The sequence below is a fragment of the Mesorhizobium sp. WSM4836 genome (assembly GCF_055811815.1).
In genome coordinates, this window is record NZ_JBVVQF010000011.1 from 97,889 (window position 1) to 188,706 (window position 90,818).

Sequence of the window (90,818 nt, forward strand, 5' to 3'; positions counted from 1 at the left end):
CCCCCGCCCCCGCGCCCCCCCCCCCCCCCCCACCTTCCCCCCACCCCCTGTGTCCCCCCCCCCTTAATAAAAACCCCGCGGCCGGGGGGGGGCCCCCCCCGGGGACAAAGCCAGCGGTAAGGGATAACTGAAACCGAGCGAGGAGAGAAACGGCCGATGCTGCGATTTCTGCTTATGCGCATAGCATCCGCACTACCGGTTCTCGCTATTTTGAGCGTGGTTACCTTCGCGATCATCCAGGCCCCGCCGGGTAACTATGCCGACTACATCCGCTTGCAGCTCATCAACCAGGGTGGAGCTTCCTTTGCCGAGGCCGATGCCCAGGCGAAGGCTTATAGCGTGGAGCATGGCCTCGATAAGCCGGTTCCACTCCAATACCTGAACTGGATCACCGGCATCATCATCCGCGGCGACTTCGGCTACAGCCTGTACTACAACAAGCCCGTCGCCGACGTGGTGGGCGAGCGGCTGCCGCGCACGCTGCTGCTTGCGCTTGTCTGCCACCTCTTGGCTTCGCTGCTGGGGATCGGCTTTGGCATCTGGGCGGCGACCAGGCAGTACAGCTGGATCGACAGTACGCTGTCGGCGATATCCTTCCTCGGGATGACGGTGCCGCGCTTCCTGATGGCGCTGATCATCGTCTACCTGCTGGTCTTCCAATTCAACGTCTCCGAGATCGGCAGCTTCTTTTCGCCCCAATATGGTGGGGCGCCGTGGTCGTGGGCGAAGTTCGTCGATCTCGTCCGGCATGTCTGGCCGGTCGTCGCCATCGCCACCTTCGGCGGGCTCGCCTACAACATGCGGGTGATGCGCGGCAATCTGCTCGATACGCTGAACGCGCAATATGTCGAAACCGCTCGTGCCAAGGGTCTCAGCGGCGGTGCGGTCGTGATGCGTCATGCGGTGCCCAATGCGCTGCATCCGCTGGTCATGTATCAGGGCGTGGTGCTGCCCTACATGCTGACCGGCGAGATCGAGACTGCGATCATCTTTGCCCTGCCGACCGTTGGCCCGGCGATCGTTGGCTCGATGGCGGTCGGCGACGTTTATGTAACGGCGACCTTCATGATGGTGCTGTCGTCGACGCTGATCGTCGGCAACATCGTCGCCGACATGCTGCTCGTCATGCTCGACCCGCGCGTGCGCCAATATGCAGGGTCCTGAAATGCTTGCTTTCGAGCCCTCGCTGCCGCCACTTGCGGACGAACCGGCCAAGATCAAGCCGCGCGGCAATGAGAGCTACATCGCACTCGTCTGGCGCCGCCTGAAACGGTCCTGGACCGGCATGGCCGGGCTCATCCTGGTCGCGCTTCTGGTGCTGCTGGCGGTGTTTGCCGATTTCTTCGCACCGATGGATCCCAAGGTCACCGATGTCGGCTTTGCCCCCCCGCAAGTGATGAGCTTCCATGACAAGGACGGCAACTTCGTTTTCCAGCCACGCGTCTATGCCTTGGCGGATTCGGAAGACCTCGATCCGGTTACCTTCCAACCCGTCGTCGGGCCGGACTACGACCATCCGCGGCTGCTCGGCTTCTTCGTCAACGGAGCGGAGTACAGACTGCTCGGCCTGCTTCCCGCGAACCGGCACTTCTTCGGCTCGACCGACGGCCAGCCGGTGCATTTCCTTGGCACCGACAAATTCGGCCGCGATGTGCTGGCTCGTGCCATCTATGGTTCGCGCATCTCGTTGATGATCGCATTGACCGTGGTCTTCATCGTCACGGTGATCGGGACGACGGTCGGCATGGTGTCGGGCTATTTCGGCGGCACGTTCGATGTCTGGGTCCAGCGCTTCGTCGAACTGGTGCTCGCATTTCCGCAATTGCCGCTTTATCTGGCGCTGACGTCGCTTGTTCCGGTGACGGCGCCGACGAATGTGTTCCTGGCCTTCGTGATCGTCGTCATGTCGGCACTCGGCTGGGCGCAGATGTCGCGCGAGGTGCGGGGCAAGACCCTGGCGCTGGCGCGGATCGACTACGTTCGTGCGGCGATGGCGGTCGGCGCCACGGACGGCCGCATCATCATGCAGCATATCTTTCCGAACGTGATGAGCCACGTCATCGTTGCCGTCACGTTGGCGATCCCCAGCGTCGTCCTGCTCGAATCCTTCCTCGGTTTTCTCGGTTTCGCGGTGAAACCGCCGCTGATCTCGTGGGGGCTGATGCTGCAGGACACCGCGACCTATTCGGTAATCGGCACCTATCCCTGGATCCTCTCGCCGGTCGGCTTCGTGCTTGTCACCGTCTTCGCGTTCAACGCCCTTGGCGACGGACTGCGCGATGCGGTCGATCCGTATTGAGCGTGCCATGATGCAACACGCGCTCGTCAAATCCTTCGCACCGCCTGTCCGGCTCGACCATGACGGCCGTTCGGAAAATCCGGTCATCGATGCCCGCAACATCGCCGTTGATTTCAAGGTCGAGCACGGCATGGTCGAAGCCGTCAAGGATATCTCGTTCCAGCTCTATCGCGGCGAGACGATCGCCATCGTCGGCGAATCCGGATCTGGCAAGTCGGTGACGGCGCGCACCGTCATGGGACTGTTGTCGAAGCGCGCCGTCGTGTCGCCGAAATCGACCGTCGAATACAACGGGGCGAACATCGTGAAATTTTCCGAGCGTGCGCGGCGCAAACTGCGCGGCGACCGCATCTCGATGATCTTTCAGGAACCGATGAGTTCGCTCAACCCGATCTACACCATCGGCAGCCAGATCGTCGAGGCGATACGGGTGCATCGCAAGATGAGCCGCAGGCAGGCCGAAGCAAGAGCGATCGAGCTGCTGCAGCAGGTGCAGATTCCTGAACCCCAGGCGCGGCTGAAGCAATACCCGCACCAGCTTTCCGGCGGCCAGCGCCAGCGTGTGATGATCGCCATGGCACTGGCCAACGATCCGGATGTGCTGATCGCCGACGAGCCGACGACGGCACTCGACGTCACGGTTCAGGCGCAGATCCTCAATCTCATCCGAAACCTGCAGAAAAAACTGCGCATGGCAGTGATCCTGATCACGCACGACCTGACCGTGGTGCGGCAGTTCTCCGACTATGTCTACGTCATGCAGCATGGGGAGATGCGCGAGCACAATGTGACGGAGAAGCTATTCGCGAATCCGCAGCATCCCTACACTTGCCACCTGCTTGCCTCCGAGCCGCGCGGCAAGGCAAATCCGTTGCCGGACGGCGCCGACGTCATTCTTGAAGCCAAGGATGTGCGCGTCTCCTTCATGCTGCGGCATGGCACGTTCATGAGGCCGGACCTGCGCGAACTCGTCGCCGTCGACAGTCTCAGCCTGACACTTCGGCGGCACGAGACGCTGGGTCTCGTCGGCGAATCCGGATCGGGCAAGACTACCTTCGGCGAGGCGTTGCTCAGGCTCAACACCACGGACAGCGGCGAGATCTATTTCGACGGCCAGCCGATCCATGGCTGTTCGCGGGCACAGATGCGGCCGTTGCGGTCGCGCATGCAGGTCGTCTTCCAGGATCCGTTCTCGTCGCTCAACCCGCGCATGACGATCGGCCAGATCATCGAGGAAGGGCTGGTCGTCAACCGCATCGGCACCACCAGGAACGATCGGATCGAGCGCGTGCGCGAGGCGCTGATCAGCGCCGGCATGCCCGGCGATATCCTGTCGCGCTTCCCACACGAGTTTTCCGGTGGCCAGCGCCAGCGTATTGCGATTGCCCGCGCCGTCGCGCTCGAACCCGAATTCATCGTGCTCGACGAGCCGACATCGGCGCTGGATCTCTCGGTGCAGGCGCAGATCATCGAACTGCTGCGCAAGCTGCAGCGCGAACGGGGCCTGAGCTACATCTTCATCTCGCACGACCTCAAGGTCGTGCGGGCGCTGTGCCATCGCGTCATCGTCATGCAGCACGGCAAGATCGTCGAAGAGGGGCCGGTCGACGAAGTCCTGTCCCATCCCAAAACCGCGTACACCGAACGGCTGGTCAAAGCCGCTTTCGAGGTAGCCTGATTGCTTATGCCGGAGGTCGTTGTGGCAAGAAATCCCAAGGTCGCTTTCATCGGAGCTGGCTCGACGGTGTTCATGAGGAACATCGTCGGCGACATATTGCAGCGTCCGGCTTTATCCGGCGCGACGATCGCGCTGATGGACATCAATCCGCAACGGCTCGAGGAAAGCGCAATCGTCGTCGGTAAGCTGATCGCGACGCTTGGCGTAAAGGCCAAAGCCGAAACCTATTCGGACCAGCGCAAGGCGCTTGCAGGCGCCGATTTCGTCGTCGTCGCCTTCCAGATCGGCGGCTACGAGCCCTGCACGGTAACCGATTTCGAAGTTCCGAAGAAATACGGGCTGCGCCAGACCATCGCCGATACGCTCGGTGTCGGCGGCATCATGCGAGGCTTGCGAACCGTGCCGCATCTCTGGAAGATCTGCGAGGACATGCTCGCGGTCTGCCCGCAGGCGATCATGCTGCAATATGTCAACCCGATGGCGATCAACACCTGGGCGATCGCGGAGAAATACCCCGAGATCAAGCAGGTCGGCCTCTGCCATTCGGTGCAAGGCACGGCAATGGAGCTGGCGCATGATCTCGACATTCCCTACGAGGAGATTCGCTACCGCTCGGCCGGCATCAATCACATGGCCTTCTACCTGAAATTCGAGCATCGCCAGCCGGACGGCTCCTACCGCAATCTCTACCCGGATCTGCTGCGCGCCTACAGCGAAGGGCGGGCGCCGAAGCCGGGATGGAATCCGCGCTGCCCGAACAAGGTGCGCTACGAGATGCTGAAGCGCCTCGGGTACTTCGTCACGGAGAGCTCCGAACATTTCGCGGAATACACGCCCTATTTCATCAAGGACGGGCGCGAAGATCTGATCGAGAAATTCGGTGTCCCGCTCGACGAATACCCGAAGCGCTGCATCGAGCAGATCGAACGCTGGAAGGGGCAGGCGGAAGCCTATCGCTCGGCTGATAAGATCGAAGTGGAGCAGTCGAAGGAATATGCGTCCTCGATCATGAACTCGGTCTGGACCGGCGAGCCGTCGGTGATCTACGGCAACGTCCCCAACAATGGCTGCATCACGTCATTGCCACATAATTGCGCGGCCGAGGTGCCATGCCTCGTCGACGCCTCCGGCATTCAACCCACCTTCATCGGCGACCTGCCGGTACAACTTACCGCGCTGATCCGCACCAATATCAACGTCCAGGAACTGACGGTCCAGGCGCTGATGACCGAGAACCGCGAGCACATATATCACGCGGCGATGATGGACCCGCACACGGCGGCCGAGCTCGACCTCGACCAGATATGGTCGCTGGTCGATGATTTGCTGGTTGCGCATGGCGATTGGCTGCCGGCCTGGGCGCGTGGAGCGCGCAACGTCAGGGCGGCCTGAGTAGCACCGGCGGCAGTCTCTACATGGTGATCGAGGAGCTCGTGCGTCCCGCCGCCCAATTCAAGCCCGGGGGGGTCGCCTCGCGCAACATGGGCTCTAATTCATGCGAACTTCCGGTTCGGCAAGCAGTGGAATCTCCAGGCCCCGCCGCAAGCCGGTCGCCACGACGGATACCCTGAATTGTCCGGCGAGTGCCTTGTCGAAGATGGCGCCGACGATGATGTCGGCATCGTTGTCGACCTCCTCGCGGATGCGGGTAGCGGCTTCGTCGACCTCGAACAGCGTCATGTCCATGCCGCCCGATATCGAGACAAGGACGCCCTTGGCGCCCATCATCGAAGCTTCGTCGAGCAGCGGGTTGGCGATTGCCGCTTCCGCCGCCTTTTTGGCGCGGCCTTCTCCGGCGGCCTCGCCGGTTCCCATCATGGCGCGGCCCATGTCGCGCATCACCGACTTTACATCGGCGAAGTCGAGATTGATCAGGCCTTCCTTGACGATCAGATCGGTGATGCAGCCGACGCCCGCATAGAGAACCCGGTCGGCCATGGCGAAGGCGTCGGCGAACGTGGTTCTGGCGTCGGCGATCCTGAACAGGTTCTGGTTCGGGATGACGATGACGGTATCGGCGCTTTCGCGCAGGCGCTCGATGCCCTCATCGGCAGCGTACATGCGGCGCCTGCCTTCGAAGACAAATGGCTTGGTAACGACGGCGACGGTCAGTATTCCGGCTGCCCGCGCTGCCTGTGCGATAACAGGCGCGGCACCGGTGCCGGTTCCGCCTCCCATGCCGGCGGTCACAAAGCACATGTGCGTTCCAGCAAGGTGGTCCATGATCTCGTCGATGGATTCCACGGCCGCGGCACGGCCGACTTCGGGCAGGGACCCGGCGCCCAGACCTTCGGTGATATGAGCGCCCAACTGGATCAGCCTCGTTGCCTTCGACATGGCAAGGGCCTGGGCATCGGTGTTGGCGACGATGAATTCCGCGCCCTGCAGGCCTTCGGCGATCATGTTGTTGACTGCGTTGCCGCCGCCGCCGCCGACCCCGACGACGGTGATCTTGGGCCTCATCTCCGAGATTACCGGCCTCGTCGCGGTGTTCATTGCCGTTCTCCCTGGATACGCCGAGTGGTCGCTGCAAGCTTGCCCCGGGCGCACTGCGAAAACTCTGAACCGGGCAGTGCGAATCAGGACAGCCCAGCACGCAGGGAATCAGAGCGCGGAGCGGGCTGCAAGTGCGCGATGTGCCTCATAGGCGACTTGCGTCTGAAAGTTCACCCAATGTGCCTCGATACAGGGCAGATCGCGGCGCGGGCGCCGCGTGCTACAACTTCGGCGCGAGGCACTGCGCGACATGATCGGCAATCGCCAGGCAGGAGGTCAGGCCGGGGCTTTCGATGCCGAACAGATTGACCAGGCTGTCCACGCCATGCACCGCCACGTCCTGGATGACGAAGTCGGCATTGGCCTCACCGGGACCGGACAGTTTCGGCCGGATGCCGCTGTAAGCGGGCTGCAGGCTGCCATCGGCAAGGTCCGGCCAGTATTTGCGGATCTCGCTGTAGAATCGCTCACCCCGAGCTGGATCGACGCGATAGTCGAGCTGATCGGTCCACTCGACGTCCGGCCCGAAGCGGGTGGCGCCGTCGAGATCGAGCGTCAGATGAACGCCGAGCCCGCCGGGTTCGGGCACCGGATAAACCAGCCGCGAGAACGGCGCCCGGCCGACAACCAAAAAATAATTGCCCTTGGCATAATGGAGCCTTGGCACGAATTGCTGGTCGAACCCTTCAATCGACCCGGCAAGTGCTGCGGCGCCAAGCCCGGCGGCATTGACGAAGCCCGTAGTGGCGATCTCGAAGCGCTCGCCGCCGGTAGCGTCCACCGTCTCGAGCACGACCTGGCCCGCTTCGATGCGGCCGGAGGCGACGCGGGTGTTGAGGCTGAGTGCCGCCCCGTGCGCCTCGGCATCAGCCAGCAAGGCAAGCATCAGGGCATGGCTGTCGATGATCCCGGTGGCCGGCGACAGCAACGCCGCCGTACACTTGAGGCTGGGCTCCAGCGCATGCGCCTCGGCTTCGCTCAAGGGCACCAGGTCGCCGGCGCCGCAAGCGCGTGCATTGGCCCGGATTGAGGCGAGCACCGGCTCCTGTCCGGCATTTGTGGCGACGATGAGCTTGCCGCAGCGCGAATGCGGGATCACACGCTCGTCGCAGTAGCGATAGAGCTTTTCCCGGCCCGCCACGCAGAGCCGGGCCTTTAGCGATCCAACCGGATAGTGGAGGCCGGCATGGATGACCTCGGAATTGCGCGAACTTGTCCCGGTGCCGATAGCGCTCTCGGCTTCCAGGACCAGCGTATCGATGCCGCGCTGCGCCATCTCTCGCGCGATCGCCAGGCCAACAACGCCGGCACCGGCGACAATGCAGTCGATATGGTCCACGGTCAGGTCAAGCCGAAGTTCTGCATGCGTCCATCCATCCGCTGGCCCTGTCGAAAGCGCTTGACACTATACCGTTCGAGAAAGATGCATCAAACGGCATAATGCACGGGGACCTGCCGAGCCGGACCGGCACAGGAGCCATCATGGACGCACGACCGAATTCGCCCGAAGCCCGCGATATAAGCTATCACCTGCATGGCTACACCAACGCCCGCAAGCATCAGGAGTCAGGGCCGCTCGTCATCGAGAAGGGCGACGGCATCTATGTCGAGGACCTTGCCGGCAACCGTTATATCGAGGCGATGGCCGGGCTTTGGAGCGTCGCGGTCGGTTTTTCGGAGAAGCGGCTGGTCGATGCGGCAGCACGGCAAATGTCGAAGCTGCCTTACTATCACGATTTCGGCTCCAAATCGCATTCGCCGCTGATCGATCTCGCCGAGAGACTGGTGCAGATGGCGCCGGTGCCGATGAGCAAGGCGTATTTCACCAATTCCGGCTCCGAGGCCAACGATACGGCCATGAAGATGATCTGGTACCGGTCGAATGCGCTCGGCCAACCGGCGCGCAAGAAGATCATCAGCCGCAGGAAGGGTTATCACGGCGTCACCATCGCCTCGGCGAGCCTGACCGGACTGCCCAACAACCACATCTCGTTCGATCTGCCGATCGCCAATGTGCTGCACACCTCGACACCGCACCATTGGCGCGAGGCGCTGCCGGGTGAAAGCGAAGAGCAGTTTTCGACGCGGCTTGCCGACGGGTTGGAGAGACTGATCCTGGCCGAAGGGCCGGAAACCATCGCCGCCTTCTTCGGCGAACCCATCATGGGCGCCGGCGGCGTCATCGTTCCGCCTTCCGGCTATTGGGAGAAAATCCAGGCGGTGCTGTCGAGATACGACATCCTGCTTGTCGCCGACGAGGTGATCTGCGGGTTTGGCAGAACAGGTGAGATGTTCGGCTCGCAGACCTTCGGCATCAGGCCCGACATCATGGTGCTGTCGAAGCAGATTTCTTCGTCCTATCTGCCGATCTCGGCCCTGCTGATCAACGACAAGGTCTTCGAGCCGATCGCGAACGAAAGCAATCGTATCGGCACGTTCGGCCACGGCTTCACCGGCGGCGGCCATCCCGTTGCGGCAGCGGTCGCGCTCGAGAACCTGAAGCTGATCGAGGAGCGCGATCTGGTCGGCAATGCGCGCACTGTCGGTGCGCATATGCAGAAACGGCTGCGCGATCTCGCTTCGCACCCGCTTGTCGGCGAGGTGCGCGGCATCGGCCTGATCGCGGCGGTCGAAATGGTCGGCGACAAGCCGAATAAGGCGCCGTGGGGCACGGCCGGCGCGCTGGGCGGGCTAGTCAACGGGTTCATGCAGCAGAACGGCGTCATCTCGCGCAATATGGGCGATGCGCTGGCTTTCTGCCCGCCGCTGATCATTACCGAGTCGCAGGTCGATCAGGTGATCGACGCATTTGAACGGTCGCTCGAAGCCGCCCTCAAGCAGGTCCGATCGCCAGGCTGATCGCGCTATTTGGCGACGCCGACCGCATCCGGCACAACGACCAGCTTGCCGACGAAATCCTTGGCGATGAAATCGGCCTGGGCGCGATGGAAATCGGACAGCTTGTAGACGCCGCCGACCAGCGGCCGGATCTTCTTGTCCTCGATGTAGCGCACGATGCGGCGGAAATCCGCCCGCGTGCCCTGGCTCGAACCATGCAGTTGCAGCTGTTTCAGATACATGGTGCGCAGATCCAGCTGCACGACCGGGCCGGCAATTGCACCAGCCGTGGTGTAGCGGCCTTCCGGCCTCAAGATGCGCAGGAGGTCGTTGAAGATCGCGCCGCCGACCAGATCGGCCACCACGTCGATCGGCTGGCCCTCGGTCGCAGCGGCGACGGCGGCCGGCAGATCGGCAACGCCACGGGTGATCACCGCCTCGGCGCCGATATCACGCACGGCCTGTTCCTTGCCCTTGCCGGCAATTGCGTAGGGAATGGCGCCGCGCGCCCGCGCCAGCTGCACGATGCCGGAGCCGACGCCGCCGGAGGCACCGGTGACCAGCACACGCTCGCCGGCTTTTAATGCGGCGCGTTCCAGCATCTGCTCGCCCGTGAGATAGGCGCAGCAGAATGTAGCAAGTTCGACGTCGGTCAGGTCGGTGTCGACGATATGGGCGTTCTCGGCAGGCACTGCCTGGTATTCGGCATAGCCGCCGTCGCGGCCGTGGCCCATATAGTCGATGTCGGCCAATGAATCGTCACGATTGTAGATGGAGAAATCGACCATCACCCGCTCGCCGATGCGGGCCGGTGACACGCCGTCGCCGACGGCAATGATGTTGCCGACCGTGTCAGTGCCCTGGATGCGCGGAAAGCTCAGCGTGTTGCCTTGGCGGCGCCACGTTGACACGGCCGCGGCATCCTCCTCGGTGCCATAGGCGCCCTGTCGCACCCAGACGTCGGTGTTGTTCATACCGCATGCGGTGACCTTGACCAGCACTTCACCCGGGGCAGGCGAGGGTACTTTGACGTCGGCGCGGTAGACGAGCTTTTCCGGTCCGCCGTGACCAGTCAGGAGCACGGCGGCCATGGTGGCGGGGAGTGTCTTGGTCATGGCATTCATGTCGGTTTTCAGATGTTGACAAACACGCTCTTCACCGCGTCGGCCGTCTTCGACACGACGATGTCGGCTTCCTCGCGGGTCAGGCAGAGCGGCGGCGCGAAACCGAGAATGTCGCCCTGCGGCATGGCGCGGCCGATGACGCCGCTTGCCGCAAGCGCGGTCGCGACCTGCGGTCCGATCTTCTGCGAGGCATCGAAGAATACGCGGTCGTCCCGGTCGGCGACGAACTCGATTGCCGCCAGCATGCCGTCGCCGCGTACCTCGCCTACGTTTTTGTGGCGACCGACGGCCTTCGTCAGCTCGGCGCGGAAATAGGCGCCGGTCTCGCCGGCGTTCCTGACCAGGTCCATCTCGTCGATCAGTTCCAGGTTGGCGACGCCGGCGGCCACGCAGATCGGATGCGCCGAATAGGTCCAGCCATGGCCGAGCGAGCCGAGCTTGTCGGAGCCCTGGACGAGCACCTGCCAGACCTTGTCGGAGACGATGACGCCGGACAGCGGCGCGTAGGCCGAGGTCAGGCCCTTGGCGATGGTGATCAGGTCGGCCTTGATGCGGTAATGGTCGGAGCCGAACATGGTGCCCAGCCGGCCGAAGCCGGTGACGACCTCGTCGGCGACCAGCAGCACGTCGTATTTCTTCAGCACCGCCTGGATCTTCTCCCAGTAGCCGGCCGGCGGCGGCACGATGCCGCCGGTGCCGAGGATCGGCTCGCCGATAAAAGCGGCGACCGTTTCCGGCCCTTCGGCGAGGATCATCTCTTCGAGCTTGTCGGCGCAGTATTGCGAAAACTGCTCCTCGTTCAGCGAGTGGTCGGCGCGGCGGAAATAGTAGGGCGCCTCGGTGTGCAGGACCGGCGCACGCGGCAGGTCGAAGGCGTTGTGGAACAGGTCGAGGCCGGTCAGCGATCCGGTCATGATGCCGGAGCCGTGATAACCGCGCCAGCGCGAGATGATCTTCTTCTTCTCGGGCCGGCCGAGCACGTTGTTGTAGTACCAGATCAGCTTGATGTTGGTTTCGTTGGCATCGGAACCGGAGAGGCCGAAATAGACCCTCGACATGCCTTGCGGCGCGCGGTCTATGATCATCTTGGAGAGCGTGATCGACGCCTCGGTGCCGTGCCCGACATAGGCATGATAATAGGCGAGCTTCTTGGCCTGTGCGGCGATCGCGTCGGCGATCTTCTGGCGGCCATAGCCGACGTTGACGCAGTAGAGCCCGGCGAAGGCATCGATGCTCTTCTTGCCGTTATTGTCCCAGATGGTGACGCCTTCGCCACCGGCGATCACACGCGTCGGGCTCTCGCCACGCGCGTGGGTGCCCATATGGGTCGAGGGATGGAAGAAGTGATCGCGATCCCAGGCGGCGAGTTCGTTTGACTGGTCGAGCATTTTTCTACTCCTGAGGAAAATGTGCCGGGCGCGGCTCACGCCACGTCGAGGCAGAGATATTTTAGATCGGTAAAGGCTTCGAGCCCGTGACGCGAGCCCTCGCGGCCGATGCCGGACTGTTTGACGCCGCCGAACGGGACCGGCGCGCCGGTAATCTTGACGCGGTTGATAGCGACCATGCCATAGTCGAGCGCCCGGCCCATGCGCAATTGCCTACCGCCATTCTCAGTCACCACATAGGCGACGAGGCCATATTCGGTGGCATTGGCGCGGGCGACGACTTCGTCTTCGCTGTCGAAGGGCGTCACGGCGGCGACCGGACCGAAGGTCTCCTCGCGCATGATCAGGGAGTCGTCGTCAACATCGGCCAGCAGGGTCGGCTGGTAAAACAGCGGCCCGGCCGGATGACGCTTGCCGCCGGTCAGGCAACGGGCGCCTTTGGCGAGCGCATCGGCCACCTGCTCCTCGACCTTCTTGACGGCGCGTTCGTGCATCAAGGGTCCGATTTCGGTGTCGTCAGCGAGGCCATTGCCGGCCCGCAACGCCTCGACGCGTCTGGCGAAAGCAGCGCAGAACCGATCGTATAGCGGACGCTGGACATAGATGCGGTTGGCGGCGAGGCAGTCCTGGCCGGAGGTGGCGAATTTGGCGTCGACGGCGATGGTCACAGCCTTGTCGAGATCTGCGTCGGCGAAGACGATCAGCGGCGCATGACCGCCGAGTTCCATCACCAGACGCTTCATCGTCGGCGCACTCTGCGCGGCGATCAACCTGCCGATCTCGGTCGAGCCGGTGAAGCTCATGGCGCGAACGCGCGGGTCTTCGCACATCCGCCCAACAATGGTCGAGGCCTTGCCGGTGAGAACGTTGAAGACGCCTGCCGGCAGACCGGCACGTTCGCCAAGCTCGGCCAGCGCCAGTGCGGACAGCGGCGTTTCCGAGGAAGGATGCGCGACGATGGTACAGCCGGCGGTAAGGGCGGCAGCCGCCTTGCGGGTCAGCATGGCCGCTGGAAAATTCCACGGCGTGACGACGCCGACGACGCCGAGCGGCTCGCGCCGCACCATCATCTCGGCATTTGGCAAATGGCTGGTGACGCTTTCGGCGTTGAGACGTTTGGCCTCCTCGGCATACCACTCGACGAAGGAGGCTGCGTAATCGATCTCGCCCAATGATTCCCTCAGCGGCTTGCCTTGTTCGAGTGTCATCAGCAGAGCCAAGTCATTTTTGGCGGCGACGATCAGATCGAACCATTTGCGCAGTATTTTGGACCGTTCCTGCGGCAGCAATGCGCGCCAGGCAGGAAAGGCGCGCCATGCCGCATCGATCGCCAATGTGCTCTGCCGGGCATCGAGGGCGGCAACGAAAGCGACGGTGGATCCGGTGGCCGGTTCCGTCACCTCGAAACTCTCCGCGGTCTCGCTCGCCGTCCAGTGGCCATCGACATAGGCGAGTTCGCGCAGCAGCCGTCGGTCGGCGAGGCGATCAAGCGCCTCATGGCGCTGCGAGCGGGCAAAATGTGCGGACATCATCGGGCTCCCGGTTCGGGTGGATGCCGCAGACTATCCCTGCCGCGCAAACAGAGAGGCTGTTTGCGTGCCTACACGTAGAGAGATTGTCTCTATTGTCCTGCCGAGCCAGACGATCTCTCCGGTATCAGGAAGATGCCGGCAACAGATCCGCCACCGGCAGCACACTCTCCTCCTTCACCGTCTTGGTGACGATGTAGGTGAAATAGCGGTCGATGCCGATGTCGCGTTCGAGCAGAGTGTCGACCAGCCGCTGATAGGCGTCGATGTCGCGCGCCATCACCTTCAGCAGGTAATCGACGCCGCCACCGACAGACCAGCAGGCGACGATCTCGGGAATATCGCGGATGACGCGCTCGAAACGGTCGAAATCGGCCTGGCGGTGGCTGGCCAGCGACACCTCCATCAGCACAGTGGCGACCGGCGCGATGGCGCGCATGGCGATCCTGGCATGGTAGCCCGAGACGATGCCGGCCTTTTCCAGTTTACGCAGCGGCATCCAGCACGGCGTCGGCGACAGGCCGACTTTCTCGGCCAGCGCCAGCTTGGTGATGCGCCCGTCGTGCTGGATGGCGTCGAGGATTTTCAGATCGATCGGATCGAGTTTCGCTGCAGCCATGGTCGCCTACTTCCGGTGCCGGACACCATGACGGCGCATTATTTCGATTGTCAATTGCACTGATTTCGATCTCTAATAAGTCATGACATTTTGGCGACCAGATCCCGCTCTTATCCGGCGGCCGGCCTATCAATCGCTCGCCGACCAGTTCGCGCGCGCCATCCATGACGGGCGCCTGGCCAATGGCGCTCGGTTGCCGACGCACCGGCAGCTCGCCGACGATCTCAAACTTTCCGTGCAGACGGTCAGCCGCGCCTATGAGGAGCTGATCCGCCGCGGGCTGGTGTCCGGCGAGGTCGGCCGCGGCAGCTTCGTGCAGACTCAGCGCCGCGAGCCGGAGCCGCCCTATCTTCCAGAGCGGCTGGGCGAGGTCATCGACCTCTCCATCCTGAAGCCGGTCTGCGAACCGATGCATCTAGAACGGCTGAGGCAGGCGCTGGGCTGGCTCGCCGAAAACCTGCCGTCGAGCTCGGCGCTGTCGTTCAGGCCAAACATGGTGTTCCCGCGCCACCGCGCGGTCGGTGTCGAGTGGCTACGCCTCTGCGGCCTCGACATGTCGCCGCAGAACATCAGCCTGACCAACGGCGCCACCGCAGGGATGACAGTGGCGCTGATGAGCGTGGCGCCGCCGGGTTCGACCGTCGCTACGGAGGCAATCGGCCACCACACGCTGATCCCGCTAGCGCGCTATCTCGGTTTCAACCTCGAGGGTTTGCGAATCGACGACAATGGGCTGATCCCGGAAGCGCTGGACGAGGCCTGCCGGCTGTCCGACATCCGCGCGGTGTTCGTGCAGCCCTCGGTGATCAATCCTACGGCCACTCTGATGGACGCGGCCCGGCGCGAACAGATTGCGGCGGTGGCGCGCAGGCACGACATCGCCATCATCGAAAATGACGTTCTCGGCCCGTTGGTCGAGGACCGGCCGCTGCCGGTCGCCGCCTTCGCGCCCGAGCGCACGCTCTACGTCACCTCCTTTACCAAGATCGTAGTGCCGGGCCTGCGTATCGGCTATCTCGCGGCGCCCGATCGTTATGTCGCCGCGGTCGCCAACCGCCACCTCGTCTCAAACTGGATGGCGACGCCGCTGGTGGCCGAGATCGCCACCAAATGGGTGACCGACGGCACCGCGATGGAACTCGTGCGATGGCAGCGCCTGGCTTTGCGGCGGCGTCTGGACATCGCCACCGAGGTGCTTGCCGGAGTGGATTATCGGGCTCATCGCGACGGGCTGCATGTCTGGCTGCGGCTGCCCGATGATCGCGGCGAGGAAAGCTTTGTGTCCCAGGCGCGCCTGCAGGGCGTGGCGATTGCGCCGGGTACATCGTTTCGCATTTCGCAGACGCCTTGGCATCCAGCTGTGCGGATTTCGCTGGGCTCGACCACGGAGGGGGAACTGCGTGCCGGTCTCGGCGTTGTCACCAAGCTGCTGCTCGGCGATCCAGAGCATCTCCTGCTAGCGATCTAGGCAACAATTGGGGGAATTGTGCGGAATCCGAAATATTGTCATGATATTATTTTCTTGATTGACATGATTTGCCGTGATCCGCATCGTTAAAGGCACAGCTTCTCCAGCACGGGAAATTCATTGTCGGCGCCCATCATCAAGATCGACGGTATTTCGAAAAGCTTCGGCACTTTCAAGGTGCTGGACGGCCTCTCGATGCAAGTCATGCCCGGCGAGAAGCTGGCGCTGATCGGCCCGTCGGGTTCGGGCAAGACGACGATCCTGCGCATCCTGATGACGCTCGAGCGTATCGACAGCGGCCACATCCAAGTCGACGGCGAACAGCTGTACCACATGGAGCGCAACGGCCGGCTGCTGACGGCCGATGAACGGCATTTGGCAAAGATGCGCCAGAAGATCGGCATGGTCTTCCAACTGTTCAATCTGTTTCCGCACAAATGCGTCATAGACAATGTGACGCTGGCACCGATGCTGACCAAAGGCGTGCCGCGGGCCGCCGCCGAAAAGCGGGCGATGGAGCTGCTCGACATGGTCGGCATGGTCGACAAGGCCAAGGCGATGCCGGCGCAGCTTTCCGGCGGACAGAAGCAGCGCGTCGCGATTGCCCGGGCGCTGGCGCTGTCGCCGAAGATCATGCTGTTCGACGAGGTCACCTCGGCGCTCGACCCGGAACTTGTCGACGAGGTGCTCAACGTCATGCGCAAGCTCGCCGCCGAGACCGACATGACCATGCTGCTGGTCACCCACGAAATGGGTTTCGCCCACGACTTCGCCGACCGGGTGCTGTTCTTCGACCGCGGCAGAATAGTCGAGGAGGGCAAGCCCGACGAGATTTTCCGCCATCCCAAACAGGAGCGTACGCAAGGGTTCCTGAAGAAGATCATTGCGGCCGGACATCGGGTCTGACTGCCATGCGAGGCGGCGACGCCTCAAGCAAGCCAAGAAGACAGACAAACAAGGAGTTGGGAACAATGAAGAAATTTGCCATTTTGGCCGGCGTCGCCGGTATTGCGCTGACGGCGGTGCTGGCCGCCTCGACGGCCGGCTCGGCCGATGACAGCAAGCTCGAAGAGCTCAAGGCGCAAGGCTTTGCCCGCGTCGCCATCGCCAACGAGCCGCCCTATACGGCGGTCGCCGCCGACGGCAAGGTTTCGGGTGCGGCGCCAGACGTTGCCCGTGAAATCTTCAAGCGCCTTGGCGTCAACGACATCGTCGCCTCGATCTCGGAATATGGCGCCATGATCCCCGGCCTGCAGGCCGGCCGTTTCGACGTCGTCACCGCCGGCCTGTTCATGAAGCCGGAACGTTGTGCTGCGGTCGCCTATTCGGAACCGGTGCTGTGCGATGCCGAGGCGATGCTGGTGAAGAAGGGCAATCCAAAGGGCTTCAAGAGCTACGAGGACGTCGCCAAGGACACCAGCGCGACGATCGGCGCACCGGGTGGCGGCACCGAGGAAAAGCTGGCGCTCACCGCAGGTGTGCCGCGCGAGCGCGTCATCGTCGTGCCGGACGGCCAGAGTGGCTTGAAGATGCTGCAGGACGGCCGCATCGATGCTTATTCGCTGCCCGTGCTGTCGATCAACGACCTGGTCAAGAAAGCCAATGATCCGAACCTCGAAGTCATCGCGCCGGTGGTCGGTGCGCCGGTCTATTGCGACGGCGCGGCCTTCAAAAAGGGCGACGAAGCGCTACGTGATGCCTATGATGTCGAGCTGGCGAAACTGAAGAAGTCCGGCGAGTTCGCCAAGATCATCGAACCCTACGGCTTCTCGGCGGCGGCGGCGATGTCGACGAACCGCGACAAGCTCTGCTCGGCGAAGTAGGCGCGTTCTTTCCTTCTCCCCGTTCACGGGGAGAAGGTGGCCCGAAGGGCCGGATGAGGGGCGTCGCCACACTCTGGTCGGTTCGCGCTGCCCCTCATCTGCCTGCCGGCATCTTCTCCCCGCGAACGGGGAGAAGGAACCTGAAGTGATCGCCGCGCCAAATATTCAATGCGGAGCCCTTTCGACCAATGACCCAATGGTCCGGCTATTTCGGCCTGATTTTGCAAGGAGCGCTTGTCACCATCGAGTTGACGCTGATGGGGTCGGTGCTGGCGTTGGTCATGGCCTTTCTTGCCGGGCTGGGGCGGCTGTCGCGGTTTTTCGTGCTACGCGCGCTGGCCACCGCCTATATCGAGTTCTTCCGCGGCACCTCGATTTTCGTGCAGCTGTTCTGGGCCTATTTCGTGCTGCCTTTCGCGGGCATCTCGCTGACGCCGCTACAGGCCGGCGTGCTGGCGCTGGGCCTCAATGTCGGGGCCTATGCAGCGGAAGTGGTGCGCGGCGCCATCAAGTCGATCGGCCGCGAACAATACGAGGCCTGCACCGCGCTCAATCTCGGCCGCTGGCAAGCCATGCGCCACATCATCCTGCCGCAGGCGCTTCTGGTGATGCTGCCGACCTTCGGCAACAACGCCATTGAATTGCTCAAGGCCACCGCCGTCGTTTCGCTGATCTCGCTCGCCGACCTTACCTTCCAGGCGCAGGTGGTGCGCTCGCAGACCGGCAATACACTTGTGCCGTTCAGCACCATCCTGGTCATCTATTTCGTGCTGGCGCTGCTCATCTCCTGGGGCGTGCGGTCGCTGGAACGCCGCATGGCGCGCGGCCTCGACGGGGTGCGCGTCTGATGGAGCGGGCCTGATAATGGAATGGGATTGGGATTTTGTCCGGCAGATCCTGCCGACGCTGATCGAGGGGGTGAAGATCACCATCCTGGCGACGCTGCTCGGCTCCGTGCTGGCGGCCATCGTCGGGCTGGGCATCGCGTTGGCCCGCCGTTCGCCGAACAGGGCTCTGTCGCGCACCGTCAGTTTCCTTGCCGAGTTCATCCGTGGCACGCCGCTGTTGGTGCAGCTCTATTTCATCTTCTACGTGCTGCCGGATTTCGGCGTCCTGTTGCCGCCGCTGGTGGCGGGCGTCATCGGCCTTGGGCTGCATTACGGCACCTACACGGCCGAGGTCTACCGCGCCGGTATAGACAATGTGCCGCGCGGTCAGTGGGAAGCGGCGAAGGCCTGCAATCTGAACGCCACGCAGACCTGGACGCACATCATCATTCCGCAGGCGATCCCGCCGATGATCCCGGCGCTTGCCAATTATTTCATCGCCATGTTCAAGGAGACGCCGTTGCTGTCGGCGATCACCGTGCTGGAACTGATGAACCAGGCCAAGAGCGTCGCCAACACCTATTACCGGTATATCGAACCGATCACCTTGGTCGGCGCCTTCTTCCTCGCCATCAGCCTGTTCTCGGTGGTGCTGCTGCGCTGGCTGGAACACCGTTATGGGCGGATCGAACGATGAGTGCTGCACCCGAAATCCGCCTGCATTCGGCACCGCCGGCGCTCGATGCGCGTCCGCTGGAAAAGCGGGTCGGCCTGATCATCCTTGCCACCGACCACACAAGCGAGCCGGATTTTCACCGCATGGTGGCAAGCGATCGTATCGGCATCTATGTCGCGCGTATTCCCTACGCCAACCCGACGACGCCGGACAATTTGCGCAAGATGCAGCCGTCACTGACGGCGGCCGCGGGCCTGATCCTGCCCGACGAGCCGCTCGATGCGATCTGCTATTCCTGCACCTCGGCCTCCGTCGTGATCGGCGATGCCGAAATCGAGGCGGCAGTGCAGGCCGTGAAACCCGGCGTGCCGGTGGTCACGCCGCCGATGGCCGGCGTGCGCGGCCTGACGGCGCTGGGCGCCAGGACGATCAGCATCCTCACCCCTTATACGATCGAGACCAGCCGGCCGATGGCGACCTATTTCACCGAGCGTGGATTCGAAATCGTCAGCTTCACTTGCCTCGGCTTCGAGGACGACCGTGAGATGGCGCGGATTGCGCCGAAATCCTTGGTCGATCTGGCCCGTGATGCGATGGCCCCGCAGGCCGACGCGCTGTTCGTGTCCTGCACGGCGCTGCGGTCGGCGGCGGCAGTTGTCGGCATGGAAGAGGCCATCGGCCGCCCCGTCGTCACCAGCAACCAGGCGACGGCCTGGAATTGCCTGCGGCTTTGCGGAGATAAGATGTCGCGCCCTGAATTCGGCCGTCTGATGACGCTGCCGCTGAACTGATTGACGAGCCCATGACCACGTCCAGGATAAGCCTCTCCGATATCCGCGCCGCGCGCGAGCGCATCACAGGCAAGGTTGAGCGTACGCCGACCGTCACTTCCCGGAGTCTTTCCCAGCACTTGGGCGCTCCTGTTTATCTCAAGCTCGAACATCGGCAGACCACCGGCGCCTTCAAGCTGCGCGGTGCCTCGAACGCTATCGCTTCGCTGACAGGAGACGAGAAGGTGCGGGGCGTCGTCGCGGCCTCGACCGGCAACCACGGCCGGGCGCTTGCGTATGGCGCTCAACTGCAAGGTATCCATGCGACAATCTGCATGTCGCGGCTGGTGCCTGAGAACAAGCTCGAAGAGATCCGCCGGCTTGGCGCCGAGATCCGCATCGTCGGCAACAGCCAGGACGATGCGCAGCAAGAGGTCGAGCGGCTGGTCGCCGAAGAGGGGCTGATCATGCTGCCGCCTTTCGACCATCCCGCCATTGTCGCCGGGCAAGGGACACTTGGGCTGGAGATCATGGAACAAGTTGCGGACGCCGCCCTGGTGCTGGTGCCGCTTTCCGGCGGTGGGCTGGCGGCTGGCGTCGCAGCTGCCGTCAAGGGCGTCAGGCCGGCGACGAAGGTCGTCGGCGTTTCGATGGCGCGCGGTGCCGCGATGAAGGCGAGCCTCGACGCCGGGCACCCGGTGCTGGTCGAGGAACTGCCGACGCTCGCCGACTCGCTTGGCGGCGGCATCGGCCTCGACAACCGGCTGACCTTCTCGATGTGCCGTGACCTGCTCGACGATGTGATCCTGCTCAGCGAGGACGAGATCGCCGCCGGCATCCGCCACGCCTATGAGCAGGAGCGCGAGATCGTCGAAGGCGCCGGCGCGGTCGGCATCGCGGCCGTGCTTGCCGGCAAGGTCACCGCGAATGGCCCCACAGTACTCGTGCTGTCCGGCCGCAACATCGACATGACACTGCACCGCAAGATCATCTGCGGTAAAGCAATTGCGGAGCACGCAGCATGAGCCGGATAACGATCCTCACCGAGGCCGAATTGCGCAAGCTCGTGAAGCTCGATCTCGATGCCGTCGCCTGCGTCGAGAACGCGTTCCGGGCGCTCGTTACCTTGCCGGTGGCGATGCCGCCGATCCTGCGGCTGGACATTCCAGAGCATCGCGGCGAGGTCGACGTCAAGACCGCCTATGTGCCGGGCATCGACGGTTTTGCGATCAAGATCAGCCCCGGTTTCTTCGATAATCCGAAACTCGGCCTGCCCAGCGTCAACGGCATGATGGTGCTGCTGTCGTCCAAAACTGGGCTGGTCGAGGCGCTGTTGCTCGACAATGGCTATCTCACCGACATCCGCACGGCCGCGGCCGGCGCGGTCGCCGCCAAACATCTGTCGCGGGCGGACTCCTCCGTTGCCGCGATCTTCGGCGCCGGCGTCCAAGCCGGACTGCAGCTCGAAGCACTGATGCTGGTGCGGCCGATCACAGAAGCCCGCATCTGGGCAAGGGATGCCGCCAAGGCCGAAGCCGCGGCGGACGCATTGTCCGAAAGACTGGGCATCGCCGTTCACGCCGAGCCAGACGCGGCAAAGGCAGCCGCCGATGCCGACATCATCGTCACCACGACACCGTCGACCGAGCCGCTGATCAAGGCCGGCTTCGTCGTGGCCGGCCAGCACATCACCGCGATGGGCTCGGATGCCGAGCACAAGAACGAGATCGCACCGGCGATCCTGCGCATGGCCGATCTCTACGTCGCCGATAGCGCCAAGCAGACGCGGCGGCTGGGCGAACTGCACCACGCCATCGCGGCGGGCGTGATGGCGGCCGATGCCGAGATCACGGAGCTTGGCCACATCATCGCCGGCGAAAGGCATGGCCGGCATTCGGGCAGCGACATCACTATTGCCGATCTGACGGGCACCGGCGTGCAGGACACGGCGATCGCCACGCTCGCCCGCGACCGCGCGCGTGCAGCCAAGACCGGTACGATTTTCGAAAGCTGATACCGGCCGCAAGGCCCAACAAACGAGGACCAAGAACAATGCAGCCTAATTTGAAATTCTCGCGCGGCGAATATGCGGAGCGCCTCACCAAGACGCGGAAGGCGATGGAGGCCAAGGGCGTCGATCTGCTCGTCGTCAGCGATCCGTCCAACATGGCTTGGCTGACCGGCTATGACGGCTGGTCGTTCTATGTGCACCAGGCCGTCATCGTGCCGCCGTCGGGCGAGCCGGTGTGGTACGGCCGCGGCCAGGACGCCAACGGCGCCAAGCGCACCGCCTATCTCGCGCACGACAACATCGTCGGCTATGCCGACCACTACGTGCAGTCGACCGAGCGCCATCCGATGGATTTTCTGTCCACCGTGCTCGCCGATCGCGGCTGGGGCAAGCTCAGCATCGGTGTCGAGATGGACAATTACTGGTTCTCGGCCGCTGCCTTCGCATCGCTGCAGAAGCACTTGCCCAATGCCCGCTTCGTCGACGCCACGGCACTCGTCAACTGGCAGCGCGCGGTGAAGAGCTCGACCGAAATCGACTATATGCGCAAAGCCGCCCGCATCGTGGAAGCGATGCACCAGCGAATCGTAGACAAGATCGAAGTCGGCATGCGCAAATGCGACCTAGTCGCCGAGATCTACGATGCCGGCACGCGCGGCGTCGACGGTATCGGCGGCGACTATCCGGCGATCGTGCCGCTGCTGCCGTCGGGCACCGATGCGTCGGCGCCGCATCTGACCTGGGACGACCGGCCGATGAAATCGGGCGAGGGCACCTTCTTCGAGATTGCCGGCTGCTACAATCGCTATCACTGCCCGCTGTCGCGCACCGTTTTCCTCGGCAAGCCGACGCAGGAGTTCCTCGACGCCGAAAAGGCGACGCTGGAAGGCATGGAGGCGGGACTTGCCGCCGCCAAGCCCGGCAACACATGCGAGGACATCGCCAGCGCCTTTTTCGCCGTGCTGAAGAGATACGGCATAGTCAAGGACAACCGCACCGGCTACCCGATCGGGCTTTCCTATCCGCCGGACTGGGGCGAACGCACGATGAGCCTGCGCCCAGGCGACCGCACCGAGCTGAAGCCCGGCATGACCTTCCATTTCATGACCGGCCTGTGGCTGGAGAGGATGGGCTTGGAAATCACCGAATCCATCCTGATCACCGAAACCGGCGTCGAGTGCCTGGCCAATGTGCCGCGCAAGCTGGTGGTGAAGAGTTGAGCCCGATGTCCAGCCTTCGCCCGTCACCGATCACGCCGACCGTCGATTTCGAGCGCGACGGTGTGCAGCATGGCTTCCTGCGCCTGCCTTACAGCCGCGACGATTCCGCCTGGGGATCGGTGATGATCCCGATCTGCGTTATCCGCAACGGCAACGGGCCGAGCGCATTGCTCACCGGCGGCAATCATGGCGACGAGTATGAGGGGCCACTGGCGCTCTACGATCTCGCCCGTACGCTCGAGCCGAAGCAAGTCAGCGGCACGGTCATTATCGTGCCGGCGATGAACTATCCGGCGTTCCGCGCCGGCACGCGCACCTCGCCGATCGACAAGGGCAATCTCAACCGCAGCTTTCCCGGCCGGCCCGACGGCACGGTGACCGAGAAGATCGCCGATTATTTCCGGCGCGAACTTCTGCCGCGCACCGACATCGCGCTCGATTTCCACTCCGGCGGCAAGACGCTCGATTTCGTGCCGTTCTGCGCCGCCCACATTCGGCCCGACAAGGTGCTGGAAGCGAAGGGGTTTGCTGCGGTCGAAGCGTTCTCCGCACCGTGGTCGATGAAAATGCTGGAGATCGATGCGGTCGGCATGTTCGACACTGCCGCCGAGGAGATGGGCAAGCTGTTCGTCACCACAGAGCTTGGCGGCGGCGGGACTTCGCGCGCGGAAACGGTGAGGATCGCGCGCCGCGGCGTGCTCAATGTGCTGCGCCATGCCGGCATCGTCGCCGGCACGGTCGAGATGCAGCCGACCCGCTGGCTCGACATGCCGTCGGGCGATTGCTTCTCGTTCGCCGAGGACGACGGGATGATCGAAACGATGATCGATCTCGGCGAGCCGGTGGCAGAAAACCAGGTGCTGGCACGCGTCCACTCCATAGGCCGCACCGGCGGTGCACCGCAGGAGATCCGGGCCAGGATGTCCGGGCTGTTGGCGGCCCGGCATTTTCCGGGGCTGGTCAAGGCCGGCGACTGTGCTGCCGTGGTGGCCGTGCTGGTCGATTGACGGTCAGGAAGCCGATGTCGGAAACGGCTCGACTTTGCCTTTAGGGCGATCGCCGAGGGCAAAGACGGCGCTCGCCTCGCTGACGATCGAGACATGATCCTTGGCGGCTGTTCCGGCTGCCGCACTGTCGCCGCGCATGATTGCGGTGACGATCGCGTCATGCTCTTGCCAGGACTGGGCCAGCCGGCCGGGCAGCATGAATTGCGCGCGCCGGAACGGCGCCAGGCGGCCGCGGGTCATGACGGTCAGTTCATAAATGTGCTTGCTGTGGGCGCCCCGATAGAGCCGGGTGTGGAACTCGGTGTTGAAAAGCTCATACTCTTCTTCGGCCCCGAGCTGCACCAAGCGCGCCGATGCCTGATGCTCGGCCTCCAGCGTACGGCGCTCGCCGGCCGTCATGCGCTCGGCCGAGAAGCGCGCGCAGATCGCTTCAAGCTCGGCCATGCTCTCGAACATCGAGGCGAGGTGCTCCTGGGTCACCACGGCGACGGTGGCACCACGATTGGGCCGCCTTTCGACCAGTCCCATGGCGCTGAGCCGGCTGAGCGCTTCCCTGATCGGCGTGCGTGAGACGTCGAAGCGGGCGGCGAGCGAGGCCTCGTCGAGCTTTTCGCCCGGGCGCAGGAAACCGGTGACGATCCGGTCGCTGATCGCCCTCACCATCTGATCGACGGTCGTGCCCGACCTGATCAAATTGCGCTTTCCCGACACGTCTCCTCCGTCCAGTCTTTTCGGTAGAGCCGTAAGCCACTCACCGGCTTCGATTCCTCCGCAGCTCTGTATGCCTATGTTTTAGCCTTCATGTCAAATTGGCGATTTTGAAGGCAAAAAGTGTATGCAATTGCGCCGGCTTTGTGCAGTCCACATCGGCACGCTCGTTGATATTGCTGAATAAATCCAATTTCTGAAACTGGCATGCTGATTGCATACACTTCTTTCATTGAGGTGTTAACCGGCCCCAAAGGCCCCATAGAGGGAGCATTCAATGTCCGAGAGATTCATGCTTAGCCGCCGCCACCTGCTCAAGACTTCCGCCGCCGGAGCGGCGCTCGGCCTTGCGTCCGCAGCGTTTCCGATCAGCAGGGCCTTCGCCGCGACGGCCACCGTGGGCTTCATCTATGTCGGGCCAAAGGACGATTACGGCTACAACCAGGCGCATGCCGAAGGCGCCGCCACGCTGAAGGGGATCGACGGCATTTCCGTCGTCGAAGAGGAGAACGTGCCGGAGACGGTCGACGTCCAGAAGACGATGGAATCGATGATCAATCTCGACGGTGCGTCGCTGATCTTCCCGACCTCGTTCGGCTATTTCGATCCGCACATGCTGGCCATGTGCGCGAAATTCCCCGACGTGCAGTTCCGGCATTGCGGCGGCATGTGGAACAAGGACAAGCATCCAATGAATGCCGGTTCCTATTTCGGCTATATCGGCATGGGCCAGTATCTGAACGGCGTCGTCGCCGGCCACACCAGCAAGACCAAGAAGCTCGGCTTCGTCGCGGCAAAGCCGATCCCGCAGGTGCTGCTCAACATCAATTCCTTCCTGCTCGGCGCGCGCTCCGTCGATCCGACCATCACCTGCCAGGTGATCTTCACCGGCGAGTGGTCGCTGGCGGTCAAGGAGGCGGAGGCTACCAATGCGCTGGTCGACCAGGGCGCCGACGTCATCACCTGTCATGTCGACAGCCCCAAGGTGGTGGTCGAGACGGCTGCCGGACGTGGCGCCTTCATCTGCGGCTACCATGCCAACCAGAGCCCTTTGGCGCCGGAAAAATACCTGACCGGCGCGGAATGGAACTGGGCCAAGGTCTACAAGATGTTCGTCGACGATCTTGTGGCAGGCACGCCGCTGCCCAATTTCACGCGCGGCGGCCTGGCCGACGGCTTCGTCAAGATGAGCCCGCTCGGCCCGGCTGTCGGCGACGCGGCCCGCAAGCAGTTCGACGGCACGCTGGCCGAAATGCTGAAAGGCGGCTTTTCCGTCATCAAGGGTCCGCTGAAGAGCAACAAGGGCGCTGTCGTGGCGACCGAGGGCCAGGCCTTCGTCGAGACCGCGATCGAACTCGAAAGCATGGACTACCTCGTCGAGGGCGTCGTCGGTTCGACCGCCTGAACCGGATCGGAGACGGGGCCATGGCAGATACGGTCAGCACTGCGGGCGCACCGGCGCTGTTTGGCGCCAGGCATTATCCGGCGGCGCTCGAATGGGCGGCGCGGCGGGCAGAAGCCTTCGTCATACCGCTCGCGGCGCTGATCGTCGGCATGGCGCTGTTCAGCGTGTTCATCGCGCTGGTCGGCAAATCGCCGGTGCAACTCTACGAGACGATGTGGCGCGGCGGCTTCGGCTCGTGGTTCTCGATCCAGAACTCGCTGTCGCGGGCAGCACCGCTTCTACTGGCAGCGCTCTGCGTGGCGCTGCCGGCACGGCTCGGCCTCGTCGTGATCGGCGGGGAGGGCGCGATCGTGCTGGGCGGCGTTGCCGCCGCCGCCATCGGCGTCGCGGCGAATGGCACGCCGGCTTTTCTGGTCATCCTGCTGATGGGCGCGGCGGGCGCGGTCGCCGGCGGCATCTGGATTGGTGCCGTCGGCGCACTCCGCCATTACCGCGCCGTCAACGAAACCATCTCCAGCCTGCTGATGGCCTATATCGCCATCGCGCTGATGAACCATCTTGTCGAAGGGCCGCTGCGCGATCCGGCCTCGCTCAACAAACCCTCGACCGAGCCGCTGGTGGATGCCTACCGCATCGGCAACATTCCAGGCATGGACGTGCACTGGGGCCTGGTCGCCGGCATTCTCGCCTGCGTCCTGTCCTGGCTGCTGATCGAAAAGACGCGCTGGGGCTTTGCCGCCCGCATCGCCGGCGGCAATGTCAGGGCGGCCCAGGTGCAAGGGCTTGCCGTCGGGCCGCTGATCGTCGGCTTCACCGGGCTGGCCGGCGGCTTTGCCGGGCTGGCCGGCATGCTGGAGGTCGGCGCCGTGCAAGGCAGCGCGAACGCCTCGCTCGCCGCCGGCTACGGCTATACCGGCATCCTCGTCGCCTTCCTCGCCCGCCACAATCCGCTCGCCATCATTCCGGTCGCTTTCCTGCTCGGTGGCATAGGCGCCTCGGGCGGGCTGATCCAGCGCCGCATGGACCTGCCCGACGCCACCGTGCTGGTGCTGCAAGGCATGCTCTTCGTGGTCATCCTGTTCAGCGAAACCTTTTACGGCCGCTTCAAGGTTTTCAATCCCGATCTGTGGAAGAGGGGCTCCTGATGGACGCGACCGAGATCGGCCTGTGGGGCGTGCCGCTCGCCATTCTCGGGGGCGCTATCCGCGTTTCAACACCCTTCATCTTCGTCTCGCTCGGCGAAGCCATCACCGAGCGCTCCGGCCGCATCAATCTCGGCCTCGAAGGCACGCTGGTCTTCGGCGCCATGACCGCTTACGCCGTCGCAGTGATGACCGGCTCGCCATGGCTCGGCCTGCTGGCCGCCGCAGGTGCCGGTCTTTGCTTCGGTCTGTTCCACGGCTGGATCTGCAAATTCCGCGGGGTGAACGACATCGCCATCGGCATCGCGCTGATGCTGTTCGGCTCCGGTCTCGCCTTCTTCTTCGGCAAGCCGTTCATCCAGCCCTCGGCGCCTGACCTGCCGGCCATCGCCTTCGGTGGCTGGTCGAACATTCCGCAGGTGCAGGCAGCGCTCAACGTCAATGTGTTGTTCCTGATCGGTGCGGCACTTGCGCTGTTCCTGTGGTGGGCCTTCCGCAACACGCGCGCCGGCCTGATCGTGCGCGTCGTCGGCGACAGCTCCGATGCGGCGCGCGCCATGGGCCTCAATCCCAACACCGTGCGCCTGCTTGCGACAGGCGTCGGCGGTGCGCTCGCCGGCATCGGTGGCGCCTATCTGTCGCTCTATTATCCCGGCAGCTGGACCGAACGCATCTCGTCGGGGCAGGGCCTGATGGCGGTGGCGCTGGTCATCTTCGCGCGCTGGAATCCGCTTGGCTGCTTTGCCGCGGCACTGTTGTTCGGCGGTGCGGGCGCGCTAGGCCCGGCGTTGCAATCGGTCGGTGTGACCCAAGGCTACTATCTCTTCTATGCCGCACCTTACATCCTCACGCTCATCATCATGATCGCCACCTCGTCGCCCAGCCGCTCGCTTGCCGGCGCGCCGGGCGAACTGTCGATCACCAAATGACTGGAGTTTTGCCGATGAACGCCAGAGCCGAGATCACCCAGCGCTATATCGACGCCGACCCCTATCCATGGCCCTATAATGGCGAGCTGCGGCCGGACAATACGGCGCTAATCATCATCGACATGCAGACCGATTTCTGCGGGCCGGGCGGCTATGTCGATCATATGGGCTACGATCTTTCGCTGGTGCGGGCGCCGATCGAGCCGATCAAGTCGGTGCTCTCGGCCATGCGGGCCAAGGGCTACACCATCATTCACACGCGCGAGGGCCACCGGCCCGATCTCGCCGACCTGCCGGCCAACAAGCGCTGGCGCTCGCGCCGGATCAATGCCGGCATCGGCGACCCCGGACCTTGCGGGCGCATCCTGGTGCGCGGCGAACCCGGCTGGGACATCATCCCCGACCTCTATCCGGCGGCGGGCGAACCGATCATCGACAAGCCGGGCAAGGGGTCGTTCTGCGCCACCGACCTGGAACTGATCCTGCGCCAGCGCGGCATCGAAAACATCGTGCTGACCGGCATCACCACCGATGTCTGCGTCCACACGACGATGCGCGAGGCCAATGATCGCGGCTTCGAATGCGTCATGCTAGAGGATTGCTGCGGGGCAACCGATTACGGCAACCATCTCGCCGCGATCAAAATGATCAAGATGCAGGGCGGGGTGTTCGGCGCGGTATCGAATTCGGCGTCCTTCGTCGCGCAACTGCCGTGAGGACACGACCTTGAGCGGAGCCAAGAAAGCCGTCGGCGTCGAGACCATCGGCATGACCATGCGCTTCGGCGCCTTCACCGCGCTGGACGATGTCTCGATCAAGGTGCCGGCGGGATCATTCCATGCGCTGCTCGGTGAAAACGGCGCCGGCAAGTCGACGCTGGTCAAATGCATGATGGGTTTTTACCACCCGACCTCCGGCGACATGCTGGTCGATGGCCGCGAGGTCGCGATCGCCAGCCCCAAGGATGCGTCGGCGCTCGGGCTCGGCATGGTCTACCAGCATTTTACGCTCGTCCCGTCGCTGACCGGCGCGGAGAACCTGGTCATTTCCCGCGAGATGGTGCCCGGCGTCATCGACTGGCGCAAGGAGCGCGCCGCACTTGCGCAATTCATGCAGCGCATGCCGTTCAAGCTGCCGCTCGACGTCAAGGTTGCCGAGCTTGCCGCGGGCGAGAAGCAGAAGCTCGAAATCATCAAGCAGCTCTATCTCGGCCGCAGTTTCCTGGTGCTCGACGAGCCGACTTCGGTGCTCACTCCCGGAGAGGCGCAGGAAGTGCTTGGCCTGGTGCGCGACATGACCAGGACGGGCGATCTCACGGTGCTGATGATCTCGCACAAATTCCACGAAGTGACGGCGTTTGCCAACGACATCACTGTGCTGCGCAAGGGCAGGCTGACCGGAACCGGCAAAGTCTCGGAGCTTTCGCACAAACAGATGGCCGCGATGATGATCGGTGACCAGCCGATTGCAGCACTCGACAGCCGCGCTCCGGTGCCGGCCGGCGCCAGACAGGTGCTGACGGTAAAGTCGCTGAAGGCGCCCGACCGCACCGGCTTGAAAACCATCGACATCGGCGAGCTCGACGTGAAGTCCGGCGAGATCGTCGGCGTCGCCGGCATCTCCGGCAACGGCCAGAAGGAGTTTCTCGAAGTCCTTGCCGGACAGCGAGCCCGCAATGGCGGCGACGTTCTGGTGAAAGGCTCGCCCTATGGCGCCAGCCGCAGCGAGGCGCGCACGCTCAATGTCCGCTTCATTCCGGAGGAGCCGTTGCGCAATGCCTGCGCACCGAAGATGACCGTGGTGGAAAACATGGCCTTCCGCACCTTCGACCTCGACGAAGCCGGCAAGCCGGTCAACTGGATCAGGATGAGTGCGATCAGGGACTATGCGGCCCGCCTGGTCGAACAGTTCAAGGTCAAGACGGCCTCGCTCGCTTCGCCGATTTCGTCACTGTCGGGCGGCAATGTGCAGCGTGCCGTGCTGGCGCGGGAACTGACCGGCGAGGTCGATTTGCTCATTGTATCGAATCCCTGCTTCGGCCTCGACTTCTCCGCCGTCGCCGAAATCCGCGGCCGTATCATGAAGGCGCGCAATGCCGGGGCGGCAGTGCTCTTGATGTCGGAAGATCTCGACGAACTGCTCGAACTTTCGGACCGCATCTTCGTCATGTCGGACGGCGCGCTGGTCTACGAGACGCCGATCGCGCAGGCGAGCGTGCAGACGATTGGCGAGCACATGGCGGGACATCACTGATGGCGGCGATCGAGGCGCTGCCGTTTCCGTTTGCCTGCAGGCCTGAGGCGATGGCGCTGGTCGTCATCGACATGCAGCGCGATTTCGCCGAACCCGGTGGCTTCGGCGCCAGCCTCGGCAACGACGTCAGCCGGATCACGGCGATCGTGCCGATGGTGAAAAGGCTGATCGAGGGATTTCGCGGCGCCGGCCTGCCGGTCATCCACACAATGGAGTGCCACAAGGCAGACCTTTCGGATCTGCCGCCGGCCAAGCGCAATCGCGGCAATCCGTCGATCCGGATCGGCGATGTCGGTCCGATGGGTCGTGTGCTGATCGTCGGCGAGCCGGGAACGGCGATCCTCGATGAACTTGCGCCACTGCCTGGCGAGATCGTCATCGAAAAGCCCGGCAAGGGTGCATTCTATGCCACCAGCTTCGGCGACGACCTGAAGCGGCTCGGCGCACAGCAACTGGTCTTTGCCGGAGTGACGACGGAGGTCTGCGTGCAGACCACGATGCGCGAGGCCAACGACCGCGGCTATGAATGCCTGCTCGCTGAGGATGCGACGGAGAGCTATTTTCCGGAGTTCAAGGCGGCTGCCCTTGCCATGATCAGGGCGCAGGGCGCCATCGTTGGCTGGACCGCAACGACAGATCAGGTGCTCGAGGGAATTGCCAATGCCTAACCTTGCATACCAGCCTCTCATCCAAGGGGGCTGGCGCGACCTGGCGTTCGAGCACTTCCGCGATGGCATTACAGCGCATTGGCTGCTCAAGGGCGGACCGACTGAACCGTCGGTCGCGATCCTGAATTATCGGCCCGGCGCCGCCGTGCCGCGCCACCGCCATGCCGGGCTGGAAACGATCATCGTGCTGGACGGTACCCAGAGCGACGAGAACGGCGATCATGGAGCGGGCAGCGTGATCCTGAACCCGGTCGGGAGCGAGCATTCGGTGTGGACGAACGATGGCTGCGTGGTGCTTATCCAGTGGAACCTGCCGGTAGTCATTCTGGGCGAGGCCAAATGAGCGACATCCGTTTCGATATTGTGAGCCTGCACGCCGCATATCAGGCCGGCGTCAGCATCGGCGACATGATCGATACGGTCCATGCGCGGCTCGCGGCGGCCGATGACCCGGGCATCTTCATCCATCTGGCGAACAGGGCGGAGATGCTGGCCGAAGCAGAAAAGCTCGGCCCGTTCGACCCCGTGGCAAAGCCGCTGTGGGGCGTACCGTTCGCGGTCAAGGACAACATCGATGTTGCCGGCATGCCGACCACGGCGGCTTGCGCGGAATATGCCTACTCGCCAGTGAAAGACGCTACGGTTGTGGCGCGGCTCAAGGCCGCCGGCGCGCTGGTCGTCGGCAAGACCAATCTCGACCAGTTCGCCACCGGCCTGGTCGGCGTACGCACGCCATATCCGATTCCGAGAAACGCGATCGACCCGAAACTGGTGCCGGGCGGCTCTTCATGCGGCTCGGCTGTGGCGACGGCGCGCGGCATCGTCTCGTTCGCGCTCGGCACCGACACCGCCGGTTCGGGGCGCATTCCCGCCGGCCTCAACAACATCGTAGGGCTCAAGCCGAGCGTCGGCGCGATTTCCGCCGCCGGCGTGGTGCCGGCCTGCCGCACGCTCGACTGCGTCTCGGTCTTCGCGCTTACGGTCGATGACGCCTACCGCGTGTTCGAGGCGGCGGCGGCAAAGGACGACGCCGATGCCTATTCGCGTGACCTCGGCGCCCAACCGCTTGCCGCGCGCCCGCCGGTGCTGACGGTTGGCGTGCCGGCCAGGGCCGACTGGACCTTCTTCGGCGACCAGACGATGCAGGCGGGCTTCGAGGCCGCCCTTGCCGCGCTGGAGACGCTGGGCTGCAGGCTGGTCGAAATCCCGTTCGGCGATTTCTACGCCACCGCCAACCTGCTTTACGAAGGCGCCTGGGTGGCCGAGCGTTATGCTGCGATCAGGGACTTCATGGATGCCAACGAGGCGGCCATGCATCCGGTGACGCGGCAGATCATCGGCGCCGCGCGAAAACTTTCAGCCGCGGACGCTTTCAAGGGGCTCTATGCCCTGCAAGCCTACAAGACCAGGCTCGCGCCGGTCATCGCCTCGGTCGACCTTTTCTGCGTGCCGACCGCGCCGACGCACTACACGGTCGAAGCGGTATTGGCCGACCCGATCGTCACCAACAGCCGGCTCGGCACCTACACCAACTTTGTCAATCTGCTCGACATGTGCGGCATTGCCGTGCCGAGCGGAACCCGCAGCGACGGTCTGCCGATGAGCGTCACCTTGCTTGCGGCGACGGGCAAGGACGATCTGACGGCATCGCTTGCCCGCGACATCCATGCGGCAAGTCGCCTTTCGCTGGGTGCTACAGGCTGGCCGCTGCCGCCGCGTGGCGATGTTTGCGTGGACGTCGATGAAGGCACGATCGAGCTGGCCGTGGTCGGCGCGCATCTGTCGGGCATGGCGCTGAACGGCCAGTTGCAGCAGCTCGGCGCAAGTTTCGCCCGGGCGGCAAGAACGGCGCCGCTCTACCGGCTCTACGCACTCGCCGGCCAGTCGGTGCCGCGACCTGGGCTGGAGCGGACCTGCAACGGCAAGGGGGCAGCGATCGAGGTCGAGGTCTGGCGGCTGTCGCCGCAAGCCTTCGGCCGTTTCGTCGCCGCGATCCCGCCACCGCTCGGCATCGGCACGCTTTTGCTTGACGATGGAACTTCGCCGAAAGGCTTCCTCGTCGAAAGTGCCGGCCTCACCGATGCAAAGGAGATTTCGCATTTCGGCGGCTGGCGCAGTTTCGTAGCGGATCAGCAGCTGCGGCGCTGACGCTATCACTCGACCTTTTGCCGGAATTTCGAGTGGCAGCTCGAGCAATCCTGCATGATGAGGTGCAGGAGGTGCTCCGCCGGCGATTTGGCGGGGTCGGCTTCCGCTGACCCTGACCGCTTGCCAAGCAGGCTGCCACCGCCCATCGCCAGGCCGGAACCCATTCTCATGTCGTCGGTGATGCGCGGCGGCGCCCGCTCGGCGTCAGAGGCCAGGGCGCTCGCCAGCGTCCCTATGTGACGGGCCAGCGCTTCGAATTCCGGGCGGCCAGGGTCGATATCCGGCTTGGCGCCTGAAGGCGCACCCAATGTCGCGCTGGGGAATTCGGCAATGAGGGCAGGGCCGGTGCGGGCGCGGATGGCCTCGGCCGCAGCCTTGAAAGCCGTGGCGTCGTAGGCCCGTTTGCCGTCGAACATCCCGGCGATCGTCTTTGCCGCCGCGGCCATGTCCTTCATCGAGGCCTGGCGCGCCTGGATGACCGCATCACGGCCCGAATGGGCGGCGAGCACGACAGAGACAGACGCAAGCGACAGTACTGTTACAGCAGCTGCGAGCCTCACTGCGCCGTGCCTTGTCCTGCCAGCTCGTCGATGATCGGGCAATCCGGCCGCTCGTCGCCGTGGCAGTGACTGACCAGATGGTGCAGCAAGCCGCGCAATCCGACCAGTTCGGCGATCTTCCTGTCGATCTCCATCAGCTTGGCTTTCGCGATTGCCTTCACGTCGGCGCTGTCACGTTCCCTGTCCTGGTACAGCGACAGCAGCTGGCGGCATTCGTCGACCGAAAACCCCAGGCTTCGCGAGCGCTGCAGGAAGCGCAGGCGGTGAATATCGGCCGTCGAGTAATCGCGATAGCCATTGTCTGTCCGGGCCGGGTGCAAGAGCCCGATATCCTCGTAGTAACGGATCGTCTTGGCCGGCAGGCCGGATTTTTCGGATGCGACGCCGATGTTCATGGCGGAAATCTCCTTTGTCGGAGGAAATAGACCTTCCAGTGGGTGGAAGGTCAACATGATGTGGCGATTTTGGATGCCTGACGCAACCGCCCGCCCGCTCCAACCGTTTGCCGCCAACAGCACATACCGACTTCGGGAAGAAATCAGTCCTCGGAAACGTTTTTATCGAACAGTGCTCAAACCCCGTGTTCGACACCGGGTGCCGATGAGCAAAGACCTCCGGCGGCACGTTACGCCGTGCAGACGCCGAGGAGACAGAATATGCCCGTCAAGGCCTATATCAACCGGATCGCGACAGCGGTGCCGGAGCACGAGGTTCATCAATTCTACCTGCGTTTCGCGGCCTCGATGCTCGCGGCCGATCGCCGGAGGATATTCGAACGCATGGCCGATCTTGCCGGCATCGAGCACCGCTATTCCTGCTTTGCCCCGGCGTCCGACCCCGAAGGACCATCCGCCGACCTGGCCGGGACCTTCATTCGGGGCGCGTTTCCCGGAACGGCGGTGAGAATGGCGATGTTCGACGATGCCGCCCCTGTTCTGGCGCAAAAGGGCATCGACGGATTGCAGCTTGGCGACGACGCTTCCCGCATCACCCATCTCATTGTTACCACCTGCACCGGTTTTTCGGCGCCGGGCATCGATCTAGAGCTGGTTGCGCGCTGCGGACTGCCGGACGGGGTCGAGCGCACGATGATCGGGTTCATGGGTTGCTACGCGGCGATCAACGGCCTCAAGCTGGCCCGCCACATCGTCCGCTCCGACCCGCAGGCCAAGGTCCTGCTGGTCAATATCGAGCTCTGCACGATGCATCTGCGTCAAACTACCGAGCTGGAAAAGCTGCTGTCGTTCTGCCTGTGGGGCGACGGCTGCGCGGCCGCGCTCATCACTGCCGAGCCGGCCGGCATCGAGCTCGATAGCTTTCATTGCCTGGTGGCGAGGGAGCGGCGGGATCTGATGCGCTGGAACATTCGCGACCACGGCTTCGAAATGGTTCTTTCCGGCCAGGTGCCGGCAGCGATTCATGAAGCGTTACGGAGCAACCAGACCGCCATTCTCGGCGGTCGATTGGCGGAAGACATCGACCTTTGGGCCGTGCACCCCGGTGGACGTTCGGTGCTCGACGCCGTTGAAAGGGCCCTGAAACTGGAACCCACCGCGCTGGAACCGTCGCGCGAAGTGTTGCGCCGGTACGGGAACATGTCGTCGGCGACCGTGATGTTCGTGATGAAGGAGATGTTGAAGGCGCCACCTGGCCTGCTCGGCTGCGGCATGTCGTTCGGTCCCGGGCTGACTGCCGAAACCATGCTCTTTCGAACCGTGTCATGAGCGGCCTGGAGCATCGGCAGCTTGCGCCGGAAATCCTCGACGGACTTGCGGCCGATGATCCGCGAGCGCTGACCGCGCGCCGCGACCTTCGGCGCATCAATATGCTGATGTTTCACGTGCCGATCATGACGTCGTTGCTCAAGAGGTTCGTGCCAACGCCGCCACGCCGCATCCTGGAGATCGGCGCCGGCGATGGCTCCTTCATGCTGGCGGTGGCGCGGCGCATGGCCAGGCATTGGCCTGGGGTCAAACTGGTGATGCTCGACCGCGTCGACCTCGTCACCGCGCAATTGCGTGGCGACTTCGACAGGCTGGGATGGAACGCCGAAGGCATCGCCGCCGATGTCTTCGACTGGGCAGGAAAGAATGACGGTACGCGCTTCGACGCCGTTACTGTCAATCTGTTCCTGCATCACCTCAATGATGCGCAGCTCGTGCGTCTGTTTTCGCTGATTAGGCCGAAAGCCCCGTTGCTGCTGGCGACGGAGCCGCTGCGGGCGAAACTGGCGCTGGCCACAACCCATCTTCTGCCGGCAATCGGCGCCAATGACGTCACACGAAACGATGCGGCGCAAAGCGTGCGTGCCGGCTTTCGCGGCAGCGAGCTTTCCGGCCTCTGGCTTGCGGCCAACGGCAACCCGGTCGACGAACGGCGCGCCGGCCTGTTTTCCCACGTCTTCGTCGGCGCCAGCGCCAGTGATGAGCCATGACGGGACTGTCGACCCATGACGCGATCGTAATCGGCGCCGGCCCGGCGGGCACCTCCGTCGCGCTCACGCTGGCCCGGCGCGGATGGGCCGTGGCCATTGTGGAAAGGAGCGCGTTCCCGCGTCGCAAGGTCTGCGGCGAATACATCTCGGCAAGCAATCTTGCGCTGCTGGACCAGCTCGAGATCGGCGATGCCTGGCGTGCCAGTGCCGGCCCCGAAATCCGCCGCGTCGGCATGTTTTCCGGCGAGACCTGCGTCGAGGCGGCAATGCCATATGCAGGAGCTGGGCCTCGTGCAAAAGATAGCTTCGGCCGGGCGCTTGGCCGGGATATTCTCGACTCTCTGCTTCTACAGGCGGCGCGATCGGCGGGTGCCGAAATCTTTCAGCCCTGCCGCGCCGTCGCCGTCGAGCGGGATGGTGAGATGCAACGGGTAAGAATTCAAGCCGGAAATGAAACGGCGGTGTTGCGCGCGCCGGTGATTGTCGCCGCGCACGGCTCGTGGGAACCGGGACCATTGCCCAGCCAAGTCGCAAAGGCCAGTCGCCCGTCGAACCTGCTCGGCTTCAAGGCGCATTTCACGGGGTCGTCGCTCGCGCCGGATTTGATGCCTCTGCTGGCCTTCCCCGGCGGCTATGGCGGCATGGTCTCGGCGGATCATGGCCGCTTGTCGATCTCATGCTGCATTCGCCGCGACATGCTGGCGCGGTTGCGTAAACAACATGGACACCTGTCGGCCGCCGATGCGATCTCCCGCCACCTCGTGGACTCGTGCCGGGGCGTGCGGGAGGCGCTGGAACCGGCGCTTCTCGATGGTCCGTGGCTTGCCGCGGGTCCGATCCGGCCGGGAATTCGCTCGTGCTACGAAGGGGACATCTTCCGCGTCGGCAATGTAGCCGGAGAGTCTCATCCTGTCATCGCCGAGGGCATCTCGATGGCGCTTCAGTCCGGCTGGCTGCTGGCTTGCGAACTCGCATCCGCGCCAAGCGGCCGAGCGGGACGCGAAGCTGCCGCCAGACGCTATGAGGCGGCCTGGAAAAGACTGTTTTCGACACGGGTCTACGCTGCCGCGGCTCTCGCCGGAATTGCCCTTCGCCCCGGCGGCGCCACCTTGATGGCGGCGATCGTCCGGACATTCCCGCAGGCCCTGACATTGGGCGCGCAACTGAGCGGCAAGACCAAGCCGGTTCCAGGCTTTGCCTGACCAGGGGTACGGCGCATCGGGCACGCCGAACACTGGCCGTCGGAACAGTTAGGCCGACTGCGAGTTGGGCGCGAATGCCAGTTCGGGTTGCGACAGCGATGATGGTTTCATGGGTGGCGTGGATCATGCTTGCCGCGTTGCTGATTGTTGCCGGCCGGCCGGTTCCTTCTGCCGCCGAACCGATTCCTTTTGCCGCCGACAAACCGATCGTGCCGCCCGTGCAGCATCTCTCGACGTCGAAGGAATCCATGGCGGCGGAACCCGCCGGCCCCAGCCGGCACTTTGAAGACGCAACGTGTCCCGCTCACTATGCCGCCCAGTGTTGCGGATCGGCGTGTTGCGGATCGGCCTGTCATGCGTTTCTCTTCCACGAAATGGCATTGAGCGCGTCGAGCGCTCAGGCAAGACGGTTTCAATCAGGTTCGACGCGCGCCCATGGCACCGTGCCTCGGCGAATTGAGCGGCCGCCAATCGATCGAAGGTCCTGAGCGGACGCCCAAAACAGGGTGTCCATCCTGTTTTTCGCTCACAAGCCCCAATCCGATTGGAGAGACCATGAGAAAGCAAACAACCCTCATAGCCGTCTGCCTGATGGCCGGCGTCGCAACGGCCGTCGCCGCATCGTCAGACTACACGAAGCAAGCGATGACAACCCACAAGCAAATGATGGACCGCATGCAGATGGAACCGTCGGGCGAACCGGACAAGGACTTTGTCATGATGATGGTTCCTCACCATCAGGGCGCCATAGACATGGCGCGCCTGGAGATCAAGTACGGCCAGGACCCTAAGCTGGTGGCCATGGCCAAGAAGATCGTCAGCAGCCAGCAAAAGGAGATCAAGCAGATGAAAGCCTGGCAGGCCAAGGCGGAGTGAGGACACGACCATGCACAACCAGTCTCCCGAAATGAAGGGCTGCATAGAGGCTTGCCTGGATTGCTATCAAGCCTGCCTCGGCACGGCGTCCGGGCATTGCCTGGAGGCGGGGGCGAGCACACCGAGCCGCAACATTTTCGGCTGATGCTCGCCTGCGCCGAAATATGTCGGACCGCTGCGCATTTCATGCTGCTCGGTTCGGCGCATCACAAGCATGTCTGCCGCGAATGTGCGGAAATCTGCGAAGAATGCGCGGCAGATTGTGAGCGCATCGGCGATATGCAGGATTGCGTCGAAGCCTGTCGGCGTTGCGCCGAGAGCTGCCAGAAGATGGCGGCTTGACCATCGGCCGGCGGGCGACAAGCCCGCCGGCGCGGCATCAGCCAGCTGGCGCGGCATCAGCCAGCTGGCGCGCCCGGTCGTACTACATACCTCCGCCGCCATCTGAGAGATCCCAGACGTCGACGACCTGCTTGCCGGTGACACCGTGCTCGCGGATCAGCAGCATGACCAGGAGGTGTTTTGGTGACAGACGTGCCATGTTCGGCCTAGGCTGGCCTCAAAGAGCGGTTTTTGCAAGCCCCTGCGAGATCGAGACCATCGAGGAACGGGGCGCCAGCAATAACATTAACGGCATCACATCGGGACAGATCATGCAGCAAGCCATTACGTCGGACGGCCTTCGCCGGGTTGTGCTTGTCGTCGCGCTGCTGAACCTCGGTTATTTCGGCGTCGAATTCGCCGTGGCGGTGGCGATCGGCTCGGTGTCGCTGTTCGCCGACAGCGTCGATTTTCTGGAAGACGCCTCGGTCAACCTTCTCATACTGCTCGCCATGGGATGGTCGCTGCGTGCCCGCTCGCGGGTCGGCATGGCGCTGGCGCTTATCCTGCTGGTGCCGGGTCTGGCGACGCTGTGGACCGCATGGGAAAAGTTCAACATGCCGGTGCCGCCGCAGCCGACGGCGCTGACGCTGGCGGGGTTGGGCGCTCTCGCGGTCAACCTGTCATGCGCCTACATGCTGGCGCGCTACCGCCATCACAGCGGCAGTCTTACCAGGGCGGCATTCCTCTCGGCCCGCAATGACGCCGTCGCCAACATCGCGATCATACTGGCCGGGCTGGTGACCGCCTTCCTATGGCGCTCGGCATGGCCGGATCTGATCGTCGGCCTGGGAATTGCGGCGCTGAACGCAGACGCGGCGGGCGAGGTCTGGGAGGCAGCTCGGGAGGAGCATCGCGCCGTCTCGTGAAGCCTGGTTGAAAGAGTCGACCAGTACCTAGTCGGTTCGCGCCCTGATCGATGCCTTCTTGCCTGTTGTGGTCGCGCGAGCGCCAACATTAGACAAAAGTTACAAAAGTTGAACATCGTCGGGGAACACCCCTTTTGTTTGCCTGTTCGGGTCTCAGCGCATCCCGCGCACTCTAAACAGGAGAACGATGATGAAACGAATACTTTTAGCGTCAGCGATGCTGGCAGTTTCGGCCGGGCTTTCGCTTGCTCAGACGACGAGCGGAACATCGACGAGCGGGACCTCGACCACGACAACCATGCCCAGCACCAACAATCAGGGCACGGACACAACCACCACCACCGGCTCCACGAACTCGAACTCAGCCAAGAACTGCGCCCCTGGCCAGCAGACCGGCAGTGCCCAGCAGGCGGCTCCAGGTCAGCAGGATACTAATGCCAAAACTGCCGCCCCCGGCCAGATGAAAAAGACCCCAGAAGGTTGCTGAGCGGCAGATAAGGATACAGGTTAAATTTGCCTGCGGGCCGGCGATTGGGCCGGTCCGCGCGAATGGACGTTCGATGCGGTGGCCGGCTGCAGCTTCGACTCCCTCGGGGCATCGCGCGAGCTTCTGCCCAGCGTTTTTCGTGAATGCGGGCCTGCGTCATCGCATCATGCGCTGCGTTAATGTCCGAGACTTTCCCGTAAGCTTGAAGAGACCGTTGTTGCCCACCATCGGGTAGCGATGTCCAGGCGGCTTGCCGGTCTTCCGCGCCGCACCGATGGGCATGCCGACGATACTTGCTCAGGGCGAAGGCGTTGGCTCGAAACTTGCGCGCCTTCTAATATAAGCGCACAGTTCCAATGCGGGCGGAGGGAGAACCGCTCATTAATAAAATCGGGAGGAAAACCATGGACAGCATGAGCCTCACCACACTTGAGCGCGGCAAGACGACTGTCGAGGCCGCAGCCCTGGAGGCGTTTTCGGCGCAATTGCGCGGCACCATACTCAGGGAAGGCGATGTTGCCTATGACGAAGCGCGCACGATCTGGAACGCCATGATCGATCGGCGGCCAGGGCTTATAGTGCGCTGCGTCGGCGCCGCCGACGTTATCGCCGCCGTGAATTTTGCCAGGGAAAACCGGCTTCTGCTTGCAGTTCGCGGCGGCGGCCACAACATTGCCGGCAACGCCGTCTGCGATGGCGGGCTGGTGATCGACCTGTCGCCGATGAAGTCGGTGCGGGTCGATCCGGCGCCGCGGCGGGCATGGGTGGAACCTGGAGCGACGCTCGCCGATGTGGACAGGGAAACACAGGCTTTTGAACTGGCGCTGCCAACCGGCATCAACTCGACCACCGGCATATCGGGACTGACGCTGGGCGGCGGCTTCGGCTGGATCACGCGGAAATTCGGCCTGACCATAGACAGCCTTCTCTCCGCCGACGTGGTTACCGCAGACGGCAAGCTTTTGCGCGCCAGCCAGACGGAAAATCCGGACCTATTCTGGGCGCTGCGCGGTGGCGGCGGCAATTTCGGCGTCGTCACGGCCTTCGAGTTCAAGCTCCATCAGGTCGGTCCACAGGTCCTGTCGGGACTTGTCGTTCATCCGTTTGCCGATGCCGAAAACGTGCTGCGTGAGTACCGGGCGGCGCTTGAAACGGCGCCCAATGAGTTGACCTGCTGGGTGGTCATGCGGCAGGCGCCGCCGCTACCGTTCCTGCCGGCTGAATGGCACGGCAAGGAGGTGCTGGTTCTGGCCATGTGCTATTGCGGCGACCTCGAGGAGGGCGAGAAGGCGACGCAAAGACTACGCGCCATCGGAACGCCGATCGTCGATGTCGTCGGCATCACCCCGTTCACCGCATGGCAGCAGGGGTTCGATCCGCTGCTGACGCCCGGCGCCCGCAATTACTGGAAGAGCCATGACTTCACCGAGCTTTCCGACAGCGCGATCGGAGTCGTCACATCAGCGATCTCCCGGCTTCCCGGCCCAGAATGCGAAGTATTCTTCGGCCATGTCGGTGGTGTCGCGGGCCGCGTTGCAGCGGATGCAACGGCGTTTCCGCAACGCAGCGCGCACTACGTCATGAATGTTCACGCGCGCTGGCGCGAACCGGGAATGGACAGCGCCTGCATCGACTGGGCGCGCGGCATCTATGAAGGCACGAGGCCCTTCGCCGCCGGCACGGTCTATATCAACTTCATGCCGGAGGACGAGGTCGACCGGGTCGAAGCGGCCTATGGCGGCAACCATCAGCGGCTTCTGGAGATCAAGCAGCGCTATGATCCGCTGAACCTGTTCCGCATGAACCAGAATTTGCGCCCAGTGGAAAGTTTGCGCGCCGCTTAGGCCAGGCAGATCATCAAGGGCCCGCGTCTCCAAAGCGGACGCGGGCCGGTTCGCGTCGGCATGCGCTAGGCAGGTATCAAGACGGCGATGCGGTGGATGCCGACCACCTTGCTGGTATTGGCTGCCGCGTCGGTCTTGCCCTTGGAGCAGGTGTACATGTCACCTTCCTTGAGCTTGAATTCCTTGTCGGCTTTCTTGATCGTGAATTCACCGGCGGCAATGGTGCACACCATGTCGTTGTCCATCACCATTGCAGGAGCGGCTGCTCCGGGCTGAAAGACCACATCAACAATTGAGATGCTCTTGTAGGCGGGGATGTCGGAATTGCCGGTGCCGACCTCGACCACCCTGACGCCGGGGGCTATTTCCTTGCCTTCCTTCGGGCCGTATTTCTTGACCTTTGCAGCTGCCGCCAGCGTGAACAAAGGCGTTACCGCGGCCGCCGTCACGCCGACCGCGATTGCAGACCTGCGATTTAGCGTTTTCATCGCATCCTCCCATTATATTGGCCATGCACCAATGCGCATGGCCGCAATATATTAGCACATATGCAGATAATTGAAGAACGCGTTTCGGCGCTCCGGGGGGGGCGAAACGCCTCCCGGTCGAATGCGACCGAATATCAAACAATTCCATGCTACGCTGAAGAGCATCAAACGGGCGACGGGGATAGCAATGCTGGAAACCGACAAGGTGTTCGCTGGCTCAATTCCGGAAAACTACGACCGCTATATGGTGCCGCTGATTTTCGAGCCGTTCGCCGCGGATCTTGCACGACGAGCAGCGTCCTTGTCGCCCAGGGCCGTTTTGGAAACCGCCGCGGGCACCGGGGTGGTCACCCGCGCATTGGCGCCAAAACTATCCCCCGCTGCAAGCTATGTCGTAACCGACCTCAACCAGCCGATGCTCGACTATGCCGCTTCGCGGCAAGCTCCCGACGATCGCATCAAATGGCGCCAGGCGGATGCTCTGGCGCTGCCGTTTGAAAATGCCGCCTTCGATCTCGTTTGTTGCCAGTTCGGCGCGATGTTCTTTCCCAACCGCTCATCTGCCTACCGCGAAGCCCGGCGGGTCCTGAAACCCGGAGGACATTTTCTATTCAGCGTATGGGATCGCATCGAGGAGAATGTATTTGCCGACGACGTGACCAATGCTCTCGCCAGGATTTTTCCGAACGATCCGCCGCGCTTTCTGGCACGCACGCCGCATGGCTACCACGATACGGCACTGATCCATAGCGAACTGGAGGAGGCAGGTTTTTCCGGCGTGGTGATCGAGACGAGGGCCGAACAAAGCCGTGCCTCCTCGCCGCGCGGTCCGGCCGTTGCTTATTGCCAGGGCACTCTGCTTCGCAACGAAATCGAGGCCAGGGAGGCGGGAAAACTGGATGTTGCAACCGACTACGCCGCAGCCGCGATTGCAGACAGGCATGGCAGCGGCGAGGTCGCTGCCAAAATCCAGGCTCACATAATCGTGGCTGTGGTCTAGGTGCTGACCCGATCGCGAGGGCTCGATGGCGGCGGCTGTTGGCCGACGATTCTGGTCGACCCGGCTTCACTTTGGCAGCCGTCGCCGTCTCTGCCCAGCAAGGTCTAGTCATTTCGCTTTCTTGACTCGGCCGACAAAAACGGGCAGCAAAGTCATCATTGGAGGGCAGTTTTGCCAACTATGCAGGTTTTGGAGGGCATTTTTCGGTGTGACCGTCGCCCAATCGGCGGTCGGTAGAGGGATTGGTTAACCAACTTTGTCCATCTTTTGAATCAATCGGCAACAGACGCGAAGTGTGCTGGGGGCACCAGGCGAACTGTGAATGTCACGGCTGCGAAATCCGCCAGCCGGCATCGGCCGATTGAGAGTGGTTGAATGGCGTTTGTAAGTGCGAAAATCCGGGGTGACAGTCCTGCAACTGGATTGACTTCGATGAGGCCCGGCCTGCGCTGGGTCGCGGTTCCGGCCGTCGGCGCAGCCATTGCTTTATGGTCGGTGGCGACCTTGGCCGGACTCTATTCGATGGGAACTTCGCTCACCGCCGCTTCCAACGGTCTTCCGCAAAGCCTGCTCGCGCCGCGCACCATCGCGCTCGCCGATCCTCGCCGCAGCCTTGCAAAGGCGCGGTCCCCGACATGGGCCGCGGCAGGCGCAGCGCTGTCGGCCCAGCTGCTGCAGCATGGATGCGATGCCAATTGCCTGCGGTCGGCGTCGAACTTCGTTCACCAGGGAAAATCGGCGCGTCTCAAGCGCGATGCCGTGCCGCCTGTCGCCGCCGCATCGCGGCATCCAAGCTTCGACAACGTGGTGGCCAAGGCAGCGCTGTCGCCGCAAAAGCTTGCCGCCGCCTTTGCCAGTGCCTCAGCCGGTTCGCCCGTCAAGCTCGCAAGCCTGCCGGCCAACGCCCGGTTCGCCGAGCCGGTACGCATACCCGACCCGAACGGCCCGGCATCGGTGCGCTTCGGGCCGGAGGTGGCGGAGATCGAACGCTCGTCGCGCCTGGCGCTGGCGCTGGCGAATACATTGCCGGAGCAGATGATCGACGTGCTCCCGGCAGCCGTCGCGGCAAGCGAGCCCGCGGCTTCGCAAGAGCCTAAGGTCCAGCTGGCCTCGCTGCCACCGCAAGACGACATGCCCGACAGCATTCCGCTGCCGATGCTGCGTCCGCACGCGGACAACGATGAGCCGGCGGCCCAGGCTCAAGCCTCGAAAGACCGGGCGCCGAAGGATCAGGCAGCAAAAGCGGAGCCGCCCCAAGCGCAGGCCTCCAAGACCGCCAAGGCGAGCAAGGTCCAGACGGCCGACGCTCCGCCAGTCGAGACGCAACCGGGCAGCCTGTCGCCTCGCAGTTCGTCACAAGCGGCAGTGCTGGCGGTGTCGGGCAAGCCGGGCAAGCGGCCGAAGACGCAGGGCGGCGACATGCTGGCCTATGCCAAACCCGACATGCCTTCCGGCGGTCTCGGCGGAGCCTTCAGGAACCTGTTCACCACGCCCGGCACGGGCAGCGGCGTCGCCGTCTACGACATCTCGGCCAAGACCGTCTATATGCCCGACGGCTCGCGGCTGGAGGCACATTCGGGATACGGTTCGATGGTCGACCAGCCGCGCTATGTCCACAAGAAGAATGTCGGTCCGACGCCGCCCGACACCTACAATCTGACGCTGCGGGAATCGCGCTTCCACGGCGTCGAGGCCCTGCGTCTCACCCCTGCCAGCGGCAGCAACAAATATGGTCGCGACGGTCTGCTCGCCCACACCTACATGCTGCGCGGCGGCCGCGCCGAATCCAATGGCTGCGTCGTCTTCAAGGACTATGCGCGTTTTCTCGCCGCCTACAAAAGGGGCAAGATCAAGCGCCTCGTCGTGGTGCCGCGCCTGTCGAAGCCGCTGACACGCGTCGCCCAAGAGGGCCGCGGCGCTTAAGTTGTTCGCAGGCGATGAAGAGTGAAAGCCGCTCTGTAGCGATCCTTCGCGCCCGCGTCTGTCCTGCGGCATCGCTGGTTTGCCGCGTAGACTTTCCCGCCCGCTTTCCAACGGATTGTCAGCAGCCGGCCGCGAAATGGTTTTCATTCACGGCCGAGGATATTATGACTGACCGGTCGGGCGGCTCCAGCTTCAAACAATCACGAGGACATCATGACAATACGCGCTGTCGTCTGGGGCGAGAATATCCATGAGCGGACCAACGAGGTGGTCGCCGGCATCTATCCCGAGGGCATGCACGCGACGATCGCCAATGCGCTGAAGCTGGACCCGGAGATCTCGGTGTCGTGGGCGACGCTGGAGCAGAAGGAGCATGGGATGCCGGCCGACCGTCTGGCCGAAACCGATGTCTTGCTGTGGTGGGGACACAAGGATCATGGCGCCGTCGCCGACGAGATCGTCGAGCGCGTGGCGCGCCGCGTCTGGGAAGGCATGGGGCTGATCGTTCTCCATTCCGGCCATTTCTCGAAGATTTTCAAGAAGCTGATGGGCACGCCCTGCACGCTGAAATGGCGCGAGGCGGGCGAGCGCGAGCGGCTCTGGGTGACCAGCCCCAACCATCCGATTGCTGCCGGGATCGGCGAGTACTTCGAGCTCGAGAACGAGGAGATGTATGGCGAGCAGTTCGCCGTGCCGGAGCCGCTCGAGACCGTGTTCATCTCCTGGTTCCAGGGCGGCGAAGTGTTCCGGTCGGGGCTGACCTATCGCCGCGGTGCCGGCAACATCTTCTATTTCAGGCCCGGCCACGAGACCTATCCGACCTATCACGACGCCAATGTCCAGAAGGTGCTGCGCAATGCGGTGAAATGGGCGCACAACCCGCAAGGCTCCAATCCGGCCATCCTCGATGCGCCGAACGTGCCGGTGGAAAAGGCGCTCGAGCCGATCGTCGAGCGCGGCGGAAAGCTTCATTCCGCCGGCGAAGCCGGGTTCCGCTAGTCTAGGCCGCGATCCCGAACTTTGGTTCGGGAAATCCATGATCGAACAAGAAGACAAGCCCGCCCTAAGGACAAGAATCATGCGCCTGTTGATACTCGGCACCGGCTGGATGGCGGAAGAGCACGCCAGGCAGTTCGGCAAGATCGAGGGCGTCGAACTGATCGGCGCCGTCGATCTCGACCGCACGCGCGTCGACAAGTTTTCGGACATTTACGGTATCCCCAACCGGTTCGCGTCACTGGACGAGGCGCTGGCGTGGGGCAAGTTCGACGCGGTGGCGAACGTGACGCCCGATCGCATTCATCATCCGACCACCATGATGCTGATCGCGGCGGGCAAGCCGGTGCTGTGCGAAAAACCACTGGCCGAAAACTTCGAGAAGGCCAGTGAAATGGCCGATGCGGCCGAGCGGGCCGGCATCATCAACATGGTCAACCTGACCTATCGCAATGTCGCGCCGCTGCAGAGAGCGCGCGCCATGGTGCTGGCCAGCGAGATCGGCACGGTCAGGCATGTCGAGGCGTCCTATCTGCAGAGCTGGCTGGTATCCAAGTTCTGGGGCGACTGGCGCACCGATCCGAAATGGCTGTGGCGGCTGTCGCGCGGCCACGGCTCCAATGGCGTGCTGGGCGACGTCGGCATCCACATCCTCGATTTCGCCAGCTATGGCGCGGCGCTCGACATCGACCATGTATTCTGCCGGCTGAGATCCTTCGACAAGGCCCCCGGCAACCGCATCGGCGAGTACGAGCTCGACGCCAATGACAGCTTCACCATGGCGCTGGATTTCAGCAATGGCGCTTTCGGCGTCGTCCATGCCAGCCGCTGGGCAACCGGCCATTTGAACGAACTCCGCCTGCGCATCTACGGCGACAAGGGCGGCATCGAAGTCGTGCACAATCTGACCGGCTCGGAGCTGAAAGCCTGCATCGGCGAAGACGTCGAAAACGCCAAATGGCAGGTTCTGGACGCCGGAACGGTGGCGACCAACTACCAGCGCTTCGTCAATGCGGTGCGCAACGGCATCCAGGCCGAACCGTCATTTCGCCACGCGGCCGAATTGCAGAAGGTCCTCGACCTCGCCGTCGTCTCGGATGGGAAGAGGGCTGAATTAAGCACGCACGCCGATACGCAGTAAGGCCAGCATGAGGCCGCTGCGCGCCGTCAGGAGCTTATTTTCCTGTTTTTCGGCCACGGTGCCACATTTTGTTCTTGCTTTGTGCCGGCAGCTATGCTACTAATTTAGGTATGGTGCTCATTGGCTCCAACGACCCGCCCACCGGAGGCGGGTTTTTTGCCCCCCGCTAACGTCCCGCTCTGAAAATCGCGACCGCCGCGGCTGTCAGTGCAGCGTTACCGGATGCTACCGTTCCATCAGGAAGCTCCTTGCCGTCTTCCAGTCCGACACGCGTCGACCAGCCACGCGCCGCCGCCCGGTGCACGAAAGGCCAGACCGTGGCGTCGGCGCCGTGCAGCAGGATCTCCCGGCGCATTCCGGCGCCGTCGAGCACGGCGGCGATATCGTCGCTGATCTCCAGCGCATCGTCCGACTCCTGCTCGGAGATTTCGATCAGGATGCGCAGCACGCGTTTGCCATGGTCGAGGCTCGCCAACCGCTCGGCATCGGCAACCGAGGCAAGCCCCGCCTCGATGCCAATGCCGCGCTGGCGCAGACGCTCCATGACGGCGGGCGCGGCGTCTTCGCTGAGATTGACCGAGGCGTAGTCGGGCAGCTCGCTCCAACCGGCGATCGCGGCCAACGTCCGCTCGTCGTCATTCTCGATCCAGGCGCCGGTCGACACGCCGATCAACGTTCCAGGACAGGCGCGGCGGAGCGCAAGGATGGTGCGGTCCATCGCCGCCGGAGCCAGGCTTTCGCGACCGTCGAGCCCGCGGGCATGGACGTGGAGTTCGGCGGCACCGGCGGCGACGCAGGTCGCACCGTCGCGCGCCATGGCTTCTGGATCAAGCGGCAGGTTGGGGTGGAAATCGGCGCTGCGCGCACCATTGATGCAGGTCTGGACGATCATGGAGGTGGCGGCCTCGTTGAAGTGGACCAAGTTTAGCGCACGACAACGAAATCGGAAATTGTCCTCCCGCGAAGCTCACCCGGCAAGAAACGGGTGGTCCGCGCGCGCCGTTTCACCCATCTCAATGATAGAGAAGCCACAGGAGCCAAAGCCATGACCATCCATTCGATAGGCGCGAAAGCGGCGATCAATTCGGCGGAAACGCGCGTCGCCGCTTATGATTGGCCGAAACTCGCCGAAGAGCTGAGTGGCTATGGCTGCGCGGTGATGGAAAAGCTGCTGACGCCGCAGGAGTGCCGGCAGATCGCCGGGCTCTATCCGGATGAAAGCCACTTCCGCAGCCATGTCCACATGGCGCGGCATGGCTTCGGCAAGGGCGAGTACCGCTATTTCCGCTATCCCCTGCCCGATCTGATCGGCGGCTTGCGCAGCGCGCTCTATCCGCGCCTCGCCACGGTCGCCAACGACTGGAACGCGCGCATGGGTATCGCGCAGCGCTATCCCGGCGAACACGCCGCGTTTCTCAAGCAATGCCATGAGCAGGGCCAGACGCGGCCGACGCCGCTCCTGCTGCAATACGTTGCCGGCGACTTCAACTGCCTGCACCAGGATCTCTACGGCGATCTTGCCTTCCCGCTGCAGGTGGCGATCCTGTTGTCCGAACCGGGTAAGGATTTCACCGGCGGCGAGTTCGTGCTGACCGAGCAGCGTCCGCGCATGCAAAGCCGCGCCGAAGTGGTGCCGCTGCGCCAGGGCGATGCGGTCGCCTTCGCGGTCCACAATCGTCCGGTCCAGGGCACACGGGGCAATTACCGGGTCAATCTCCGGCATGGCGTCAGCCGGCTTCGCTCCGGCATGCGCCACACCGTCGGCATCATCTTCCACGATGCCAAGTAGCCGAGTTGCCCGGTCCGGCGGCGATTACCTGGAAAAATCGCTGCGCACGATGCCGTGGCGCTGGAGCTTGTCGTAGAAAGTCTTGCGCGGAATCCCCAGCGCTTCGATCGTGCGCCTGACATCGCCCTCGTTGCGGTCAAGCGTCTCGCGGATGATGTCGGCCTCGTAGCGCTCCAGCCGTTCCGGCAGCTTCATGGCGATTTTCGATTGGGTCGGGGCAGGGGGTTGTGCTTGGGCGCCTTCCTCCAATCCAAGCACAAACCGCTCGGCGAAATGCGCCAGTTCGCGCACATTGCCCGGCCAGTCATGGTCGCTCAGATGGCGATGCACCGTCGCCGGTACTGCCGGTACCTGGCGGTGGAAGCGGGCGGCGGCGCGCTCGGCGAAGTAGAAGAACAGCAGGGCGACATCTTCGCGGCGCTCGCGCAGCGGCGGGATCGAGATCGTCACCACGTTGAGCCGGTAGTAGAGATCCTCGCGGAAGGCGCCGCGCTGGCGCGGATCGCCGAGGTCGACCTTGGCGGCGGCGACGACGCGCAGATCCACCGGCCGCACCTCGTTGGTGCCGAGCGGCGTGACCTCGCGCATCTCCAGCACACGCAGCATCTGCACCTGTGTCGAGACCGGCATGCTTTCGATCTCGTCGAGGAACAGCGTGCCGCCGCTGGCGTGCTCGATGCGGCCGATCCGCTTCTTCTGCGCGCCGGTGAAGGCGCCGGCCTCATGGCCGAACAACTCGCTCTCGATGACCGTCTCCGGCAGCGTACCGCAATTCAGCGCAACGAAATTGCCCTTGGCGCGACGGCTCCAGCGATGCAGAAGACTGGCGACCACCTCCTTGCCGGAGCCGGTCTCGCCGGTCACCAGCACATCGACGTCGGTGTCGGCGATCTGGCGCAGCGTGCGGCGCAGCCTGTCCATCGCCGGTGTCTGGCCGATCAGCGGCAGGCCGTCCTGCGCCTCTCCGGCCGCCTCGCGCAAGGCGCGATTCTCCATCACCAGGCGGCGCTTTTCCGCTGCCCGGCGCACGCTCTGCACCAGCCGGTCGGCGGCGAAAGGCTTTGTGATGAAGTCGTAGGCGCCGTCCTTGATCGCCTTGACGGCCATGGCGATGTCGCCGTGGCCGGTGACGAGGATGACGGGAATGTCCGCATCCAGCCGCAGGACACGGTTGAAAAGCTGCAAGCCGTCGATCTGCGGCATGCGGATATCCGACACCACGACGCCGGCAAAACCGGCGTCGAGCCCGGCCAGCGCCTCGGCCGCCACCGCAAAGGCGGAGACCGAGAAGCCGGCAAGCTCCAGCGTCTGCGCGGTGGCCTTGAGGAGATCGCGGTCGTCGTCGATCAGGATCACCGGCGCGGCATTGTCGTTCGTCATGATGGCTTACGCTGCTGTCTGGAGATGAATGGTGAAGCGGGTGCCGCCGTCGTTGCTTGAAACCTCGATGCGGCCGCCATAATCGGCGACGATGTCCTTCGAGATGACAAGGCCAAGGCCAAGGCCTTTTTCCTTGGAGGTGTTGAACGGCGTGAACAGCGATTTGAGAATCGCTGGCGGAATGCCGGGTCCATTGTCGGACACGCCAACCGTCACGCCGTCCGCGGTCGCTTCGACCGACACCTGCACATGAGCGTCGTCGCGGCCGGCGAGCGCCTCCAACGCGTTCTGGAAGAGGTTGATCAGCACCTGTTCGAGCCGCACCCGATTGCCCATGACCCTGAGGCTCGGCGGCGGCAGGTCGATGGCCAATGCGTCGAGCCGGCCGGCAAAGCGGCTTCTCAACAGCACCACCGCACCCTCGATGACACCGCGCAATTCGACAGGCTCGGCGGCGGTGCGGCCCTTGCGGGCAAATGCCTTCAATTCCTCGGTGATCGAGCCGATGCGTTCGGTAAGGGCTGCGATGGCGCCGAGGTTTTCCTCGGCCGGCCCGGTCTGCTTGCGGTCGAGGAAGGTGCGGGCGTTGTCGGCATAGGCGCGTATGGTGGCGACCGGCTGGTTGATCTCATGGGCGACGCCGGCGGCGACCTGGCCGAGGATGGCGAGGCGGTTGGCCTGGACCAGATCCTGCTGCACGATTTGGAGCTTGGCTTCCGTGCTGCGGTGGCCTGTTATCTCGGCCTGCAGCCGGTCGCGGGCGCGGCTCAAATCCTCGGTGCGTTCGACGACGCGGCGTTCGAGCTCGGTGCGCGCCGCCTGTTCGGCGGCAATCCGCATCTGCGCCGACCGCCGGCGCCACAACAGATACGCGGCCAGGCCGAGCAGCGGGACGACGACGCCGAGCGCGAGGAGCCGCATTTCGCGGGCGGCGGCGGCGATCGGCGCCTCGGCCGGGACGAGATAGTCGAGCCGCCATGGGGTCGAGGGGACCGGCGTTGAGAGGCTGAGATACTCCGCGTCGCTGCCGCCGGGCGTCACCGCGTGAATGATCGACACATCCGGGCTGAGCGGCTGCGGGTGCATGATCGGCAACGCAACAAGCGGCGCGTCGCCGAACTGTTGGCTGTCGCGGATCACGGCTTGCTTAGGTGCGGCCAGTGGTGCGGTTGTCATGAAGCGCCAGGACGGCACGCTGGTGATCAGCACGACGCCATTCTCGTCGCTGACATAGGCCGGGCGGTTGGCCTCGCGCCAGTCGGCTTCGAGCTGGTCGAACTCCATCTTGACGACGACGACGCCGAGCGGTGCGTCTGCATCGCCGACGCGCCGCGAGATGTAGAGGCCGGGACGCTTGCTGACATTGCCGAGCGCAAAATACTCGGCGGTTCCGGCCTGCATCGCGCCGGAGAAATAATCGCGAAAACGGTAGTCATTGCCGACGAAGCTGATCGGCTCGCGCCAGTTGCTGGAGGCGATCGCCAGTCCGTCGGTGCCGACGACATAGAGCACCGACGCCTTGGTGCCGGAGACCAGCCCCTCGAGCTTGCGGTTCAGCACATCGATCGCCGCGGCATTTTTCTGCGACAGCGCGTCACGCACTTGCTGGTCCGCGGATAAAAGCAGGGGCAGGGCGCGCGGGCTTTCGAGCACGGCGCGCAGCAGCGCGACCTTCAGATTGGCGTCGGTACGCCCCTGCGCCGCCAGGGTCTCGACCTCGGCCTTGCGGCCGAAGAGGCCGGCGCCGTAGAGCGCTGCCGTGACGATCAGCAAGGCGACGGCCGCAAACAGCAGCCAGGCTCGGCGCGCACGCCTGGCGAGTTGCTCGGGCGTCGAAGACAAGGTACCGGCGGGGCGTTGCAGCATCGCCCATTTGTGCATGAACTCGCACAAAACACAATTCGACCTATGCGGAGATTCGCACTCGTCCATGCGTCCAGCACTGCGGACGTTTGCGAATGTTCAACAAAATCAAGGACAAAGAACTCCTGTGCGTATTTGGCACGGCTGTTGCAAACACGAATTCAGCAGTCGCGAGGCTGCTGGTCAAAACAACTGCCCCGGGGAGTCGAGCTTTCGATCGGGGCGCCATGGAGGACGTCATGCAGACAGCAATCGCTGCCGCCGAGCCGCGCGGGAAACTTCCCTTATACCGGCATCTTTATGTGCAGGTGCTGGCGGCGATCGCCGCCGGTGTGCTGCTCGGCCATTTCTATCCGGAAACCGGCGAGGCGATGAAGCCGTTCGGCGACGCCTTCATCAAGCTGGTGAAGATGGTGATCGCGCCGGTGATCTTCCTGACGGTGGCGACCGGTATCGCCGGCGTTTCCGACCTGCAGAAGGTCGGCCGCGTCGCCGGCAAGGCGATGATCTATTTCCTGGTATTCTCGACGCTGGCGCTGGTCGTCGGCCTGGTCGTCTCCAATGTCGTCCAGCCCGGCGCCGGCATGCATATCAATCCGGCCACGCTCGATACCACCAAGGTGACGGCCTATGCGGAGAAGGCGCACGACACAACCATCGTCGGCTTCCTGATGAACATCATCCCCGACACCATCACCGGCGCCTTCGCGCAGGGCGATATCCTGCAGGTGCTGTTCTTCTCGGTGCTGTTCGGTGTCGCCCTGGCGCTGGTCGGCGATCGCGGTCGTCCGGTCGTCGATTTCCTGCAGGCACTGACCACGCCGATTTTCCGCCTCGTCGCCATCCTGATGAAGGCCGCGCCGATCGGCGCGTTTGGCGCGATGGCCTTCACCATCGGCAAATACGGCATCGGCTCGATCGCCAACCTCGCCATGCTGATCGGCACGTTCTACCTGACCGCGCTGCTGTTCGTGCTGGTGGTGCTCGGCGCGGTTGCCCGCTACAACGGCTTCTCGATCCTGGCGCTGATCCGCTACATCAAGGAAGAGCTGCTGCTGGTGCTCGGCACCTCGTCCTCGGAAGCGGCACTGCCGGGCCTCATGGCCAAGATGGAGCGCGCCGGCTGCAACCGCTCGGTGGTCGGCCTGGTCATCCCGACCGGCTATTCCTTCAACCTCGACGGCACCAACATCTACATGACGCTGGCGGCGCTGTTCATCGCGCAGGCGACCGACACGCCGCTCACCTACGGCGACCAAATCCTGCTGCTCGCCGTTGCCATGCTGAGCTCCAAGGGTGCCGCCGGCATCACCGGCGCCGGCTTCATCACGCTGGCGGCGACGCTCTCGGTCGTACCCACCGTGCCGGTCGCCGGCATGGCGCTGATCCTCGGCGTCGACCGCTTCATGTCGGAATGCCGGGCGCTGACCAATTTTATCGGCAATGCCGTGGCGACAGTGGTGGTGGCACGCTGGGAGGGAGAACTCGACCAGACGAAGTTTGCCGCCGCCATGGCCGGCGACTTGCCGGAGGAAGTAGACCTGTCGCTGCCAGGCTTGCAGGCCGCCTGACTGTTCAGGCCACATGGCTTTAAGCCCCGGAGGCGGTTCGCCGGCTCCGGGGCAAAAGCACCGGCGGTCGCGGCATGCCGCCTGAACGCAACCTGAAGTGGCCCCGTTTTCGACGCGGGCTTGTTCCAGCCGCATTTAAAAGCCAGTATCCGCCATGCCTTCATGGCACCCGTCCGCTTCGCTCCCGACCTGATCGCGAGGCGAGACATTTCCGTCGGGCTCGGTTGCGATATCACCTTGGCCGAACCGTTGGAGCTTTTGCTGCCGCCGGCCCCCTGACCATGGCAGCAGCCCTCGAAGGCAATGGCGGCCTCAATACGAAGTCGCAAAGCGAAACGTGACCCGTCTCCTCGTGGAAAGCGCAAGCTTTTTCCCCGGGGAACGCGTCCCGCGCCAAGAGGGGCGCTTGAAGATGGCCGAGCCTATGAGGGCCCTTGCCGAACCAAAGCAAGATGCGAGGTCAAACGCGATGCAGTCTGTCCAAAACAGGATTCCGGTATCCATCATCATCCCGAATTACAACTATGCGCGGTTTCTCAAACGCAGCATCGACAGCGCCCTCGAGCAGGACTACGCGGATGTCGAGGTCATCGTCGTCGACGATGCATCGCAGGATAATTCCACGACGATCATGAAATCCTATGGGGACGAGATCCTCGCACGGCCGCGAGCGCAAAATGGCGGACACGCGGCGGCGTTCAACACCGGCTTTGCGGCGAGCTCGGGCAAGATCGTCCTGTTCCTCGACGCCGACGACTATCTTTATCCAAGTGCCGTCTCCACCATCGTCGACACCTGGGACGAGGCAACCGCTCAGGTGCAGTCCAGACTGCATATCGTCGACGAAGGGCAACGCATCAAGGATGTCTTTCCGCCGCCCGAACTGCCTTTCGACAGCGGCGACGTCATGCCGAAACTGCTGCACAAGGGCCGCTATCAGACCACCGTGACCAGCGGGCTGGCCTTCGACCGCGCAACGCTCGAATCGATCATGCCCATACCGGAGCCGGAGTTCCGCCAGGGCGCCGACGGCTACCTGGCAACGCTGGCGCCTATGTACGGGCATGTCCAGTCCATCGACGAATGCCTCGGCGCCTACCGGATCCATGGCGCCAACCATTCGGTCTTCGGTGAAAAGCTCGGCGAACGGGCACGCTGGCGGGTAACCCACGATTTCCGCCGCATGCAGGCGCTGTCCGACCAGGCCTCCGGGATCGGCCTGAACATCGTGCCGTCGGATGCTGTCCGCCACGATCCGGTCCACCTGGAGGAGCGGCTGGCGTCGCTTTGCGCCGACAGAGACCGACATCCCGTGGCCGACGATTCCCGGCTGGCGCTCGGGGCAGCCGGCGCCGTCGCCAGCCTCGAAATGACCGCATCCCTGCGGCGGCGCGCCATCCTTGCCGCCTGGTTCCTGTCGGTTGGGGTGTTGCCGCGGAAAATGTCGACCGCGGTGCTGTCGTGGAAGCTTGACGCGTCGTCCAGGCCGGCATTTCTGAGCCGCCTGTCCAAGAGAATCCGCCACGCGATGGGTTAGCGGCGATCACCCTGCTGCCGGGATCGGCCCTCCGGCTCGACGGCTCGCTCGACCAGGACATGCGCCTCCCGCGCGGCCTCGATGAACGCGTCCCTGGCGGCTTCGGTCCAGCGATCGTCGCTCACGGCACGGCGGCATGTGCGCAGTGCCAAGCCGTGTTTGGCGCTGCCGGCGTCGCGCCAATGGGCTTCCAGCAATTCGACAGCCTGCCGTGCATTGGAAATGTTGCGGATATCTCCCACGATGCCGACCGCAACCGCTACCGGCTTGGAAAACCATCCTTGGGTCATGGCGGAGCCTTCGACGTGTTGAACTATCTATAACGAAAATCGTAGCGCAAGGTTTCATTCGCGCCAGTAACCACGGCGTGAGGCAGCCCTCACTGCGCCGCGCGCAGCCTGACCACGAGGCTGCGCGCCACAAGCACCAGCACGGTGATGACGATCAGGATCACCGAGAGGGCTGCGATCGCCGGGTCGATGTTGTCGCGCAGGCCCATCCACATCAAGCGAGGCAGCGTGATGGCGTTGACCGAGGTGATGAACAGGGTGACGCCGATCTCTTCCCAAGACAGCACGAAGGAGAGCAGTGCCGCGGTGACGATGCCGAACTTGATGTTGGGCATGATGATGCGGGTGGCGCGCTCCCACACGGTGGCGCCGAGGCCGCGTGCGGCAAGATCGATGCGGCGGTCGAGCTGGCTGAGCGACACCAGGATCAGCACCGTGGCGAAGGGCACCGTCATCACCGCATGCGCCATGGCGACACCCAGCCAGGTGTCGTAGCCGAAGAACGAGCTGACGCCGGAGAGCGAGGTCAGCAGGAAATAGAGCGTGATCGCCGAGACCACCGGCGGTACTACCATCGGCAGCAGCACGAAGCCGACGAGAGCGGCGGTGAAGCGCGGCTGGAACATCCAGACGCCGAGGCTGAAGCACAGTGCCAGCACCGTGGAAAAGGCGCTGCTGACTATGCCGATCCTGATCGAGAGCAGGATCGAATTGATCCAGCGCGGATCCTCGATCAGCGCCTGGTAATGGCGCAGCGACAATTCGCCGGACGGCATCGCCAGCATGCGGCTCGGCGTCAGCGACACCGGAATGACGGCGAGCAGCGGCAGCAGCAGGAACAGCGCGACCAAGGCGGCGAGGATCAACGAGACGGGACCGGGGCGGTAGGTCGGCATCGCGCTACACCAACTGCTTCGGCCTGACATAACGGAAAAGCAGCGCCATCAGCGCGGCGACGAACAGCACCAGCACCACGCTGATCGCCGCGCCCAGGCCCCAATCCGGGCTCTGGAAGATGCGGAGATAAATCAGCTCGGCGATCATCACGCTGCGGCCGCCGCCGAGGATCGCCGGCGTGACGAAGAAGCCGAGCGAAAAGACGAAGACGATCAGCGCCGAGCCGATGATGCCGGAGCGGGTCATCGGCACGAACACCGACCAGAAGGTGCGCATGCGGCTGGAGCCGAGGCCGCGCGCCGCAAGCAGCACGCGGTCATCGAGGCTACGCATCGAAGAGGCCAGCGGAAACACCGCGAAGGGGATGAGGAAATGCGTCATGCCAACGATGACGCCGAACTCATTGCGCACCAGCGCCAGCGGCTCCGAGATGAAGCCGACCGCCTGCAGCCAGGTGTTGATCAGGCCGCGATTGGACAAAAGCGCCACCCAGCCGAAGGCGCGCGTCAGCACCGAGATCCAAAACGGCACCAGGATGCAGAACTCGGCAAGGACGCGCTGCACCGGCGTGCCGCGCACCCAGACAACGGTGATGGCGTAGGCGGCGGCAACCGAAACGATCGTCACGATGGCGGCGATGCGCAACGTGCGGATGAAGACCGACTGCACCAACTGATCCGTGAGCAGCGCATTGTACTGCCCCAGCCCCGGTGTGGGCAGGGTAAAACTCCATTTGACCACGCCGAGGAATGGCCAGGCGTAGGCCAGCACAAGAAAGAGGAGCAGCGGCGCCATTAACACCGCCGCGCCCATCCTGTCGGAGAGGTATGCTCTCATCTCGCCCCCGGTTATCCCGGCTTGTCAGGCGGAGATGATCTTCGTGTATTCGTCGAGTGCCGCCCCGTAGTTCTTGGCGTACCAATCCATGTCGAGCGGGATCTGCTTTTTCATGTTCTCGGGATCGACGGGGTTGATGCGCTTCTTGTCGGCGGGGATCAGCGCGTCGGCGGCCGGATTGGCCGGACCCTGGCCGAGCTTTTCGAACATGATGAGTTCCTTCTGCGGGTCCTGGGTGCTAGCGATGAACTTCATCGCCGCGTCCTTGCCGCCGGGATTGCCCTTGAGCACGGCGAGCGCGCCGGGCGAGATCAGGCCCTGGTCCCAGATGAACTTGATCTTGCCGCCGGAGTCCTGCTCGATGAGCGAAGCCCGGGTCGACCAGACGATCGCCATCGAGGCCTCGCCATTGAGCAGCACGCTCTGGCTTTCGGCGCCGCCACCCCAATAGGCGACGACGTTTTCCTTGAAGGCGGCGATCTTGTCATGCGCGCGCTTGAGGTCGAGCGGATAGAGCGAGGCCGGCGCGATGCCGTCGGCAAGCAGCGCCGCTTCCCAGCTCGACACGCCCCATTTGTAGAGCGAGCGCTTGCCGGGGAATTTTGCCACGTCGAAGAAGTCGGCCATCCCTGTCGGTGCCTGGCTGCCGTATTTCTCGGCATCGTAGGCGATGACATAGGAGAAGAAATAGGTCGAGGCGGCGTATTCCCAGCCGAATCCCGGCCGCATCTTCTTCTTGTCGACGATCGAATAATCGATCGGCTCGAGCATGCCTTGCGCGCCGAGCGTGATGGCCGAGAACGGATCGACGTCGACCAGGTCCCAGGTCGGGGCGCCACTCTTGAACTGCGCCGCGATTGCGCCTTCGGTCGGGCCGGAACCGTCCATCTTGACGGTGATGCCGGTCTCCTTGGTGAAGGCCTGGCCGTAAGCGGCGTCATAGGCGGTAATGGCGTCGCCGCCCCAGTTGACCAGCACCAGCTCCTTCGCCGCGGCAAAGGCGCCGGTCGAGCGCAGCAGCATCGGCGTGCCGGCCAGCACCAGTGCGGCCAGTTGCGTGAACTGCCGGCGCGAGATCTCGCCGCGCACGGCCCTGGCGGACAGCGCCTCGATCGAATGTTTCTTGGTGTCGTTTGTCATGTCAGTTCCCCTTTTTTGTCGTTGATATTCCCGAAAGTGAGCTTGGCGCCTTCGCTACGCCGATTGTCATTGTCCTCCGTCCGGAAGGAGGAAACCCTTTTCCGCCGGCCAAGTCAGCCAGACGGAATTGCCTTTGCTGAGCGCGGAAGCGGCAACCTCGTTCGGCACCGAGACCGTCACCTTGGCGCCCTGGCGCGTCGTCAGATCGAGCCGCGTCGCAGCGCCGAGATAGGTGGAGGCGACGGCAGTCGCGGCAATGCCATTCTCGCCCGCTGCCGCTTCCGGCGCGATCGACATGTATTCGGGCCGGATCGCCAGGATGGCGTCGCCACGCACCTTCTCGGCCTTGCAGCGCATGCTGATCGCGCGATCTTCGCAGAGGCCCGTCGAGCCATCGTCCGCCGGGCGCACGCCCTTCAGCGGCAGCATGTTGATCTCGCCCAGGAACTCGGCGACGAAGCGGTTGTCCGGCCGGTCGTAGACCTCGTCCGGGGCGCCGACCTGCAGCAGTTTGCCGTGGTTGAAGATGGCGACGCGCGACGACAATGCCAGCGCCTCGCTCTGGTCATGGGTGACGAAGACGAAGGTTGTGCCGGTCTCCTGGTGCAGCCGCTTCATCTCGGCTTGCATCTGGCCGCGCAGGCCCTTGTCGAGCGCCGAAAACGGCTCATCGAGCAAAAGCACGCCAGGCTCGAAGACCAGCGCCCGCGCCAGCGCGACGCGCTGCTGCTGGCCACCGGACAATTGCGACGGCAGTTTCTTTTCGTGGCCCTTGAGCCCGACGCGCTCGATCATTTCGCCGACGCGGCGCTTGATCTCGGCCGCCGGCTTCTTGCGCACCTTGAGCGGGAAGGCGATGTTGGCCTCGACCGACATATGCGGGAACAGTGCGTAGCCCTGGAACACCATGCCGGCGGCGCGCTGCTCGGCCGGCCGCTCGGTGATGTCGACGCCGTCGCTGTAAAGGCGGCCGTCGGTCGGCTGAATGAAGCCGGCAAGAATCATCAGGAAGGTGGTCTTGCCCGAACCGGACGGGCCGAGCAGGGTGAGGAACTCGCCACGGCCGATATCGAGCGCCAGATCGTCCAGCGCACGGAACGAGCCGAAGCTCTTGCCGATCCCGATTGCCTTGATCTCTGCGGCCCGGCCGGGTTGCTGCATCCTGCCCTTTCCTTAGCGTAGGCGAAATCGTAGGCAGGGCGGCGGCTCACCGCAACCGAATAGTTTTCGCCTGATCGGCAAATTTGATTCATCTATGGCGGGTAGCGCTGCCAATCTCCCCCCTTGAGGGGGAGATGTCGCCGAAGGCGACAGAGAGGGTCGTTGCGCGTGGAGCGCCAACCTCCTCTGCACCAGCAGGCCGAGCCCAGTCGGACCGACCCCCTCTGGCCGCTTCGCGGCCATCTCCCCCTCGAGGGGGGAGATTAACGCTGGTTCTCCGACAGCTTCGACCTCAGCCACCGCCCAAACGCCTCCAGCACCGGATGCGCCGCCTTGGCGTGCTCGGAAACCAGAAAATACGAGCGCGGGGAATTGATCGCTATGTCGAAGGGGCGGACCAGCCGGCCTTCGCTCAGTGCCCGGCCGCTGGTCAGCTCGTCGCCGATGGCGATGCCCTGGCCGGCGATCGCCGCCGAAAAGACCAGGTTCATGTCGGAAAAGAAGATGCCGCCTTCCGGGTCGGGGTTCTCGACCTTGGACAGGGCCAGCCAGCGCGCCCAGTCCTCGGTGTCGCCGAGATGCAGGAGATTGGCGCGCAGCACGTCTGCCGGCTTGGAGAAGCCGCCGATCTTGTTGAGCAGCGTCGGGCTGCACAGCGGCGTGAAGGAAATCTCGCACAACAGCTCGACCGCGCGGTTCGGCCAGTTGCCGACGCCAAAGGCGATAAAGGCGTCGGCCTCGGCATTGCTGACGTCATCGAGACGCCGCGGCGTCAGGACGCGCAGCGCGACATCGGGGTACATCTGCCGGAACTCGCCGATATGGGTGCACAGGAACAGCGAGGCGAAACCCGGCGTACAACTGACACTGAATGAGCCGCCGACGCCGGTGCCGGCATGGCGCGTCACCGCGTCGCCCAGCACCGTCAGCGCCTTGCGCACGTCGCTGGCATAGCGCTGGCCGCGCGGCGTCAGCGCCACGCCCTTGCCGATGCGTTCGAGCAGGTCGAAGCCGAGATCGCGTTCAAGCAGGCGCAATTGATGACTGACTGCGCTGCGGGTCAGATGCAGTTCGTCAGCGGCGCGCCAGACGCTGCCATGGCGGGCAAAACTGTCGAGGGCGCGCAGCGCCTGCGTCGAGGGAATTCTCAAGAGGTGAACCGAATTTGCATGAGCCGGGAAAACATATCACTTTTTGGCGGGGCGCTTCACTGCTTTCTTTCCGCCATGGAGAAACCGGTGACCTCGGCGCAAGCGACCGCGCTTGCTTGTCTGGACGACATCCAGCCGTCGCTGTCGGCGTGGACGCGGACCATCTTCGATTTCGGCGAGACCGCCTGGCGCGAATACCAGTCGGCCGTCTGGTATGTCGAGCGCCTGAAGCACGAAGGCTTTTCGGTCGAGGAAGGGTCTGGCGGTATGCCAACGGCCTTCTGCGCCCATTGGACAAACGGTGCCGGCCCGACGATCGGCTTGTATGCCGAATACGACGCGGTGCCTGGCAATTGCCAGGATGCGGCGACGGTAAAGCGACCGCGTCCGGGCCTCGGCGAACAGGCCGGCGGCCACACCGATCCGCATTCCGGCCTCGGCATTGCCAGCCTCGGCGGGCTGCTGGCGACCAAGGCGGCGATGCAGCGCCACGGCATATCAGGCACGCTGCGCTTCACCGGCGAGCCGGCGGAGAAGGTGCGGGGGTCGAAGCCGATCCATGCGGCGAAGGGCTACTACGACGGGCTGGCAGGCATGATCTCCTTCCATCCTTTTTACATGCTGCCGCTGTGCAACACGGCGCGGTGGGACACCCATTGCGGTGCGGCCTATGCGATGATCTACCGCTTCATCTGCGACGAGCCGGAACATTGGGCGAGGGTGGCCGGCACCGCAGCACCCATCCCGCAGGCGCATTCGGCGGTCAGGGCGCCGGGCGCCAACGATGCGCTCATGATGATGTACTTGGCCTCGAAGGCGCTGCGCGATTCCATGCTGCCGCACCAGGGCGGCTGGTCGATCAGCGAGGCGATCCTGACGGCGGGGCAGGCGACCGCCGACAATCTGCCGGCTGGGCTGGCCGAGATCCAGTACATGATCCGCGTGCCGACGGTTGCGATGGCCGAGCAGGCCACCGCCATGCTCGATCGCAATGCGGAGGCCGCGGCAAAGATGAGCGGCTGCCGCCATGAGCGGCACTGGGTCTCGAAGTCGCGGCCGGGGCTGGCCAATCACGTCATGGCCGGCATTGCCTTCGACGCGTTGGCGGCGGTCGGGCCACCGCGCTGGGATGAGATGGCCAAGGCGATCGCCCGCGAAATCCAGGTCAATGCCGGCGGCGAGGCGACCGAGGAACCATTCATCGCCGAGCTCGAGCGGCTGATTGCGCCGCAGGATGCAGAGGCGCTGCTGCGTCGCGACCTGCCGCCATCGCAGCTCAATTCCACCTCCGACGATTACACCGACATGTCGTGGCATGCGCCGACGGCGCGGTTCTATGTCGCCCGGCCGGCGCTGCGGTCCGAGAACGGCCACGCCTATCCATCCTGGGCGATGAATGCGCTCGGCGGCATTTCTGCCACCATCGACCCGATGGTCACCTGCGCAGCAAAGACGATCGCGCTGGCAGCACTTCGCCTGTTGGAAGACGAGGCCGCGCGCGACGCGGCGATGGACGAATTCGTCGCCCGCACCGGCGGCGGGATCGGCGGCACGAGCTGGATCGCGCCGCTGTGCGACTACGAGCCGCCGATTGGATTTCGCTGGCCGGAATATGTCACCACCCCGCGCGGACGGGATTGGTGGATACCCGGCAACCAAGCCGCATGATCAACCAAGCCGCCCCTTCACGAGGAGAACCCCATGACCGTACATGACCGCATCGTCGCCGAGCCGTTTTCGCTGCAGCGCCGCAACCCGGCCGGCGGCACCAAGCCGCTGACCGCCTGGGGCTTTGCCAACGAGACCGACGTGCTGACCGACGTGCTGCTCGGCTCGCCGAATTTCCTGCGCCATCTCTCGACCAGTTCGCTGTCGCGAAAACATCTGCGCGAGGCGCCTTGCAACGTCCAGATCGCGCAGGCGCAGCACAAGGACCTGGCCGCCGCCTACGAGCATTTCGGCGTCAATATCCACTGGCACGAGCCGACGCCGGAGCTGCCGATGCAGGTCTATTCGCGTGATTCCAGCGTCATGACCCCGTATGGCGCCATCATCACTGCCATGGCCCAATGGTGGCGGCGCGGCGAGAACTACGCGGCGATCCGCACCTATGAAAAGCTCGGCATCCCGATCTACGACATGGTCACCGCCGGCACGTTCGAAGGCGGCGACTTCAACGTCATCGAGGATGGCGTGGTACTGATCGGCTGCGGCGGCGCCCGCACGCAGGAGGAGGGCGCCCGCCAGGTCCAGGCCTGGTTCGACAAGGAGGGCTGGGAGACCCGCATCGCCTTCATCGACGAATATTATGTCCATATCGACCTCATGGTGGTGCCGATCGCCGAAAAGCTGACCGCCGTCTGCCTCGCCTGCACGGAGCCGGGCATCGTCGACTGGCTGAAGGGCAAGGGCCACGAAATCATCGACGTGCCGTTCCAGGACACGATGGCGCTAGGCTGCAACTTCATGTCGCTGGGCAAGGACAGGGTGATCGCCCCGACCTCGAGCCAGACGCTGATCGGCCAGCTCAAGGCGCGCGGCTTCGAGGTCGCGGCCATCGACATGAGCGAAATCTCGAAGACCGGCGGCGGTATCCACTGCATGGCGCAGGCACTGAAGCGCGAACCGGCGTGAGGGAGCGCCTATCGAGCAGCGCTGGAGCGCTACTGCCAAACCGACCAGGCGGCCGGTCGCATCGCCACGCGATCATGGCTGGCCGGCGCTTTTGACCGTGTCCGGGACTGTCTTCGACGACATCGAACATCACTGTTCCAATCTCGCCTCAAACTAGAGCAACGTGCCGCTTGAATTTCACATAGACATCATGTATATATCCTGTCTATGAATAAACGACATCGAGCAAGGATCCCGTCGTGAGCCATCAGACAGGTGCTGCGCAGGACGTCGTCTACCGCTGGCTGAAGCAGCATGTGCTCACGTTGCCCGGTCGGGAAGGCACGTTCCTTACCGAGGCGGAGGTTTGCCGCGAGACGGGAACGTCGCGGACGCCGGTGCGTGAAGCACTGTTGCGGCTCGAAGCCGACGGCTTCCTGCAGATCGTGCCGAAGAAGGGCGCCTATGTGCCGCCGATCACCGAAGCGGAGATCGACGCGGTCATGCAGGCGCGCGGCCTGGTCGAGGAGTGGTGCGTGCGGCAGGCGGCCGGCTTCGGAGAAATGCTTGCGGCGGAACTCGACAGGCTGATCGCCCGACAAATGGAGGTGCGGCATGACCCCGTTGCGTTCATCGAATGCGATCGGGAATTTCATCGCACGATCGTGCGCGCGGCCGGCAATTCGATGCTCGCGGACTTCTATGAAAGCCTGCGGGATCGCCAGTTGAGGATGGGCGTGCATGCCATCTCGATCTCCGGCGGGCGCGGAGACAGCGTGCTCGCCGAGCACGCGGCGATCGTCGAGGGGATACGCCGCGGACAGCCCGAACAGGCGGCCGCAGCAGTCGCCGAGCATCTGGCGCGGACGCTCGTCGCCTTGCGGCTGCCGATGGCGGCAGGCTGGGGGTCGGCAGTAACCGCGCAAAGGTCGGCGGTCGCGGCGCATAGATGAAGGCCGTGGCGTCCGTATGGCCGGGCGCGGTCAAATGGGCGGGAAAAGATGATAGCGGACGGGCAGTGCGTCAACGGATCGCGGTGAATTGATTTGGTGACTTAACAGACCAGTGCCGAAAGGGCAGGGGTATGATCATCGAGCGGGAAACGGCTTTCGACGTGCGTGCGTTTCGGCAGGCACTGGGGCAGTTTCCGACCGGTGTCTGCGTCGTCACCTGTCTGGCCGATGGCGAGCAGCTCGGCATGACGATGAGCTCGTTCAACTCGTTGTCTCTGGATCCTCCGCTTGTCCTGTTCAGCATCGATTGCCGCTCAGCAAGCCTGCCGCTATGGCAGAAGGCCGCCAGCTATGCGGTCAACGTTCTTGCCGAGAACCAGAAGGACATTTCCGACCGTTTCGCGCGACCGCTCTCCAACAAATGGGAAGGGTGCGGTTCGAGCACGGCTGCTCGGGCGCTCCGGCGCTGCCCGGGGTGGCTGCGGTGTTCGACTGCGAACCGTGGGCCAGGCACGAGGCCGGCGACCATGTGCTGTTCATTGGCAGGGTGAAGCATTTCCGGTCTTTCGCCGAGCGCCAGCCGCTTGTTTTCGGCAAGGGGCGCTACGCGTCGCTGCAGCCAACGGAGTTCACGGCGCCGCTCTGGCCGCTCGACATTCACTACTGAATTTTTGGCACTACTGATTTCTTGGCACTACTGATCCCTTGGAGGGGAAGATGATCAAGACCGGTGCACAGCATATCGAGACGCTGAGGGACGGCAGGCAGGTCTATATTAACGGCGAGGCGGCCGGCGACGTCACCGCGCATCGCGCCTTCCGCCAGACGATCCGGTCTGTCGGCACGCTCTACGACTTCCAGGCTCGGCCGGACAACCGGGAGCTGATGACCTTCGAGGTCCCCGAAAGCGGCGGGCAGCGAGCCAACCGTATCTGGCAGTTGCCGCGCAACCATCCCGATCTCGTCGAGCGGCGCAAGGCGCTGGAAGCCTGGACAGAGCTTCACTACGGCTTTCTCGGCCGCGCGCCGGACCATGTCGCCTCCTGCATTTCCGGCATGTTCATGGGGATTGAGGTCTTCGAGGCCCACGACAAGGTCCGCGCCGCGGCACTTGCCGACTATTATCGCTACGCCAGAGACAACGAGCTCTACCTCACCTACGTCATCATCAATCCGCAGGCCGACCGCTCGAAGTCCGCCGGCGAGCAGCAGGACCGCTTCCTCACCGCTGGCGTCGTCGACCAGGACACCGCTGGTCTGACGATCCGCGGCGCCAAGATGCTGGCCACCGGCGGCATCATGGCAAACGAGGTGTTCGTCACCTGCATCCAGCCGCTGCGCGAGGGCGACGAGCCGTATGCGATGTCCTTCGCCGTGCCAATGAATGCCGGCGGGCTGAAGATCTTGTCGCGCAAATCCTACGAGGAGAGTGCGACCAGCGTCTTCGACAATCCGCTCGCCAGCCGCTTCGACGAGAACGACGCGGTGCTCTACTTCGACGATGTGAAGGTTCCCTGGGACCGCGTCTTCATCAACCAGGATATCGCCATGTGCCAGCGGCAGTTCCACGCCACGCCGGCGCACGTCTTCCAGAATTACCAGGCGCAGGTCCGCCTGATGGTAAAGATGCGCTTCCTCGTCGGTATCGCCCGGCGTATCGCCGAGACCAACGGCGTCATCAACTTTCCGCAGGTGCGCGAGACGCTGGGGGCGCTTGCGGCGCAGAACACCATGGTCGACGCGCTGGTGCACGCCATGGAGATAAAGGGCCGCATGCACGGCGCCTATTTCGTGCCCCATGCCCATACACTCTATTCGGCTCAGGTGCTGACACAGCAGCTCTATGCCGAGGTGATCATGGCCTTGCGCGAACTGGCGGGTGGCGGATTGATCATGCTGCCGTCTTCTGTCCAGGATTTCGTGGATCCGGAACTGCGCAGCCTCATTGACAAGACACAGCAGTCCCCTGTCGTTTCGTCGGAGGGCCGGGTAAAATTCTTCAAGTTGGCGTGGGATGCGGTTGGCTCAGAGTTCGCCTCCCGCCACACGCAGTACGAAATGTTCTATGCTGGCGCTACCTTCGTGACAAAGGGGCACAGCTTTCGCACCTTCGACTGGGACCGCTGTACGCAACTCGTCGACCACATGCTGGACAGCTATTCGCTGGACGACCAGGTCGACCCTGCCGCTCCGGTTGCCGCTTGAGGTTGCCATGCCGATCCGAAAAGAACACAAGGAATTTCACACGATCGACATGGCCGGGCAGGGTTGGCATTCGCCGCCTGGTTACCCGCCCGGCATCGAGCAGAAGATTCTTGCCGGCCGGCTTGACGAGGTTGGCAAGACAGGAAACCGCACGCGGCTGCTGCGGTTCTGGCCGGGGGCTTTTACCACGGTGCCGTTCGTGCACGATTACTGGGAAGAGGTCTATCTGATATCGGGCGACCTCATCGTCGGCCAATGTTCGCCCGAAGCGCCGTCGCTGAGTTTTGCCCCGAATACCTATGCCTGCCGCCCGCCTGGCGTCTATCATGGCCCCTTCCAGTCGCAGGCCGGGTGCTTACTTCTCGAACTGCACTACTACGAGGCTTAGCCTGTACGAATGCTGTTCGCGCAGCAGCGAAGCTGCAAGGTCCCGCCACCGGTGGCGGCATCCATTGCATGGCGCAGGCATTGAAGCGCGAGCCGGCGTAAGGCGGCACGCGCCTACAGCACGACGAGCTTTCCCTTGCGCAGACGCCGGGCGCAGCGATAGGCGAGGTCGGCGGCGACCATGTCTTCCATCGCGATGCCCATCGCCTTGTAGGTGGTGATCTGTTGATCCGAAACGCGGCCCGGCGCGCGGTCGAGCAGCATGGTGCCAAGCTCGGTGCCGAAATCCGGGTTGAAGCCGGCAAGCTCGCAGGAATCGACCGGGGTCGGTTTGAATGCATCCTCGGTTTCGACAAAAAGACTAGATTTGTCGATGAGCTCGATCGGCATTTCACCGCCGGGCGGCGCCACCCCGACCGACGAGACATGCGTGCCCGGCTGGATCCAGCCTGCGTCGATCACCGGCTGGTAGGAGTGGGTCGCCAGGCACACCACGTCGGAACTGCGCACTGCCGCCTCGAGGTCGGCGACCGCCACCACCGACGGATGCAGCCGGGCAAGCGCTGCCGCATCGTCGAAGCGCTTCGAAGCGACGCGGATTTCGGTAAAATCGCGCACCAGCGGCAACAGATGCAGGTGCTGGTTGGCCTGCACGCCGGCGCCGACCACTGTCGCGATCCTGGCATCCCGGCGGGCAAGCGCGCGCACCGACAGCACGGCGGAGCCGGAGGTTCGCACCGCGGTTATGAAGGTGCCGTCCATGATGCAGACCGGCAGGCCGGACAGCGGATCGAACAGGCTGATGGTGGCGAGATGGCTGGGCAGGTTCTTGGGTAGATTGCCTTCGAAGACATTGACGATCTTGACGGTCAGGTTCATGCCCTCCATCCACGCCGGCATGGCGAGGCTGTAGCCGGCTCCGGGGATGTCGAGCTGTGGTCGGGGTGGATTGACGACCTTACCTTTTGACAGCGCCTTGAAGCCGTCTTCCAGAACATCGAGAAGCTGGCTGAGGTCGATGCACGCCATCACGTCGGCTTCGCTCAGCACCAGGATCTCGGTCGCTCCCTTGCTGATTTCCGCCGCACCCTTGCCGGCTGGGCTGAACGCTTCCTTGGTCATCCTGCACTCCTTTTGTTCGTCTGAAATCGGCTCACCACATTTGCTTTTAGTGGGTGAGGCAAGCGCAGGCTATTGCGGGGCTTAATGTGATGAAATACGTTGATTTTGGCATCTCTGCGTGAAATCAACACACAAAACCCTGAGATAGCGTGGATTGTGAAATGGGCGATCTCGACCAGATAGACCGCAGCCTGCTTAGCCTGCTGCAGGAGGACGGGCGCCGGACGACGCTTGATCTGGCCGGGCGTGTCGGGCTGTCGCCGACCGGAACCAGCCAGCGGGTGAAGCGCCTGTTCCGCGACGGGTTCATCACCGCGATCAGAGCCGTGCTCGATCCGCGCAAGGTCGGCAGGGGAACGCTGGTGTTTATCGAGGTCCGGCTGGACCACACGGCGCCGCATGTCTTTGACCGTTTTGCCGAAGCCGTGGCGAAAGCCCCAGAGGTTCTGGAGTGCCACATGGTGGTTGGCGGCTTCGACTATCTGGTCAAGGCGCGGATCGCCGATATGGCGGTGTTCCAGGATTTCCTGCAGCGGGTCATCCTGCCGCTGCCGGGCGTGCGCGAAACGCACACCTTCGCTTCCATCGCCGATGTCAAGCCGAACGCCCTCTTGCCCGTCTGATCAGATAGAGGAGGAACACTGTTCAGGGCGACTTGGATCGCATCTTCGCCATCTTATCGGTCCCCCTCGGTCGCTCGCCCCTAGCCCGCCTTCCGGTGCAGGATGCCGGAGACCGGCGCTAGCCTTGCGCGGTCAGCAGGTTTGCGTCGCGCGCGAGCCGCCACTCGCCATCCGCCCCCTTGCGCAGGAGCGTCAGCGCATATCCCGATCGATGGACCGGCTCGCCGTTCGGCGGCGTCGCGGTCATGTCGATGCGGCTGCGGATGAAGGCCCAATTGCCGAGGAGCTGCAGTTCCACGATATCGCTCGTGCCGTCGATATGAACACCTGCCGCCTCCTGCGCGGCTGCAGCGAAGATTTCCTTGTCGAAAGGTTCCCGGCCAGGAACCATGAAGATCGCGTCGTCGGTCATCAAGCTGAGGACGGTCGCAATGTCTCCGTGCTTGCTCGCATCCATCCACGTCTCGACCAGCTTTCGGATTGCTTTTTCGTCGTCCGTCATCCGTTACCTCCCTGGCATCTCGCCGTCATCGATAGCGCACGGCGCTCCTCCCTCGCTGAAACATAGGGCTTAGGTCGCTCTCGTCATCGATTGCAGTTTCATCGACGTCACGCGACGTGGGGCATGGCCCGTGAAACGGCAGGTCCGCGCCGTCCATGTCTATCGCCAGCCACCCGAGGCGGTGATGCGCTCGCCGGTCAGCCAGGACGCTTCGTCGGAGGCGAGGAACACCGCGACGCGAGCGATGTCGTCGGGCTGGCCGAAGCGGCCGAGCGGGGTCATTGCGACGATCTGTTTTTCGAAGTCGCTGCCGACGATGCCGATGCGCTCGAGGCCTTCGGTGTCGACGCCGCCGGGCGCGATGGCGTTGACGCGAATGTTGCGGGCGCCGAGCTCCCGCGACATTGACAGCGTGATCGTGTCTACCGCACCCTTGGTGGCGGCGTAGACGAGCGAGTTCGGCTGCGGATTGCGGCTGGCAACCGAGCTGATGTTGATGATGCTGCCGCCGCCCGGGCCAAAATGCTTCACGGCAGCTTGCGTGGTCAGAATGATGCCCAACACATTGGTGTCGAACTCGCGGTGAAACTCGGCCTCGGTTACCGCTTCCAGCGGCTCGAATGCGAAGACGCCGGCATTGTTGACCAGTATGTCGAGCCCGCCGAACGCCGATTTCGCCGCCTCGAGCAGGCGGCGCACGTCGGCCGCTTGCGACACGTCGCCCTGGGCGGCGACGGCGCGGCCGCCACGGTCCTCGATCTCGGCGACGACGCGGTCGGCGCCTTCCCGTGACGAGGCGTAGTTGACCACCACCGCGGCGCCGGCCGTGGCAAGACCCTTGGCAATGGCGGCGCCAATACCTTTGGAGGCGCCGGTGACGATGGCGACCTTGCCGTTCAGCTTGCTCATCAAATCTCTCCTTTGTCGATGACGAGCGGTATTTAATGGCGCTCAAAAAGCGTATTAGGATGCCCACGCTCTATTCTTTCGTGCCTGGAACTCCGGAATGACTACCATCCTCGAAAAGACCGCCGGTCTCGTCGCCTTCGTCCGAACCGTCGATGCCGGCTCGTTCCATGCCGCCAGCCGGCTGGTCGGCTCCAGCCCGTCGGCGGTATCGAAAAGCGTGGCGCGGCTCGAGCGCCGGCTCGGCGTCAGGTTGATCCAGCGCTCGACGCGTCGGCTCGGGCTGACCAGCGAAGGCCTCGCCTATTACGAGCGGGTGGCGCCGCTGCTCAGGGCGCTGGACGATGCCGAGGACATCGTCCAGATGGCCGATACGGCACGAGGGCTGCTGCGTGTTACAGCGCCGGTCGAACTCGGTCGCGGCCTGATCGCGGCATGGGCGCAAGCGTTCCTTGCCCAGCATGGCGAAGTGAAACTCGAGCTCAGTGTCACCGACCGCCACGCCGACCTGATCCGCGAAGGCTATGACGTTGCCGTGCGCATGGGAGCGCTATCCGACACCGGGCTGGTCGCGCGCAAGATCGCCAATCTGCCGATCGTGCTGGTGGCCTCGCCGGCCTATGTCGAGCGGCGCGGCCGTCCGGCATCGGTCGAGGATTTACGGAACCACGAATTCGTCCGCTACCAGATGGCCGGCCGGCCTTATCCGGTCACGTTTGCCGACGGTACGATGATCGTGCCGGATGGGCGGTTCGATACCGATGATGGTGGTGCCATCCGCAATGCAGCACTTGCCGGTGCCGGCATCGCGCATCTGATGCGATTTGCAGTGCAGGGCGATCTCGACGCGGACCGCCTGGTCCGCATCCTGCCCGAGGTGGCGATGCCGACCATGCCGGTGCACATCGTCCATGCGTTCGGGCGGCAGCTGCCGGTCCGGGCGCGGCTGTTCGTCGACTTCCTGGCGGGCCAGATGGCGGCGCTGACGCGATAGGGCAGGCGGAATGACCTCCGCAGTCGATCCGATGCAGTCGCCAAGCAGGATCTTGCCCCGTCACCAGCTCATCAGAACGTAATCTTCACTGACTCGTCGCTGCGGTTGGCCGGGCCGTGATGGACGGCCTCGATATTGTTGCCGTCGGGATCGAGCAGGAAGGCGGCGTAATAGCCGGGATGGTAGGATCGCTCGCCCGGCGCACCATTGTCGGTGCCGCCGGCCTCAAGCCCGGCCTTGTAAAACGCATCGACCATCGCACGGTCCTTGGCCTGGAAGGCTAGGTGATGGCGCCCGGTCAGCTTTCCCAGGGCCGGCGGGCTGTCGGGGCTGGAAATGAACAGCTCGTCGGCCCAGAAATAATCATCGCCGGCGCCACCGATCGGTATGCCGAGCACGTTGAGAACCGCCTCGTAGAAGCGCCGGCTGGCCTTGAGATCCCTGACCACCAGCTGGAGGTGATCGATGAGACGGCCTCGATGAAGTTCCATGCCTGATAGCTCCTGATCGCCAGGCTGGAAATCTAGCTCAGGACCAGCACGGTCAATGCAAGGGAGCAATTGAGTGGCGCGATTTCCTGACTGGATAAAAAATGCAACCGGATTGTCGGATTCAAAACATCTCGAACGTCCTTCGGACGCAAGCGGCTCGGCGAAGTTCGAAAACGTCGTGCCGTATCAACGCTTCCGGCATGGGAGAAAATTGAAATGAGCCTTCCCTATCGTTGGGTTATCGTCGCGGCTGGCGCGCTGATGACCTGTGTCGCCCTCGGGGCGATGTTCTCGCTGGCGATCTTCCTCGAACCGATGGCGCTCGACACACAATGGTCGCGCGGCGGCATATCGAGCGCGATGACGCTGAATTTCCTGGTAATGGGCCTCGGCGGCTTCGCCTGGGGCGCGATTTACGACCGCTTCGGCGCCCGCATCGTCGTCATGACCGGGGCCGTGCTGCTTGGCCTGGCGCTGGTCCTGGCCAGCCGCACCGGCTCGCTGCTCGTTTTCCAGCTGACCTATGGCGTGCTCGTCGGCCTCGCGGCAAGCGCCTTCTTCGCGCCGATGATCGCGCTGACCTCCGCCTGGTTCGACACGAACCGCAGCCTTGCGGTCTCGCTGGTCTCGGCCGGCATGGGCGTGGCGCCAATGACCATCTCGCCCTTCGCGCGCTGGCTGATTTCGGCCTATGACTGGCGCACCGCGATGTTCGACATCGGCATCACGGCGTGGGTGCTGCTTCTGCCGGCCGTGCTTCTGGTACGCCAGCGGCCCAAGCCCGCTGCCGACGGCGCTGCCCCGAGCGTTGCGGCCGAGGGTGGCGGCATGACGGTTCCGCAGGCGCTGCGCTCGCCGCAATTCATCGTGTTGGGGCTGACCTTCTTTGCCTGCTGCGCGGCGCATTCGGGGCCGATCTTCCATATGGTGAGCTATGCGATGCTGTGCGGCATCGCGCCGATGGCGGCGGTCAGCATCTACAGCATCGAGGGCCTGGCAGGGCTGGGTGGCCGGCTGCTTTATGGCGTGCTCGCCGATCGGCTGGGCGTCAAGCCGGTGCTGATCACCGGGCTGGCCATACAGGCCGTGGTCATCGCAGCCTATCTGGCGGTTAGTGAGCTTGGTCAATTCTACACGCTCGCCGTCATCTTCGGCGCCACCTATGGCGGCGTCATGCCGCTCTATGCGGTGCTGGCGCGCGAATATTTCGGCCAGCGCATCCTCGGCACGGTATTCGGTGCCGTAACCATGCTGTCCAGCCTTGGCATGGCTTTCGGCCCGCTCGCCGGCGGCATGGTGTTCGATGCCTATGCCAGCTATTCCTGGCTGTTCATCGGCTCGGCCCTTGTCGGGCTTGGCGCGATGGCGATTGCGATCGCCTTCCCGCCGCTGCCGCGCAGGGAGTTGCAACCGGCTTAAAGCTGGATCGGCAGAAAAGGGCGGCCGCTTGGATGGCAAGCGGCCGCGATCCAAAATAGCTGGCAGTGGTTGTTCGGCATTATGAAACCGAATTGCTATGCCCGCAGAGGCACCACTTCGGCGCCGTCAAGCGTGTAGCGCGCATAGCGGAAATCACGAATTCTCGCCAATCTGTCGCCCGCCCATTCCAGCAGGATAAAGTATTTCGGCCCTCCGGCTGAGTCGTCCGGATCGATCACCAGAATGGCTGGCCGCCGATCCACCAGGCCTGACCGCAGCCGCCAATCGTGGATACCCGCGTAATTGTGGAAGTACCCGCCCACTTTCGTGCGCCCGCTCGCCCGGAGCCGGTTGACGAGGTCAAGCCGCACGTCCTCGGCCAGCATGTCGCGGATCGCATCGAAGTCGCGGGCGTTGAACCGCTCCACATAGGGCCAGACGCGCCCGCTCGGGCTCGGCCAACACCGGAACAGGCCGATCGTCAGGCTCGCCGGCGACTTCGCGCAGGCGCAGACGGCCGCGATGCAGCGCGGCTTTCACCGCCGGAACGCTGCTGTCGATAATGTTGCCGATTTCTTCGATCGTATAGCCGAGCACATCCATGAGGATGACGCTGCTACGCTGCGCCGCGGGCAGGCGCATGAAGGTCTGCAGGCTTGCAGCCGCAGTATGCCTGCCCTCGGCCGACATGCCGGGGTCAGGTATCGTGTCGATATCCTCGACGGCATGCGCGGCATCCACCCTGGCGCGACGGCGCAGGTGGTCGAGCGCTTGATTGTGCGCGATGCGAAACAGCCAGCCCTCGACATTGGCTATCGGCCCGGTCCCGGGGAACGCCTCGAGGGCCTTGACCGTAGCTTCCTGGATGACATCCTCGGCATCGATCACCGAACCGGTCATGCGGGCACAATAACGGTGCAGTTTCGGCCGCAATTCGCCGAGCAGCCGATCAAACGGCTCCCGTCCTTCTGGCGTGCCGATTGCGGATCCGGTCATCGCACAAGGGTCGATTTCATGCGTGTCTCCCAGGACAGAGGCGCCCGCCATCGGGCGCAGCGTCCTATAGACGCTCGACGATGGCAAAAGGATTCGGTCGAAAAAACTTTCTTTAGCTGGAATCCTTTGGTGGTGTCTCCGCGTCTCTGCAGCGTGGGCCTTGGAACCTAGCGGGCCCTTTGTTCAAGCCGGAGGCATCCATAGTCATGAGCAAGCAAAGTGCGGGATCAACGAAGGTCTGGGTTCTCGCCCTCACGTCGATAGGCTCCTTGATGGTCGTTCTCGATGCGATGGTCGTCGCGACCGCATTGAGTACGATGCGGGTCGAACTCGATGCCTCGCTGGAGACGCTGCAATGGACGATGAACGCCTATAATTTGAGTTTTGCCGTCCTGCTCATGACCGGGGCCGCGCTCGGTGACCGGTTCGGCCGCCGCCGCATCTTCATCGCCGGATTGGCGCTGTTCGTCGCAGCGTCCGTTGCCTGCGCGCTCGCTGGAAATGCCGGATTGCTGATTGCGGCCCGTGCGGTTCAGGGCGCGGGTGCTGCAATGGTCATGCCGCTGGCCATGGCGCTGCTGAGCGTAGCTTTCCCCCCGGAGGAACGGGGCAAGGCGCTGGGGATCTTCAGCAGCATCACCGGCCTGGCCCTGATCATCGGTCCGATGGCGGGCGGCGCGATCTCCGAAGGCCTCTCCTGGCACTGGATCTTCTGGCTCAATGTTCCGGTCGGCATCGTTCTCATCCCGCTGGTGCTGCGTCGGGTTCCGGAGAGTCACGGGCCGGGCACGGCAATCGATGTCCTCGGCGTCGCCCTGGTAACTGCGGCTGCATTTGGAGTGGTCTGGGGTCTGATGCGCGGCAACATCGTAGGCTGGAGCAGCTCTGAAGTGCTGTCGGCGCTGACGGCCGGGCTGCTTCTCGCCATCGCATTCGTCCTTTGGCAGTTGCGTACCCGTGAGCCCATGCTGCCTTTGCGGTTCTTTCGGGCGCGCGCATTCTCCTCGGGCGTGGGGGCGAACTTCCTGCTCTGCGCCGCCATGTACGGCCTCGTATTCCTGTTGCCGCAGTTTCTGCAGTTCGCCCAGAGCCGTGGGCCGCTCGGCGCCGGCATGGGATTGCTGCCCTGGACCGCCACGCTTTTCGTGGTCGCACCGATCGCCGGCAGCCTGATCAATCGCGTCGGCGAGCGCTGGCTTGTCGTGGCCGGATTGATCCTGCAAGCGGCTGGAATGGCTTGGCTGGCGCAGATCGCAGCACCTGATCTGCGCTACATCCAGCTGGTCGCCCCGCTGATCATTACCGGTGCCGGCGTATCGATGGCCATGCCTGCCGCCCAGAATGCGGTCCTCAATGCGGTCGCGCGGCCGGAAGTCGGCAAGGCCGCCGGCACGTTCAACACATTCCGCTTCCTCGGCGGCGTGTCGGGTATCGCGATCGCCGGTGCCGTGTTTGCCGGGACCGGAAGCTTCGCGTCCCCCGACGCGTTCAGTGATGGCTTCACCTCGGCAATCGACATCTCCGCTCTGCTCTCGCTCGCCGGTGCGCTCGTCGGAATGGGGCTTCCGGAGCGTCGCGCAGTGGCGCTCGCGAACGCCAGCAAGGAGGCGTAACTCGGAGGCGGGCTGGAGGCTCGCGCGCTTGCTCCCGCTGTTGTCGCGCTAACAGCTGCCGCGCCAGCGCAGCAGAAAGGTCGCCGAGCATCGGTCGCCAGCCAGTCCTGTGGGGCAGTCTCTACCCACCCCAAGATCGGTCCGTACGGGCGACGAACATGCTGCATCGCAGCACCTGCCGCCGATATCGGCGGGCCAAGGCAGCGCGCGAAAATCGTCAAAAATGGACATTTCCGGCTGTTTCCCGTTGTTTTTGTGCTTTATTAGCCGCGCCTCACGTTCCTGTTTCAAAAGCGTTAACTTTTTGTGTTGCGTTGCACAATGGAGGCTCTATTCTGCGTGAGGGGGGCGCTTCCGATTGGAAATGCGCCGTGAACGATGCCGCCATGTTGAAAAATTGGCAGTTTCGCCGTCCCGCCGGCGCACGCCGCTAATGGGAAATGCGCGCGACATCCAATTGGACGCACTGAGGGCCATCGCCGTGACGATGGTGCTCTACTCCCATTTCTTCGCGGCGGGCGGGTCCTCGTTCTGGGGCCATATCGGCGTGCGTCTGTTCTTCGTGCTGAGCGGCTTTCTGATCACCCGACTGTTGCTGGAAGCCAGAGCGGCCGCCGAATTCGAAACCGGACCGGCGCTGAGATCCTTCTATATCAGGCGGGCGCTGCGGATATTCCCGCCCTATTTCGCGGTGCTGGGTTTCGTCTGGCTGGTGGACCTTGAGCAGTCCAGAGGCTCGCTGGTCTGGCATGCGCTCTATCTGTCGAATTTCTGGTACGCAGCGCAGAATGAATGGACGCCCTGGCTGCTCTGCCATTTCTGGAGCCTGAGCATCGAGGAGCAGTTCTATTTCGTCTGGCCTCTGATCGTCCTGCTGGCGCCACGCCGACGTCTCGAAGCGATCTGCATCGGCGTCATCGGGCTGTCGCTGGCCTACCGGTTTTATTGGCCGATCGCGGGAACACCCGCTTTGGCGCGCGACCTGCTGCCGCCGGCGTCGATGGATGCGCTGGCGTCAGGCGCGCTGCTTGCCGCCTACCGGTCAAGAGCAGCTGGCTTGCCGCAATGGCTTCGAGGTGGCTGGCCGGGGCTCGCGGTGGCGTTTTTCTTTTTGCAGTGGTTTGCACCGGCGCCGGCAAATCCGGTGCAGGAATGGGGCCTCTGGCTGCTGTTGCAGATCCTGCCTCTCGTACCGCTGGTGGTCATCGTTGCAAGCTGTTCGACAGGGTTCGGCGGCCGCGCCGGAAAACTTCTCGAACTGCCGCCGCTGCTTGGCCTTGGCCGCATCAGCTACGGCGTCTATCTCTACCATCCGATAGTGCTGTCGCTCGTTGTGAAGTCGCAGCCGTGGATCCCGCTCAACGTTTCGGAACAAGGGCCGGGACGGTTTCTGGTGGCGGGAATGGCGACGCTCATGCTGGCCTCTGTGTCGTGGCTGCTTTTCGAAAAGCCGCTCAACAGCCTAAAGCGCTACTTCCCCTATGCTGCCCGGAGAGACCGCGCCGGCCTCCCGGCAGGCATCGACGCCGGCAATGCCGGATGGCTCGCGGCGGGTGCATATCTGGGCAGGCCGCTTGATGGGGCATCGCGCTTGCCACGCAAGCTGCAACGAACCGATCGGGGCTGACCATGGCTGCTGCTCCCTTAGTCTCCGTTCTGATGCCGATCTACAATGCCGGACCTTATCTCGCCGCTGCGCTGGGCAGCGTCCTGCGCCAGGATTACGAGCGCCTGGAGGTCATCGCCATCGATGACGGCTCGACAGACAACTCGCTGCAGATCCTGCAGCAATATCGCCAGGCCGACGATCGCATCTCGATCATCTCACGCGAAAACCGTGGCCTGATCGCAACTTTGAACGAAGGCCTGGCCGTGGCCCGCGGCGATCTGGTCGCCAGGATGGACGCCGACGACATCGCCTATCCCCGGCGCCTGTCGCGACAGGTCGCGCTGTTCAACGAGCAGCCTGACCTTGCGCTGTGCGGTGCAGGTTTCGACACCTTGCTCGGTAACCGCATCGTCAGGGGTTCGCCCGATCCGATATTCCAGGACAATAGCCTACGGATATTGTCGATGTTCTTCACGATCTTCATGCATTCCACCGTGGTATACAACAGGAATGTCATAGAAGAAGACGTTCTATATTATGACACGAGCTACAAGCATGCCGAGGATTTCGACCTGTTCAGGCGGCTGACCGACCGTTACCCGGCAGCCATGATCCCCGAAAGCCTGATCGCCTATCGTATCCATGACGAGAGCGTGACCAACAGGCACAAGCGCGAAATGCGCAGGACGCATTTGAAGATCGTCGCCGAGAACCTCGAGCGCGAAGGGCTCGCACAACAGACGCAAGCCCTCCGCGACATCGGTGACGTCCTGTCGATGGAGACGGTTCGCCGTGCCGCCGAATGGATCCTTGCGCTGGAAGAAAGGATTACCGCCCTGCCGGCCGAGGCGAGGCCGAGCTACCAGGCCGGCACGCTGAACCTGTTCTATTTCCTCTATCAGCTGATATCGGGAGAAAGACAGCCGCTGCTGATGTACGAATTCCTGACGCGGACGGCGAAATGGAAACTCATCCGGCGCCGCGAGCAGTACGTGTTTCGCACCGGTGCCTTCGCGCCGCGCTTCAGTCTCGTCTCGATGTCGGTCACCAGACAGGTGGATGCCCTGTCGCGTTATCTGCAGTCCGTGCCGGCCGCGGCGGTTTTGCCTTCCCATCAGTTGAGCTAGCAACGCATGTTCGTCAAATCGCACCAGCTCCAGCAGCGCGGCCGCTCGACGGTGCCGGCGGCCATGTCGCCGCGGCCGCAGCATGGACCGGCGCCGGCGGTCAGCTTCATCGTCTGCACACGCGACCGGGTCGCCGTACTCGAGCCCTGCATCAGGTCGATCCAGGCCGCGTGTCGTGCCTATGCCGACCTTGCCGCCGAGCTGGTGGTTGTCGACAACGGCTCGACCGACAGCACCGCCAAACGGCTGGCCAGCATCGCCGAACTGTCGGATATCCCGTTCACCGCCATTTGCGAGCCGCGACCCGGATTGGCGGCCGCGCGCAACGCCGGGCTGGAGCGGGCGCGAGGCCGCGTGCTGGTCTTCGTCGACGACGATTGTGCGGTCCACCAGGATTATCTGCGCGATCTGCAGCGGCACTATGCGGCCGGCGAACGGGTCATCCGCGGCGGTCGCGTCGAGCTTGGCGATCCTCGCGACCTGCCGTTCACCATCAAGCGGTCGCCAGTGCGCGCGCGGCTGACGCCGGAGGTCCATCCCGGCGGCTTCGTGCTTGGCTGCAACATGACGATGCACCGCGATGTTGCCGCCCGCATCGGGCGTTTCGACGAACGCTTCGGCGCCGGCGGCCCGCTGCGCTCGGCCGAGGATACGGATTATCTGGTGCGAGCGGTGCTGCTTGGGATTCCGGTCGAATATGTGCCCGACATGACCATCTATCACCATCACGGCCGGCGCGACCGCAAAGCCATCGAAAAGCTGCATCGCGACTACTGCATGGGCAATGGCGGGCTTTGCCTGAAACACATCCGCCGCGCGCCATGGCTGCTTCGCCATTTCTACTGGTCTATGAGGGCGGCCTTGCGCGAACTGAGGAAAGGCCCGCTGTTCGACCGCGAACTCAAGCTGTCGCACTGGCCGATCATCGGCATGAACTTACTTGGAGCGGCCAAGTTCGCGGTGCTTTTTCTGGCGAAATCGCCAAAGACAACGGAAGTGCGACAGGAGCAACAGGCAAATGCCGAGGCGAGGTAATCCGCTATCATGCGACTGACAAGCCTGCCGATGCTGCGCCGCGCGCTCGGGCAAAAGCAGATGCGCCTGCTTCCGGCCGTGGTGGTGCTCGGGCTGCTAAGCGCCGCGCTTGAAGGTTTTGGTATCGGCCTGATCATCCCGTTGCTCAACATAATCATGGGGCAGGGGCAGACCGGCATGGCCGGCTTTTCCGCCGTCTTCCAGCATGTCGGCGCGAGCCTGAGCGAGCGCGACCGGCTGATCGTCATTTCGGTCGCCATCCTCGGTTCGATCGTGCTGAAGAACCTGTTCGCCTTCGCCAACACGCTGCTGACCACCTTCATCTACGGCAAGGCAAGCCATTCGATCCGCAGCGCGCTGTCCGAGCAGCTGCTAAGGGTGGGCTACCCGTTCTTCCTCCAGCAAAGCCCTGGACGGCTGCTCAACGTCATCTCCAACGAGTCCTGGCGGGCCTCGGATGCCATCCAGATCACGCTCGGAGCAATCGTCAACGCTTCGGCCGCGATCATCCTCCTGACTTTCCTGCTGCTCCTGTCGTGGCAGATGACGCTGCTGGTCACGGTGGGGCTGGCGCTAGTGCAGGTCGCGCACGCCATGCTGTCGGCCAATCTGAAGGCGCCGAGCCGCAGCGTCGCCTCCCGCAACAGCCAACTCGCATCGCAGATGCTGCATCTGGTGCATGCCGGGCGGCTGATCCGTATCTTCGGCCAGGAGCAACGCGAGAAGGCGGCATTCGACCGGGCATCGGATGCGGTGCGCCGCGCCGCCTTCGTGCTTTTGACGCGCCAGGGAGCTTTGCCGCCGCTGACCGAGGTTCTGCACGCCATGCTGTTCCTGGCGGTGGTGATCGGCGCCTGGTTCGCCAATGTTTCCTTCCCGCTGATCGTCGCTTTCGTCATCCTGCTCTACCGGCTGCAGCCCTACATGCGGTCGCTGCAAATGGCCTGGAGCCAGCTGCAGGGCCTGAGCGGATCCCTTGAAGAGGTGACTTGGATGCTGGACCCATCCGACAAGCCCGCGCCGCCGCAAGGCGACGCAGCGTTCCCCGGGCTGAGCCAAGGCATCAAATTCGAGGACGTCGCCTTTACCTATTCCGGTTCGGAACAGCGCGCGGTGGTGCTGCATGCGGCGAGCTTCGACATCCGCAGCGGCCGCTCGACGGCGCTGATCGGCCGCTCGGGCGCCGGCAAGACGACGATCGTCAATCTGCTGTGCCGCTTCGTCGAACCGGATAGCGGCAGGATCGTCGTCGATGGATCGCCTCTGGACCGCATCGACCCCAGCCAATGGCGAAAGCACATCGCGCTCGCCAGCCAGGAGCTGGAACTGGTCGACGGCACGATTTTCGACAACATCATTTACGGCCAGGACGCGGCTTCGGCCGACGACGCCGAGCGCGCGGCAAAACTGGCCGAAGCGCATGGCTTCATCGAGCAACTGCCGCAGGGCTACAGGACGGTCGTCGGCTACCGCGGCGTCAATCTCTCGGCTGGACAGCGGCAGCGGATCGCGCTGGCCAGGGCCCTGGTGCGCGATCCCGATATCCTCATCCTCGACGAAGCCACCAATGCAGTTGACGGGCTGTCGGAAGCGGCGATCGTCGAGACGCTCAAGTCGCGGGCCGGCCGCCGCACCACCGTCGTCATCAGCCATCATCGCAGCACCATCTCGTTCTGCGACGACGTCGTGATCCTGAGCCACGGCCGCGTGAAGAAGCAGGCGCCGTTCGCCGCGCTTGCGACGCTCAGCATGGACGAGCTTTACCAGCACGAGGCGCTGGAGGGCTGAGGGCGACCCCGCTGCGTACGCGCGCTGGGGGTCGTCTCGGATGTCAAGCCAGGTCGAGCATCTCACGGCGAGGAAGAGCTCCGCCACGCTTCTCTGCAGGATTTCGGGGACGATGAGCGATCCCGAGCTTACCCCGCTTTCGATCTGGAGCGTACAGAAGCAAGGGTCTGCCCGCCAAATCCAGCAATGGCAGGCAGACCCTAATCAGCGCATCCAGCAATGGCAGGCAGACCCTAATCAGCGCATGAAGGGACTGATTCTGCGCCGATGTCTCCTCGAGGAGGTGACCCCATCAACTGAAGACGAGCGCAGTTGTTCCCGACGCCGGCCGTACACAAGACCATTGCGCAGGCAGGTCAGACTTAGGTCCCTGTAAACGAGCATCGCTGGCTGTGAGTGACCGGCTCGGCGCTGATCACGGGCGGTGATCGACCCCCGCACGACTGATGCGGAGGGGCGCTTGCATTGCTGCGGAATCCACTGGCGCCAAGTAACGTTGCCAAGCGGTACGGGGCTCAGCGGTCGTCAAGCTGTTGCTAATATACAGCACAGACAGCGCGCTATGAACGGCGTCGCTTGGAACCGCTACCTCCGACCAGCCGTTAGTGTCACAGTGACGAAATCAAAAAGTGAGGCTGAGGATGGACCCGCTGCAAAACAACACGTTGGAGATCTGGTGTCTTGCGGCCGTTCCGCTGTCGCTGCTCCTTACGGTGTTATTAGCCGGATTTATTCTTTAGCTGAAGCCAACGAGGCCGACTTGGCCATCGTGCAAGCGTCGCTTGGCGATCAGCCGGCAAGATGGCATCCCGGCTATTTTTTGGGAGCCGTTACCAACTGGATTTGTCGGTCGCCGGGGGCGCTTTTGCGCGCAACCACGACCCGATCGCGACCCTCACCCTTGGCCTCGTAGAGCGCGTGATCCGCGGCATTTGTGAGTTCGGCCCAGCCGGCTCCGTGGTCAGGGTAAGCGGCCACCCCGAACGAAACGGTAACAGTACCCAGGGTCCGGCCGCGATGCGCCAGATGAAGCTGCCTGATTGCCTGGCGCAGCGCTTCTGCCCGCTCAGCGCCTTCTTCAAGCGAGCATCCCGGCATCACAAGGGCGAATTCCTCACCGCCATAGCGCGATACGACATCGCTATCCCTGGCATGCTCGATCAAGGTGGCGGCGACCTGCTTCAACACCAGGTCACCGGCCTCGTGGCCGAACGTGTCATTGAACTGTTTGAAATGATCGACGTCGAGCATCATGACGACCAACGGTTGACCGGAGCGCTCCATCCGGCGCAGTTCACGGCTGCTGGTCTCCTCGAGATAACGCCTGTTGAACAGACCGGTGTTCGGATCGCGGATCGATTGCTGCCGCAGCGTCTCGCGCAGGCGCAGATTGGCCAGTGCCAATGCCAGCGTGTCGACGACGCCGCGCAGGATCTGCTGCCTTTCAGCTAGCCATTGCGGTTTGTCAGCCGCATTCGGCTCACACAAATGCAGGATGCCCAGTGTTTCGCCTTGCGCCGCCAGCGGCATGCAGACGTAGCCCTTGCCGCCATTCTCGGTGATATGGGCGCAACGCGGCGACAACATGCCCGGGCCGGCGACATGCTCCTGGCCGCGCCGCAACGCCCAGCAGTCTTCCGGCGCAAATTGGCCAGCGCTCGACCGGACGGCGCCCCAATGCGCCACCTCTTCCACCAGGTTGCGCGAGGCGCTGGTCAGGTGGACGGTTCCGCTTAAGCCGCCGAGGAACTCTGCCATGGCGATGCCGACCACTGAAAACGCTTCAGGAAACGTAACGCAGGCCTGCAGCAGCTCCCCCAGCTTCACCAGACGGGACGTTGTTTCCGACTTCTCGTGCAATTCCCGGTTCAGCCCCGCCAGCTCATCGGCACGCTCGTTCACAACGCTCTCCGCGCGGCGCAGTTCGCTGATGTCGTTGAGCGTCAGGACGAGGCTTCCGTCCGACTTGCTGAGCGGACTGCAGCTCGCGATTACCGGCAAATGCGAGCCGTCCAATTTGGTTAAGCGCACTTCGCCCTGGTGTTGGCGGCCCGATGCCAAGGCCAACTCGACGGGAGACGTCCCGGCGGCGAATTCGCCGCCTTTCGGATCACGTATCGTCATGACCGAGCGCCATTCCTGGCCGACGATCTTGCTGGCGCGCCGCCCGATCATCGAGGCCGCCGCGGGATTGACGCTGGCAATCCGGCCATCACCGTCGAGGACAGCGATGCCTTCGGCCGCCGTCTCGACGATATCCTCGATATGGGCTCGCGCCGCTTCCAGCTCGGCCGCCATCATGTTGAAGCCGTGCGCCAGCTGCCCGAACTCATCCTTGCCGGTGTAGCTTATACGCGTCATGGCTTCGCCTTTTGCCAGCGATTCCATGCCTCTCATCATGCCTGAAAGGCCGGTGCCGAAACGACGCAGCAGCACAGCGGCGAATCCCGCCGCAACCAGCGTGGCGGCTATGGCGCTGAGGCCAACCAGCCAAAGCATGTTGCTGGTGCGCCGTTCGGCATCGCCTAGCAACGGGTCGTATTCCAGGAGCACGGCCCCGACGATCGTGTCCTCGGGATATTCGATCGGAACGACCAGCATGTCGTTGGCCTCATGAACATCCTCAAACCTGCGGGCGATGCCGTCTTTCAGGGTATGGCCGACTTCATCGCCGGCGTCGTGATCGAACTTGTCGCCGGCCTGATGGTCTTCGTCGGAAGCGTGGGCCAGAAGGATCTTGTTGCGGTCGACGACTAGGAAATCCCTGCGCGAACCATGGTGCTGATGCTCCAGAAACTCCCGGAGCGCTTCGGGTCGCTCGAACAGCGAAGGCGCCCCATCGGATGACCTGAAGACGATGGTGTCGGCCAGTTCGCGCGCGACATTGGTCGCTTCGGTCAACCCCAACGCCCTGATCGCTGCCATCTGCGTGAGAATCGCAACGCCGCCGACCACCCCGATCAAAGCCGCGGCGGCCATCATGCTGAGAAGGATCTGGCTTTTGATGCGCACGTCACAGGCCCACTGAGAACGACAGCATCATAGATGCCCGATCGAGCCAGCATTTCATTTCCCGCCTTTTATTACCAAATGCTTATCAACGTCCTAACGATAAGCCTGCCCGAAGGGCGGGTTTTTGCCCCGCGCCGGTCCGAGGCGACTGCCCGCGCGCCCCTTTTCGAGGGTGCACATCCAACCTCGCACAGCCCCGGTACGTTTTTTACACAATCCCTGATTGGTGGACTCGCACGCCGCCATCGACGTTAATTTTGCGTTAGCGACAGGAGGGGGAGATCGCTAAAGGGAGGAAGAAAATGAAAGAAGACTACGATCTGACGATCGACTACGACGACGACAAACCTTACGATAACAAGCCTTACGATCTAGCCACATTCGCAAGGAAGCACGGGCTCAACATTCGAGCCGCCGAGCTTCTTCTTTTCGCCAAAGGCCCGTCTCGAGCGGCCTGCGATGCCGGGGCCAGGGCTTTTCTGGCGGCAGTCGCCGCACAAGCTATGAGACAATCGGCGCGGTAGGTCTCACAAAGCCATTGCTGACACGGCCTGCCGTGTCAGCAACCCAACGGACAGCGCTGGAAATTCCGGGCCGTTTCCAACAAGATGCCTGAGCATCCGGGGACGGCCTGAAATGTGCAACCTTTACAATATTACGACCAGCCAGCAGGCCATCCGCCAGTGGACCCGCGCCTTGCGCGATATCCTCGGCAATCTCGAACCCTCCATCGACATCTATCCCAACCAGCCCGGCCCGGTGGTGCGCAACGCGCCGGAGGGCGAACGCGAATTGGCCAATTTGCTGTGGGGCATGCCGACGCCACTGGAGCGCGTGAAGGGCAAGGCCGACTATGGCACCACCAATATCCGCAATCCGCAATACGGCCATTGGCAGCAATATCTCGGCATCGAGAACCGCTGCGTGGTACCCGTCACCAGCTTCGCCGAGCTCAGCCCGACGCCCGGCGACAAGGACCCCGAGACCGGCATTCAGCGCAACTACTGGTTTGCACTCGGCGAGGACCGCCCGCTGTTCTTCTTTGCCGGCCTGTGGACGCGCTGGCAGGGCATTCGCAAGGTCAAGGACGGCCCCGCCGATCACCAGGTCTATGGCTTCATGACGACCCAGCCCAACGCGCTGATCGCGCCGATCCACGAGAAGGCGATGCCGGTGATCCTGACCACGCCGGAAGAAACCGAGACCTGGCTCACCGCGCCGTGGTCGGAGGCAAGGCACCTGCAGCGCACGGCGCCCGATGATGCGCTGGTGATCGTCGAAAAGCCGGCGACACAGATCAAGTTTCCGCCGCAGGCACCGCCGGCGCAAGGCTCGTTGTTTTAGCGCTTGAACTTCTGCAGCACCCAGATGTAGCCCTTGGGCGGATGGTCCTGGTCGATGAACTGCGTCTTCACGGTCGTGTCCTTGCGGCTGCATCGCTTGGACCTGAACCTGATGGCTTCCAGCGGCTTGTTCCAGCCCACCACCTGGGCCACGTCATTGGCCCTGAACCGTCCGACATGGTAGCAATGGCCGCATTCCACGATAAGCAGCATGTTGGCCTTGGCGGCACGTCCAACGCTGTCCATCGGCCCGGCCATGGCTCATTTCCGGGTCGAGTAATCCTCGGGGAGGGGAAGCAGGCCAAGCTCCGCCATCCGGTAATCGGGCTCCTTCTCCGCTACGCTGGCCAGCACCTCGTGCAATTTCTCGACAAGCCCGCAAAGCTGCCAGAACAACTCGCCATGCGCCTTCAGATGCAGCTGCGACGACAGCACCGTCCGGCGCAGGGTCAAAGCGTCCCTGATGATCGCCTCCGCATCCCTCGCCGACAGCCTGTCGAACCGGCTTTTTCGTCTGCCCATCGCGGTTCTCCTCGATATGTGAGCAACCGCCCCGCCTGCTGACAAATAGGAAGGCATTCCTCGCAGAGTCAATTCGCCCTTGACTTTTTTGTTCCCGTTTTGTTCAATTCAACAGGAACGCTCGGAGGCACCGCCATGGACCACATCGTGACACTGGACAGCCGGCAGGAGGCTGCCCTTCAAGCCATCGCCGAGAAGTTCATTGCGCAGCACAAGGGCGATGCGGTGAAGGCGCTGAAGCAGATGATTGTGCTGAATGGGCATTTGCAGGAGCGGCTGGATGCGGTGGAGGGAGCCTACCGGGCGAGAGTCTAGGTGCTGGAACAGACCGAGACGTTTCCGAACCTCAACAAGAAGATCATCCGCGACATCATCAGTTCCACTCGGCTGAGCCTACGCCGATGCCCTACGCTCCAGCGCCCGTCCCGTAGATATTCTCTCGCGAGCCGAACAGCATCGTTTTGTTCTACTCGCGGGCGACCGCCATGGGCGTCCCCACCTGCTTCCGGACTAAGGCTTGGTGGACGCACCATGTTCGTTCGATGACATCTTTGGCCTTGTCATCAACAATGGCGCGTGCAGCCGTCAAGAGATGACTCATGTGTTCCGTATCATTCGTCGGAGCCCAGTGCGAGGACGGCTGCCAGGCTGATGGTCCGGCTTGAGCAGTTCGCATTTAGGTTGAGCTCTACCCAGCGTTTTCGATGTAGTTGTGGCACTCGGTAGGTGTTACAGCATCGAGGATTTCGGCGATGGCGTTGTGTACGGCCTCGATGCTTCGTCTGGCGGCGCCGGCCTGGATACTCAGCCACCTCACCGTACCTGTAGCGACATGTCCCTGGAACATGACGTCTAGCGCCGCATACCCTGCTCCCGAGATTGCTGACTGCCGGACAGGCTAGAAGCCCGCATCCGGTGCTGCCTCCATAAAAACTGGTCGTGATTGAGACAACTTTACCGGCTCAAGAAACGAACCCTCAACAGGCAGTCTCTACATTAGGTTAAGGGGGTGCTATGCGTGTAACCGAATTAACCGAACGATTTTGGCGTGCAGAATGCGGCAACCTCGCCGTGGTGTTTGCATTGGTTTTGCCGGTCCTGCTTTTGGGCGTCGGAGTGGCGATAGACTTTGCGCGCGTGAGCCGAACTGCTCAACAGTTGCAGGAGGGAGCTGACGCCACGGCCCTTCAGTTGGCCGTGGCAAAGGCGAACAGCAGCGACATGGCGTCGGAGGAGCTTCAGCAGAACGTTGATACTTTCGCCAGCTCCACCTTTGTGGCCACGCAAAGTCCCTATGGTGGTGACGCCCACCAGACGGTTAAATCAACCAATCCCACAATCGTGACGGTTGTATTGCACCAACCGCAGGAATTGGCCTTCTCGGCAATCCTTGGCCTCGATAAATTTGATATCAGCCGAAGGGCAACGGCGATTGCCTATCCTAGATACCCTGTCTGTCTTCTCGTGTTAGATCAGTCCGCCTCGAAAGCATGGTCGAATTCGGGGACTTCATCGATAAATGGCCAGAAGTGCGTTGCGCAGGTGAATTCAAGATCGGGGTCTGCGCTGGCCACGAATGGCTCATCGTCGGTCAGGACATTGGTGACGTCGGTCGTCGGCCCCTCCGGGCCGTCTCCCGGCTTCAACCCTCAACCACTTTTCAATCAGAAAGAGCTGGCAGATCCCATTATCTCCCGACTGGTCTGGCCAACAGACAATGTCTGCACCTACAATAATCTGGTGATCAAAAACGGCACCGCAAATCTCACTCCCGGCACTTTTTGTGGAGGGCTCACTCTATCGGTCGGAGCGGTGGTCAATCTTGCCGCGGGAACATATGTTATCAGGACGGGAGGTCTTTCGCTCTCCTCCGGAGCGGTTCTCGATGGAGCTGAAGGTACCACCATCGTTCTACTCGATGATCAGGCAACCACCACAATGCAGGCCGGCGCCAAGCTACGCCTTACGGCGCCGACCAGCGGCCCGTGGATGGGGATCGCGCTAGCTCAAAAACCCCAAAGCGTGGAGAGAACCTCGACGCTCATTGGCGGAGGCGATACAGATCTAGGCGGCATAATCTATCTGCCGTCACAAAAGCTTTTTCTTATAGGTGGCGGTGCATTGTCGACCGACAGTAAGCCTCGCATCTTTGTCGTCAACCGGATCGACATGAACGGCAATGGCTCAATTTATCTTGCTGGCGCAAGTGATTTATTGACAACGAATTCTGCTACCAGACTGATGAATTGAAGGTGCTGTAGCCGGGACAACGAGGTTCGTTGCGGGTGACGCCGGCGTAAGGAGTCGGTGATGTGCACGACCTAACACAGAATTCATTCGGAGAGCAGGTGGCAATGGTCAGCCCGGCGCAGCGAGGGGCCTCACCTCTCGGTCACGAAATTCGTCCGCATTTCGGTCACGAAATTCGTCCGCAGAAAAGCGTCGAGCCTTCGATTCCGCTCTCGAGCCGGTGCTCGATCCCGGCCGAGCCAAGACCAAGAACCGGGCAGCTCTGGGCCTATGTGCGTGATGATCGGCCAGGCAGGGAGCCGACCGCCGGGCGTCGCCTATGTCTACGTACCCGACCGGAAGGCCGAGCGTCCGATCGCTCATCTCGCAGGCTTCACTGGAATCCTGCAGGTCGACGGCTATGGCGGCTATCGTGTGCTGGCCGACAAGAGCGACGCGACGCTCGCCTTCTGCTGGGCACACGTGCGCCGACGCTTCTACGAACTCGCCGCGGCCGGTCCCGCGCCGATCGCCAGCGAGGCGCTGAGACGGATCGCCGACCTCTATAAGATCGAGGAAGATATCCGCGGCCGATCGGCCGATGAACGCCGTGCGATGCGTCAGGAAAATGGCCGCGCTATTGTCGCCGATCTTGAACCCTGCGCGAAAAGCTCGCCCTGATCAGCCAGAAGACAAAGCTCGCCGAGGCGATCCGCTATACGCTCTCGCGCTGGCAAGGCCTCCCGCGCTTCCTTGACGACGGTCGCATCGAGATTAACGGCAACACCGTCGAGCGCTCGATCCGCGCTCTTCGCTCGCTCAGACGGCGGTGCCGAACACTGCGCGGTCATTGCGTCGTCGACGACCTGTTGCCTTGGGCCTACATCCGGGCGCCCGAGCTAAAGGCCGTGGCCTGAGAACACCGCTTACCCATGTTCTCGTAAAGTGTCCGGCGCAGAGATACGTGGCCGCCGTCAGGCTCAGGTTCCGCCAGGCGTGCGGCGCAACTGGCTGGCGGGCACCGGCCACCAGCGCCCCCTCAATGCCTCTTGAAATACTGCACCTCGCGTTCGTGCTTCTCGGCGGCCTCGCGGGTATCGAAGGTGCCGAGATTGCGGCGCTTGCCGGTCTTTTCGTCCTTCTTGCGCGAATAGAGGCGGTATTTTCCGTCTTTGAGTTTTCTGATCATCTGTCACTCCCTGAGCCGCTGCTTCCCCTTGAGGTTGCGCGCGGCTTGTTCGATCGCCGCCCGGTCGTTTCCCAGCCTGTCGATCAGCTCCTGCGCCTGTTCGCCCGATATGCCGGTGCGCACAGCCAGGGCCTCCACCGTCAAGACGTCGGAGCTCGCGACCTCGCGGGTTTCCGGCAGGGCGTCGCCCGCCGTCAGTGGCAGGGCTGCCTCCCTGTCGATCTCGGCCTCGGCCCGGTGCCAGTGCCGCTCGGGATCGCCATGGATCCCGCCTTCACGTTCCCAGATTTGGTATGCGCGCTCACGAATCTTGTCTTCCCTGTCGTCGCACATGTTGATTCCTCCTTTGGGTGTCGGATGAACGCCGCGCCAACCCGAACGATCCAAGAAATCTGCGTGATCCGCGCTGCCTACTCGCACTGCCGGCGCGGGCCACCGGAATAGGGCTGATAGCTATTGTCCTCCGGTCGGTACGACCGGTAGCGGCTGAAGCAATATTGCATGTGGTCGGATGAGAACTCGGTGGCGCCGGGTTCATCCGATGGCGGGTAGCCCTCCGCCGCCGACGTATCGCTCGCCTCGACGTAGCTGCCGTCATCGCCGGCGTCGAGATAGGGCGAGATGCAGGGGCGCTGTTGTCCGCTGTAGGACGTGTAGCGGTTGTCGTCCGGCCGGTAGGAGCGGTAGCGGCTGGCGCACCATTCGACATGGGCGGCGGGCAGCGTCTGCTGCTCTTCCATCGCCGGTTTGATGGAGCCGGTGGCGGTGGTGTCGGGTGTCGAAGCTGCGGCGGTGTCGGCGGGTTTGGAGGTGCGATCAACTTCCGAGGTGGGAACGGGGACCGGGCGGGCGGGAAGGCGCTCGAGGCGCTGCGAGGCCGGGTTCACCGGGCGCGGATCCTTGGCCCACAGTTCGGCGACGCTGGAGGCCGGGGCGGCCGGCCGCACCGGCTTGGCTATCAGTAGCCAGGTGGCGAAGGCCAGACCGCTGGCGAATACGGCGAGCGTCAGGACGAAGCCGCCAAAGATTGCGAACAAAGCTTTCATGCCGCGCTCCTTCGCCTCCCGGTTAAGGAAATGCGGGGGCGGGGAATCCGGTTCCAGGAAAGAGGCGTGGGGGAGGGCACCTAAAGGAAGGCCCCTCTCCGTGGGGGGGGGGGCGCGCCCCCCCCCCCCCCCCCCCCCGGGGGCCGGCCCCCCCGCGCGGGGGGGGGGGGGGGGCGAGGGCAGGAATACATCGACGCGCGAGCCAAAGCGGATCAGTCCGAAGCGCTCGCCGGTGCCGATGACGCCGCCGG

At 63.5% G+C, this 90,818-nt stretch carries 86 protein-coding genes and 4 pseudogenes; 60 read left to right on the plus strand and 30 right to left on the minus strand.

Going from position 1 to position 90,818, the window contains the following annotated elements:
* Window positions 1-156 precede the first annotated feature (156 nt).
* Genes AC0L2P_RS15215 through melA form a run of 4 tightly spaced genes read left to right on the plus strand, consistent with a single transcriptional unit; the run spans window position 157 to window position 5,369 of the window.
* Complete coding sequence (locus tag AC0L2P_RS15215; protein WP_473502124.1) at window positions 157-1,164, plus strand: ABC transporter permease; 1,008 nt, start codon at window positions 157-159, stop codon at window positions 1,162-1,164.
* A 1-nt stretch (window position 1,165) separates the two neighbouring features.
* Window positions 1,166-2,299, plus strand: a complete 1,134-nt coding sequence (locus tag AC0L2P_RS15220; RefSeq protein WP_473502125.1) for an ABC transporter permease — start codon at window positions 1,166-1,168, stop codon at window positions 2,297-2,299.
* A gap of 10 nt (window positions 2,300-2,309) precedes the next feature.
* Window positions 2,310-3,977: an ABC transporter ATP-binding protein gene (locus AC0L2P_RS15225; RefSeq protein ID WP_473502220.1), complete on the plus strand. Its 1,668-nt coding sequence runs from the start codon at window positions 2,310-2,312 to the stop codon at window positions 3,975-3,977.
* A gap of 21 nt (window positions 3,978-3,998) precedes the next feature.
* Window positions 3,999-5,369 (plus strand): alpha-galactosidase, encoded by a 1,371-nt coding sequence (gene melA / locus AC0L2P_RS15230; protein ID WP_473502126.1) that lies wholly within the window; start codon window positions 3,999-4,001, stop codon window positions 5,367-5,369.
* 96 nt (window positions 5,370-5,465) lie between these two features.
* On the opposite strand, the gene ftsZ is transcribed toward melA, so the two are convergent.
* On the minus strand, window positions 5,466-6,473 hold the full coding sequence (gene ftsZ / locus AC0L2P_RS15235) for a cell division protein FtsZ (RefSeq protein WP_473502128.1): 1,008 nt from the start codon (window positions 6,471-6,473) through the stop codon (window positions 5,466-5,468).
* Window positions 6,474-6,693: 220 nt separating this feature from the next.
* Window positions 6,694-7,812: an NAD(P)/FAD-dependent oxidoreductase gene (locus tag AC0L2P_RS15240; protein ID WP_473502129.1), complete on the minus strand. Its 1,119-nt coding sequence runs from the start codon at window positions 7,810-7,812 to the stop codon at window positions 6,694-6,696.
* A gap of 143 nt (window positions 7,813-7,955) precedes the next feature.
* Here AC0L2P_RS15240 and AC0L2P_RS15245 point away from each other — a divergent pair, with 143 nt between their 5' ends.
* Window positions 7,956-9,332, plus strand: coding sequence for an aspartate aminotransferase family protein (locus AC0L2P_RS15245; protein ID WP_473502131.1), 1,377 nt, complete (start codon window positions 7,956-7,958; stop codon window positions 9,330-9,332).
* A gap of 5 nt (window positions 9,333-9,337) precedes the next feature.
* Here AC0L2P_RS15245 and AC0L2P_RS15250 read toward each other — a convergent pair whose 3' ends face one another.
* From AC0L2P_RS15250 to AC0L2P_RS15265, 4 genes are all read right to left on the minus strand, one after another.
* Window positions 9,338-10,435: an alcohol dehydrogenase family protein gene (locus tag AC0L2P_RS15250; RefSeq protein WP_473502132.1), complete on the minus strand. Its 1,098-nt coding sequence runs from the start codon at window positions 10,433-10,435 to the stop codon at window positions 9,338-9,340.
* 8 nt (window positions 10,436-10,443) lie between these two features.
* Complete coding sequence (locus AC0L2P_RS15255) at window positions 10,444-11,823, minus strand: aminotransferase (protein ID WP_473502133.1); 1,380 nt, start codon at window positions 11,821-11,823, stop codon at window positions 10,444-10,446.
* A gap of 35 nt (window positions 11,824-11,858) precedes the next feature.
* On the minus strand, window positions 11,859-13,352 hold the full coding sequence (locus AC0L2P_RS15260; protein ID WP_473502134.1) for an NAD-dependent succinate-semialdehyde dehydrogenase: 1,494 nt from the start codon (window positions 13,350-13,352) through the stop codon (window positions 11,859-11,861).
* A gap of 127 nt (window positions 13,353-13,479) precedes the next feature.
* Entirely contained in the window at window positions 13,480-13,971 is a 492-nt protein-coding gene (locus AC0L2P_RS15265) for an Lrp/AsnC family transcriptional regulator (protein WP_473502135.1), read from the minus strand.
* 82 nt (window positions 13,972-14,053) lie between these two features.
* Between AC0L2P_RS15265 and ehuR the strand changes: the two genes are divergently transcribed.
* The 10 genes from ehuR (at window position 14,054) to doeB (ending at window position 23,773) form a co-directional block, all read left to right on the plus strand.
* A complete protein-coding gene (ehuR, locus tag AC0L2P_RS15270) occupies window positions 14,054-15,439 on the plus strand; it encodes a MocR-like ectoine utilization transcription factor EhuR (protein ID WP_473502136.1) in 1,386 nt (461 codons plus the stop codon).
* Between the two features lie 120 nt (window positions 15,440-15,559).
* Window positions 15,560-16,345 carry an ectoine/hydroxyectoine ABC transporter ATP-binding protein EhuA gene (ehuA, locus tag AC0L2P_RS15275; protein ID WP_023677199.1) on the plus strand — a complete coding sequence of 262 codons (786 nt, stop codon included), beginning with the start codon at window positions 15,560-15,562 and terminating at the stop codon, window positions 16,343-16,345.
* Between the two features lie 65 nt (window positions 16,346-16,410).
* Window positions 16,411-17,262 carry an ectoine/hydroxyectoine ABC transporter substrate-binding protein EhuB gene (gene ehuB / locus AC0L2P_RS15280; RefSeq protein WP_473502137.1) on the plus strand — a complete coding sequence of 284 codons (852 nt, stop codon included), beginning with the start codon at window positions 16,411-16,413 and terminating at the stop codon, window positions 17,260-17,262.
* Between the two features lie 188 nt (window positions 17,263-17,450).
* Window positions 17,451-18,110 carry an ectoine/hydroxyectoine ABC transporter permease subunit EhuC gene (gene ehuC / locus AC0L2P_RS15285; protein WP_254819481.1) on the plus strand — a complete coding sequence of 220 codons (660 nt, stop codon included), beginning with the start codon at window positions 17,451-17,453 and terminating at the stop codon, window positions 18,108-18,110.
* Between the two features lie 16 nt (window positions 18,111-18,126).
* Complete coding sequence (gene ehuD, locus AC0L2P_RS15290; protein ID WP_473502138.1) at window positions 18,127-18,786, plus strand: ectoine/hydroxyectoine ABC transporter permease subunit EhuD; 660 nt, start codon at window positions 18,127-18,129, stop codon at window positions 18,784-18,786.
* Complete coding sequence (eutA, locus tag AC0L2P_RS15295; protein ID WP_473502140.1) at window positions 18,783-19,556, plus strand: ectoine utilization protein EutA; 774 nt, start codon at window positions 18,783-18,785, stop codon at window positions 19,554-19,556. Before ehuD ends, eutA begins: the two co-directional genes overlap by 4 nt.
* Before the next feature lie 11 nt (window positions 19,557-19,567).
* Window positions 19,568-20,560 carry a hydroxyectoine utilization dehydratase EutB gene (eutB, locus tag AC0L2P_RS15300; RefSeq protein ID WP_473502141.1) on the plus strand — a complete coding sequence of 331 codons (993 nt, stop codon included), beginning with the start codon at window positions 19,568-19,570 and terminating at the stop codon, window positions 20,558-20,560.
* The gene (locus AC0L2P_RS15305; protein WP_473502142.1) at window positions 20,557-21,549 is read left to right on the plus strand and encodes a cyclodeaminase; all 993 of its coding nucleotides are present in this window, start codon (window positions 20,557-20,559) and stop codon (window positions 21,547-21,549) included. The genes eutB and AC0L2P_RS15305 overlap by 4 nt, the downstream gene beginning before the upstream one ends.
* A gap of 38 nt (window positions 21,550-21,587) precedes the next feature.
* Complete coding sequence (gene doeA / locus AC0L2P_RS15310; RefSeq protein WP_473502143.1) at window positions 21,588-22,766, plus strand: ectoine hydrolase DoeA; 1,179 nt, start codon at window positions 21,588-21,590, stop codon at window positions 22,764-22,766.
* A 5-nt stretch (window positions 22,767-22,771) separates the two neighbouring features.
* Window positions 22,772-23,773, plus strand: a complete 1,002-nt coding sequence (doeB, locus tag AC0L2P_RS15315) for a N(2)-acetyl-L-2,4-diaminobutanoate deacetylase DoeB (RefSeq protein WP_473502144.1) — start codon at window positions 22,772-22,774, stop codon at window positions 23,771-23,773.
* Window positions 23,774-23,776: 3 nt separating this feature from the next.
* Here doeB and AC0L2P_RS15320 read toward each other — a convergent pair whose 3' ends face one another.
* The gene (locus AC0L2P_RS15320) at window positions 23,777-24,436 is read right to left on the minus strand and encodes a GntR family transcriptional regulator (RefSeq protein WP_473502221.1); all 660 of its coding nucleotides are present in this window, start codon (window positions 24,434-24,436) and stop codon (window positions 23,777-23,779) included.
* Between the two features lie 322 nt (window positions 24,437-24,758).
* Here AC0L2P_RS15320 and AC0L2P_RS15325 point away from each other — a divergent pair, with 322 nt between their 5' ends.
* From AC0L2P_RS15325 to atzF, 8 genes are read left to right on the plus strand one after another with little or no spacing between them, the layout of a single operon-like run.
* Window positions 24,759-25,886 (plus strand): BMP family ABC transporter substrate-binding protein, encoded by a 1,128-nt coding sequence (locus tag AC0L2P_RS15325; RefSeq protein ID WP_473502145.1) that lies wholly within the window; start codon window positions 24,759-24,761, stop codon window positions 25,884-25,886.
* 20 nt (window positions 25,887-25,906) lie between these two features.
* A complete protein-coding gene (locus AC0L2P_RS15330) occupies window positions 25,907-27,031 on the plus strand; it encodes an ABC transporter permease (protein ID WP_473502146.1) in 1,125 nt (374 codons plus the stop codon).
* Window positions 27,031-27,957, plus strand: a complete 927-nt coding sequence (locus tag AC0L2P_RS15335; protein WP_473502148.1) for an ABC transporter permease — start codon at window positions 27,031-27,033, stop codon at window positions 27,955-27,957. Before AC0L2P_RS15330 ends, AC0L2P_RS15335 begins: the two co-directional genes overlap by 1 nt.
* 14 nt (window positions 27,958-27,971) lie before the next feature.
* Complete coding sequence (biuH, locus tag AC0L2P_RS15340; protein ID WP_473502149.1) at window positions 27,972-28,673, plus strand: biuret amidohydrolase; 702 nt, start codon at window positions 27,972-27,974, stop codon at window positions 28,671-28,673.
* 52 nt (window positions 28,674-28,725) lie between these two features.
* Window positions 28,726-30,210: an ABC transporter ATP-binding protein gene (locus tag AC0L2P_RS15345; RefSeq protein WP_473502222.1), complete on the plus strand. Its 1,485-nt coding sequence runs from the start codon at window positions 28,726-28,728 to the stop codon at window positions 30,208-30,210.
* Complete coding sequence (locus AC0L2P_RS15350) at window positions 30,210-30,878, plus strand: cysteine hydrolase family protein (protein ID WP_473502151.1); 669 nt, start codon at window positions 30,210-30,212, stop codon at window positions 30,876-30,878. The genes AC0L2P_RS15345 and AC0L2P_RS15350 overlap by 1 nt, the downstream gene beginning before the upstream one ends.
* The gene (locus AC0L2P_RS15355) at window positions 30,871-31,221 is read left to right on the plus strand and encodes a cupin domain-containing protein (RefSeq protein WP_473502152.1); all 351 of its coding nucleotides are present in this window, start codon (window positions 30,871-30,873) and stop codon (window positions 31,219-31,221) included. The genes AC0L2P_RS15350 and AC0L2P_RS15355 overlap by 8 nt, the downstream gene beginning before the upstream one ends.
* Window positions 31,218-33,026 carry an allophanate hydrolase gene (gene atzF / locus AC0L2P_RS15360; protein WP_473502153.1) on the plus strand — a complete coding sequence of 603 codons (1,809 nt, stop codon included), beginning with the start codon at window positions 31,218-31,220 and terminating at the stop codon, window positions 33,024-33,026. The genes AC0L2P_RS15355 and atzF overlap by 4 nt, the downstream gene beginning before the upstream one ends.
* A gap of 5 nt (window positions 33,027-33,031) precedes the next feature.
* Here the strand turns inward: atzF and AC0L2P_RS15365 are convergent, their stop codons facing one another.
* Both AC0L2P_RS15365 and cueR read right to left on the minus strand, forming a co-directional pair.
* Window positions 33,032-33,586, minus strand: coding sequence for a cytochrome c (locus tag AC0L2P_RS15365; protein WP_473502154.1), 555 nt, complete (start codon window positions 33,584-33,586; stop codon window positions 33,032-33,034).
* A complete protein-coding gene (gene cueR, locus AC0L2P_RS15370) occupies window positions 33,583-33,981 on the minus strand; it encodes a Cu(I)-responsive transcriptional regulator (RefSeq protein WP_473502155.1) in 399 nt (132 codons plus the stop codon). Before cueR ends, AC0L2P_RS15365 begins: the two co-directional genes overlap by 4 nt.
* A 261-nt stretch (window positions 33,982-34,242) precedes the next feature.
* Between cueR and AC0L2P_RS15375 the strand changes: the two genes are divergently transcribed.
* From AC0L2P_RS15375 to AC0L2P_RS15415, 9 genes and pseudogenes are all read left to right on the plus strand, one after another.
* A complete protein-coding gene (locus AC0L2P_RS15375; protein WP_473502156.1) occupies window positions 34,243-35,310 on the plus strand; it encodes a type III polyketide synthase in 1,068 nt (355 codons plus the stop codon).
* Window positions 35,307-36,020 carry a methyltransferase domain-containing protein gene (locus AC0L2P_RS15380; protein ID WP_473502157.1) on the plus strand — a complete coding sequence of 238 codons (714 nt, stop codon included), beginning with the start codon at window positions 35,307-35,309 and terminating at the stop codon, window positions 36,018-36,020. The genes AC0L2P_RS15375 and AC0L2P_RS15380 overlap by 4 nt, the downstream gene beginning before the upstream one ends.
* Window positions 36,017-37,222: an NAD(P)/FAD-dependent oxidoreductase gene (locus AC0L2P_RS15385; protein WP_473502158.1), complete on the plus strand. Its 1,206-nt coding sequence runs from the start codon at window positions 36,017-36,019 to the stop codon at window positions 37,220-37,222. Before AC0L2P_RS15380 ends, AC0L2P_RS15385 begins: the two co-directional genes overlap by 4 nt.
* A 125-nt stretch (window positions 37,223-37,347) precedes the next feature.
* On the plus strand, window positions 37,348-37,710 hold the full coding sequence (locus tag AC0L2P_RS15390; RefSeq protein WP_473502159.1) for a hypothetical protein: 363 nt from the start codon (window positions 37,348-37,350) through the stop codon (window positions 37,708-37,710).
* 67 nt (window positions 37,711-37,777) lie between these two features.
* Entirely contained in the window at window positions 37,778-38,098 is a 321-nt protein-coding gene (gene copM, locus AC0L2P_RS15395) for a CopM family metallochaperone (RefSeq protein WP_473502160.1), read from the plus strand.
* A gap of 10 nt (window positions 38,099-38,108) precedes the next feature.
* A pseudogene (locus tag AC0L2P_RS15400) lies at window positions 38,109-38,440 on the plus strand (four-helix bundle copper-binding protein).
* A 311-nt stretch (window positions 38,441-38,751) separates the two neighbouring features.
* Window positions 38,752-39,348 carry a cation efflux transmembrane domain-containing protein gene (locus AC0L2P_RS15405; protein ID WP_473502162.1) on the plus strand — a complete coding sequence of 199 codons (597 nt, stop codon included), beginning with the start codon at window positions 38,752-38,754 and terminating at the stop codon, window positions 39,346-39,348.
* Between the two features lie 190 nt (window positions 39,349-39,538).
* Entirely contained in the window at window positions 39,539-39,835 is a 297-nt protein-coding gene (locus AC0L2P_RS15410; RefSeq protein WP_473502163.1) for a hypothetical protein, read from the plus strand.
* A gap of 404 nt (window positions 39,836-40,239) precedes the next feature.
* Window positions 40,240-41,679: an FAD-binding oxidoreductase gene (locus AC0L2P_RS15415; RefSeq protein WP_473502164.1), complete on the plus strand. Its 1,440-nt coding sequence runs from the start codon at window positions 40,240-40,242 to the stop codon at window positions 41,677-41,679.
* Between the two features lie 65 nt (window positions 41,680-41,744).
* On the opposite strand, the gene AC0L2P_RS15420 is transcribed toward AC0L2P_RS15415, so the two are convergent.
* Entirely contained in the window at window positions 41,745-42,167 is a 423-nt protein-coding gene (locus tag AC0L2P_RS15420) for a hypothetical protein (protein WP_473502165.1), read from the minus strand.
* Window positions 42,168-42,354: 187 nt separating this feature from the next.
* On the opposite strand from AC0L2P_RS15420, the gene AC0L2P_RS15425 reads away from it, so the two are divergent.
* The 4 genes from AC0L2P_RS15425 (at window position 42,355) to AC0L2P_RS15440 (ending at window position 47,227) form a co-directional block, all read left to right on the plus strand.
* On the plus strand, window positions 42,355-43,167 hold the full coding sequence (locus tag AC0L2P_RS15425) for a class I SAM-dependent methyltransferase (protein WP_473502166.1): 813 nt from the start codon (window positions 42,355-42,357) through the stop codon (window positions 43,165-43,167).
* A 1,545-nt stretch (window positions 43,168-44,712) separates the two neighbouring features.
* Window positions 44,713-45,090: a DUF2778 domain-containing protein gene (locus tag AC0L2P_RS15430; RefSeq protein ID WP_473502223.1), complete on the plus strand. Its 378-nt coding sequence runs from the start codon at window positions 44,713-44,715 to the stop codon at window positions 45,088-45,090.
* Window positions 45,091-45,303: 213 nt separating this feature from the next.
* Complete coding sequence (locus tag AC0L2P_RS15435; RefSeq protein WP_473502167.1) at window positions 45,304-46,089, plus strand: ThuA domain-containing protein; 786 nt, start codon at window positions 45,304-45,306, stop codon at window positions 46,087-46,089.
* A 79-nt stretch (window positions 46,090-46,168) separates the two neighbouring features.
* Window positions 46,169-47,227 (plus strand): Gfo/Idh/MocA family protein, encoded by a 1,059-nt coding sequence (locus AC0L2P_RS15440; protein WP_473502168.1) that lies wholly within the window; start codon window positions 46,169-46,171, stop codon window positions 47,225-47,227.
* Window positions 47,228-47,393: 166 nt separating this feature from the next.
* Here the strand turns inward: AC0L2P_RS15440 and AC0L2P_RS15445 are convergent, their stop codons facing one another.
* Window positions 47,394-48,119 carry a 3-keto-5-aminohexanoate cleavage protein gene (locus AC0L2P_RS15445; protein ID WP_473502169.1) on the minus strand — a complete coding sequence of 242 codons (726 nt, stop codon included), beginning with the start codon at window positions 48,117-48,119 and terminating at the stop codon, window positions 47,394-47,396.
* A 153-nt stretch (window positions 48,120-48,272) separates the two neighbouring features.
* On the opposite strand from AC0L2P_RS15445, the gene AC0L2P_RS15450 reads away from it, so the two are divergent.
* On the plus strand, window positions 48,273-49,016 hold the full coding sequence (locus AC0L2P_RS15450; RefSeq protein ID WP_473502170.1) for a 2OG-Fe(II) oxygenase: 744 nt from the start codon (window positions 48,273-48,275) through the stop codon (window positions 49,014-49,016).
* A 24-nt stretch (window positions 49,017-49,040) separates the two neighbouring features.
* On the opposite strand, the gene AC0L2P_RS15455 is transcribed toward AC0L2P_RS15450, so the two are convergent.
* Together AC0L2P_RS15455 and AC0L2P_RS15460 are read right to left on the minus strand one after the other, a co-directional pair.
* Window positions 49,041-50,396, minus strand: a complete 1,356-nt coding sequence (locus AC0L2P_RS15455) for a sigma-54-dependent transcriptional regulator (RefSeq protein ID WP_473502171.1) — start codon at window positions 50,394-50,396, stop codon at window positions 49,041-49,043.
* Between the two features lie 6 nt (window positions 50,397-50,402).
* Window positions 50,403-52,262: a sensor histidine kinase gene (locus AC0L2P_RS15460; RefSeq protein WP_473502172.1), complete on the minus strand. Its 1,860-nt coding sequence runs from the start codon at window positions 52,260-52,262 to the stop codon at window positions 50,403-50,405.
* A 236-nt stretch (window positions 52,263-52,498) separates the two neighbouring features.
* On the opposite strand from AC0L2P_RS15460, the gene AC0L2P_RS15465 reads away from it, so the two are divergent.
* Together AC0L2P_RS15465 and AC0L2P_RS15470 are read left to right on the plus strand one after the other, a co-directional pair.
* Window positions 52,499-53,830 carry a dicarboxylate/amino acid:cation symporter gene (locus AC0L2P_RS15465; protein WP_292659748.1) on the plus strand — a complete coding sequence of 444 codons (1,332 nt, stop codon included), beginning with the start codon at window positions 52,499-52,501 and terminating at the stop codon, window positions 53,828-53,830.
* Between the two features lie 469 nt (window positions 53,831-54,299).
* Complete coding sequence (locus AC0L2P_RS15470) at window positions 54,300-55,367, plus strand: glycosyltransferase family 2 protein (RefSeq protein WP_473502173.1); 1,068 nt, start codon at window positions 54,300-54,302, stop codon at window positions 55,365-55,367.
* Here AC0L2P_RS15470 and AC0L2P_RS15475 read toward each other — a convergent pair.
* The 6 genes from AC0L2P_RS15475 to AC0L2P_RS15500 all read right to left on the minus strand — a co-directional run bounded on the left by AC0L2P_RS15475 (window position 55,364) and on the right by AC0L2P_RS15500 (window position 60,843).
* Entirely contained in the window at window positions 55,364-55,657 is a 294-nt protein-coding gene (locus tag AC0L2P_RS15475) for a DUF982 domain-containing protein (RefSeq protein WP_473502174.1), read from the minus strand. The genes AC0L2P_RS15470 and AC0L2P_RS15475 overlap by 4 nt on opposite strands.
* An 89-nt stretch (window positions 55,658-55,746) precedes the next feature.
* Window positions 55,747-56,553: an ABC transporter permease gene (locus tag AC0L2P_RS15480; protein WP_473502176.1), complete on the minus strand. Its 807-nt coding sequence runs from the start codon at window positions 56,551-56,553 to the stop codon at window positions 55,747-55,749.
* 4 nt (window positions 56,554-56,557) lie between these two features.
* On the minus strand, window positions 56,558-57,391 hold the full coding sequence (locus AC0L2P_RS15485; protein ID WP_473502178.1) for an ABC transporter permease: 834 nt from the start codon (window positions 57,389-57,391) through the stop codon (window positions 56,558-56,560).
* A 24-nt stretch (window positions 57,392-57,415) separates the two neighbouring features.
* Entirely contained in the window at window positions 57,416-58,531 is a 1,116-nt protein-coding gene (locus tag AC0L2P_RS15490) for an ABC transporter substrate-binding protein (protein ID WP_473502180.1), read from the minus strand.
* 66 nt (window positions 58,532-58,597) lie between these two features.
* A complete protein-coding gene (locus AC0L2P_RS15495; RefSeq protein ID WP_473502181.1) occupies window positions 58,598-59,692 on the minus strand; it encodes an ABC transporter ATP-binding protein in 1,095 nt (364 codons plus the stop codon).
* A gap of 263 nt (window positions 59,693-59,955) precedes the next feature.
* Window positions 59,956-60,843, minus strand: coding sequence for a LysR substrate-binding domain-containing protein (locus AC0L2P_RS15500; protein ID WP_473502182.1), 888 nt, complete (start codon window positions 60,841-60,843; stop codon window positions 59,956-59,958).
* 75 nt (window positions 60,844-60,918) lie between these two features.
* Here AC0L2P_RS15500 and AC0L2P_RS15505 point away from each other — a divergent pair, with 75 nt between their 5' ends.
* From AC0L2P_RS15505 to AC0L2P_RS15535, 7 genes and pseudogenes are all read left to right on the plus strand, one after another.
* Window positions 60,919-62,511: a zinc-binding metallopeptidase family protein gene (locus AC0L2P_RS15505; RefSeq protein ID WP_473502224.1), complete on the plus strand. Its 1,593-nt coding sequence runs from the start codon at window positions 60,919-60,921 to the stop codon at window positions 62,509-62,511.
* 33 nt (window positions 62,512-62,544) lie between these two features.
* The gene (locus AC0L2P_RS15510) at window positions 62,545-63,477 is read left to right on the plus strand and encodes a dimethylarginine dimethylaminohydrolase family protein (RefSeq protein WP_292659762.1); all 933 of its coding nucleotides are present in this window, start codon (window positions 62,545-62,547) and stop codon (window positions 63,475-63,477) included.
* 239 nt (window positions 63,478-63,716) lie between these two features.
* Window positions 63,717-64,409: a GntR family transcriptional regulator gene (locus tag AC0L2P_RS15515; protein WP_473502184.1), complete on the plus strand. Its 693-nt coding sequence runs from the start codon at window positions 63,717-63,719 to the stop codon at window positions 64,407-64,409.
* A 245-nt stretch (window positions 64,410-64,654) separates the two neighbouring features.
* Window positions 64,655-64,771: pseudogene (locus AC0L2P_RS15520) on the plus strand (flavin reductase); the annotation flags it as partial.
* A gap of 68 nt (window positions 64,772-64,839) precedes the next feature.
* A complete protein-coding gene (locus AC0L2P_RS15525; protein WP_473502185.1) occupies window positions 64,840-65,076 on the plus strand; it encodes a flavin reductase family protein in 237 nt (78 codons plus the stop codon).
* 50 nt (window positions 65,077-65,126) lie between these two features.
* Complete coding sequence (locus AC0L2P_RS15530; protein WP_473502187.1) at window positions 65,127-66,614, plus strand: 4-hydroxyphenylacetate 3-hydroxylase family protein; 1,488 nt, start codon at window positions 65,127-65,129, stop codon at window positions 66,612-66,614.
* Window positions 66,615-66,621: 7 nt separating this feature from the next.
* Window positions 66,622-67,002 (plus strand): cupin domain-containing protein, encoded by a 381-nt coding sequence (locus tag AC0L2P_RS15535; RefSeq protein ID WP_473502188.1) that lies wholly within the window; start codon window positions 66,622-66,624, stop codon window positions 67,000-67,002.
* A gap of 113 nt (window positions 67,003-67,115) precedes the next feature.
* Here AC0L2P_RS15535 and AC0L2P_RS15540 read toward each other — a convergent pair whose 3' ends face one another.
* Window positions 67,116-68,123 (minus strand): ornithine cyclodeaminase family protein, encoded by a 1,008-nt coding sequence (locus tag AC0L2P_RS15540; RefSeq protein WP_473502189.1) that lies wholly within the window; start codon window positions 68,121-68,123, stop codon window positions 67,116-67,118.
* 161 nt (window positions 68,124-68,284) lie between these two features.
* Here AC0L2P_RS15540 and AC0L2P_RS15545 point away from each other — a divergent pair, with 161 nt between their 5' ends.
* A complete protein-coding gene (locus AC0L2P_RS15545; RefSeq protein ID WP_473502190.1) occupies window positions 68,285-68,746 on the plus strand; it encodes an Lrp/AsnC family transcriptional regulator in 462 nt (153 codons plus the stop codon).
* Window positions 68,747-68,864: 118 nt separating this feature from the next.
* Here AC0L2P_RS15545 and AC0L2P_RS15550 read toward each other — a convergent pair whose 3' ends face one another.
* Together AC0L2P_RS15550 and AC0L2P_RS15555 are read right to left on the minus strand one after the other, a co-directional pair.
* Complete coding sequence (locus AC0L2P_RS15550; RefSeq protein WP_473502191.1) at window positions 68,865-69,248, minus strand: YybH family protein; 384 nt, start codon at window positions 69,246-69,248, stop codon at window positions 68,865-68,867.
* 159 nt (window positions 69,249-69,407) lie between these two features.
* Window positions 69,408-70,157: an SDR family NAD(P)-dependent oxidoreductase gene (locus tag AC0L2P_RS15555; protein ID WP_473502193.1), complete on the minus strand. Its 750-nt coding sequence runs from the start codon at window positions 70,155-70,157 to the stop codon at window positions 69,408-69,410.
* Window positions 70,158-70,254: 97 nt separating this feature from the next.
* On the opposite strand from AC0L2P_RS15555, the gene AC0L2P_RS15560 reads away from it, so the two are divergent.
* On the plus strand, window positions 70,255-71,148 hold the full coding sequence (locus AC0L2P_RS15560) for a LysR family transcriptional regulator (protein ID WP_473502194.1): 894 nt from the start codon (window positions 70,255-70,257) through the stop codon (window positions 71,146-71,148).
* A gap of 71 nt (window positions 71,149-71,219) precedes the next feature.
* Here AC0L2P_RS15560 and AC0L2P_RS15565 read toward each other — a convergent pair whose 3' ends face one another.
* Entirely contained in the window at window positions 71,220-71,639 is a 420-nt protein-coding gene (locus AC0L2P_RS15565) for a VOC family protein (RefSeq protein ID WP_473502195.1), read from the minus strand.
* A 216-nt stretch (window positions 71,640-71,855) separates the two neighbouring features.
* Here AC0L2P_RS15565 and AC0L2P_RS15570 point away from each other — a divergent pair, with 216 nt between their 5' ends.
* Window positions 71,856-73,058 carry an MFS transporter gene (locus AC0L2P_RS15570; RefSeq protein WP_473502196.1) on the plus strand — a complete coding sequence of 401 codons (1,203 nt, stop codon included), beginning with the start codon at window positions 71,856-71,858 and terminating at the stop codon, window positions 73,056-73,058.
* A 95-nt stretch (window positions 73,059-73,153) separates the two neighbouring features.
* On the opposite strand, the pseudogene AC0L2P_RS15575 reads toward AC0L2P_RS15570, so the two are convergent.
* Window positions 73,154-74,054 (minus strand): annotated as a pseudogene (locus AC0L2P_RS15575) (sigma-70 family RNA polymerase sigma factor).
* Between the two features lie 206 nt (window positions 74,055-74,260).
* Between AC0L2P_RS15575 and AC0L2P_RS15580 the strand changes: the two are divergent.
* The 6 genes from AC0L2P_RS15580 (at window position 74,261) to AC0L2P_RS15605 (ending at window position 81,226) form a co-directional block, all read left to right on the plus strand.
* Window positions 74,261-75,667: a DHA2 family efflux MFS transporter permease subunit gene (locus AC0L2P_RS15580; protein ID WP_473502197.1), complete on the plus strand. Its 1,407-nt coding sequence runs from the start codon at window positions 74,261-74,263 to the stop codon at window positions 75,665-75,667.
* Window positions 75,668-75,825: 158 nt separating this feature from the next.
* Window positions 75,826-76,101, plus strand: a complete 276-nt coding sequence (locus AC0L2P_RS15585; RefSeq protein WP_473502199.1) for a hypothetical protein — start codon at window positions 75,826-75,828, stop codon at window positions 76,099-76,101.
* Window positions 76,101-77,294, plus strand: a complete 1,194-nt coding sequence (locus tag AC0L2P_RS15590) for an acyltransferase family protein (protein WP_473502201.1) — start codon at window positions 76,101-76,103, stop codon at window positions 77,292-77,294. The genes AC0L2P_RS15585 and AC0L2P_RS15590 overlap by 1 nt, the downstream gene beginning before the upstream one ends.
* 2 nt (window positions 77,295-77,296) lie before the next feature.
* A complete protein-coding gene (locus AC0L2P_RS15595; RefSeq protein WP_473502202.1) occupies window positions 77,297-78,403 on the plus strand; it encodes a glycosyltransferase family 2 protein in 1,107 nt (368 codons plus the stop codon).
* 6 nt (window positions 78,404-78,409) lie between these two features.
* On the plus strand, window positions 78,410-79,438 hold the full coding sequence (locus AC0L2P_RS15600) for a glycosyltransferase family 2 protein (protein WP_473502204.1): 1,029 nt from the start codon (window positions 78,410-78,412) through the stop codon (window positions 79,436-79,438).
* A 9-nt stretch (window positions 79,439-79,447) separates the two neighbouring features.
* Window positions 79,448-81,226, plus strand: a complete 1,779-nt coding sequence (locus AC0L2P_RS15605; RefSeq protein ID WP_473502205.1) for an ABC transporter ATP-binding protein — start codon at window positions 79,448-79,450, stop codon at window positions 81,224-81,226.
* An 813-nt stretch (window positions 81,227-82,039) separates the two neighbouring features.
* Here the strand turns inward: AC0L2P_RS15605 and AC0L2P_RS15610 are convergent.
* Entirely contained in the window at window positions 82,040-84,238 is a 2,199-nt protein-coding gene (locus tag AC0L2P_RS15610) for a sensor domain-containing diguanylate cyclase (protein ID WP_473502206.1), read from the minus strand.
* Window positions 84,239-84,540: 302 nt separating this feature from the next.
* On the opposite strand from AC0L2P_RS15610, the gene AC0L2P_RS15615 reads away from it, so the two are divergent.
* Both AC0L2P_RS15615 and AC0L2P_RS15620 read left to right on the plus strand, forming a co-directional pair.
* On the plus strand, window positions 84,541-84,762 hold the full coding sequence (locus AC0L2P_RS15615; protein ID WP_473502207.1) for a hypothetical protein: 222 nt from the start codon (window positions 84,541-84,543) through the stop codon (window positions 84,760-84,762).
* A gap of 112 nt (window positions 84,763-84,874) precedes the next feature.
* Window positions 84,875-85,582, plus strand: a complete 708-nt coding sequence (locus AC0L2P_RS15620) for an SOS response-associated peptidase (protein WP_473502208.1) — start codon at window positions 84,875-84,877, stop codon at window positions 85,580-85,582.
* Here AC0L2P_RS15620 and AC0L2P_RS15625 read toward each other — a convergent pair.
* Window positions 85,579-85,839: a hypothetical protein gene (locus AC0L2P_RS15625; RefSeq protein ID WP_473502210.1), complete on the minus strand. Its 261-nt coding sequence runs from the start codon at window positions 85,837-85,839 to the stop codon at window positions 85,579-85,581. The two genes, AC0L2P_RS15620 and AC0L2P_RS15625, sit on opposite strands and share 4 nt — an antisense overlap.
* 3 nt (window positions 85,840-85,842) lie before the next feature.
* Window positions 85,843-86,103, minus strand: coding sequence for a hypothetical protein (locus AC0L2P_RS15630; protein ID WP_473502211.1), 261 nt, complete (start codon window positions 86,101-86,103; stop codon window positions 85,843-85,845).
* A gap of 135 nt (window positions 86,104-86,238) precedes the next feature.
* On the opposite strand from AC0L2P_RS15630, the gene AC0L2P_RS15635 reads away from it, so the two are divergent.
* The 3 genes and pseudogenes from AC0L2P_RS15635 to tnpC form a co-directional block, all read left to right on the plus strand.
* Window positions 86,239-86,418: a hypothetical protein gene (locus AC0L2P_RS15635; RefSeq protein ID WP_473502212.1), complete on the plus strand. Its 180-nt coding sequence runs from the start codon at window positions 86,239-86,241 to the stop codon at window positions 86,416-86,418.
* A gap of 699 nt (window positions 86,419-87,117) precedes the next feature.
* Window positions 87,118-88,353, plus strand: a complete 1,236-nt coding sequence (locus AC0L2P_RS15640; protein ID WP_473502213.1) for a pilus assembly protein TadG-related protein — start codon at window positions 87,118-87,120, stop codon at window positions 88,351-88,353.
* Window positions 88,354-88,555: 202 nt separating this feature from the next.
* Window positions 88,556-89,205 (plus strand): annotated as a pseudogene (gene tnpC, locus AC0L2P_RS15645) (IS66 family transposase); the annotation flags it as partial.
* Window positions 89,206-89,371: 166 nt separating this feature from the next.
* Here the strand turns inward: tnpC and AC0L2P_RS15650 are convergent.
* The 3 genes from AC0L2P_RS15650 to AC0L2P_RS15660 all read right to left on the minus strand — a co-directional run bounded on the left by AC0L2P_RS15650 (window position 89,372) and on the right by AC0L2P_RS15660 (window position 90,567).
* Window positions 89,372-89,521, minus strand: coding sequence for a hypothetical protein (locus AC0L2P_RS15650; RefSeq protein ID WP_023677295.1), 150 nt, complete (start codon window positions 89,519-89,521; stop codon window positions 89,372-89,374).
* 3 nt (window positions 89,522-89,524) lie between these two features.
* The gene (locus AC0L2P_RS15655) at window positions 89,525-89,854 is read right to left on the minus strand and encodes a DUF2934 domain-containing protein (protein ID WP_473502214.1); all 330 of its coding nucleotides are present in this window, start codon (window positions 89,852-89,854) and stop codon (window positions 89,525-89,527) included.
* Window positions 89,855-89,931: 77 nt separating this feature from the next.
* The gene (locus tag AC0L2P_RS15660; RefSeq protein WP_473502215.1) at window positions 89,932-90,567 is read right to left on the minus strand and encodes a BA14K family protein; all 636 of its coding nucleotides are present in this window, start codon (window positions 90,565-90,567) and stop codon (window positions 89,932-89,934) included.
* Between the last annotated feature and the right edge of the window lie 251 nt (window positions 90,568-90,818).

Coding starts and splice junctions, on each gene's coding strand:
- doeB (WP_473502144.1), top strand. CDS start 22,772: ATGTCCAGCCTTCGCCCGTCACCGATCACGCCGACCGTCGATTTCGAG.
- AC0L2P_RS15405 (WP_473502162.1), top strand. CDS start 38,752: ATGCAGCAAGCCATTACGTCGGACGGCCTTCGCCGGGTTGTGCTTGTC.
- AC0L2P_RS15425 (WP_473502166.1), top strand. CDS start 42,355: ATGCTGGAAACCGACAAGGTGTTCGCTGGCTCAATTCCGGAAAACTAC.
- AC0L2P_RS15490 (WP_473502180.1), bottom strand. CDS start 58,531: ATGACAAACGACACCAAGAAACATTCGATCGAGGCGCTGTCCGCCAGG.
- AC0L2P_RS15655 (WP_473502214.1), bottom strand. CDS start 89,854: ATGTGCGACGACAGGGAAGACAAGATTCGTGAGCGCGCATACCAAATC.
- AC0L2P_RS15215 (WP_473502124.1), top strand. CDS start 157: ATGCTGCGATTTCTGCTTATGCGCATAGCATCCGCACTACCGGTTCTC.
- AC0L2P_RS15480 (WP_473502176.1), bottom strand. CDS start 56,553: ATGCCGACCTACCGCCCCGGTCCCGTCTCGTTGATCCTCGCCGCCTTG.
- AC0L2P_RS15445 (WP_473502169.1), bottom strand. CDS start 48,119: ATGATCGTCCAGACCTGCATCAATGGTGCGCGCAGCGCCGATTTCCAC.
- copM (WP_473502160.1), top strand. CDS start 37,778: ATGAGAAAGCAAACAACCCTCATAGCCGTCTGCCTGATGGCCGGCGTC.
- ehuC (WP_254819481.1), top strand. CDS start 17,451: ATGACCCAATGGTCCGGCTATTTCGGCCTGATTTTGCAAGGAGCGCTT.
- AC0L2P_RS15605 (WP_473502205.1), top strand. CDS start 79,448: ATGCGACTGACAAGCCTGCCGATGCTGCGCCGCGCGCTCGGGCAAAAG.
- AC0L2P_RS15635 (WP_473502212.1), top strand. CDS start 86,239: ATGGACCACATCGTGACACTGGACAGCCGGCAGGAGGCTGCCCTTCAA.
- AC0L2P_RS15505 (WP_473502224.1), top strand. CDS start 60,919: ATGGAGAAACCGGTGACCTCGGCGCAAGCGACCGCGCTTGCTTGTCTG.
- AC0L2P_RS15510 (WP_292659762.1), top strand. CDS start 62,545: ATGACCGTACATGACCGCATCGTCGCCGAGCCGTTTTCGCTGCAGCGC.
- atzF (WP_473502153.1), top strand. CDS start 31,218: ATGAGCGACATCCGTTTCGATATTGTGAGCCTGCACGCCGCATATCAG.
- AC0L2P_RS15600 (WP_473502204.1), top strand. CDS start 78,410: ATGTTCGTCAAATCGCACCAGCTCCAGCAGCGCGGCCGCTCGACGGTG.
- doeA (WP_473502143.1), top strand. CDS start 21,588: ATGCAGCCTAATTTGAAATTCTCGCGCGGCGAATATGCGGAGCGCCTC.
- AC0L2P_RS15225 (WP_473502220.1), top strand. CDS start 2,310: ATGCAACACGCGCTCGTCAAATCCTTCGCACCGCCTGTCCGGCTCGAC.
- AC0L2P_RS15475 (WP_473502174.1), bottom strand. CDS start 55,657: ATGACCCAAGGATGGTTTTCCAAGCCGGTAGCGGTTGCGGTCGGCATC.
- AC0L2P_RS15420 (WP_473502165.1), bottom strand. CDS start 42,167: ATGAAAACGCTAAATCGCAGGTCTGCAATCGCGGTCGGCGTGACGGCG.
- AC0L2P_RS15660 (WP_473502215.1), bottom strand. CDS start 90,567: ATGAAAGCTTTGTTCGCAATCTTTGGCGGCTTCGTCCTGACGCTCGCC.
- AC0L2P_RS15455 (WP_473502171.1), bottom strand. CDS start 50,396: ATGACGAACGACAATGCCGCGCCGGTGATCCTGATCGACGACGACCGC.
- AC0L2P_RS15305 (WP_473502142.1), top strand. CDS start 20,557: ATGAGCCGGATAACGATCCTCACCGAGGCCGAATTGCGCAAGCTCGTG.
- AC0L2P_RS15375 (WP_473502156.1), top strand. CDS start 34,243: ATGCCCGTCAAGGCCTATATCAACCGGATCGCGACAGCGGTGCCGGAG.
- AC0L2P_RS15350 (WP_473502151.1), top strand. CDS start 30,210: ATGGCGGCGATCGAGGCGCTGCCGTTTCCGTTTGCCTGCAGGCCTGAG.
- AC0L2P_RS15255 (WP_473502133.1), bottom strand. CDS start 11,823: ATGCTCGACCAGTCAAACGAACTCGCCGCCTGGGATCGCGATCACTTC.
- AC0L2P_RS15560 (WP_473502194.1), top strand. CDS start 70,255: ATGACTACCATCCTCGAAAAGACCGCCGGTCTCGTCGCCTTCGTCCGA.
- AC0L2P_RS15570 (WP_473502196.1), top strand. CDS start 71,856: ATGAGCCTTCCCTATCGTTGGGTTATCGTCGCGGCTGGCGCGCTGATG.
- biuH (WP_473502149.1), top strand. CDS start 27,972: ATGAACGCCAGAGCCGAGATCACCCAGCGCTATATCGACGCCGACCCC.
- AC0L2P_RS15355 (WP_473502152.1), top strand. CDS start 30,871: ATGCCTAACCTTGCATACCAGCCTCTCATCCAAGGGGGCTGGCGCGAC.
- AC0L2P_RS15265 (WP_473502135.1), bottom strand. CDS start 13,971: ATGGCTGCAGCGAAACTCGATCCGATCGATCTGAAAATCCTCGACGCC.
- ftsZ (WP_473502128.1), bottom strand. CDS start 6,473: ATGAACACCGCGACGAGGCCGGTAATCTCGGAGATGAGGCCCAAGATC.
- AC0L2P_RS15585 (WP_473502199.1), top strand. CDS start 75,826: ATGCTGCATCGCAGCACCTGCCGCCGATATCGGCGGGCCAAGGCAGCG.
- AC0L2P_RS15625 (WP_473502210.1), bottom strand. CDS start 85,839: ATGGCCGGGCCGATGGACAGCGTTGGACGTGCCGCCAAGGCCAACATG.
- AC0L2P_RS15320 (WP_473502221.1), bottom strand. CDS start 24,436: ATGGTGAGGGCGATCAGCGACCGGATCGTCACCGGTTTCCTGCGCCCG.
- AC0L2P_RS15485 (WP_473502178.1), bottom strand. CDS start 57,391: ATGAGAGCATACCTCTCCGACAGGATGGGCGCGGCGGTGTTAATGGCG.
- AC0L2P_RS15495 (WP_473502181.1), bottom strand. CDS start 59,692: ATGCAGCAACCCGGCCGGGCCGCAGAGATCAAGGCAATCGGGATCGGC.
- eutA (WP_473502140.1), top strand. CDS start 18,783: ATGAGTGCTGCACCCGAAATCCGCCTGCATTCGGCACCGCCGGCGCTC.
- AC0L2P_RS15415 (WP_473502164.1), top strand. CDS start 40,240: ATGGACAGCATGAGCCTCACCACACTTGAGCGCGGCAAGACGACTGTC.
- AC0L2P_RS15345 (WP_473502222.1), top strand. CDS start 28,726: ATGACCATGCGCTTCGGCGCCTTCACCGCGCTGGACGATGTCTCGATC.
- AC0L2P_RS15430 (WP_473502223.1), top strand. CDS start 44,713: ATGCCCGACGGCTCGCGGCTGGAGGCACATTCGGGATACGGTTCGATG.
- AC0L2P_RS15335 (WP_473502148.1), top strand. CDS start 27,031: ATGGACGCGACCGAGATCGGCCTGTGGGGCGTGCCGCTCGCCATTCTC.
- eutB (WP_473502141.1), top strand. CDS start 19,568: ATGACCACGTCCAGGATAAGCCTCTCCGATATCCGCGCCGCGCGCGAG.
- ehuB (WP_473502137.1), top strand. CDS start 16,411: ATGAAGAAATTTGCCATTTTGGCCGGCGTCGCCGGTATTGCGCTGACG.
- AC0L2P_RS15390 (WP_473502159.1), top strand. CDS start 37,348: ATGCTTGCCGCGTTGCTGATTGTTGCCGGCCGGCCGGTTCCTTCTGCC.
- AC0L2P_RS15220 (WP_473502125.1), top strand. CDS start 1,166: ATGCTTGCTTTCGAGCCCTCGCTGCCGCCACTTGCGGACGAACCGGCC.
- AC0L2P_RS15555 (WP_473502193.1), bottom strand. CDS start 70,157: ATGAGCAAGCTGAACGGCAAGGTCGCCATCGTCACCGGCGCCTCCAAA.
- AC0L2P_RS15540 (WP_473502189.1), bottom strand. CDS start 68,123: ATGACCAAGGAAGCGTTCAGCCCAGCCGGCAAGGGTGCGGCGGAAATC.
- AC0L2P_RS15380 (WP_473502157.1), top strand. CDS start 35,307: ATGAGCGGCCTGGAGCATCGGCAGCTTGCGCCGGAAATCCTCGACGGA.
- AC0L2P_RS15450 (WP_473502170.1), top strand. CDS start 48,273: ATGACCATCCATTCGATAGGCGCGAAAGCGGCGATCAATTCGGCGGAA.
- AC0L2P_RS15435 (WP_473502167.1), top strand. CDS start 45,304: ATGACAATACGCGCTGTCGTCTGGGGCGAGAATATCCATGAGCGGACC.
- AC0L2P_RS15385 (WP_473502158.1), top strand. CDS start 36,017: ATGACGGGACTGTCGACCCATGACGCGATCGTAATCGGCGCCGGCCCG.
- AC0L2P_RS15615 (WP_473502207.1), top strand. CDS start 84,541: ATGAAAGAAGACTACGATCTGACGATCGACTACGACGACGACAAACCT.
- AC0L2P_RS15245 (WP_473502131.1), top strand. CDS start 7,956: ATGGACGCACGACCGAATTCGCCCGAAGCCCGCGATATAAGCTATCAC.
- AC0L2P_RS15590 (WP_473502201.1), top strand. CDS start 76,101: ATGGGAAATGCGCGCGACATCCAATTGGACGCACTGAGGGCCATCGCC.
- ehuD (WP_473502138.1), top strand. CDS start 18,127: ATGGAATGGGATTGGGATTTTGTCCGGCAGATCCTGCCGACGCTGATC.
- ehuR (WP_473502136.1), top strand. CDS start 14,054: ATGACATTTTGGCGACCAGATCCCGCTCTTATCCGGCGGCCGGCCTAT.
- AC0L2P_RS15630 (WP_473502211.1), bottom strand. CDS start 86,103: ATGGGCAGACGAAAAAGCCGGTTCGACAGGCTGTCGGCGAGGGATGCG.
- AC0L2P_RS15650 (WP_023677295.1), bottom strand. CDS start 89,521: ATGATCAGAAAACTCAAAGACGGAAAATACCGCCTCTATTCGCGCAAG.
- AC0L2P_RS15465 (WP_292659748.1), top strand. CDS start 52,499: ATGCAGACAGCAATCGCTGCCGCCGAGCCGCGCGGGAAACTTCCCTTA.
- AC0L2P_RS15545 (WP_473502190.1), top strand. CDS start 68,285: ATGGGCGATCTCGACCAGATAGACCGCAGCCTGCTTAGCCTGCTGCAG.
- AC0L2P_RS15535 (WP_473502188.1), top strand. CDS start 66,622: ATGCCGATCCGAAAAGAACACAAGGAATTTCACACGATCGACATGGCC.
- AC0L2P_RS15260 (WP_473502134.1), bottom strand. CDS start 13,352: ATGTCCGCACATTTTGCCCGCTCGCAGCGCCATGAGGCGCTTGATCGC.
- AC0L2P_RS15620 (WP_473502208.1), top strand. CDS start 84,875: ATGTGCAACCTTTACAATATTACGACCAGCCAGCAGGCCATCCGCCAG.
- AC0L2P_RS15565 (WP_473502195.1), bottom strand. CDS start 71,639: ATGGAACTTCATCGAGGCCGTCTCATCGATCACCTCCAGCTGGTGGTC.
- cueR (WP_473502155.1), bottom strand. CDS start 33,981: ATGAACATCGGCGTCGCATCCGAAAAATCCGGCCTGCCGGCCAAGACG.
- AC0L2P_RS15460 (WP_473502172.1), bottom strand. CDS start 52,262: ATGCTGCAACGCCCCGCCGGTACCTTGTCTTCGACGCCCGAGCAACTC.
- AC0L2P_RS15250 (WP_473502132.1), bottom strand. CDS start 10,435: ATGAATGCCATGACCAAGACACTCCCCGCCACCATGGCCGCCGTGCTC.
- AC0L2P_RS15470 (WP_473502173.1), top strand. CDS start 54,300: ATGCAGTCTGTCCAAAACAGGATTCCGGTATCCATCATCATCCCGAAT.
- AC0L2P_RS15410 (WP_473502163.1), top strand. CDS start 39,539: ATGAAACGAATACTTTTAGCGTCAGCGATGCTGGCAGTTTCGGCCGGG.
- AC0L2P_RS15530 (WP_473502187.1), top strand. CDS start 65,127: ATGATCAAGACCGGTGCACAGCATATCGAGACGCTGAGGGACGGCAGG.
- AC0L2P_RS15330 (WP_473502146.1), top strand. CDS start 25,907: ATGGCAGATACGGTCAGCACTGCGGGCGCACCGGCGCTGTTTGGCGCC.
- AC0L2P_RS15595 (WP_473502202.1), top strand. CDS start 77,297: ATGGCTGCTGCTCCCTTAGTCTCCGTTCTGATGCCGATCTACAATGCC.
- AC0L2P_RS15325 (WP_473502145.1), top strand. CDS start 24,759: ATGTCCGAGAGATTCATGCTTAGCCGCCGCCACCTGCTCAAGACTTCC.
- AC0L2P_RS15580 (WP_473502197.1), top strand. CDS start 74,261: ATGAGCAAGCAAAGTGCGGGATCAACGAAGGTCTGGGTTCTCGCCCTC.
- AC0L2P_RS15550 (WP_473502191.1), bottom strand. CDS start 69,248: ATGACGGACGACGAAAAAGCAATCCGAAAGCTGGTCGAGACGTGGATG.
- AC0L2P_RS15440 (WP_473502168.1), top strand. CDS start 46,169: ATGCGCCTGTTGATACTCGGCACCGGCTGGATGGCGGAAGAGCACGCC.
- AC0L2P_RS15640 (WP_473502213.1), top strand. CDS start 87,118: ATGCGTGTAACCGAATTAACCGAACGATTTTGGCGTGCAGAATGCGGC.